98 protein-coding genes and 1 other RNA gene (1 of these 99 running past the window's edge) are annotated in these 112,172 nt (G+C 66.6%); 59 read left to right on the top strand and 40 right to left on the bottom strand.

Annotation, left to right across the window (positions count from 1 at the left end):
• Window positions 1-645, top strand: partial view of a purple acid phosphatase family protein gene (locus tag AC5P7S_RS04465; RefSeq protein ID WP_242014783.1) — the final stretch only. The gene continues 705 nt to the left of window position 1, outside the view; 645 of the gene's 1,350 nt are visible here — the last part of the coding sequence; its start codon lies off the left edge, out of view; it ends in the stop codon at window positions 643-645.
• 10 nt (window positions 646-655) lie between these two features.
• Entirely contained in the window at window positions 656-1,270 is a 615-nt protein-coding gene (locus tag AC5P7S_RS04460) for an inorganic diphosphatase (protein WP_095377441.1), read from the top strand.
• 19 nt (window positions 1,271-1,289) lie between these two features.
• Here the strand turns inward: AC5P7S_RS04460 and AC5P7S_RS04455 are convergent, their stop codons facing one another.
• A complete protein-coding gene (locus tag AC5P7S_RS04455) occupies window positions 1,290-1,874 on the bottom strand; it encodes an SMI1/KNR4 family protein (RefSeq protein WP_095377440.1) in 585 nt (194 codons plus the stop codon).
• A 109-nt stretch (window positions 1,875-1,983) separates the two neighbouring features.
• On the opposite strand from AC5P7S_RS04455, the gene AC5P7S_RS04450 reads away from it, so the two are divergent.
• Complete coding sequence (locus AC5P7S_RS04450; protein WP_095377439.1) at window positions 1,984-3,399, top strand: cryptochrome/photolyase family protein; 1,416 nt, start codon at window positions 1,984-1,986, stop codon at window positions 3,397-3,399.
• Between the two features lie 139 nt (window positions 3,400-3,538).
• Complete coding sequence (locus tag AC5P7S_RS04445; RefSeq protein WP_005416156.1) at window positions 3,539-4,234, top strand: YiaD family glycine zipper/OmpA-like lipoprotein; 696 nt, start codon at window positions 3,539-3,541, stop codon at window positions 4,232-4,234.
• A 202-nt stretch (window positions 4,235-4,436) separates the two neighbouring features.
• Here the strand turns inward: AC5P7S_RS04445 and AC5P7S_RS04440 are convergent, their stop codons facing one another.
• Window positions 4,437-5,468: a LysR family transcriptional regulator gene (locus tag AC5P7S_RS04440; protein ID WP_005416157.1), complete on the bottom strand. Its 1,032-nt coding sequence runs from the start codon at window positions 5,466-5,468 to the stop codon at window positions 4,437-4,439.
• Between the two features lie 147 nt (window positions 5,469-5,615).
• On the opposite strand from AC5P7S_RS04440, the gene AC5P7S_RS04435 reads away from it, so the two are divergent.
• The 6 genes from AC5P7S_RS04435 (at window position 5,616) to AC5P7S_RS04410 (ending at window position 13,440) form a co-directional block, all read left to right on the top strand.
• On the top strand, window positions 5,616-5,843 hold the full coding sequence (locus AC5P7S_RS04435) for a hypothetical protein (protein WP_049414419.1): 228 nt from the start codon (window positions 5,616-5,618) through the stop codon (window positions 5,841-5,843).
• Window positions 5,840-6,610 carry an SDR family NAD(P)-dependent oxidoreductase gene (locus AC5P7S_RS04430; protein ID WP_053499154.1) on the top strand — a complete coding sequence of 257 codons (771 nt, stop codon included), beginning with the start codon at window positions 5,840-5,842 and terminating at the stop codon, window positions 6,608-6,610. The genes AC5P7S_RS04435 and AC5P7S_RS04430 overlap by 4 nt, the downstream gene beginning before the upstream one ends.
• A gap of 91 nt (window positions 6,611-6,701) precedes the next feature.
• Window positions 6,702-7,925 carry an efflux RND transporter periplasmic adaptor subunit gene (locus tag AC5P7S_RS04425; RefSeq protein WP_095377438.1) on the top strand — a complete coding sequence of 408 codons (1,224 nt, stop codon included), beginning with the start codon at window positions 6,702-6,704 and terminating at the stop codon, window positions 7,923-7,925.
• A 127-nt stretch (window positions 7,926-8,052) separates the two neighbouring features.
• Window positions 8,053-11,223: an efflux RND transporter permease subunit gene (locus tag AC5P7S_RS04420; protein ID WP_019338348.1), complete on the top strand. Its 3,171-nt coding sequence runs from the start codon at window positions 8,053-8,055 to the stop codon at window positions 11,221-11,223.
• A gap of 64 nt (window positions 11,224-11,287) precedes the next feature.
• The gene (locus AC5P7S_RS04415; protein WP_005416162.1) at window positions 11,288-12,025 is read left to right on the top strand and encodes an SDR family oxidoreductase; all 738 of its coding nucleotides are present in this window, start codon (window positions 11,288-11,290) and stop codon (window positions 12,023-12,025) included.
• Window positions 12,019-13,440: an efflux transporter outer membrane subunit gene (locus tag AC5P7S_RS04410; protein WP_053499146.1), complete on the top strand. Its 1,422-nt coding sequence runs from the start codon at window positions 12,019-12,021 to the stop codon at window positions 13,438-13,440. The genes AC5P7S_RS04415 and AC5P7S_RS04410 overlap by 7 nt, the downstream gene beginning before the upstream one ends.
• 42 nt (window positions 13,441-13,482) lie before the next feature.
• Here AC5P7S_RS04410 and AC5P7S_RS04405 read toward each other — a convergent pair whose 3' ends face one another.
• Window positions 13,483-13,860: a VOC family protein gene (locus tag AC5P7S_RS04405; protein ID WP_005416164.1), complete on the bottom strand. Its 378-nt coding sequence runs from the start codon at window positions 13,858-13,860 to the stop codon at window positions 13,483-13,485.
• 142 nt (window positions 13,861-14,002) lie between these two features.
• On the opposite strand from AC5P7S_RS04405, the gene AC5P7S_RS04400 reads away from it, so the two are divergent.
• On the top strand, window positions 14,003-14,266 hold the full coding sequence (locus tag AC5P7S_RS04400) for a hypothetical protein (protein WP_032954098.1): 264 nt from the start codon (window positions 14,003-14,005) through the stop codon (window positions 14,264-14,266).
• Between the two features lie 19 nt (window positions 14,267-14,285).
• Here the strand turns inward: AC5P7S_RS04400 and AC5P7S_RS04395 are convergent, their stop codons facing one another.
• The 3 genes from AC5P7S_RS04395 to hchA all read right to left on the bottom strand — a co-directional run bounded on the left by AC5P7S_RS04395 (window position 14,286) and on the right by hchA (window position 16,965).
• The gene (locus tag AC5P7S_RS04395; protein ID WP_005416166.1) at window positions 14,286-15,143 is read right to left on the bottom strand and encodes an endonuclease/exonuclease/phosphatase family protein; all 858 of its coding nucleotides are present in this window, start codon (window positions 15,141-15,143) and stop codon (window positions 14,286-14,288) included.
• Between the two features lie 240 nt (window positions 15,144-15,383).
• Window positions 15,384-16,088 (bottom strand): PA1136 family autoinducer-binding transcriptional regulator, encoded by a 705-nt coding sequence (locus AC5P7S_RS04390; RefSeq protein WP_005416167.1) that lies wholly within the window; start codon window positions 16,086-16,088, stop codon window positions 15,384-15,386.
• Between the two features lie 4 nt (window positions 16,089-16,092).
• Window positions 16,093-16,965, bottom strand: a complete 873-nt coding sequence (hchA, locus tag AC5P7S_RS04385) for a glyoxalase III HchA (protein WP_005416168.1) — start codon at window positions 16,963-16,965, stop codon at window positions 16,093-16,095.
• Between the two features lie 379 nt (window positions 16,966-17,344).
• Here hchA and AC5P7S_RS04380 point away from each other — a divergent pair, with 379 nt between their 5' ends.
• Window positions 17,345-18,568, top strand: a complete 1,224-nt coding sequence (locus AC5P7S_RS04380) for a cytochrome P450 (protein ID WP_111174881.1) — start codon at window positions 17,345-17,347, stop codon at window positions 18,566-18,568.
• 17 nt (window positions 18,569-18,585) lie between these two features.
• On the opposite strand, the gene AC5P7S_RS04375 is transcribed toward AC5P7S_RS04380, so the two are convergent.
• The 3 genes from AC5P7S_RS04375 to ssrA form a co-directional block, all read right to left on the bottom strand.
• A complete protein-coding gene (locus AC5P7S_RS04375; protein WP_095377437.1) occupies window positions 18,586-20,607 on the bottom strand; it encodes an esterase/lipase family protein in 2,022 nt (673 codons plus the stop codon).
• 136 nt (window positions 20,608-20,743) lie between these two features.
• Complete coding sequence (locus AC5P7S_RS04370; RefSeq protein ID WP_053499134.1) at window positions 20,744-21,229, bottom strand: hypothetical protein; 486 nt, start codon at window positions 21,227-21,229, stop codon at window positions 20,744-20,746.
• Between the two features lie 158 nt (window positions 21,230-21,387).
• Window positions 21,388-21,741: a transfer-messenger RNA gene (gene ssrA / locus AC5P7S_RS04365) on the bottom strand.
• A gap of 220 nt (window positions 21,742-21,961) precedes the next feature.
• Here ssrA and AC5P7S_RS04360 point away from each other — a divergent pair.
• A complete protein-coding gene (locus AC5P7S_RS04360; RefSeq protein ID WP_095377360.1) occupies window positions 21,962-22,534 on the top strand; it encodes a hypothetical protein in 573 nt (190 codons plus the stop codon).
• 28 nt (window positions 22,535-22,562) lie between these two features.
• Here the strand turns inward: AC5P7S_RS04360 and AC5P7S_RS04355 are convergent, their stop codons facing one another.
• Window positions 22,563-22,994, bottom strand: coding sequence for a GNAT family N-acetyltransferase (locus tag AC5P7S_RS04355; RefSeq protein ID WP_095377359.1), 432 nt, complete (start codon window positions 22,992-22,994; stop codon window positions 22,563-22,565).
• Entirely contained in the window at window positions 22,991-23,494 is a 504-nt protein-coding gene (gene smpB / locus AC5P7S_RS04350) for an SsrA-binding protein SmpB (protein ID WP_005416174.1), read from the bottom strand. Before smpB ends, AC5P7S_RS04355 begins: the two co-directional genes overlap by 4 nt.
• Window positions 23,495-23,551: 57 nt before the next feature.
• Here smpB and AC5P7S_RS04345 point away from each other — a divergent pair, with 57 nt between their 5' ends.
• Together AC5P7S_RS04345 and AC5P7S_RS04340 are read left to right on the top strand one after the other, a co-directional pair.
• Window positions 23,552-23,977 (top strand): type II toxin-antitoxin system RatA family toxin, encoded by a 426-nt coding sequence (locus tag AC5P7S_RS04345; protein WP_005416175.1) that lies wholly within the window; start codon window positions 23,552-23,554, stop codon window positions 23,975-23,977.
• 3 nt (window positions 23,978-23,980) lie between these two features.
• A complete protein-coding gene (locus tag AC5P7S_RS04340) occupies window positions 23,981-24,238 on the top strand; it encodes an RnfH family protein (protein WP_005416176.1) in 258 nt (85 codons plus the stop codon).
• Window positions 24,239-24,272: 34 nt separating this feature from the next.
• Here AC5P7S_RS04340 and AC5P7S_RS04335 read toward each other — a convergent pair whose 3' ends face one another.
• Window positions 24,273-24,665, bottom strand: a complete 393-nt coding sequence (locus tag AC5P7S_RS04335; protein ID WP_005409234.1) for an outer membrane protein assembly factor BamE — start codon at window positions 24,663-24,665, stop codon at window positions 24,273-24,275.
• A gap of 103 nt (window positions 24,666-24,768) precedes the next feature.
• On the opposite strand from AC5P7S_RS04335, the gene fur reads away from it, so the two are divergent.
• The gene (fur, locus tag AC5P7S_RS04330) at window positions 24,769-25,176 is read left to right on the top strand and encodes a ferric iron uptake transcriptional regulator (protein WP_005409235.1); all 408 of its coding nucleotides are present in this window, start codon (window positions 24,769-24,771) and stop codon (window positions 25,174-25,176) included.
• A 62-nt stretch (window positions 25,177-25,238) separates the two neighbouring features.
• Here the strand turns inward: fur and AC5P7S_RS04325 are convergent, their stop codons facing one another.
• Window positions 25,239-26,495, bottom strand: coding sequence for an SGNH/GDSL hydrolase family protein (locus AC5P7S_RS04325; RefSeq protein WP_095377358.1), 1,257 nt, complete (start codon window positions 26,493-26,495; stop codon window positions 25,239-25,241).
• 97 nt (window positions 26,496-26,592) lie between these two features.
• Between AC5P7S_RS04325 and AC5P7S_RS04320 the strand changes: the two genes are divergently transcribed.
• Complete coding sequence (locus AC5P7S_RS04320; RefSeq protein ID WP_095377357.1) at window positions 26,593-27,510, top strand: LysR family transcriptional regulator; 918 nt, start codon at window positions 26,593-26,595, stop codon at window positions 27,508-27,510.
• Window positions 27,511-27,644: 134 nt separating this feature from the next.
• On the opposite strand, the gene recN is transcribed toward AC5P7S_RS04320, so the two are convergent.
• A complete protein-coding gene (recN, locus tag AC5P7S_RS04315; protein ID WP_065179665.1) occupies window positions 27,645-29,306 on the bottom strand; it encodes a DNA repair protein RecN in 1,662 nt (553 codons plus the stop codon).
• A 115-nt stretch (window positions 29,307-29,421) separates the two neighbouring features.
• Here recN and hrcA point away from each other — a divergent pair, with 115 nt between their 5' ends.
• From hrcA to dnaJ, 4 genes are all read left to right on the top strand, one after another.
• Window positions 29,422-30,486 (top strand): heat-inducible transcriptional repressor HrcA, encoded by a 1,065-nt coding sequence (hrcA, locus tag AC5P7S_RS04310; protein WP_095377356.1) that lies wholly within the window; start codon window positions 29,422-29,424, stop codon window positions 30,484-30,486.
• 63 nt (window positions 30,487-30,549) lie between these two features.
• Window positions 30,550-31,065 (top strand): nucleotide exchange factor GrpE, encoded by a 516-nt coding sequence (gene grpE / locus AC5P7S_RS04305; RefSeq protein WP_005416181.1) that lies wholly within the window; start codon window positions 30,550-30,552, stop codon window positions 31,063-31,065.
• Between the two features lie 180 nt (window positions 31,066-31,245).
• Window positions 31,246-33,168, top strand: coding sequence for a molecular chaperone DnaK (dnaK, locus tag AC5P7S_RS04300; RefSeq protein WP_005416183.1), 1,923 nt, complete (start codon window positions 31,246-31,248; stop codon window positions 33,166-33,168).
• A 154-nt stretch (window positions 33,169-33,322) separates the two neighbouring features.
• A complete protein-coding gene (gene dnaJ / locus AC5P7S_RS04295) occupies window positions 33,323-34,447 on the top strand; it encodes a molecular chaperone DnaJ (protein ID WP_095377355.1) in 1,125 nt (374 codons plus the stop codon).
• Between the two features lie 122 nt (window positions 34,448-34,569).
• Here the strand turns inward: dnaJ and AC5P7S_RS04290 are convergent, their stop codons facing one another.
• The gene (locus tag AC5P7S_RS04290) at window positions 34,570-35,367 is read right to left on the bottom strand and encodes an AraC family transcriptional regulator (RefSeq protein WP_095377354.1); all 798 of its coding nucleotides are present in this window, start codon (window positions 35,365-35,367) and stop codon (window positions 34,570-34,572) included.
• 72 nt (window positions 35,368-35,439) lie between these two features.
• Here AC5P7S_RS04290 and AC5P7S_RS04285 point away from each other — a divergent pair, with 72 nt between their 5' ends.
• The 3 genes from AC5P7S_RS04285 to AC5P7S_RS04275 all read left to right on the top strand — a co-directional run bounded on the left by AC5P7S_RS04285 (window position 35,440) and on the right by AC5P7S_RS04275 (window position 39,215).
• Entirely contained in the window at window positions 35,440-36,639 is a 1,200-nt protein-coding gene (locus AC5P7S_RS04285) for an MFS transporter (protein WP_005416188.1), read from the top strand.
• 546 nt (window positions 36,640-37,185) lie between these two features.
• Complete coding sequence (gene pdxY, locus AC5P7S_RS04280) at window positions 37,186-38,094, top strand: pyridoxal kinase (protein WP_095377747.1); 909 nt, start codon at window positions 37,186-37,188, stop codon at window positions 38,092-38,094.
• Window positions 38,091-39,215, top strand: a complete 1,125-nt coding sequence (locus tag AC5P7S_RS04275; RefSeq protein ID WP_095377746.1) for a prephenate dehydrogenase — start codon at window positions 38,091-38,093, stop codon at window positions 39,213-39,215. The genes pdxY and AC5P7S_RS04275 overlap by 4 nt, the downstream gene beginning before the upstream one ends.
• Window positions 39,216-39,474: 259 nt before the next feature.
• Here the strand turns inward: AC5P7S_RS04275 and AC5P7S_RS04270 are convergent, their stop codons facing one another.
• The 5 genes from AC5P7S_RS04270 to AC5P7S_RS04250 form a co-directional block, all read right to left on the bottom strand.
• Window positions 39,475-39,669 (bottom strand): hypothetical protein, encoded by a 195-nt coding sequence (locus tag AC5P7S_RS04270; protein ID WP_095377745.1) that lies wholly within the window; start codon window positions 39,667-39,669, stop codon window positions 39,475-39,477.
• Between the two features lie 70 nt (window positions 39,670-39,739).
• The gene (locus tag AC5P7S_RS04265) at window positions 39,740-41,512 is read right to left on the bottom strand and encodes an ABC transporter transmembrane domain-containing protein (RefSeq protein WP_053500873.1); all 1,773 of its coding nucleotides are present in this window, start codon (window positions 41,510-41,512) and stop codon (window positions 39,740-39,742) included.
• Window positions 41,505-42,101: an IMPACT family protein gene (locus tag AC5P7S_RS04260; protein ID WP_005416193.1), complete on the bottom strand. Its 597-nt coding sequence runs from the start codon at window positions 42,099-42,101 to the stop codon at window positions 41,505-41,507. The genes AC5P7S_RS04265 and AC5P7S_RS04260 overlap by 8 nt, the downstream gene beginning before the upstream one ends.
• Before the next feature lie 40 nt (window positions 42,102-42,141).
• On the bottom strand, window positions 42,142-43,137 hold the full coding sequence (locus AC5P7S_RS04255) for a hypothetical protein (RefSeq protein ID WP_095377744.1): 996 nt from the start codon (window positions 43,135-43,137) through the stop codon (window positions 42,142-42,144).
• Window positions 43,134-43,652: an RNA polymerase sigma factor gene (locus tag AC5P7S_RS04250; protein ID WP_229298559.1), complete on the bottom strand. Its 519-nt coding sequence runs from the start codon at window positions 43,650-43,652 to the stop codon at window positions 43,134-43,136. The genes AC5P7S_RS04255 and AC5P7S_RS04250 overlap by 4 nt, the downstream gene beginning before the upstream one ends.
• A 247-nt stretch (window positions 43,653-43,899) precedes the next feature.
• Here AC5P7S_RS04250 and AC5P7S_RS04245 point away from each other — a divergent pair, with 247 nt between their 5' ends.
• The gene (locus tag AC5P7S_RS04245; protein WP_095377743.1) at window positions 43,900-46,740 is read left to right on the top strand and encodes a bifunctional diguanylate cyclase/phosphodiesterase; all 2,841 of its coding nucleotides are present in this window, start codon (window positions 43,900-43,902) and stop codon (window positions 46,738-46,740) included.
• Between the two features lie 19 nt (window positions 46,741-46,759).
• Here AC5P7S_RS04245 and AC5P7S_RS04240 read toward each other — a convergent pair whose 3' ends face one another.
• Window positions 46,760-47,353: an LOG family protein gene (locus AC5P7S_RS04240; protein WP_005416197.1), complete on the bottom strand. Its 594-nt coding sequence runs from the start codon at window positions 47,351-47,353 to the stop codon at window positions 46,760-46,762.
• A gap of 344 nt (window positions 47,354-47,697) precedes the next feature.
• Window positions 47,698-49,194: an aminotransferase class III-fold pyridoxal phosphate-dependent enzyme gene (locus AC5P7S_RS04235; RefSeq protein ID WP_095377742.1), complete on the bottom strand. Its 1,497-nt coding sequence runs from the start codon at window positions 49,192-49,194 to the stop codon at window positions 47,698-47,700.
• A gap of 210 nt (window positions 49,195-49,404) precedes the next feature.
• On the opposite strand from AC5P7S_RS04235, the gene queA reads away from it, so the two are divergent.
• The 6 genes from queA (at window position 49,405) to fabV (ending at window position 57,027) form a co-directional block, all read left to right on the top strand.
• Window positions 49,405-50,472 (top strand): tRNA preQ1(34) S-adenosylmethionine ribosyltransferase-isomerase QueA, encoded by a 1,068-nt coding sequence (gene queA / locus AC5P7S_RS04230; RefSeq protein ID WP_095377741.1) that lies wholly within the window; start codon window positions 49,405-49,407, stop codon window positions 50,470-50,472.
• Between the two features lie 121 nt (window positions 50,473-50,593).
• Window positions 50,594-51,724 (top strand): tRNA guanosine(34) transglycosylase Tgt, encoded by a 1,131-nt coding sequence (gene tgt / locus AC5P7S_RS04225; RefSeq protein WP_014646826.1) that lies wholly within the window; start codon window positions 50,594-50,596, stop codon window positions 51,722-51,724.
• A 133-nt stretch (window positions 51,725-51,857) separates the two neighbouring features.
• Entirely contained in the window at window positions 51,858-52,202 is a 345-nt protein-coding gene (gene yajC, locus AC5P7S_RS04220) for a preprotein translocase subunit YajC (protein WP_005416201.1), read from the top strand.
• 61 nt (window positions 52,203-52,263) lie between these two features.
• Window positions 52,264-54,120, top strand: coding sequence for a protein translocase subunit SecD (gene secD / locus AC5P7S_RS04215; RefSeq protein ID WP_170944912.1), 1,857 nt, complete (start codon window positions 52,264-52,266; stop codon window positions 54,118-54,120).
• 16 nt (window positions 54,121-54,136) lie between these two features.
• A complete protein-coding gene (gene secF, locus AC5P7S_RS04210; RefSeq protein ID WP_065185182.1) occupies window positions 54,137-55,117 on the top strand; it encodes a protein translocase subunit SecF in 981 nt (326 codons plus the stop codon).
• Window positions 55,118-55,767: 650 nt separating this feature from the next.
• Window positions 55,768-57,027: an enoyl-ACP reductase FabV gene (fabV, locus tag AC5P7S_RS04205; protein ID WP_005416204.1), complete on the top strand. Its 1,260-nt coding sequence runs from the start codon at window positions 55,768-55,770 to the stop codon at window positions 57,025-57,027.
• Window positions 57,028-57,135: 108 nt separating this feature from the next.
• Here the strand turns inward: fabV and AC5P7S_RS04200 are convergent, their stop codons facing one another.
• The 3 genes from AC5P7S_RS04200 to AC5P7S_RS04190 form a co-directional block, all read right to left on the bottom strand.
• Window positions 57,136-59,205, bottom strand: coding sequence for an EAL domain-containing response regulator (locus tag AC5P7S_RS04200; RefSeq protein ID WP_005416205.1), 2,070 nt, complete (start codon window positions 59,203-59,205; stop codon window positions 57,136-57,138).
• A gap of 91 nt (window positions 59,206-59,296) precedes the next feature.
• Window positions 59,297-60,481, bottom strand: a complete 1,185-nt coding sequence (locus AC5P7S_RS04195) for a BaiN/RdsA family NAD(P)/FAD-dependent oxidoreductase (protein ID WP_005416206.1) — start codon at window positions 60,479-60,481, stop codon at window positions 59,297-59,299.
• Entirely contained in the window at window positions 60,478-61,026 is a 549-nt protein-coding gene (locus AC5P7S_RS04190) for a YaeQ family protein (protein WP_095377739.1), read from the bottom strand. Before AC5P7S_RS04190 ends, AC5P7S_RS04195 begins: the two co-directional genes overlap by 4 nt.
• A 124-nt stretch (window positions 61,027-61,150) precedes the next feature.
• Here AC5P7S_RS04190 and AC5P7S_RS04185 point away from each other — a divergent pair, with 124 nt between their 5' ends.
• Window positions 61,151-62,020: a pseudouridine synthase gene (locus AC5P7S_RS04185; RefSeq protein WP_053500894.1), complete on the top strand. Its 870-nt coding sequence runs from the start codon at window positions 61,151-61,153 to the stop codon at window positions 62,018-62,020.
• Between the two features lie 13 nt (window positions 62,021-62,033).
• On the opposite strand, the gene AC5P7S_RS04180 is transcribed toward AC5P7S_RS04185, so the two are convergent.
• Window positions 62,034-62,522 carry a YaiI/YqxD family protein gene (locus tag AC5P7S_RS04180; protein ID WP_095377738.1) on the bottom strand — a complete coding sequence of 163 codons (489 nt, stop codon included), beginning with the start codon at window positions 62,520-62,522 and terminating at the stop codon, window positions 62,034-62,036.
• Window positions 62,523-62,824: 302 nt separating this feature from the next.
• Here AC5P7S_RS04180 and AC5P7S_RS04175 point away from each other — a divergent pair, with 302 nt between their 5' ends.
• From AC5P7S_RS04175 to AC5P7S_RS04160, 4 genes are all read left to right on the top strand, one after another.
• Complete coding sequence (locus AC5P7S_RS04175; protein WP_005416210.1) at window positions 62,825-63,034, top strand: cold-shock protein; 210 nt, start codon at window positions 62,825-62,827, stop codon at window positions 63,032-63,034.
• A gap of 187 nt (window positions 63,035-63,221) precedes the next feature.
• Window positions 63,222-63,911 (top strand): glutathione S-transferase family protein, encoded by a 690-nt coding sequence (locus AC5P7S_RS04170; RefSeq protein WP_005416211.1) that lies wholly within the window; start codon window positions 63,222-63,224, stop codon window positions 63,909-63,911.
• A 32-nt stretch (window positions 63,912-63,943) separates the two neighbouring features.
• Entirely contained in the window at window positions 63,944-65,509 is a 1,566-nt protein-coding gene (locus tag AC5P7S_RS04165) for a protein adenylyltransferase SelO (RefSeq protein ID WP_095377737.1), read from the top strand.
• Window positions 65,510-66,191: 682 nt separating this feature from the next.
• A complete protein-coding gene (locus AC5P7S_RS04160; RefSeq protein ID WP_005416213.1) occupies window positions 66,192-66,728 on the top strand; it encodes an adenine phosphoribosyltransferase in 537 nt (178 codons plus the stop codon).
• Window positions 66,729-66,820: 92 nt separating this feature from the next.
• Here AC5P7S_RS04160 and dbpA read toward each other — a convergent pair whose 3' ends face one another.
• The gene (gene dbpA, locus AC5P7S_RS04155) at window positions 66,821-68,197 is read right to left on the bottom strand and encodes an ATP-dependent RNA helicase DbpA (RefSeq protein WP_095377736.1); all 1,377 of its coding nucleotides are present in this window, start codon (window positions 68,195-68,197) and stop codon (window positions 66,821-66,823) included.
• Window positions 68,198-68,299: 102 nt separating this feature from the next.
• Window positions 68,300-69,379 carry a YeiH family protein gene (locus AC5P7S_RS04150; RefSeq protein WP_053501305.1) on the bottom strand — a complete coding sequence of 360 codons (1,080 nt, stop codon included), beginning with the start codon at window positions 69,377-69,379 and terminating at the stop codon, window positions 68,300-68,302.
• 102 nt (window positions 69,380-69,481) lie between these two features.
• On the opposite strand from AC5P7S_RS04150, the gene AC5P7S_RS04145 reads away from it, so the two are divergent.
• A complete protein-coding gene (locus AC5P7S_RS04145) occupies window positions 69,482-70,357 on the top strand; it encodes a LysR substrate-binding domain-containing protein (RefSeq protein WP_095377735.1) in 876 nt (291 codons plus the stop codon).
• Between the two features lie 410 nt (window positions 70,358-70,767).
• The gene (locus AC5P7S_RS04140) at window positions 70,768-72,642 is read left to right on the top strand and encodes an ATP-binding cassette domain-containing protein (RefSeq protein ID WP_095377734.1); all 1,875 of its coding nucleotides are present in this window, start codon (window positions 70,768-70,770) and stop codon (window positions 72,640-72,642) included.
• 153 nt (window positions 72,643-72,795) lie between these two features.
• On the opposite strand, the gene AC5P7S_RS04135 is transcribed toward AC5P7S_RS04140, so the two are convergent.
• A complete protein-coding gene (locus AC5P7S_RS04135; RefSeq protein WP_005416218.1) occupies window positions 72,796-73,257 on the bottom strand; it encodes a c-type cytochrome in 462 nt (153 codons plus the stop codon).
• 9 nt (window positions 73,258-73,266) lie between these two features.
• Complete coding sequence (locus AC5P7S_RS04130; protein WP_005416219.1) at window positions 73,267-73,650, bottom strand: c-type cytochrome; 384 nt, start codon at window positions 73,648-73,650, stop codon at window positions 73,267-73,269.
• A gap of 205 nt (window positions 73,651-73,855) precedes the next feature.
• On the opposite strand from AC5P7S_RS04130, the gene AC5P7S_RS04125 reads away from it, so the two are divergent.
• Genes AC5P7S_RS04125 through AC5P7S_RS04115 form a run of 3 tightly spaced genes read left to right on the top strand, consistent with a single transcriptional unit; the run spans window position 73,856 to window position 81,602 of the window.
• Window positions 73,856-75,001 carry an efflux RND transporter periplasmic adaptor subunit gene (locus AC5P7S_RS04125; RefSeq protein ID WP_005416220.1) on the top strand — a complete coding sequence of 382 codons (1,146 nt, stop codon included), beginning with the start codon at window positions 73,856-73,858 and terminating at the stop codon, window positions 74,999-75,001.
• Complete coding sequence (locus tag AC5P7S_RS04120; protein WP_095377733.1) at window positions 74,998-78,519, top strand: efflux RND transporter permease subunit; 3,522 nt, start codon at window positions 74,998-75,000, stop codon at window positions 78,517-78,519. Before AC5P7S_RS04125 ends, AC5P7S_RS04120 begins: the two co-directional genes overlap by 4 nt.
• Window positions 78,516-81,602 (top strand): efflux RND transporter permease subunit, encoded by a 3,087-nt coding sequence (locus tag AC5P7S_RS04115; RefSeq protein ID WP_069137840.1) that lies wholly within the window; start codon window positions 78,516-78,518, stop codon window positions 81,600-81,602. Before AC5P7S_RS04120 ends, AC5P7S_RS04115 begins: the two co-directional genes overlap by 4 nt.
• Before the next feature lie 72 nt (window positions 81,603-81,674).
• Here AC5P7S_RS04115 and AC5P7S_RS04110 read toward each other — a convergent pair whose 3' ends face one another.
• The 7 genes from AC5P7S_RS04110 to ykgO all read right to left on the bottom strand — a co-directional run bounded on the left by AC5P7S_RS04110 (window position 81,675) and on the right by ykgO (window position 87,067).
• Entirely contained in the window at window positions 81,675-82,520 is an 846-nt protein-coding gene (locus AC5P7S_RS04110; protein ID WP_005416223.1) for a phytanoyl-CoA dioxygenase family protein, read from the bottom strand.
• Between the two features lie 49 nt (window positions 82,521-82,569).
• On the bottom strand, window positions 82,570-83,790 hold the full coding sequence (locus AC5P7S_RS04105) for a TraB/GumN family protein (RefSeq protein WP_095377732.1): 1,221 nt from the start codon (window positions 83,788-83,790) through the stop codon (window positions 82,570-82,572).
• 4 nt (window positions 83,791-83,794) lie between these two features.
• Complete coding sequence (locus AC5P7S_RS04100) at window positions 83,795-84,325, bottom strand: GNAT family N-acetyltransferase (RefSeq protein ID WP_005416225.1); 531 nt, start codon at window positions 84,323-84,325, stop codon at window positions 83,795-83,797.
• A gap of 14 nt (window positions 84,326-84,339) precedes the next feature.
• Window positions 84,340-85,227 carry a carbon-nitrogen hydrolase gene (locus AC5P7S_RS04095; protein ID WP_005416226.1) on the bottom strand — a complete coding sequence of 296 codons (888 nt, stop codon included), beginning with the start codon at window positions 85,225-85,227 and terminating at the stop codon, window positions 84,340-84,342.
• A 162-nt stretch (window positions 85,228-85,389) separates the two neighbouring features.
• Window positions 85,390-86,427, bottom strand: a complete 1,038-nt coding sequence (locus AC5P7S_RS04090; protein WP_095377731.1) for an agmatine deiminase family protein — start codon at window positions 86,425-86,427, stop codon at window positions 85,390-85,392.
• 39 nt (window positions 86,428-86,466) lie between these two features.
• Window positions 86,467-86,766, bottom strand: coding sequence for a hypothetical protein (locus tag AC5P7S_RS04085; RefSeq protein WP_227837998.1), 300 nt, complete (start codon window positions 86,764-86,766; stop codon window positions 86,467-86,469).
• Between the two features lie 175 nt (window positions 86,767-86,941).
• Window positions 86,942-87,067, bottom strand: a complete 126-nt coding sequence (gene ykgO / locus AC5P7S_RS04080) for a type B 50S ribosomal protein L36 (RefSeq protein WP_005409283.1) — start codon at window positions 87,065-87,067, stop codon at window positions 86,942-86,944.
• Between the two features lie 197 nt (window positions 87,068-87,264).
• Between ykgO and cmk the strand changes: the two genes are divergently transcribed.
• From cmk to galU, 8 genes are all read left to right on the top strand, one after another.
• Window positions 87,265-87,942 carry a (d)CMP kinase gene (gene cmk, locus AC5P7S_RS04075; protein WP_049411481.1) on the top strand — a complete coding sequence of 226 codons (678 nt, stop codon included), beginning with the start codon at window positions 87,265-87,267 and terminating at the stop codon, window positions 87,940-87,942.
• A 198-nt stretch (window positions 87,943-88,140) separates the two neighbouring features.
• Complete coding sequence (gene rpsA, locus AC5P7S_RS04070; RefSeq protein WP_005416230.1) at window positions 88,141-89,826, top strand: 30S ribosomal protein S1; 1,686 nt, start codon at window positions 88,141-88,143, stop codon at window positions 89,824-89,826.
• A gap of 87 nt (window positions 89,827-89,913) precedes the next feature.
• Window positions 89,914-90,219 (top strand): integration host factor subunit beta, encoded by a 306-nt coding sequence (locus AC5P7S_RS04065; RefSeq protein ID WP_005409286.1) that lies wholly within the window; start codon window positions 89,914-89,916, stop codon window positions 90,217-90,219.
• A 77-nt stretch (window positions 90,220-90,296) separates the two neighbouring features.
• On the top strand, window positions 90,297-90,581 hold the full coding sequence (locus tag AC5P7S_RS04060) for a lipopolysaccharide assembly protein LapA domain-containing protein (protein WP_005416231.1): 285 nt from the start codon (window positions 90,297-90,299) through the stop codon (window positions 90,579-90,581).
• Between the two features lie 6 nt (window positions 90,582-90,587).
• Window positions 90,588-91,766 (top strand): lipopolysaccharide assembly protein LapB, encoded by a 1,179-nt coding sequence (lapB, locus tag AC5P7S_RS04055; RefSeq protein ID WP_005416232.1) that lies wholly within the window; start codon window positions 90,588-90,590, stop codon window positions 91,764-91,766.
• 3 nt (window positions 91,767-91,769) lie between these two features.
• Window positions 91,770-92,759, top strand: a complete 990-nt coding sequence (locus AC5P7S_RS04050) for an MraY family glycosyltransferase (RefSeq protein ID WP_095377730.1) — start codon at window positions 91,770-91,772, stop codon at window positions 92,757-92,759.
• Between the two features lie 3 nt (window positions 92,760-92,762).
• Window positions 92,763-94,676, top strand: a complete 1,914-nt coding sequence (locus AC5P7S_RS04045) for a polysaccharide biosynthesis protein (protein WP_032954120.1) — start codon at window positions 92,763-92,765, stop codon at window positions 94,674-94,676.
• The gene (galU, locus tag AC5P7S_RS04040; RefSeq protein ID WP_032954121.1) at window positions 94,673-95,551 is read left to right on the top strand and encodes a UTP--glucose-1-phosphate uridylyltransferase GalU; all 879 of its coding nucleotides are present in this window, start codon (window positions 94,673-94,675) and stop codon (window positions 95,549-95,551) included. The genes AC5P7S_RS04045 and galU overlap by 4 nt, the downstream gene beginning before the upstream one ends.
• 389 nt (window positions 95,552-95,940) lie before the next feature.
• Here the strand turns inward: galU and AC5P7S_RS04035 are convergent, their stop codons facing one another.
• The 3 genes from AC5P7S_RS04035 to AC5P7S_RS04025 all read right to left on the bottom strand — a co-directional run bounded on the left by AC5P7S_RS04035 (window position 95,941) and on the right by AC5P7S_RS04025 (window position 100,284).
• Window positions 95,941-97,149 carry an acetyl-CoA C-acyltransferase gene (locus AC5P7S_RS04035; RefSeq protein WP_005416236.1) on the bottom strand — a complete coding sequence of 403 codons (1,209 nt, stop codon included), beginning with the start codon at window positions 97,147-97,149 and terminating at the stop codon, window positions 95,941-95,943.
• Between the two features lie 69 nt (window positions 97,150-97,218).
• Complete coding sequence (locus AC5P7S_RS04030; protein WP_095377729.1) at window positions 97,219-99,591, bottom strand: 3-hydroxyacyl-CoA dehydrogenase/enoyl-CoA hydratase family protein; 2,373 nt, start codon at window positions 99,589-99,591, stop codon at window positions 97,219-97,221.
• A 39-nt stretch (window positions 99,592-99,630) separates the two neighbouring features.
• The gene (locus AC5P7S_RS04025; protein WP_005416238.1) at window positions 99,631-100,284 is read right to left on the bottom strand and encodes a TetR/AcrR family transcriptional regulator; all 654 of its coding nucleotides are present in this window, start codon (window positions 100,282-100,284) and stop codon (window positions 99,631-99,633) included.
• 361 nt (window positions 100,285-100,645) lie between these two features.
• On the opposite strand from AC5P7S_RS04025, the gene ndk reads away from it, so the two are divergent.
• The 10 genes from ndk to folD all read left to right on the top strand — a co-directional run bounded on the left by ndk (window position 100,646) and on the right by folD (window position 111,897).
• Window positions 100,646-101,071, top strand: a complete 426-nt coding sequence (ndk, locus tag AC5P7S_RS04020) for a nucleoside-diphosphate kinase (protein ID WP_005409295.1) — start codon at window positions 100,646-100,648, stop codon at window positions 101,069-101,071.
• A gap of 10 nt (window positions 101,072-101,081) precedes the next feature.
• Window positions 101,082-102,287 (top strand): dual-specificity RNA methyltransferase RlmN, encoded by a 1,206-nt coding sequence (gene rlmN, locus AC5P7S_RS04015; protein ID WP_005409296.1) that lies wholly within the window; start codon window positions 101,082-101,084, stop codon window positions 102,285-102,287.
• Entirely contained in the window at window positions 102,274-103,059 is a 786-nt protein-coding gene (gene pilW, locus AC5P7S_RS04010) for a type IV pilus biogenesis/stability protein PilW (RefSeq protein ID WP_005416239.1), read from the top strand. The genes rlmN and pilW overlap by 14 nt, the downstream gene beginning before the upstream one ends.
• Before the next feature lie 18 nt (window positions 103,060-103,077).
• Window positions 103,078-103,947 (top strand): RodZ domain-containing protein, encoded by an 870-nt coding sequence (locus tag AC5P7S_RS04005; protein WP_069139967.1) that lies wholly within the window; start codon window positions 103,078-103,080, stop codon window positions 103,945-103,947.
• Window positions 103,948-104,012: 65 nt separating this feature from the next.
• Window positions 104,013-104,651, top strand: coding sequence for a YfgM family protein (locus AC5P7S_RS04000; RefSeq protein WP_005416242.1), 639 nt, complete (start codon window positions 104,013-104,015; stop codon window positions 104,649-104,651).
• The gene (gene bamB, locus AC5P7S_RS03995) at window positions 104,651-105,859 is read left to right on the top strand and encodes an outer membrane protein assembly factor BamB (RefSeq protein ID WP_005416243.1); all 1,209 of its coding nucleotides are present in this window, start codon (window positions 104,651-104,653) and stop codon (window positions 105,857-105,859) included. Before AC5P7S_RS04000 ends, bamB begins: the two co-directional genes overlap by 1 nt.
• A gap of 18 nt (window positions 105,860-105,877) precedes the next feature.
• Entirely contained in the window at window positions 105,878-107,275 is a 1,398-nt protein-coding gene (gene der / locus AC5P7S_RS03990; protein ID WP_005413118.1) for a ribosome biogenesis GTPase Der, read from the top strand.
• Window positions 107,276-107,460: 185 nt separating this feature from the next.
• Window positions 107,461-108,597 (top strand): molybdopterin-synthase adenylyltransferase MoeB, encoded by a 1,137-nt coding sequence (moeB, locus tag AC5P7S_RS03985; protein WP_095377728.1) that lies wholly within the window; start codon window positions 107,461-107,463, stop codon window positions 108,595-108,597.
• Between the two features lie 211 nt (window positions 108,598-108,808).
• Window positions 108,809-110,641 carry a monovalent cation:proton antiporter-2 (CPA2) family protein gene (locus AC5P7S_RS03980; RefSeq protein WP_095377727.1) on the top strand — a complete coding sequence of 611 codons (1,833 nt, stop codon included), beginning with the start codon at window positions 108,809-108,811 and terminating at the stop codon, window positions 110,639-110,641.
• 377 nt (window positions 110,642-111,018) lie between these two features.
• Window positions 111,019-111,897, top strand: a complete 879-nt coding sequence (gene folD, locus AC5P7S_RS03975; protein ID WP_049402332.1) for a bifunctional methylenetetrahydrofolate dehydrogenase/methenyltetrahydrofolate cyclohydrolase FolD — start codon at window positions 111,019-111,021, stop codon at window positions 111,895-111,897.
• The last annotated feature ends 275 nt before the right edge of the window (window positions 111,898-112,172 follow it).

Raw genomic sequence — 112,172 nt, 5'->3', positions numbered from 1 at the left:
TGGCCGGTCACGTTCGCGTTGCCGGGCAATGGTGCCAGCGCTGCGCAGCAGAGCAGCTACTGGTTCGATGCGCAGGGCGTGCGCGTGGCCGTGGTAGACGGCACATCGGCACTCGACCTCGGCACCGCTACGGCACAGGCACAATGGCTGGACAAGGTGCTGACCGGCAATCCGCAGCCGTGGACCATCGTGTTGCTGCACCAGCCGTTCTACTCGCCGCGCGAAGGGCGCGAGAACGCCGCGTTGCGTGACGCACTGTTGCCGGTGGTACGCCGCCACAACGTCGATCTGGTGCTGCAGGGCCACGACCACACCTATGGCCGCCGTGGCGAAGGGCAGGCCGCAACGCCGCAGTACGTGGTGACTGTAGCCGGACCGAAACAGTACCGCGTGTCCGATGAGGCGCGCAGGACGATGAACCCAGTGGCCGAAGACACCCAGTTGTTCCAGGTGTTGAACATCGACCCGCAGCGCCTGCGTTATGAAGCGCGCACCGTGACCGGCCGTCTCTACGATGCCTTCGAACTGCGCCGCGATGCCAAGGGGGGGAAACAGCGCATGGAGCTGACCGAAGGCCGCATCACGCAGCGTGGCTGCCCGCGTGCGCACACTGCCAAGGGCCGCGCCGATCGCTGCTGGGAATGAGGAGATCCAGATGAAAACCGTACGCCGTCTTGTCCCCATGGCTGCCATCGGCGGGGCCCTGCTCCTGCTCGCGACAGCGGTGACCGCTGCCGATACCGTGCTGCATCCGTTCCTGGTGGCCCAACCAAGGGAAGCCCCGCAGGAAATGAATCTGGCGGTGGAGATTCCGGCCGGCAGCTTCACCAAGTACGAGATCAAGGAAGACGGCCTGGTGCATGTGGACCGCTTCCAGTCGATGCCGGTCGCCTATCCGGCCAACTACGGTTCGATGCCGCGCACGTTGGCTGGCGACAACGATCCGCTGGACGCGCTGGTGCTGACCCGTGAACCCCTGCATCCGGGCGTGATCGTACGCTTCCGGCCGATCGGCTACCTGAAGATGATCGACGGCGGCGAGCATGACGAGAAGATCATCGGCGTACCGACCGACAAGGTTGACCCGACCTACGCCAACATCCGCGACCTGGCCGATCTGCCGGAGATCGAAAGACAGCGCATCGAAGCGTTCTTCCGGGTCTACAAGGACCTGCCGGTCGGGAGCAACCCGGTGCAGCTCAACGGTTGGGGCAACGCCGCCGAGGCGCGGGCGCTGATCAGCGAAGCGATGAACCGCTTCGAAAGGTAGATCCACGCCATGCGTGGATTCAGTCCAGCAACGTCTCGATGAACGATTCGGCCTGCAGGCGGTCGCCCAGTACCTGGGCCACCGCCTGTACGGCTGCCTCCTGGTGTTCAGGACGGATGCCGCCATCGTCATCGTCGTTGTAGAGGTCATCGCCGGCATCGAGGTACACCGTACCCGCTGCAGCCAGAGCCGCCATCAGGGTCGGCACGTCGGCAGTCATTTCGACGGCATCCAGCAGGCCGGCACCGTGATGGCTGAACAGCACACGGCCGTCGTCCAGATCGAGGATGAACGGATCAGCGCTGCGATCGGCAATCACCAGCCAGTTCGAGGGCCAGTCGTTGATCCGTTCGCCGCTGATGCCATGCCATCGATAGCCGGCCTGATGGCTCCACAGGCGTTTCAGCGGCGGTATCCAGACATCAAGGCCGGGAACGGTGATGCCGGCGGTGCCTACCCGGGCATTGATCTCTTCGCCCAGCGGCCCGACCTGCGCGTAGAAGCGTGCCAGTACCGGGGGCAGCGGGAACGGGCCCTGCCAGTCACGCTCGTGCTGGGCATGCAGCAGCCCGAAGCGGGCGAATGAGGCGTGCAGATCATCCATGTCAGAGTCCAACGGGCAGCGGCCATGCAGCCTAGCAGACGGCGTCTGCGCGCATCGCCTTCACCACCGCTGGCTATCATGGCCGCCTTCCACAACGAAGGCATTGCCTGTGTCGGTAGCGTTGGTATGGTTCCGTCGTGATCTGCGGCTGCAGGACAATCCGGCCCTGCAGGCCGCGCTGGACGCGGGCCACGATGTGGTGCCGGTCTACGTCCACGCGCCGCACGAGGAGGGCGAGTGGGTGCCCGGTGCTGCCTCCGATGCGTGGCGCCACCGTTCACTGACCGCGCTGGATGCGGACCTGCGCGCGCGCGGCTCGTCGCTGGTGCTGCGCAGTGGTGACAGCCTGCCGGCCCTGCAGTTGCTGATCGAGCAGACCGGCGCCGAGGCGGTGTACTGGAACCGCAAGTACGAGCCGGCCACCCAGCCTCGCGACGCTACCATCAAGCGCACGCTGCGCGAGCAGGGCGTCGACGCGCAGAGCTGCAATGGCAGCCTGTTGTTCGAGCCCTGGGACATCGCCACCCAGCAGGGACAGCCGTACAAGGTGTTCACGCCTTACTGGCGCAACGTGCTCAGTCATTGGCGCCTGCCGGCACTGCAGGCCGCACCGGAGGCACTGGCGCCGCACGCGGTCGACAGCCTCGCACTTGATGATCTCCAGCTTGCACCGACGCTGGATTGGGATACCGGCTTCTGGGAGTACTGGCAGCCGGGTGAAGCCGGTGCGCTGGAGGCGCTGTCGGTGTTCGAGGACGGCGCCTTGCGCGGTTACCGCGAGCAGCGAGACCTGCCGGACCGCGTGGGCACCTCGCGGCTGTCGCCGCACCTGCATTTCGGCGAAATCGCACCCTGGCGCATCGCGCATGCGCTGGAAAGACTGCGCAGTGCCGGCACCGATGCCGACATCGACGGCTATCTGCGGCAACTGGGCTGGCGTGATTTCGCCTACCACCTGTTGCATCACTTTCCGAAGACGCCCACGGACAACCTCAATCCGCGTTTCGACCGCTTCCCCTGGGCGGCACCGACTGCAGCGCAACTGCACGACTGGCAGCGCGGCAACACCGGCGTGCCGATCGTTGATGCCGGACTGCGCGAGCTGTGGCACACCGGCTACATGCATAACCGGGTGCGGATGATCGTGGCCAGCTACCTGTGCAAGCACCTCCGCGCGCACTGGCTGCATGGCGCGCGCTGGTTCTGGGACACCCTCGTCGATGCCGACCTGGCCAACAACACGATGGGCTGGCAATGGGTGGCCGGGACCGGCGCCGATGCCGCGCCGTACTTCCGGGTGTTCAACCCGGTCACCCAGGCCGAGAAGTTCGATCCGCAGGCCCGCTACATCAGCCGCTGGGTGCCCGAGCTGGCGGCACTGCCGGTGAAGGCGCGGTTTGCGCCGTGGCAGCATCCCCTGCTCCTGGCAGCACACGCGCCTGACTATCCACGCACGCCGATGGTGGACCTGGCTGAGGGCCGCGACGCTGCGCTGGCGGCATACCGCCAGTCGGGGGCGGGGTAAAGGGTGACCCGAGCGATCCGGTCAGTTAGCTGAACGCGGCCCTGTCGGCGCACCGGATCATCATCCCGACATCGCATTCGGCTGTTTATTCTCTCTGCGCCCGCAAGCCGCCGGCCGACCGGAAACCAAGGAGAACCTCATGATCCGCAACACCACCCGCAACGTCGCACTGGCCCTGATGAGTGCGGCCGTCCTGTCGGCCTGCGCCACCGGCGGCTCCTATGTGCAGAGTGACCAGTACGGCAACCCGACCGAACAGCAGAACCGGACCGGCCGCAACGCGCTGATCGGTACGGCCATCGGCGTGGCGGCCGGCCTGCTGACCGGCGACAGTGCTACCGAGCGGCGCCAGCACGCGCTGATCGGTGCCGGTATCGGCGCACTCAGCGGTGCCGCCGTCGGCCAGTACCAGGATCGCCAGGAACGTGCACTGCGCGAGCGCACCGCCAACACCGGCATCGATGTGCAGCGCCAGGGCGACAACATCATGCTGAACCTGCCGGACGGCATCACCTTCGACTTCGGCAAGGCGACCCTGAAGCCGCAGTTCTATGGCTCGCTCAACGGCGTGGCCGGTACGCTGCGTGAGTACAACCAGACCATGATCGAGGTGGTTGGCCACACCGACAGCATCGGCAGCGACGCAGTCAACAATCGCCTGTCGAAGGAACGCGCCGACTCGGTCGCGCAGTACCTGATCGGCCAGGGCGTGCAGAGCGTGCGTATCGAAACGCTGGGCGCCGGCAAGGCGTACCCGATTGCCGACAACAGCACCGATGCCGGCCGCGCCAAGAACCGCCGCGTCGAGATTCGCGTGATTCCGCTCAAGCAGTAACGCGTAGCGTTACTGCTTGAGCCGGTCCGGCCATCGGCCGGAACGAAAATGCCGCCCTTGCAGGCGGCATTTTTGTGGGTGCCGAGCGTTGCTCGGCACGCCGACAGCGCATGCAGAGTCGAGCCGGGCTCGACTCCCTCTGCAAGCCATGCCGGCCAAGGTCGGCATCTACCAAGAGATGGATAAGCGCTCTTGTTGCAGGTTACGCCGCCGAGGCGGCCACCTTCTCCAGTATCCGCTTGCCACTGCTTTCCAGCGCGGCATCTTCCTGTGCCTTCTGCTGCTGTGCCAGCTTCGCGCCGGGGCACTGCGCCAGCATGTAGTTGGCATCGAAGTTGAGCTTCTCGACCAGGAAGTCGACAAACGCACGCACCTTCGGCGAGACCAGGCGGCCGCCGGCGAACACGGCATTGAAGTCCACTTCCGGGCCGGTCCAGCCGGCCAGCACGCGGCGCACCATCCCCGATTCGACGAACGGCTTGGCCATCACATCACCGGTCAGCAGCAGGCCTTCGCCACAGACCAATGCACCATTCAACGCAGACATGTCGTTGGCGGTCATCAGCGGGGTGACCGGGAAATCGCGCAGCTCGCCGCCGTTCTCGCCCAGCTGCCAGGTGAAGCGCGGCGAATTGCCGGTGTGGTACGGCTTGCGCATTGCCAGGATGCGATGGAACTGCAGCTCTTCCGGATGCAGCGGTTCGCCATAGCGCTCAATGTAGGCCGGACTGGCGAACACCTGCGTGCGCAGGCTGCCCAGCTTGCGCGCGACCAGATTGGAATCGGGCAGGGCACCCACGCGCAGCGCCAGGTCCGCTTCACCGGCGATCAGGTCCAGCTTCTCGTTACCCATGTGCATGTCCAGGCGGATCTCTGGATACTGCGCATGGAACTGGCCCAGCAGCGGCGCAATCCAGGTGATGCCGATCGAGTAGGGCACAGTGAAGCGCAGCCAGCCGCGCGGGCCGGACTGCAGCTGGCTCACCGCGCTTTCGGCCTCTTCAAGCTCGCGTGCGATGCGCTGGCAATGTTCGTGATAGATCGAACCGGCTTCGGTCAGGCCGAGGCGGCGCGTGGTCCGGTGCAGCAGGCGCGCGCCCAGGCGCGTTTCCAGCTCCTGCACTTTGCGGCTGACCGTGGTCTTGGGCAGGCCGAGCGATTTGGCAGCGGCAATGAAGCTGCCTTGCTCGACCACTTTGACGAAGATCAGCGTCTCGTTGAGATCGTGGGACATGGTCGGGGATCCTGGACGTCGGGGATGGGACAATCGTGACAGAACGATTGGACCGGGAGCGGGATGATTATTCCCCTTAATCAGGACTAATCAAGTAAAGGTTTGGGGTCTATCGTGGCGCCATTCGTTAATTGGAGCCCGTCCGCCATGAGCCTGCGCAACATTCTTGCTCGACTCCGGAACGCCGGCCAGAACACCCTGGACCTGGCGATGACCGTCGAAGCCCGTCCGAGTTCCTTGGTACACAAGGACTTTCGTGAGTTTACCGCGCCCATGCGTCAGCAGCGTGGCGGTGCCATCCGCCTGGTCCCGCACAAGGGCGACCGCCTGCGTCGAATTGGGACTATCCCGGATTTGGGAGGAAATGTCCCGTGAATGGGATACTGACGCCCGAAGTCCTGGTCCTTGGCGGTACCGGTGCCGTCGGCCAGGGCGTGGTCGGCGCGTTGCTGGAAGCCGGCAGCCCGGTGCTGGTGGTTGGCCGCGATCCGGGCCGGCTGGCCGCGCTGCATGAGCAGTTCGCGGATGAGCCCGGACTGGAGACGCTGCTGGGCTCGCTCAGCGACGACGGCTCGGCACGCGCGTTGGCCGAGCGCATCGCGCAGCGCCCGCGTCCGCTGGCGGCGGTGATCGCGGCAATGGGTGGCCCCTACCGTCGCGGCCGGGTGATCGACCGCAACGGCGACGAGCTGCTGGGCGCGATGCAGGCCGACCTGATGCCGCACGTGCACGCCGTGCGCCACCTGCTGCCGCTGTTGCAGGACAACGTGCATGCGCGCCGCTACGTGATGATCGGCAGCCCGGCCAACGCCAAGCCCTGGGCGGGCTACGGCGAGACCTCGATCACCACCGCCGCACTGCGCATGTACGCGCAGGTGGTGCACCAGGAAGCGCAGGCGCTGGGCGTGCGCGCGCAGATGCTGGAAGTCTGCAGCCCGGTGTGTACCCCGGCCAACGCGGCCAATGCCTGCATCGAGTGGCCCAGCTCGCTGCTGGTCGGTCGTCGTGTGGTCTCCCTGCTTGATGGGTGCCGCGACAACCGCGCCATCGTCCGCTGCGACAGCAGCGATGCCGAATTGCCGCGTGGCCTGCTGCACCTGGAAGTTCCTCCGCTTTGGCGCGACACCGCAGGCATCGCTTGACCTCGACCATGGTTGAGGTCGCAGTATTCGCCGCCGATTTTTGCAACACGTTCCCATATAGCTGTACCACCCCTCCGTACGGATGCATGCCATGACTTCCCCCAATACCACCCCACATCGTTTCGGACATCGCATTGCGATGGCCGGCGTGTCGATCCTCGCCGCGGCCGTGCTTGCAGCCTGCAGCGGCGGCCATGCCGAAGAAGCCGGTGCACCGCCGCCGCCGCAGGTCAGCGCCGCGCCGGTACTGGTCAAGCAGGTCAGCCAGTGGGACGAGTTCAGTGGCCGCGTCGAAGCGGTGCAGAGCGTTGAACTGCGTCCGCGCGTGTCCGGTTACATCGACAAGGTCAACTACGTCGAAGGCCAGGAAGTGAAGAAGGGCGAAGTGCTCTTCACCATCGACGCGCGCAGTTACCAGGCCGAGTACGATCGGGCGGCCGCCGAACTGGCCCGCGCCCGTACCCAGGCCACGCTGGCCCGCAGCGAGTCCGAGCGCGCCAAGCGGCTGTCCGAGCAGCAGGCGATCTCCACCGAGACCGCCGAGCAGCGCCGTGCGGCTGCCGACCAGTCCGGCGCCGCCGTGCAGGCCGCGCAGGCAGCATTGGATGCAGCCCGCCTCAATCTTGAGTTCACCAAGGTACGGGCACCGATCGACGGCCGTGCCGGCCGCGCGATGGTCACCGCCGGCAACCTGGTCACCGCCGGCGACAGCGCCAGCGTGCTGACCACGCTGGTCTCGCTGGACACGGTGTTCGTCTACTTCGATGCTGACGAAAGCACCTTCCTGCGCTACGCCCAGATGGCACGCAAGGGCGAGCGCCCGAGCGAGCGTGACAGCGCGCTGCCGGTGAAGGTCGGCCTGTCCGGTGAAGAAGGCTATCCGCACACGGGCAAGGTCGACTTCCTCGACAACCAGGTGGCCCGCAGTACCGGGACCATCCGCGTCCGTGCGCTGCTGGACAACGCCGATCGCCAGTTTACGCCGGGCCTGTTCGCCCGCGTGCAGCTGCTCGGCAGCGGCCAGTTCCAGGCCCTGCTGATCGACGACAAGGCCGTGCTGACCGACCAGGACCGCAAGTACGTCTACGTGGTCGACAAGGATGGCAAGGCCCAGCGCCGTGACATCCAGCTCGGCCGCACCGCCGATGGCCTGCGCATTGTCGAGCACGGCCTGGCCGCCGGCGACAAGGTGATCATCGACGGCGTGCAGAAGGTCTTCATGCCGGGCATGCCGGTGCAGGCCAAGGCCGTGGCGATGCAGCCGCAGGCTGCGCCGGCACCTGGCCGTGATGCCACCGCTGCGCTGAACCACTGATCCGCCCGCTCCTGATCCGCGTCCCCGCTTAGCTGCCGGCGCCAGCGGCAGCCTTCCCTGCCTTCGTCGTATCGACGAGGGGCAGGGTGGCTGTTGCCCGCCGAATGCCTTTCCCAGGAATTCCTCCATGGACTTTTCCCGTTTCTTCATCGACAGGCCGATCTTCGCGGCGGTGCTGTCGATCGTGATCTTCGCCGCAGGTCTGATCACGATTCCAATCCTGCCGATCAGCGAGTACCCCGAAGTGGTGCCGCCGTCGGTGGTCGTGCGCACGGTCTATCCGGGCGCCAACCCCAAGGTCATTGCCGAGACCGTCGCCACACCGCTCGAAGAGGCCATCAACGGCGTCGAAGGCATGATGTACCTGAAGTCGGTGGCCGGCTCGGACGGCGTGCTGCAGATGACCGTCACCTTCCGCCCGGGCACCGACCCGGACGCGGCGGCGGTGAAGGTGCAGAACCGCGTGGCGCAGGCGCAGGCGCGGCTGCCCGAGGACGTGCGCCGGCAGGGCGTGACCACGCAGAAGCAGTCGCCGACCTTCCTGATGGTGGTGCACCTGACCTCGCCGCAAGGCAAGTACGACACCCTGTACCTGCGCAACTACGCGCGCCTGCACGTCAAGGATGCGCTGGCGCGTATTCCGGGCGTGGGTGACGCGCAGATCTTCGGTGGCGGCGACTACGCCATGCGTGCCTGGCTGGATCCGGACAAGGTGGCTTCGCGCGGCCTGACCGCCAGCGACGTGGTGCGCGCCATGCGCGAGCAGAACGTGCAGGTTTCGGCCGGCCAGCTCGGCGCCGAACCGCTGCCGGACAGCAAGTTCCTGACCCTGATCAATGCCCAGGGCCGTCTGAAGACCGAAAAGGAATTCGGCGACATCGTGCTCAAGAGCGGCACCGATGGCGAGATCGTGCGCCTGTCCGACGTGGCCCGCCTGGAACTGGGTGCGGGCGACTACACCCTGCGCTCGCAGCTGGACGGCAAGAACGCGGTGGGTATCGGTATCTTCCAGTCGCCGGGTGCCAACGCGCTGGAAATCCGCGATCAGGTCATCTCGACGATGGACGAGATGCAGAAGACCATGCCGGCCGATGTGAAGTACGAAGCGGTGTATGACACCACCATCTTCGTGCGCGACTCGATCAAGGCCGTGGTTTCCACGCTGCTGGAAGCGATCGCCCTGGTGGTGCTGGTCGTGATCCTGTTCCTGCAGACCTGGCGTGCGTCGATCATTCCGTTGATCGCGGTGCCGGTGTCGGTGGTGGGTACGTTCGCCGCGCTGTACCTGCTGGGCTTCTCGATCAATACGCTGAGCCTGTTCGGCCTGGTGCTGGCGATCGGCATCGTGGTCGACGACGCGATCGTGGTGGTGGAGAATGTCGAGCGCAACATCGAGGAAGGCCTGTCACCCACCGCCGCAGCCCACCAGGCCATGCGCGAAGTGTCCGGCCCGATCGTGGCGATCGCGCTGGTGCTGTGTGCCGTGTTCGTGCCGATGGCCTTCCTGTCCGGTGTCACCGGCCAGTTCTACAAGCAGTTCGCTGTCACCATCGCTATTTCCACGGTGATCTCGGCGATCAACTCGTTGACCCTGTCGCCGGCCCTGGCCGCGCGCCTGCTGAAGGCCCATGGTGCGCCGAAGGACGGCCCGAGCCGCCTGATCGACCGCCTGTTCGGCTGGGTGTTCCGTCCGTTCAACCGCTTCTTCAAGTCCAGCTCGGAGAAATACGAGCGTGGCGTGGCCCGCATCCTCGGCCGCCGCGGTGCGGTGTTCGTGGTCTACGCGATCCTGCTGGTCGGTACCGGCGTGATCTTCAAGCTGGTGCCGCCGGGCTTCATCCCGACCCAGGACAAGCTGTACCTGATCGCCGGCGTGAAGCTGCCGGAGGGCTCGTCGATCGCGCGCACCGATGAAATGCTGCGCAAGGTGGCCAAGATCGCCCAGGAAACCGACGGCGTGGCCCACACCATCTCGTTCCCGGGCCTGAACGCGCTGCAGTTCACCAACACGCCCAACACCGGCGTGGCGTTCATTCCGCTCAAGCCGTTCGCCGAGCGTCATGGCCGTACCGCTGCGCAGATCAATGCCGAGATCAACCAGAAGATCGCGGGCCTGCAGGAAGGCTTCGCGTTCGCGATGATGCCGCCGCCGATCCTCGGCCTGGGCAACGGCAACGGCTACCAGATGTTCATCGAGGACCGCGGCAACCTGGGTTACGGCGCGCTGCAGAATGCGGTGCAGGCCATGCAGGGCACCGTCGCGCAGACCCCGGGCATGGCCTTCCCGATTTCCAGCTACCAGGCCAACGTGCCGCAGCTCGATGCCGAGGTGGACCGCGTCAAGGCCAAGGCACAGGGCGTGCAGCTCACCGAGCTGTTCGACACCTTGCAGACCTACCTGGGTTCGGCCTACGTCAACGACTTCAACCAGTTCGGCCGCACCTGGCAGGTGATCGCCCAGGCCGATGGTCCGTACCGCGAGACGGTCGAAGACATCGGCAAGCTGCGGACCCGCAACGACCGCGGCGAAATGGTGCCGATCGGTTCGATGGTCACCATCAAGCAGACCTTCGGCCCGGACCCGGTGCTGCGCTTCAATGGCTATCCGGCAGCGGACCTGGCCGGTGAAGCCGATCCGCGCCTGCTGTCCTCGGCCGAGGCGATGAACAAGCTGACCGAGATCGCCGGCAAGGTGCTGCCGGTGGGCATGACCACCGAATGGACCGACCTGAGCTACCAGCAGGCGACCCAGGGCAAGGCGGCCTTCATCGTGTTCCCGGTGGCGATCATGCTGGCCTTCCTGGTGCTGGCCGCGCTGTACGAGAGCTGGTCGCTGCCGCTGGCGGTGATCCTGATCGTGCCGATGACCCTGCTGTCCGCGCTGTTCGGCGTGTGGTTGACCGGTGGTGACAACAACGTGTTCGTGCAGGTCGGCCTGGTGGTGCTGATGGGCCTGGCGTGCAAGAACGCGATCCTGATCGTCGAATTCGCCAGAGAGCTGGAGATGGGCGGCAAGGGCATCGTTGAAGCGGCATTGGAAGCCTGCCGCCTGCGTCTGCGCCCGATCGTGATGACCTCCATCGCGTTCATCGCCGGCACCGTGCCGCTGGTGTTGTCGCACGGTGCAGGCGCCGAAGTGCGCTCGGTGACCGGTATCACCGTGTTCGCCGGCATGCTGGGCGTGACCCTGTTCGGCCTGTTCCTCACCCCGGTGTTCTACGTGGCCCTGCGCAAGTTCGTCACCCGCAACGGTGGTGGACAGCTGGTGCAGCACGGCGAGCCGACCATCCACCACTGATATGGAACCCCGTCGCCGCCGGTCATTGGCCGGTGGCGGCTTTCCCCTCACAAGGCATGCATCCATGAACACCCATCAGAACAAGATCGCGCTGGTCACCGGCGCCACCCGTGGCATCGGCCTGGAAACTGTGCGCCAGCTGGCCCAGGCTGGCGTGCACACGCTGCTGGCCGGTCGCAAGCGTGAGACCGCCGTGGAGCTGGCACTGAAGCTGCAGGCTGAAGGCCTGCCGGTCGAAGCCCTGCAACTGGACGTGACCGACGCGGCCAGCATCGCCGAAGCGGTCGAGCAGGTGCGCCAGCGCCATGGTCGTCTCGACATCCTGGTCAACAACGCCGGCATCATGATCGAGAACCCGGCGCAGGCACCGTCGGAACAGTCACTCGATACCTGGAAGCGCACTTTCGATACCAACGTGTATGCGCTGGTGGCGGTCACCCAGGCCTTCCTGCCGCTGGTCAAGCAGGCCAAGTCCGGGCGCATCGTCAACGTATCGAGCATGCTCGGCTCGCAGACCCTGCACGCCGACCCGGCGTCGGGCATCTACGATTTCAAGATCCCGGCCTACAATGCCTCTAAGGCGGCGGTGAACAGCTGGACCTTGAGTCTGGCCTACGAACTGCGCAATACCCCGATCAAGGTCAACACCGTGCATCCGGGTTACGTGAAGACCGACATGAACGGCGGCAACGGCGAAATCGAAATCAGCGAAGGCGCACGTTCCAGCGTGGAAATGGCGTTGATCGGTGAATCCGGCGCCAGCGGCAGCTTCACCTACCTGGGCGAGGTGCTGCCATGGTGATCCGCACGTTGGCGATGGCCGTCTCCAGCCTGGTGCTGGCGGGCTGTGTCAGCGTCGGCCCGAATTACAAGGCCCCGGTGCAGGAACCGGTGGTCCTGCAGGGTGCACAGCAGCCGGTGTTCAGTACCGCTTCGCCGGTCGCCAGCTGGTGGGCGCAGTTCGATGATCCGGTGCTGGAACAGCTGGTGCACGGCGCACTGTCGGACAACCTGGACCTTCGCGTGGCCGTGGCCCGCGTCAGCCAGGCCCGCGCGGTGTTCGTGGAAAGCCGCCTCGACCAGGCTCCGCACGTCACCGCTGGCGGCAGCTACGACCGCCGCAAGCAACCCGATCCGCAGCTGGGTGGGCAGCGGGTGTTCAGTGAAAGCTACCAGCTCGGCTTCGACGCCGGCTGGGAGCTGGATCTGTTCGGCCGCAAGCGCCGTGCTGCTGAAGCCGCACGCGCCGACCTCGGTGCCGAGCAGGCCAACCTGGCCGATGCGCAGGTCCTGATCGCCGCTGAAGTGGCGCGCAACTACTTCGAGCTGCGCGGTACGCAGAAGCGCATCGCGGTGGCCCAGCACACGCTGGAAAACCTGCGCGATACGCAGAAGCTGACAGAGGCGCGCTGGCAGCTGGGCGCAGGCAGCGAGCTGGATGTGCAGAGCAGCCGTGCCCGCCTGAAGGCGATCGAGGCTGACATCCCGTTGCTGGAAGTGGCCGAGGCGCAGTCGCGCAACCGGCTGGCCGTGCTGCTCGGCCAGCGCCCGGAAGTGCTGACTGACATGCTCGCGCCGCACGACGTACCGGCCTTCGCCAAGGCACTGCCGCTGGGCGATACCCGCGAACTGCTGCGCCAGCGTGCCGACGTGCGCGTGGCCGAGCGTCGCCTGGCGGCTGCGACCGCACGCGTGGGCGTGGCCACGGCGGACCTGTTCCCGCGGTTGTCGCTGTCCGGCTTCGTCGGGTTCCTCGGTGGCGATGCCAGCGGCCTGGTCAATGGCAACAACAAGGCCTGGTCGCTGACCCCGTCGCTGAGCTGGGCGGCATTCGACTTCGGCACCGTGCGTGCACGCCTGCGCGCCAGCAAGGCTGAAGCCGAAGGCGTGGCCGCGCAGTATGAGCAGGCGGTACTGCTGGCCCTGGAAGACACCGAGAACGCGCTGACCCGCTATTCCAAGCAGCAGGCACGGTTGGCGATCGTGGTCGAGCAGGCGCAGGCGGCACGGCGTGCCGAATCGCTGGCGCAGATCCGTTATCGCGAGGGCTCGGAGGACTTCCTGACCCTGCTGGATGCGCAGCGCACGCAGCTGGCAGCCGATGATGCGTTGGCGGCGGCCGAGTCCGAGGTCAATGTCAGCGTGGTGGGCGTGTACAAGGCGCTCGGAGGCTGGGGGCAATCACCGCAGCAACCGAGCGTGGCGCAGGTGCAGTGACTCCGGGGGGACGGAGGCCGTGGCTTCCGTCCCCTTGCTCTTTCAGGGCCACTGATTGGCCGGCACCTCGCGCTCGCGCATGCGCACGATGCAGAAGCGATGGCCGGTCGGTGCTTCCATTACCCACCAGCGCTTGACGAAGCCTATCCGTCGCGCGCCGAGCTTCTCCAGGCGGTCGGCCTCGGCATCGATGTCGTCGCTCTCGATGTCCAGATGCACCCGTGACGGGTGATCGACCCGCTGGACTTCAACGTCCAGGCCCGCCGGTGCGCCCAGCAGGTCGGCATACTCGGCGCCTCCTTCGGCACGCGCCGCCTGTGCCTGCAGACCGAGCGCGGCGGCCCAGAAACGGGCGCCTTCGTCGGCGGGAAGGTCCTGGCAGTCGATGATGAATCCTGCCAGCCGGCTCTGGTGTGCCATGTGCTGCTCCGCAGTTCGAGGGGTACGCGGCAGGGTAGCGCGGTGCATTCCGCGTACGTCTTCACCTTCGTGACGTTTCTGACTCTGCCGGATTGCGGGCTCGCCGTGTAACTAGTGGGTCAGGCACTCGGGAGGACAGGCAATGGCGGACGGAAGGCGGGATACACAACGGATGTTGTACGGCGATCCGGGTCCACCGGGTGCGGGTCTGTCAGTGGCGGTCGTGGTGCTGCTGGTGCTGGCGACGATGGCCGCAGCGGTCGGTTTCCTGCGCCTGCAGGATTCGATGCTGGGGCTGGGCCTGATCGGCGTCGCCGTGTTCCTGGCGATAGGGGCCCGCATCTGCCAGGCGCGCGATCAGCATCAGGCCCTGTATCGCCTGCTGTCGCGGCAGCCGCCGCTGTAGCTGCGGCTGCCGTGCGGGGTCAGTGCTTCGGCCAGTCCAGTTCGACCACCAGCGGGAAATGATCCGATGGCAGCACGCCATCGATGCGGCGGTCATCGGTCAGGAAGCTGCGCGCGCGGAAACCGCGCACCAGCACCCAGTCCAGCTGCGCGGTGGCCTTGCCAGTGAAATCGTGGAAGGTCAGTCGCGGGCCCTGCGGTGTCTTCACCTGGGCACGGGTGTCGTGCAGTACGCGGGTGAATGCCTTGTAGGTGTCGCCGCCGGGTTCGCTGTTGAAGTCACCGGTCAGCACCACCGGCAGGTCGGCCGCCAGGCCGGCCACGCGCCTGCCGATCAGCTCGGCACCCTTCACCCGGCGTGGTTCGTCCTCGTCGCGGTAGGGCAGGTGGGTATCCATGAAATAGAAGCGGCGGCCGTCATCGATGCGGCGGAACAGCGCCCAGGTGACCATGCGTGGATACAGGTTGCCCCAGGTGATGCTGCCGGGCACATCGGGCGTATCAGACAGCCAGAAGTTGCCTGATTCCTCGATCGCCAGCACCTTGCTGTCGTAGAACACGCCCATGTGCTCGTCGCCGCTGCCGCCGCGGCGGCCCTCGCCGAACCAGCGGTATCCGGGCAGGTGCTGGGCAAGGTAATCGGCCTGCTCCTGCACCAGCTCCTGGGTACCGATCACCGCTGGGTGCGCGTCGAGGATGACCTTCACCATCGCATCGCGACGGTCGGGCCAGCGCTTGCCGGGTTCGGTATCGGCCGGGGTGCGCACATTGAACGACATCACCTTCAACGGCGCAGGGGCTGCGGCCCAGGCGCTGGTCAGAGGCAGGGCAAGCGCCAGCAGCGCAGACAGCGCGGGGCGACGGAAACGCGACAACATCGTGGAATCCCTCCATTCCATGAAAACGGTTTCACAGAGCATGCCACGAATGCGAGGGCAGCGTTATGCAGGGATGGGTGGCTCGCGGATGCCGGGCGGGCGATGAACGCCCCGCCCGGTGGACCGCGCACCGGCGATCACGGGTCGTAGCTCATCCCGTCGCCTGCCTTCTGCAATCGCGCAGATGCACAGGGCGTATGCCGCACGCTGATCAGGCAGCAGGAAGTGCCTCCATCCTGATCAATCTTCAATCTCGCCACGGCGGCCTGCCGCGCGCACTGCCTGCGCGGTGGTGGCCACGCCCAGTCGTTGCCGCGCTCGCCGCAGGTGGTTCTCAACGGTGCGCGCAGACAGCCCCAGCGTGGCCGCTATCTCTGCCTGGCGCCGTCCAGCGGCGACCCAGCGCAGCACCTCGCGTTCGCGTGCGCTCAGCGCGCCCGCGCGGATGTCGGCCGGCGCTTCGGCAAGCCGCCGCGCCGCGCGGAAGACTGACGTGCCGACCATTTCAAGCAGCAGGCGCGCGCTGGCGGACGCATCAATCGAGGTGCCGGCGAAACTGACCGCACCCTCCAGACCGGTCGGGCCGAACACCGGCACCTGCAACCCATGCAGGCCATCGCCGCGAGGCTGCTTCACCACCTGGTAGCGCTCGCCACGCACGCCGTCGCGCTTGCTCCAGAAGAACGGCGCATTGCTGTCCAGCACATGGCGGTTGACCGGACAGGCGTGCAGGTAGCGGGCGAGTCCGCTATCGCTGCCGTCGCCGAACCAGTCACCTTCAATCCAGTACACACGCTGTGCGTCGCGCTCCAGCCCGGTTCCGGTGGCAAACACCAACAGGCGGTCGTAGCCCAATGGTGAGGCGGCGGCGCGCAGCACGCCGCCCACCGCCGGCAATGACCGCGCCTGTTCCAGTTCCAGCAGCGCGGGCACCAGCGCAGGCATTGGCTCAGCGCCCCGCCAGCGCATCGAGCAGCGTACGCGCGGCCAGCTTGCCCAACGCGTTGCCGGCCAGCGGACTGTCGCCGGTCAGCAGCAGGCGATCCTGCAGTACGCTGCCATCGATGCCCTCATTGACGATCTGCACCCCCTGCTGGGCCAGCCGTTCACCGAAGAACCAACGCAGCTGCCCGGGCATGTAGCCGATCCCCGGTGTCTGCCGGTCCATTGCGTCGGGGAAGGCACAGATGCGGTAGCCACGGAACAGCGAGGCACCCTCGGCTTCGTCGACGCCCGCCGCCAGCAGCGCCGCCGGGCCATGGCAGAGGGTGATGATGTGGCGCTGCTCGGCCATGGCCCATTGCAGCGCGGCCTTCACCGCCGCGCTCTCCGGCAGGCCGATCAACGCGCCGTGCCCACCGGGAATGAAGACGGCGGCGTAGTCCGAATCGGCGCCGAGGCCGGCCACCACCTGGTCCAGCTGCAACGGCTGGCGGAAGCGTTCCTGGTAGCGTTCGTACAGGGCGCCGATCTCGCTGTCCTCGTGTGGGAAGGCCCACCATTCGAACTTGACGGCGTTGCCGGACAGCGTCGCCACGTCGATGTCGAAGCCGGCCTTGTCCAGGTGGTACATCGGCAGCAGGGTTTCCACCGGATGGTTACCGGTGGAGAACAGGTGGCCATTGGCGGTCGGCAGATAGCGCTCGTCGGCGGCGATCATCAGCACCTTCCAGCGGCCATCGCGGCGCGCATCCGGATAGTCGGCGCCGGACAGGTCGCTCTTGGGCGAGGTGAACTGCGACAGCGAATACGGCGACGGGAAGAAGGCATCGCGCTCGGCCGGATCGGGGCTGGGCTGGCGGCTGGGCTCTTGCGTGTTCATGCAGACCTCCGTTGGGGGAAAGTGAGCCCAGCATAGGAGGCTGCGTGCGCAGGCGCGATGAGGGATTCCCCTCAATCGGCCGCAACCCGGATGCTGCAGTGCGCCACCCGGCCGGTTGGACAGTGGGATTATGTCGTGTTATCTAGCCAGTGCCGGGATAATCCCGGCATAACCACACAGCAAGCAAAGGAATGAAAATGAAAAGATTCGCCCGAGCATTGCGCGTCACTCTGAATATTCATCCGAACGAAAAGAGCAGCGTGTGGAATACCTGGCCGCTGTGGGTCGAATTCTGATCCTGCCAGCCAAACCCGCGATTGAGCGGTAGCAAGACGAAGGGACTCGTCTTTCGAGTCCCTTCCTGCCGGAGACGCACTGCATGCAAGGGATGTCGAATGAAGGCAGCGCCATTGCTGCCGAGCGCCTGGCTGCGCGCGTGGAGCGCGAAGGGCCTGTGCTGAAGCTGGAAACCGGCGGTGTTGGGGTGTTCTGCCCGGAACTGGCTGGCAAGGTCGACAAGGAGAATTCCGAGCACCTGTTCGTGGTCGAGTCGCTGGCCGACCTGTTCCGCCGTCACGAGCGCGTGCGCTGGACCGAAGTGCGCAGCCTGATCGCCACCTGTAGTGCTGAGCTCACCGGAGCACAGACCCTGGAGGCACTGCAGTCGCGCATGAGGCAAGCTCTGGATGGGGTGTGCGGGCATGCGCTGGATGCCACGCCGGCGGTGTGGAAAGTGATGGCCCATCCCTTGATCCCGCTGGTGATCGACGGGCTCGATGCCCGCGGCACCGCAGCCATCGAACGCGCCCTGCATCTGCGCTACACCACCCAGGTCGAGCAGGTCATCCATCGGCGCCACCTGCTGCGCAACTTCCTCATCGGCCGTGCCGAATCACGGGCGATTGCCGCCGAACTCAAGCACCGTGTCCGCAGCGGACGTTCGGCGCTGGATTACGCGCAGTCATTGCTGAGCCTGCGAGAGCGCATTGGCCTGGACAAGGTCACCTACCTGGTCACCGTGCAGCTGATCGCCATTTCCGGCGTGCCCGGCATGATGGCCGCCTGCCTGCTGCTGGCGATGCAGATGCATCCACACTGGCGCCAGCGCATCGAGGAGGAATTCGCGCCGCTCTCGGAGGCGGAGATCCACGCGCTGCCGATGGCCAGGATTCCCTGCACGATGCGCTTCCTGAAGGAAGTGATGCGGCTGTACTCCACGCCCTTCAACAACCGTCGGGTGGCTGCCTGCGATCTGCAGGTGGAAGGGCAGGCCATCGCCGAAGGTACGGTCTTCGAGCTGAGCTCGTTCATCCAGCACCGCTCGGCGAAGTACTGGGATGACCCGCTGCAGTTCGATCCCGATCGCTGGTTGCCCGAACGGCGCAAGCGTACCGCCGGCATCTATGTGCCTTATGGCTTCCCCACGCGTTCCTGCGTGGGATCGGCGGTCGGCAATGCACAGCTGGTATTGCTGTGCGCGCTGCTGGCACGCGAGTTCCGCTTCACCCCCAGCGCCGATTATCGGCCCGAGGTGCGCATGGAGGGCTTTGCGATTCCGGCGGCGCTGCATGGCACGTTCTCGCGGCGTACGGCCGGTGCCTGATCTGTCGGGACGGCGGCTTACTTTCCCGTTCGCCCGTGTGCCTGCATGTCCTCATGCAGGATCCGCCGCAGCTCGACGATGGCCGGCGTAGCTTCCTGCACGCTGTGTCCGGACACGATCACCTTCTCCGAATCCGCGTGCGGCAGGTGCGAACTCCAGTAGGGCACCAGCCCGTCATCGGTCTTCTCAAGTGGGCCATCGGCCTTGGCGCGGGCGATGATCGAGTGGTAGTGCACCTTCGGTGACATCGGCAGGTCAGCCACGGCGCGGACGAACGGGTCGTCCTTGTCCAGGTTCTGGATGCTGTTCATCTGGTAGCCGTGCTTGCCGTCATTGCGGTCGATCTGGCCGTCGTTGGCGATGGTGGCGAAGTCTTCCAGCACGGTCAGTGGCAACCGCACCAGCCGGCCGATCCACCGGCCGAGGCGGGTGCCCGCCACGTCGGTACCGCGATGCGGCGTGGCGATGAACACCACGCGGGACACTTCCGGTTCTGGCAGGAAGGTCAGCACCGGTGCGCCTTTGGTGCGCAGCAGTTCGCGCTGGGCGGGCGTCATCTGCGCGGTGGCCAGCAGGGTGTCGACCAGGTGGTCGCCGGAGGAGGAGATCATCAACCGTGCGATCACCCCGCCCATGCTGTGCCCCACCAGCACCATGTCATGCGAGGCCTGCGCCTTGCCGCTGGGGTCGAAGTGCTTGAACACTTCAGCCAGCGTGTGGCGCATCGCATCGTGGCTCATCGCGATGGGCATGTTGGTCGGGTAATAGAACTGCCAGACCTGGAAGTCCCGGCGGATCTCGTCGTCGCGCAGCAGTTCGTTGGCCACGTTGACCCAGGCTTCCGGACTGCTGGCCAGGCCATGGATCATCAGCAGCACGCGGCGGTTCGGGTCGTAGGGCTGCATCATGTACAGATGCGGCGTGTCGATGCCGCCCTTGCCACCGAACAGCGTGCGCAACGACTGTCGGCTGAAGTTGGAGCGGGCCAGCCACAGCGCATAGCCGGCAGTGAAGTTGGCCGCCAGTGGCACCTGCTGGCCGTGCAGGGTCACTTCCGAAACCTGGTAGGGATCGTGGATCTCCAGCTCCGGCTCGTCATCGTGCAGCACCTCCCACAGGTTGTTCCCCGAGAAGCGCAGCAGCACCGTCATCGATGGCGAGGGCATCTCGCTCCAGCTCTGCGTGGCCGAAGTGCTGGCCTGCGTTGCCTGCGCCGCTGCCCGAGGCGTGGTGGCCGTGCTGCCGGCCGGGTCATCCATCACCGCCACCAGCTCGGCACCGAAGCCATCGCGGCGATGCACGCTGCGCAGCGTACCGGTGAACGACAGCGAGGCGGCGGGTACCAGCTCGCTGGGGGTACGCTGGTCCAGCGCCGATGCTTGGTCTGAAGGGGCCAGCACGAAGGTCCAGCGGCCCAGCTGGAAATGGCTGGCCTGGCCGTGCACGCGGCCGGTGGCATACGCGTTGTACAGCTGCACCGAGGCTTCCTGCACCGCCAGGTTGTAGTAGTCGCGCACCTGGGTCTGGCGGTCTTCGAAACCACGCTGGTTGGCGGTGCGCTCGGTGAAGAACAGATAGGCATAGGCCTGGCGCGCGACCTGCATCCACGCATCGAGGCGTGGCTGGAAGTCGGCATCCAGCTCGGTGACTGCGGTCTTGGCGCGGCCGGATGCCGAGTACTCGCGCGTTGGCGCCGGCAGGGTCATCGCATACTGCAGCCACAACTCGGCCAGGCTGGAGCGCTTGTCTTCCTCGCGCACCACGATGCTGCTTTCCATGGCCTCGATGCAGGGCAGGCCGGGCTTGGCACAGACGCCCTCATCGAGCCCGGCCACGCGCAGGGTCTCAATGGTCGCCGCGCTGAGCTTGCCGGAGGTCAGGATGTCACCGCGCTTGAGCGCGATGTACTGGCCGGGCGTGACCGAGGCAACCTGCACCGACGGCCCGAACTGGCGCAGCGTCGCGCAGCCGCCCAGGGTGAGCAGCACGGTGATGATGAGGGTCGTGCGGCCGATGAAGCCCAAGCCCGTGGTAGCCATGCGATCCTCCTGCGCGGTGGCGCCACTCTAGCGGCCGGCCTGTCAAAGCGGAATCTACCGGCTGGGTCGGGCTTGGCGGCGAGTGCGGTTGGTAGATTCGGGCAGTTCCGTGCGCCGGCTGCAGGTTCCTAGCCCATCAGTGGCTGATCTGGCACTTCACCGCCGCCGAATAGCCCTCGTAGTCGTCGCCTGCGATCACGTGCAGGGTGTGGTGCTTGTCGATGCGCTTCACGTACGAAGGTTCTTCGGTATTGGCATGCTCGTTGACCTCGGTCACCGACCAGTCCCTGGCCAGGCGCTTGGCGTCGACACCGTTCAGGTACACGAAGAGGCCTTTCTCGCCTTCGGCCACAGTCACATCGGCACTGTTGACCGTGCCGCCAAACAGCGCGACCGGCTTGTCCTCCGGCTCGAAGGTGCCGCCCGGCTTCTTGGCCAGGCCGGCCGCCTGCAGGGCATCGATGGCGTCGGCCGCACTGAAATCCGAGCCCGCCTTGCAGGCCAGCAGCGCTTCCAGCGTGGCGGTGCCGGGCGGCGCGATGGCCGGGGCTGCGGCGTGCGTGGCTGGGGCGGCGGCGAGCGCGGTGAGGAACAGGGCGAGCGTGGTTGTGGCGATTTTCATTGCAGATCCTTCTGGCGGTCGCGGATGGAGGAACTGTTGTGTTGGCGGTGTCATCCCGATTATGCGCCACACGTCCTGCGCGACGTGCAGGCACAAAAAAGCCGGAACCCCAGTTGACGGGAGATCCGGCTTCTTGCGGCCTCGACAGGCCATACAGATGGTGGAGGTGGGCGGAATTGAACCGCCGTCCGAAGGCACTCCATCCCCAGCACTACATGCTTAGCTCACCGTTGGATCTCGTCCCCGAACAGCACGGTGCGCAAAGCGCATCCGGGAACCAGCCTGTTGTGTTCTAGTGCCGGACTGACAGGCAGCCGTCCAGCGCGATTCCATGATAGTGACTCTACACCGCGAGCATGGACACAAGCGGTTTCGAGGCTTAGGCCTTAAGCGGCCAGAGCGTAGTTGTCGTCGTTGGCAACTAGAGTTTTGCAGCTGGATTTACGAGGAAAGCTACCCCCTCGGCATGCGCCAGGCGACTTCACAACCCCCGTCGAAACCAATGCACCCCCGGTTTCTTCAAGTTCTGCAAGGTACAAGGCCTGTTTCGTGTCGCCACGGTCAGTGCCTGCCCAACAGTGGCAATGCTACGGCAAAACAGCTGAACAGTCACCTTGGCAATCCACAACAAGTTGTAGAGCCTCCTTCATATCGGATTGGTAACGTCATGGGCACGAATTTGCGACACACTGGCGGCGACCATCCGGGCCAGGACAGACACGGAGACTGTGGGTGACCGAGGCAAGCCAACAACGCAGCCTGCGACAGCTGGTCGGACCCGTCGGGGCCGACTACCAGCGGCGCGCGCTGCCGCCTAGTTGGGTCTGGGCCGTGCTGGGTGTGCTGCTTGCGGCCACCTGCCTGACCGAACTGCCGGCCACAGCGGCCGCAGCACTGGTCGCCAGTGCGGTGGTGGTGCACTGGTCGCAGCGCGGTCGCATCCATTGGCTGGGCTGGCGCCTGCCGGGCCTGGCGGTGTTGGCGGCCCTGCTGTGGGGGCCGGAAGTGCTGTCGCAGTGGTTCGAGCACGGGCTGGCCGTGGTCCTGATGTCGCTGGCCAGCCTCAGCATCGGCGTGCATGTGTGGCAGTCGCGGCAGATGGCGCAGCAGCTCCAGGGCGCGGCCGATTCGATGGATGACGCCCAGTTGCTGGCCCTGCTGCCGGCCGACGCAGCCCAGCTGGCGCAGCGGTGGCGCGCCGGCGATGACCGGCATGCGCCCGAACTGGCGGTGGTGATGCATCTGGCCGTGATGCACGCCGCGCTGGCACCGCGCATGCGCGGGCAGGGCGTGCTGGCGGGGTGACCGGCAGGCAACTCCAGCGCCGACACGACTACGACCCCGACAACGTCTTGCGCAGGTAGATCCGCTCGTGACCGGGTGGGCAATCGGGCAGTCGCCCATACACGGTGTAGCCCTGCCGCAGATAGAAGGCTTCGGCCTGCCAGTCGAAGGTATCCAGCATCACGTTGCGGGCGCCAAGCTGGCGCGCGGCGGCTTCTGCTTCCGCCAGCAGGCGCTGGCCGATGCCTTGCCCGCGCAGTTCCGGATCCACCCACAGCACATGTACCTGCAGCCAGCCGGCACAGACGTCGGCCAGCACGCCGCCGCGCAGCCTGCCGTGCTCGTCATGCCAGGCCAGGCGGACTGGGGTCTCATCGAACGCATCGCCGCCGTGGGCCTGGTTGAAGGCCAGCAGGCGCGCGCACAACGTGCGCGTTTCATCGGCGCTGGCAGTCGCCATGGCGCCGATGGGAGTGATCATGCGTCGCGGTTGCCGCGACGCATCACGCGCTGCTTCTCGATCGCCCAGTCGCGGTCCTTGGCGGCATCGCGCTTGTCGTGGGTCTGCTTGCCCTTGGCCAGCGCGACTTCGAGCTTGATCTTGTTCTTGCTCCAGTACATCGCAGTGGGCACGATCGTGTAGCCATCGCGCTCGACCTTGCCGATCAGCTTGTCGATCTCGTTCCGGTGCAGCAGCAGCTTGCGCTCGCGCCGGTCATTGGCCACCACGTGGGTGGAGGCCTGGATCAACGGGGTGATCTGTGCACCGATCAGGTAGATCTCGCCGCGCTTCACATAGGCGTAGGCATCGATGATGTTGCCACGGCCTGCGCGGATCGACTTGACCTCCCAGCCCTGCAGGGCGAGGCCGGCCTCGAAGCGCTCTTCGATGTGGTATTCGTGGCGGGCACGCTTGTTCAACGCGATGGTTTTGTTGGCCGTCGCGCTCTTTGCTTTATCCTTGCCGCTGTTCTTGCTCATTTCCGTATTGTCTCCGATTCGGGCCCGCCCGGTCGATTGCCGAAACGTCCTGTATTCATGCCTACTATCCGCCGCAGCGCCCTGGTCGAACATTCGGCCGCGCGCATGTTCGACCTGGTCAACGACGTCCAGGCCTATCCGCGCCGTTTCCGCTGGTGCTCTGCTGCCCAGATCGTTGAGGAGGGCGAGGACCGCCTGGTGGCGCGACTGGACCTGGGCCTGGGCTCGTTCAGCACATGGTTCCAGACCGAGAACACCCTGCAGCGCCCGCACAGCATTGATATGCAGCTGCGCGATGGCCCGTTCAAGCAGCTGCACGGCCGCTGGGAATTCCATGCGCTGGCCGAGGATGCCTGCAAGGTCACCCTGACCCTGGAGTTCGAACCCAGCTCGCGCCTGCTCGGTCCGGCGCTGGCGATCGGCTTCCAGGGGCTGGCCGATCGCATGGTCAACGATTTCGTCCGCGTCGCCGACGAGGGCTGAGCGATGATCGAGGTCGAGGTGGTGCTGGCCTGGCCGCAGCGGGTGCTGTCGCGCCGCTTGCAGCTGGAAGAAGGTGCGACCGTGGCCGACGCCATTGCCGCCGCCGCGCTGGAAGGCAGTGCCGATTGCCCCGCCGTCGCCGTTCACGGTGTGCTGGCTCGCCCGCAGCAGGCACTGCTGGAAGGTGATCGCATCGAGTTGCTGCGCCCGTTGCTGGCCGACCCCAAGGACAACCGCCGGCGTCGCGCGCTCGGCGGTTGATTCCGGCAGCCGTACCTGCGGACGGGCAGGGGGCTCAGCGGCCCTTCTTCTTCTTGTCCTTCGGCAGGTTGCGGCCGAACTGGCGCACGGTCTGCTGGGCCAGGGCCTTGTCGTTGCCCGGGAAGTAATCGCCTTCCCAGCGGGTCACGGTGTCATTCTCGAAGAACACCACGAAGTTCTTCACTTCGGTACGACCCAGGCGGTTCACGCGCTGGCTGGAAGTGTAGTCCCAACGCTGGGCGTGGAACGGGTCGGGAATGGACGGGGTGCCCAGCAGCGCGGTGACCTGCTGCTTGCTCTGCCCGACCTGCAGCTTGGCCACGGCATCTTCCCGGATCAGGTTGCCCTGATAGATGGGTTGCTTGTAGATGATGCCGCACCCGGTGGTGGACAGGGCGACGGCGGCGACCAACAGGAGATTGCGCATCGGGACTGGCGGTTGGGGAAATCAAACCGATGATACACTCCCGGCGTGCCACCGCGACCCAATCCGAGGCAGCTGGCGCTAAATCGCCAATGAACGGAGACCTATGGAAACCCACGACCTGCGTAAAGTCGGCCTGAAGGTGACCCATCCGCGGATGCGGATCCTGGCGCTGCTGGAGCAGCGCAATGCCCAGCACCACATGACCGCCGAAGACATCTACCGCCAGCTGCTGGAGCACGGCGACGAGATCGGCCTGGCCACGGTGTACCGGGTGCTGACCCAGTTCGAGGCCGCCGGCCTCGTGCTCAAGCACAATTTCGAGGGCGGCCAGGCGGTCTACGAACTGGACCGTGGCGGCCACCACGACCACATGGTCGACGTGGACAGTGGCAAGATCATCGAGTTCGAAAGCCACGAGATCGAGGAGCTGCAGCGCAAGATCGCCGCAGACCATGGCTACGAGCTGGAAGAGCACTCGCTGGTGCTGTACGTGCGCAAGAAGCGCAAGTAATCCGTTCCGGCCAGCTGGATGCGACGAAACCCCGGGCCTGCCCGGGGTTTTTCGTTGATGGGTCAGAGCCCTTTCCGTTCAGGTAAGGGATCCGACCCCTTGCGGCCCAGCAGGATCTCCAGGTCCACCGCCTCAGCCATGGCCCGGTTGCCGGCATCACCCGGGTGGAGGTGGTCGCCGGAGTCGTAGGCCACGGCCATCCGTGAGGGATCGGCCGGGTCGCGCAGCGCCGCGTCCAGGTCGATCACCGCGTCGAACGGGCTGTCCGTGCGCAGCCAGGCATTGAGCTGGCGGCGCAGGGTGTCCTTGTCCGGTTGGTAGTAGTCGTCCAGCGGCGTGCCGGGCAGGGCGCCAGCGAACGGTGGCAAAGTAGCGCCCACGATCCGCACACCTCGGCGGCGGGCCTGTTCTGCCAGCGCGCGATACCCCGCCTGCAGCTCGCTCAGCGTGGGCCGGGCCTGGTTGCGGGCGAATGCGGTACCTGGCCAGCTGATGTCATTGATGCCGATCAGCACGATCACACTGGATACCGCAGGCTGGTCCAGCGCGTCGCGCCGGAAGCGGACCAGGGCGGATTCACCCATGCCGTCGCGCAGCAGCCGCCCCCCGGAAATGCCGGCGTTCACCACGGCTATGCCCCGCGCTGCCAGGCGCGCGGCCAGATGATCGGTCCAGCGCTGGTCCTGGTCGAGGCTGGCGGTGGCACCGTCGGTGATCGAATCCCCGATCACCACTACGCTGCGCGCGTCGGTGTCGGCCTCGACGTCAATTCCGGTCAGCAGCAGGCGGGCGGTGGTGCTGCTGGCTGCGCTCAGGGCCTGGGCCCGGCTCTGGTCGCCGGGGGCGATCCAGCTGGTCTGGCGGCCTTCCCAATGGAACGTCTGAACGGTTGCCGGCCCCGGCACAAAGACGCTGACCTGCAATGCCTGGCGGTCATCCGTGGCCAGCGGGAGCGGATCGCTCAGCTGTTCCTGACCGGGCCCGATCAACACCCCGGGCTGGCCGCCGAAGCTGAGCGGTTGCGGGATGGCGCCCGCGCGTGCGGCCACGCTGGCCGCCCTGATCCGCAGCGGCCGGGTGCCGTAGGCATTGCTCAGCCGCACCCGCAGCCGCGGGCCGCCCAGGCTGACACGCACCGTCTGGCGGAAGGTCTGGTCCTGCAGCGTGGCCGGGACCAGGGTCGGGAACAGGAAATCCGCGTTCCAGACCGGCTGCGGGCTGGCCTGCCAGCTGGCGACCCAGTGCGGGGCGGATGCGGCACTGGCGGCGCCGGACATGGCGAGCAGGGCGGTGGTGGTGAGCTGGCTCAAGCGGTTCATCGGGCAGTCCCGAGTGGAGGGACCGCCATGGTGATTCCGTGCTTATCTGTGAACTAGACTGCGCACGGACAATCATCTGTGAACTGGATTCATCGCCATGGCGCGACCCGACATCAACCGATCCGGCGAACTGGAAGTGTTCGTGCGGGTGATCGAGACCGGTGGCTTTTCCGCTGCGGCCCGCACGCTGGACATGACGCCGTCGGCGGTGAGCAAGCTGGTGGCGCGGCTGGAGCAACGGCTGGGCACGCGCCTGCTGCAACGCTCCACCCGCCAGCTGCAGCTGACCCCGGAAGGCTGCGCGTTCTACGAGCGTGGCCTGCGCGTGCTGGCCGACCTGGACGAGGCCGAGCGTTGTGCCAGCGCCCATGCCGAGCCGCGCGGGCGGCTACGGGTCAACTCCAACGTGCCGTTTGGCCGCCATTTCCTGTTGCCGCTGCTGCCGGCGTTTCTTGAGCGTAACCCGCAGGTGGGCGTGGACCTGACCCTCAACGACGAGGTGATCGACCTGCTGGAGCAGCGCACCGATGTGGCAGTGCGGGCCGGGCCGCTGAAGAGCTCCAGTCTGGTGGCGCGACGGCTGGGCGCGACGCGGATGATGATCGTGGCTGCACCGGCCTACGCGCAGCGGCACGGGCTGCCACGCACTGCCGAGGAGCTGCAGTCGCACAACCGGCTGGACATCGGCCATGCCCGTGCGATGCAGGGGTGGCCGTTGCTGCAGGAGGGGCGCGAGCGGATGCTGCTGCCCAGTGGCAATGCCCGCGCCAGCAACGGCGATGCGCTGCGCCAGCTGGTGCTGGGCGGGCTGGGCATGGCGCGGCTGGCGGAATTCCAGGTGCAGGAGGACATTGCTGCCGGGCGCTTGCTGCCGGTGCTGGAAGAGGCCAATCCCGGTGACCTGGAAGAGGTGCACGCGGTGTTCCTCGGGCAGGGCGGTTACCTGCCGCTGCGGGTGCGCGCGTTCCTCGATTTCCTGGTGGAGAACGTCGACCTGACGCGGCCGTTGGGGTGATACGGGTAGTGCCGGCCGCTGGCCGGCAACCTCACGATCATCGTCTACCGGTGTTGGGTTGCCGGCCAGCGGCCGGCACTACCGTGCGGGTGGGTTGTAGATCCACGCCATGCGTGGATAACCGTGAACAGGCCTCAGGCCTGCAGCAGCTTGCGGGCGGCGGCGCGCGCTTCCTTGCTCACTTCCACGCCGCCGAGCATGCGCGCCAGCTCTTCCTCGCGCGCCTTGTTGTCCAGCTTTTCCACTGCGCTCTGGGTCATGCCTTCCACCGGGGCCTTGCTGACCCGGTAATGGGCGTGGCCCTTGGAGGCGACCTGCGGCAGGTGGGTCACGCACAGCACCTGGCGCTTCTCGCCGAGCGCGCGCAGCTTCTGGCCGACGATGTCAGCCACCGCGCCGCCGATGCCGGAGTCGACCTCGTCAAACACCATGGTCGGCACCGCATCCAGGTCCAGCGCGGCCACTTCGATGGCCAGCGAAATACGTGACAGTTCACCGCCCGAGGCCACCTTGCGCAGGGCGCGCGGCGGTTGGCCGGCGTTGGCCGCCACCAGGAACTCGACGCGCTCGGCACCCTGCGGGTCGGGCTTGCCGCTGTCCTGTGGCTCCAGTTCGATCAGGAACTGGCCGCCGCCCATGCCGAGCTCGGCGATGATGCCGGTGGTGGTGGCCGACAGTTCGGCAGCGGCGCTGCGGCGGCTGGCGGTCAGCACTTCAGCCTGTACGCGCCAGGCGGCGGCGGCCTTGTCGATCTCGCCGGCCAGGCGCTGCAGGCGCTCATCGGCACCGCGCAGTTGCTCCACTTCGGCATGCATGCGCTCACGTTGCGCGCCCAGCTCGTCCATCGGCACGCGGTGCTTGCGGGCCAGGTCGTGCAGGCGGCCGAGGCGGCGCTCGTTCTCCTCGAACTGTTCCGGGTCGGCGTCGAGGTCGTCATGCACCCGGTCCAGCAGCGACAGGGCTTCGTGCAGCTGGATCGAGGCGTTCTCGATCAGGCCGTCCACCTCGCCCAGGCGCGGGTCGTGCTCGACCAGCCGCGACAGCTCGTGGCGCACCTGCTGCAGCAGGTCCAGCGCGGAGCTGCCGTCTTCACCGTTGAGCTGGTTGCTGGCCGCCTGGCAGGCGCTCAGCAGGGCGCTGGCGTGGGCCTGGCGACGGTGGCTGGCGCCAAGCGCGGCAATCGATTCCGGTTCCAGGTCCTCGCGGTCCAGTTCGCGCAGCTGGTGCTCCAGGAAGCCGATCCGGTCACTGACGTCGCCCTGTTGCGACAACGCCAGAGATTCATCGACCAGTGCCTGCCAGGCCGCGGCGGCGTGGCGCACCTGGCGGCGCTCGTTCTCGTTGCCGGCATAGGCATCCAGCAGGGCCAGCTGCGACGGGCGCGCCAGCAGCGCCTGCTGTTCATGCTGGCCGTGGATCTCCACCAGCAGCGAGGCCAGGTCGCCCAGCTGTGCCAGCGTCACCGGGCGGCCATTGATCCAGGCCCGCGAGCCGCCGTCGGCGCGGATCACGCGGCGCAGCTGGCATTGGTCCTCGTCGTCCAGCTCGTTGTCGGCCAGCCACTGGCGGGCGGCCTGCAGCTGCTCCAGCGCGAACTCGGCGGAAAGCTCGGCGCGTGCGGCACCATGGCGGACCACGCCGCTGTCAGCGCGCAGGCCGGACAGGAAGCCCAGTGCGTCGACCATCAGCGACTTGCCGGCGCCAGTCTCGCCTGAAACCACGGTCATGCCTGGCCCGAACTCCAGTTCGGTGGCGCGGACGACGGCGAAATCCTTGATCGAAAGATGTCTGAGCATGGGTAAGGGGGTGTCAGCAGCCGCGCAACGCTAGCACGCGGGCGCGGGAGGTCCAATGACTTGCCAAGGCGATGCGCCGCCATTATCTAGTGTCCGTGTCTCACAGGTTGATTCCATGCACGGTTCTCCCGACCAGCTTGCCCCGCGTGCGCGCCACCTGCTGCGCACGCTGATCGCGCGATACATCCAGGACGGCGAGCCGGTCGGCTCGCAGACGCTGGCGCGCGTGGCCGGCCTGGAGGTCAGCCCGGCCACCATCCGCAACATCCTGGGCGACCTGGAGGATCTGGGCCTGCTGGCCTCGCCACATACCTCGGCCGGCCGCGTCCCGACCGCGCATGGCTACCGGGTGTTCGTCGACAGCCTGCTGCAGATGCAGCCGCCGGGCGAGGGCGAGCTGGCCCGGTTGCGCCAGGAACTGGCCGGTGGCGGCAGCACCCAGGCCCTGCTCGGCAGCGCCTCGGAGCTGCTGTCGGCGATGAGCCACTTCGTCGGCGTGGTCAGCGCACCGCGGCGCGAGCAGTTCGCCTTCCGCCAGATCGATTTCGTGGCGCTGGATGGGCGCCGGGTGCTGGCGATCCTGGTATTTGCCGACAACGAGGTGCAGAACCGGGTGATCGAGACCCGGCAGGAGTTTGCGCCAGGCCAGCTGGAGCAGGTCGCCAACTACCTCAATGCGCATTTCGCCGGCCTGCCGATGGCCGAGATCCGTACCCGACTGCTGCTGGAGCTGTGCGACGCCCGGTCCGAACTGGAGCAGTTGCTGACCCACAGCATCGAACTGGCCGAGCAGGCCCTGCAGCCGGCGGCCGACGACATGCTGGTGGCCGGGCAGACCCGCTTGATGGGCGTGCAGGACCTGTCCGACCTGGAGCGCCTGCGCGAACTGTTCGAGCTGTTCTCCAGCAAGCGCGAGATCCTGCAGCTGCTGGAGCGGACCATCCAGGCGCCGGGGGTGCGCATCTTCATCGGCGAAGAGACCGGAATGATGCCGCTGCAGGGCGTCTCGCTGGTCACTGCCCCGTACACCGCCAATGGCCAGGTGCTGGGCGTGCTGGGCGTGATCGGTCCCAAGCGGATGGCCTACGACCGGGTGATCCCGCTGGTCCAGGCCACCGCCGATGTGCTTGGCGCGGCCTTTTCACCGGCCGGACGCACGCCGGGAACATCCGACGCTTGAAACGCAGCATCCCGCCCACACTAGGGTGGGTGGAGGCGGAGAGTGACCGCCAGGGACCCAGACATGAACCACGAACATCCAGATATCGAATCCCAGCAGAGTGCCGCCGATGCGGCTGCCACCGCCGGCGTCAACGACGAAGTCGAGCGCCTGCGCGCCGAAGTCGAGCAGGTCAAGGCCGATGCGCTGCGTGAGCGCGCCGACCTGGAAAACCAGCGCAAGCGTGTTGCCCGTGACATCGAGCAGGCCCGCAAGTTCGCCAACGAGAAGCTGCTGGGCGAGCTGCTGCCGGTGTTCGACAGCCTGGATGCCGGCCTGAAGGCCGCCGGCGACGACCCGCACCCGCTGCGCGAAGGCCTGGAGCTGACCTACAAGCAGCTGCTGAAGGTCGCCGCCGACAACGGCCTGGCGCTGCTGGATCCGATCGGCCAGCCGTTCAACCCGGAACACCACCAGGCCATCAGCCAGGTGCCGACCCCGGGCGCTGCCCCGGGCAGCGTGGTGACCGTGTTCCAGAAGGGCTACCTGCTCAACGAGCGCCTGCTGCGGCCGGCGCTGGTGGTGGTGGCCGCCGACTGATCCGGCAGGGCCGGGCGGCGGGCAGACCCGTCACCCGACCCGACGCTGAATGCGCCGGATCGTCGGAAACACAGCGTTCGGGAGGTGGCTTGAATGTTCCACGGGCCTCCCCCACATCGTATTCATCCACCGGCCGAACGGCCGGACTGACCCCAACAAGCATCCTCAGGAGTCTCCCCCATGGGCAAGATCATTGGTATCGACCTCGGCACCACCAACTCGTGCGTGGCGATCATGGACGGCGGCAAGGCCCGCGTCATCGAGAATTCGGAAGGCGATCGCACCACCCCGTCGATCGTCGCCTACACCAAGGACGGCGAAGTCCTGGTCGGTGCCTCGGCCAAGCGCCAGGCCGTGACCAACCCGAAGAACACCTTCTATGCGGTGAAGCGCCTGATCGGCCGCAAGTTCACCGATGGCGAGGTGCAGAAGGACATCGCCCACGTCCCGTACAGCATCCTGGCCCATGACAATGGCGATGCCTGGGTCGCCACCAGCGACGGCAAGAAGATGGCCCCGCAGGAAATCTCGGCCAAGGTGCTGGAGAAGATGAAGAAGACCGCCGAGGACTTCCTCGGTGAGAAGGTCACCGAAGCGGTCATTACCGTGCCGGCCTACTTCAACGACAGCCAGCGCCAGGCGACCAAGGACGCCGGGCGCATCGCCGGCCTGGACGTCAAGCGCATCATCAACGAGCCGACCGCGGCTGCGCTGGCCTACGGCCTGGACAAGGGCGACAACAAGGATCGCAAGATCGTGGTGTACGACCTGGGCGGCGGCACCTTCGACGTCTCGGTGATCGAGATCGCCAATGTCGACGGCGAGAAGCAGTTCGAAGTGCTGGCCACCAACGGCGACACCTTCCTGGGTGGCGAAGACTTCGACAACCGCGTCATCGAGTACCTGGTTGAAGAATTCAACAAGGACCAGGGCATCGACCTGCGCAAGGATCCGCTGGCCCTGCAGCGCCTGAAGGATGCTGCCGAGCGCGCCAAGATCGAGCTGTCCAGCGCCCAGCAGACCGAAGTGAACCTGCCGTACGTCACCGCTGACGCGTCGGGTCCGAAGCACCTGAACATCAAGCTGACCCGCGCCAAGCTGGAAGCACTGGTGGACGACCTGATCAAGAAGTCGATCGAGCCGTGCCGCGTCGCCCTGAACGATGCCGGCCTGCGTTCGAGCGACATCAGCGAAGTGATCCTGGTCGGCGGCCAGACCCGCATGCCGAAGGTGCAGCAGGCGGTGACCGAGTTCTTCGGCAAGGAACCGCGCAAGGACGTCAACCCGGACGAAGCCGTGGCACTGGGTGCGGCGATCCAGGGCGGCGTGCTGGGCGGCGACGTCAAGGACGTGCTGCTGCTGGACGTGACCCCGCTGTCGCTGGGTATCGAAACCATGGGTGGCGTGTTCACCAAGATCATCGAGAAGAACACCACCATCCCGACCAAGGCCTCGCAGGTGTTCTCCACCGCCGAGGACAACCAGTCGGCCGTGACCGTGCACGTGCTGCAGGGTGAGCGCGAACAGGCCCGCTTCAACAAGTCGCTGGCCAAGTTCGACCTGTCCGGCATCGAGCCGGCCCCGCGCGGCCTGCCGCAGGTGGAAGTGTCCTTCGACATCGACGCCAACGGCATCCTGCACGTGTCGGCCAAGGACAAGAAGACCAACAAGGAACAGAAGGTCGAGATCAAGGCTGGTTCGGGCCTGTCCGAGGAGGAGATCGCGCGCATGGTCGCCGACGCGGAAGCCAACCGCGAAGAAGACAAGAAGTTCCAGGAACTGGTGCAGGCCCGCAACCAGGCCGACGCCCTGATCCACGGCACCCGCAGCGCCATCACCGAGCACGGCAGCAAGGTCGGCGGCGATGTCATCGGCAAGGTCGAGGCGGCGCTGGCTGACCTGGAAACCGCGATGAAGGGCGACGACAAGGCACAGATCGAAGCCAAGTCGAAGGCACTGGAAGAAGCTGGCCAGTCGCTGTTCGCCGCTGCTTCGGCCGACCAGGGCGGTGCCCCGGGTGCCGACGCCGGCAATGCCGGCAAGGCGCAGGACGACGTGGTCGACGCTGAGTTCACCGAAGTCAAGGACGACAAGAAGTCCTGATCCGGACCGACGCGGGACGCTGGCCACCAGCGTCCCGTTGTCGCATCAGGGTCCTGACCGCCTACCGGCGTGTCGGGGCGCCCGACGCAAGAGCGGACCTGGTTCCGCTCTTCCGCTTTGACGAATCCCGACGTTCCGGAACCCGATTCACGATATGAGCAAGCGCGATTACTACGAAGTGCTGGGCGTTGCCCGCACCGCCACCGACGACGAGCTGAAGAAGGCCTACCGTCGCTGCGCGATGAAGTTCCACCCGGACCGCAACCCGGGCGATACGGCGGCCGAAGCCTCCTTCAAGGAGTGCAAGGAAGCCTACGAAGTACTGTCCGACGGCAACAAGCGCCGCATGTACGACAGCCACGGCCACGCCGCGTTCGAGCATGGCATGGGTGGTGGTGGTCCGGGCGGCCCGGACATGAACGATATCTTCGGCGATATCTTCGGCAACATTTTTGGCGGTGGCGGCGGTGGTCCGCGCCAGGCCCGTCGCGGCGCCGACATCGGCTACGTGATGGAACTGGACCTGGAAGAGGCCGTGCGCGGCGTCGAGCGCCGCATCGAGATCCCGACCCTGGCCGAATGCGGCGACTGCGATGGCAGTGGCTCCGAAGACGGCAAGGTCGAGACCTGCAACGTGTGCCATGGCCGTGGTCAGGTGCGCATCCAGCGCGGCATCTTCGCCATGCAGCAGGCCTGCCACAACTGCGGCGGCCGTGGCCAGATCATCGCCAAGCCCTGCAAGACCTGCCACGGCAACGGCCGTGTCGAGGAAGACAAGGTGCTGTCGGTGAAGGTGCCGGCCGGCGTCGACACCGGCGACCGCATCCGCCTGCAGGGCGAGGGCGAGGCCGGCCCGGCCGGCACGCCGCCGGGTGATCTGTACGTGGAAGTGCGCGTGCGCGAGCATGCCATCTTCCAGCGCGATGGCGATGATCTGCACTGCGAGGTGCCGATCCGCATCTCGCAGGCGGCGCTGGGCGACACCGTGCGCGTGGCCACCCTCGGCGGCGAAGCGGAGATCCGCATCCCGGCCGAGACCCAGACCGGCAAGCTGTTCCGCCTGCGCGGCAAGGGCGTGCGTTCGGTGCGCAGCCGCAGCGAAGGCGACCTGTACTGCCGCGTGGTGGTGGAGACGCCGGTGAACCTCACCAACGAGCAGCGCAAGCTGCTGGAACAGTTCGAAGCCACCTTCGTCGGCGAGGAAGCGCGCAAGCATTCGCCGAAATCGGCCACTTTCATCGACGGCGTGAAGGGCTTCTGGGACCGGATGACGTCCTGAGTTCTTCAACGGAAGCGTTGAGCGGAAGCGCCGGGCCATGCCCGGCGTTCTCGTTTGCGATCTGCGATGGTTTCCGCCGGGCATGCGCCGCGATGGTGGATCCACGCCATGCGTGGACGGCGTTACCGGAAAAACGCCGCAGGTGTCTGCCCCAGCTGGCGCTTGAACATGCTGGTGAACGCGCTGGGGCTGTCGTAGCCCGTCGCCAGCGCGACATCGATGACCTTGTCGCCGATCGCCAACCGCTCCATCGCGGCCAGCAGCCTTGCCTGCTGCCGCCACTGCCCGAAGGTCATGCCCAGCTCGGTGGCGAAGCGCCGCTGGATGGTTTTCACGTCCACCTCCAGCGCCTGCGCCCAGTCCTGCAGCGTGGCGTCATCGCCGGGGTGCTTCTGCAGGTGCTGGCAGATCCGCTGCAGGCGCGGGTCGCTTGGCGCAGGCAGGTGCAACGGCAGCACGTCCATGCGGTGCAGCTCGTCCAGCAGCAGGCGGACCACGCGGCCATCGCGGCTGTCCGCGATGTGCTCGCCCTTGACCAGCGTGGCGGCCTGCAGCAGCTCGCGCAGCAGGGGCGAGACCTGCACCGCGAACGGCTCGGCTGGCAGGTGCAAGGCGAACGACGGATCGATGTACAGGCTGCGCATGTGCACGGCAGCGATGCAGTCCACCGCGTGCACCATGCCGGCCGGCATCCAGATCGCGCGGTTCGATGGGACCACCCAGCGCCCGACTTCCGACCGCACCACCATCAGGCCGGAGATGGCGTAGACGAGCTGGTGGCGCTGGTGCTTGTGACCAGGGATGTGGGTACCTACGGGGTACTGGGTGACCCGATAGGTGACCGGGCGATGCAGTGGAACCTCCCGCCAGGGCGCGACCGGATCGACGTCACTGGCAATGTCCTTTTTGCGATAGGGCATGACCTGAACGCGGCAGAAGGGAGAGAGGGGCAACCGTAGCATGCGTGGCTCGCCCCCAACCTGACTGCGTCCATGTCCACCCTGGCTTCTCCCGCAACGACCTCACGCCCGGCGGCTCCCGGCGTGCTGGCCGCCATTTCCACCTCGCACGTCGTCAACGACATGATGCAGTCGCTGATCCTGGCCATCTATCCGGTGATCAAGGGCGGCTTCAATCTCAGCTTCACCCAGATCGGCCTGATCACGCTGACCTACCAGCTCACTGCGTCGATCTTCCAGCCGTTGATCGGTGTAGCCACCGACCGCCGCCCGGCACCGTATTCGCTACCGATCGGCATGGCCTCGACCTTGTGCGGCATGCTGCTGCTCGGCTTCGCGCCGAACTACGCGATGGTGCTGCTGGCAGCGGCAATGGTCGGCATCGGCTCGGCGATCTTCCATCCGGAGGCCTCGCGCATCGCGCGGCTCGCCTCGGGCGGCCGTCATGGCTTCGCACAGTCGGTGTTCCAGGTGGGGGGCAATTTCGGTACCGCGTTGGGCCCGCTGATTGCGGCGGCAGTGATCGTGCCGTACGGCCAGCATGCCGCGTCGTGGTTCGCAGGCGCGGCCCTGATCGGCATCGCATTGCTGACCTATGTTGGCCGCTGGTACGCGTTGCATCTGGGCACGCCGCGCCCGGCCAGTACCGCCTCGATGGCGCCGCGCCATCCACCACGCACGGTGGCCAAGGTGCTGGCGATCCTGCTGGTGCTGATCTTCAGCAAGTACTTCTACATGGCCAGCATCGGCAGCTACTTCACCTTCTACCTGATCCATCATTTCGGCATTCCGGTGGCGCAGGCGCAGCTGCACCTGTTCGCGTTCCTGGTGGCGTCCGCCGCTGGCGGCTTCCTCGGCGGCCCGTTGGGTGACCGGATCGGCCGCAAGCCGATCATCTGGACCTCGATCCTCGGCGTGGCGCCGTTCGCGCTGATGCTGCCGCATGCCGACCTGTTGTGGACGACGGTGCTGGCGGTGCTGATCGGCTTCGTGCTGTCTTCGGCGTTCTCGGCGATCGTGGTCTATGCGCAGGAGATGATGCCGCACCGCATCGGCATGGTGTCCGGCCTGTTCTTCGGTTTCGCGTTCGGTATGGGCGGGCTGGGTGCCGCCGTGCTCGGCCTGCTGGCGGACAGAACCAGCATCGAGTACGTCTACCAGCTGACCGCGTTCCTGCCGTTGCTGGGCATCGTGGCGGCGTGGTTGCCGCCGTCGCGGCCTGCTGCTCACTGAGGGGGTTTGGTTTGCAGGGCTTGCAGCCCTGCACCCGCAGAGGCAACGGCAACAGCCGAAGCGCGCTATCCGTGGGGTGGCGGGGTGGGTCCGGTGGCGGGGGCCGCTGCAAGTACGTCCATGTAAGCTCGGTCGCCGCATCCATGCGGCTCACGCCCCCGCCACCGGACCCACCCCGCCTTCGACGGTTTTCCGCGATCTGTTGGAACAGCGTCCGGCACTGGTAGGTGTCGACCTTGGTCGACACGGTAGACCCATGCCATGCGTGGATGAATTCATTCGATATCTGACAGATGTGTCGACCAAGGTCGACACCTACCAACAGCCGCATGAACCTGTCGAAGGCGGGGCACTGTGGGTTTGCGGGGTGTGAGCCGCATGGATGCGGCGACCAAGCCCCCATGGACGGGTTTACGGCGTCCCCGCAAACCCACAGTGCCCCGCCATCCCACGGAATGCCGCTCTGGCTTTGGCTCTTGCCGTTGCATTGAGCAGGTGCAGGGCTGCAAGCCCTGCCGAACACTCCACCGGGCGTAGAATGCGGCCATGAGCGAATCCCTTGATAACCACCTGGTCCACGGCCGCCGCCAGCGGCCGGATGGCCCGTCGCCGATCGATGTCATCTCGGTCCAGTCGCAGCTTGTCTACGGCCACGCCGGCAACAGTGCCGCCGTACCGCCGATGCGCGCGCTGGGCGTGCGCGTGGCGGAAATCCCGACCGTGCTGCTGAGCAATGCGCCTTTCTACGACACCACGCGTGGCCGCGTGCTGCCCGCTGACTGGTTCGCCGACCTGCTGCTGGGCAGCCACGAGCGTGGCCTGCCACAACGGGCGAAGATGCTGGTCTCCGGCTACTTCGGCAGCACCGCCAACGGCGCCGCCTTCGCCGACTGGCTGGACGGGATCCTGCCGGCCTGCCCGCAGCTGCGCTATTGCCTGGACCCGGTGATTGGCGATACGCACACCGGCCCCTACGTGGAACCCGGGCTGGAAGCGATCTTCGCCGAGCGCCTGTTGCCGCATGCCTGGCTGGTGACGCCGAACGCTTTCGAACTGAATCGCCTGACCGGCATGCCGGCGCTGGCCGAGGCCGATGCCATCGCCGCCGCGCGCACGCTGCTGGATCGCGGCCCGCATTGGGTGATCGCGCACAGCGTGGGCGGCACCCCGGGTGAACTGGTGACCCTGGCCGTCGGCCGCGAGGAAACCTGGCGCTGGACCTCGCCGCTGCTGCCGGTGGACGTGGCGGGTACCGGCGATGTGCTGATGTCGCTGGTGGTGTCGTTCCTGCTGCGCGGCGAATCGATGCAGCAGGCGATTTCGCGTGCGATTGCCGGCACCCATGCGGCGCTGGAGGCGACCCTGGACAACGGCTTCGAGGAATTCGACGTGGTCGCCGCCGCGCCGGCGGCGCTGGCCGAAGGCACGCGCTTCCGCGCCGAACGCGTTGCATGAGCGGCCTGGACCCACGCACGCCGCGCACGGTCGGCATCATCGGCAGCGCTGGCGCCTACGGGCGCTGGCTGACCCGCTTCTTCCAGCAGCACCTGCAGTTGCAGGTGATCGGCCACGATCCGGCCGACCCAGGTTCGCACACGCCGGAACACCTGCTGGCGCAGGCCGATGTGCTGGTGTTCTCGGCACCGATCCGGCACACCCCGGCGTTGATCGCCGAGTACGTGCGGCAATCGGCGGGCCGCGAGCAGGGCAGGCTGTGGCTGGATGTGACCTCGGTAAAGGAGGCGCCGGTGCAGGCGATGCTGGCGTCGCGGGCCGAAGTGGTCGGCCTGCACCCGATGACCGCGCCGCCGAAGGCGCCGACCCTGAAGGGCAGAGTGATGGTGGTCTGCGAAGCGCGGCTGCAGCTTTGGCAGGCGTGGGTCGATACGCTGTGCGCCGCGCTGCAGGCCGAGTGCGTGCGGGCCACGCCGCAGCACCACGACCAGATGATGGCGCTGGTGCAGGCGATGGTGCATGCCACCCATCTGGCCCAGGCCGGCGTGTTGCGCCAGTACCAGCCGCAGCTGGGCGATCTGGCTGCGATGATGCCGTACCGTTCGGCATCGTTCGAGCTGGATACGGCGATCATTTCGCGCATCCTGTCGCTCAATCCGGCGATCTACGAAGACATCCAGTTCGGCAACCCGTACGTGGCGCCGATGCTGGAGCGGCTGGTAGGCCAGCTGCAGGCATTGCAGGCGCAGGTCGTGCAGGGTGACGACGGTGCACGTGGTGCATTCCGCGAGCAACTGCTGTCGGCCAATCGCACTGCCTTCGGCGAGCAGGCGCTGGCGGACGGCAACTACACGTTCGAACGCGTGGGCTATCTGCTGGCTGACCTGACCGAGCGCAACGCGCTGTCAGTACACCTGCCGGAAGATCGGCCCGGCTCGCTGCGCGAGCTGCTGAACGTGTTCGAGCAGCATCGCATCAGCCTGGCCTCGATCCATTCCTCACGTACGCCTGGTGGCGAAGTGCACTTCCGCATCGGGTTCATCGCCGGCAGTGATCCGGCAGCGATCACCCGGGCGGCTGCGGAAGTGGACGCCAGCGGCATCGGGCGGGTGCTCGGCTGACCACATTCATCCACAGGCGGTGTGGATGGATCCTGAGCAAACGTGTGGATAACCTCGCTCAGCCCTTGCAGGCAAAGGCTGTCAAGATGCCTGGCGAAAAATTGGCCACGCTTTTCTGTAGGGGCGAACCATGCTCGGGCGCTTTTGGCCAAAAGCGTGTCGATCAAGGTCGAAACCTGCCAGAGCGGAGGATGGAGATCCGGTAGCGCGAGCGCGGAGCAGCACGAATGCGGTAGCGCCGGGCCATGCCCGGCGAACCTCAAATCGTCAACCGCAGTTCACCACCACTGGTGGTGAACTCACGCCCATTGCGCACCAGCTGGCGCCCGTCATCCAGCTCATAGCGCGGCGTGGCTTCGGAGTGGTGCCCGCCGCCGTTCGCCTCGGGCTTGAATTCGATGATGATGTGGCTTTCGCCATTACTGTCCACGGCGGGGAACTGACGGAACGACATCGCGTACCTCCTTCAGCGGATGCTGCGGGTGCGCGGCCAGCTTGGTCTTGCCGATGTTAGCCGGCCGTCATCAATCGATGAACTGCAGTCGTGCCAGTTCAGCGTACAGTCCGCCTTCGGCCAGCAGCTGCGCATGGGTACCTTCGGCGACGATACGGCCCTGGTCCATCACCACGATGCGGTCGGCCTTGAGCACGGTGGCCAGGCGGTGGGCGATGACCAGCGTGGTGCGACCGGCCATCAGCCGCTCAAGTGCCTGCTGCACGCCATGCTCGCTCTGCGCATCCAGTGCGCTGGTGGCCTCATCGAGCAGCAGGATCGGCGCATCCTTCAGCAACGCGCGGGCGATCGCCACGCGCTGCTGCTGGCCACCGGACAGGCGTGCGCCGCGCTCGCCCAGTTCACTGTCGTAGCCTTGCGGCAATGCCCGCAGGAAGCCATCGGCCTCTGCTGCACGTGCGGCGTCCTCGACCTCGGCGTCGCTGGCCTGCAGCCTGCCGTAGCGGATGTTGTCGCGTGCACTGGCTGCGAACAGCGTCGGCTGCTGCGGTACCAGTGCCAGCTGCGCGCGCAGCTCGGCCGGATCGACCTGGCGCACGTCGATGCCATCCACGCAGATGCGGCCGCTGGCCGGATCGTGGAAGCGCAGCAGCATCGACAGCACCGTGCTCTTGCCTGCGCCCGACGGGCCGACCAGGGCCACGGTCTCACCCGGGCGGACATGCAGGTTGAAGTGGTCCAGCGCGGCCTGGTCCGGGCGCTGCGGGTAGTGGAACACCACGTCGTCGAACTGGATTTCGCCGCGTAGCGGTTGCGGCAGTGCGTGCGGCTGCGCCGGCGCACGGATCTCGATGTCTTCCTGCAGCAGCTCGCCGATACGGCCCATGCCACCGGCCGCACGCTGCAGCTCGTTCCACACTTCGGCCAGGGCGCCCACCGAGCCGCCGCCGATCAGCGCGTACAACACGAACTGGCCCAGCGTGCCGGCACTGAGGCGGCCGTCGATGACATCGTGCGCGCCCAGCCACAGCACGCCAACGATGGCGCCAAACACCAACAGGATGGCACTGGCGGTAACCAGCGATTGCGCACCGATGCGCCGGCGTGCGGCACCGATGGCATCGCCCAGCGCCTTGTCAAAGCGCCCGCGCTCATAGGGCTCGCGCGCATGCGCCTGCACCGTGCGCACGGCGCCCAGCGTCTCGCTGGCCAGGCTGTTGGCATCGGCGATGCGGTCCTGGCTGCTGCGCGCAACCGTACGCAGCTTGCGCGCGCCGACGATGATCGGCAGCACCGCCAGCGGGATGCCGAGCAGTGACCACGCGGCCAGCCGCGGGCTGGTGACGAACAGCATCGCCAGGCTGCCGACCACGGTGACGCTGCTGCGCAGGGCGACCGACATGGTCGAGCCGACCACGCTGCGCAGCAGTTCGCTGTCGGCGGTCAGGCGCGAGACCAGTTCGCCGCTGCGGCTGCGGTCGTGGAAACCGGCGCCGAGCTGGATCAGGTGTGCATACAGGCGGCTGCGCAGGTCGGCGACGACCTTCTCGCCCAGCAGCGACACGAAGAAGAACCGTGCGGCCGTCGCCAGTGCCAGCACCACCGCCACCAGCATCAGCAGGGCGAAGGCACGGTTGATCTGGCCACCGCTGGTGAAGCCGTGGTCGATCATCTGCTTCACGGCGGGGGGCAGGCTCAGCGTGGCGGCCGAAGAGACCGCCAGGGCAAGCAGCCAGGCGGTGAACAACCCGCTGTGGCGGCGCACGAACGGCCACAACGTCCGCAGGCTGCCAAGGCGGCGCAGCGGCGGGGTCGAGGCAGGGGCGTCGTCCTTGTCAGTCATCCTGGTTGTCGTCTTGTATGCGGATACGGTCACGGGTGGCGTCGCGCAGGCGGATTTTCAATGCATCGACCTGATCGGCCGGCAATTCGGCCCGCAGGCACACGCCGTTGGCATCGAACTGTTCATCGAGTTTCCCGGCGCCGAAGGCGGGCAGGGTGGCGTGCAGGATGCCCAGGTCCTCGAAGCCGGCCAGCAGCTGCAGCCGGGCCATCGCCACCAGGGGCAGGCGGGGGGCGGTGCGCAGGCACTCGGCGGCAGCGCCACCGTAGGCGCGCACCAGTCCACCGGCGCCCAGCTTGATGCCGCCGAACCAGCGCGTCACCACCACCATCACACGGTCGAAACCCTGGCCATCGATTGCCGCCAGGATCGGTCGTCCGGCCGTTCCAGCGGGCTCGCCATCATCGCTGGAGCGGTAGTCCTGGCCGTACCGGTAGGCCCAGCAGTTGTGGGTCGCGTCGGCTGCTGCAACCTGCTGCAGGATCGCCATGGCCGCTGCGGCGCTGTCGATCGGCGCAGCATGGGCGATGAAACGACTGTGTTTGACTTCCAGCGTGTGGCTGACAGGCTGGGCGAGGGTATCGAGCATTCCCGTCATTCTACGGGGTCGCCGGAGGTCACGTTCTGCTTCAGTCGTCCAGCAACGGGCGCAGGTCGCGCGGCAGGCGGGCTTCCGGATACTGCTGCACGTAGCGCTCCAGGCTGGCGCGGGCCAGATCGCGCTGGCCGTCGTCGCGTCGCGCGCGGATCTTCTGCAGCCACTGCCGGCGCGGCAGTCGCGCGTCGGCGTCCACCTCGGCCTGCACGGCATCCGCGCTCAGGCCCGCGTCGCTGCCGCGGCGCATGATGCCCGGTGCGGAACGGCTGGGCGCCTCACGCTTCATCGAGGTGATCTCCACCCGATCCAGCGCCTGCGTCCGCTCGGCCTCGGCGGCATTGGTTGCCGGTGCCGCGGCCGTGCGTGCTTTCATTGCCCCGGACGCTGCTGGCGCGAATGCCGGTGCGGGTGCGGGTGCCGAGTAGGCGGCCGGTGCAGGTGGCGCTGGCGGTGCTGCAGCCGGAGCGGGCGGGAGCGCCGCAAAGGAGGTGTCGGCGGCCGCATCCGCGGCCATGGACCGTGCAGCCTGGGCCGGCACTTCAGCGGTCTTGGCCGGCGCAGGCTTGTGCGCACGCGCGATGGCCGGTGCCGGGGCAGCGGAAACAGGGGCGGACTCGGGTGCTGCCGGAGCAGCGGCTGGTTCCGCAACCGCCACTGCGCTGTCGGCTGAACCACTTCCAGCGGCCTGATCGGCAGCCGCGACGTCTTCTGCCGCAGCCGGTGCTGCGGCAACAGCAGTCTCGCCCGCCGGAACCGGTGGCGGTTCAGGACGCAGCTGCCAGGCGATGCCAATGGCGAACACCATCGAAGCGGCGATGCCGAACACCGCTGGCCAGCGCGGGCCTGTGCGCTGCTTGCGCGGCGCCGCGGGAGAGGCAGCAACATCGGTACCCGGAGCGTCAACCGCGGCACGCGCCGCGGCCAGGATGGCGGCGTCCAGTGCGGCCGGTGGTGCCTGCTCGGCGCGACGGCCGAGCAGCCGGGCCAGCTCGCGTTCTTCCGGCGTCAGCGGTTCGTCTCGGTTCATGCGTTCAATCCCGCACGCAGCTTGTCCATCGCATAGCGCAGCCGCGATTTCACGGTTTCCCGGCCTACGCCGGTGATCTGGCCGATCTCCTCCAGGCTCAGTTCCTGATCCAGCCGCAGTTGCAGCACTTCGCGCTGCTCGGGCGGCAATTGCTCCATCGCCAGCTGGATGCGGCGACGTTGTTCGAATTCGGAAAGTTCGGCTTCCGGGGTCTGCCCGTCCTCGATCGCGGCCAGGCGCAGATCGGCGTCGGCCGGCGCGGCAGGGCGATGGCGGGCGGCGCGCCAATGGTCGTTCAGGCGGTTGTGGGCGATGCGGAACAGCCAGGTGCTGAACGCTGCTTCGGGCTGCCACCCGGCACGGGCGCTGATCACCCGCTGCCAGACGTCCTGGAAGATCTCCTCGGCCAGCGCGTTGTCGCGCAGTTGGCGCAGCAGGAAACCGAACAGTCGCTTGCGATGGCGCGCATACAGGCTTTCGAACGCGTGCAGGTCGCCGCCGGCCCAGGCCAGCATCAAGGCTTCATCGGTTGGCAGTGCGCTGGCTTCCACGGCGTACAGGGTAAGGCCTGCAGGCGATGGCGCATAGCCGGTGGCAGGGGCGGGCAGGGCGAGGGTCATGGCTCGGAAGAGGCTGCGGACGGCAGGAAAAACGTACGGGCGCACGATTCGGGGTTTACGGGCTTCCATTGCCCCCCGGGTGGCGCGCTATGCTCGTCGGCTCAGGGGAGGCGACGCATCGACGGCGCCAAGAGATTGTCATTTGTCCACGCATGCTGAACCGGCGAAAGAGCCACCACACGAGGCCGTGCTGAGCACGGCGCTGGTGCGCGCGTTGCATGCGCTTTTGCCGGAAACGGCCTTGGTCCGCGTCGGCTGGGACGACCCGCAGCTCGGGCGTGGTCAGGGCGGATGGCCGGCCGACGGGGCGGCAGGCGCGTTCACTGCGCCGGGCATCGGCGAGGGCTCCCATGGCTGGGAACATGACGGTGCACGCCTGCAGTTGTCGGTGGAAGGCGCCGTGCCTTCCGCGGCGTGGTGGGGGCTGGCCCGTCAGGCCATGGAACTGGCACTGCAGCGTGGCCGCCAGGCCGGGCAGATCAAGGCGCTGGAAGAAGCTGAACGGTTGCAGCAGGCGCTGTTCCAGATCGCCGATCTGGCCGGCGCCGATCTGGAAATGTCGGAGATGCTGCGTCACGTGCACGGCGTGCTCGGCACGCTGATGTATGCCGAGAACTGCTACATCGTTGAATACGATGATGTGCGTGACCAGATCCGCTTCCTGTACTTCGCCGACCAGGTCGACGATTTCGTCGCCGACCCGACGCAGAGCCATGACGCCGCCGAGATGCCGCGCAGCTTGACCGTCGCGCTGCTGCGCCATGGCAAGCCGCTCAGCGGACCCTCGCGCGAACTGCTGGCGCGCGTGGTCGAGCAGGAGCACGACCCGCAGCGTGGCCCCGAAAGCCTGGACTGGCTGGGTGTGCCGATGCTGCGCGATGGCCGGGTATGCGGCGCGATCGTGGTGCAGAGCTATGAGCTGGCGGCCCGTTATGGCGAGGCCGAGCGGGCGTTGCTGGGCTTTGTCGCGCAGCACGTGCAGACTGCGATGGATCGGCGCCAGGCGCAGGTCCGGCTGGAGCAACAGGTGGAGCGGCGTACGCTGGAACTGCAGCGCGCCAACCACAGCCTGCAGGATGAAGTGGCGGAGCGCCGGCGCGCCGAGCAACTGCAGACCGCGCTGTACAACATTGCCGAAATGGCGATGTCGGCCGACAGCCTGGCCCAGTTCTACGGGCAGGTGCATGGCGTGGTCGGGCGCCTGCTCGATGCGCGCAACTTCTATATCGCGCTGGTGAACGGAAGCGGCAACGGCCTGGACTTCGTCTATTCGGTGGACGAGCACAATGCCAGCCGTGCACCTCGTCCGTTCAGTCGCGGCCTGACCGAATACGTGGTGCGCAACCGGCGGCCCCTGCTGGCCTCACGCGCCCAGATCGATGCGCTGCTGGCCAGTGGCGAGGTGCGTGAATCCGGCGCGCGCTCGCATTGCTGGCTGGGCGTGCCGCTGCTGCGCGATGACGAGGTGGTCGGTGCGATCGTGGTGCAGAGCTACAGCGAGAACAGTACGTTCAGCGTGCACGATCAGCGGCTGTTGACGTTCGTTGCGCAGAACATCGGAACCGGGTTGGCGCGCCAGCGCGACCAGCAACGGCTGCGTTTGGCGCATGCCGAACTGGAAAAGCGCGTGGAGGAACGCACGCGTGAGCTGGCCGAGGTCAACGAGAAGTTGCTCGGCCAGATCGGCGAGCGCCTGCGGGCCGAGCAACGCCTGACCCATCAGGCCATGCATGATGCGCTGACCGGCCTGCCCAACCGGCTGCACCTGCTCGATCGCCTGCAGGATGCGCTGGCGCTGGCCAAGCGCGAGGGTGGGCCGGTGTTCGCCGTGCTGTTCCTCGACCTGGATCGCTTCAAGCTGGTCAACGACAGCATCGGCCACGCCGCGGGTGACCGCATGCTGGTGGAGGTGGCCAAGCGCATCGTATCGATGGCCGGTGCCGATGATGTGGTGGCACGGCTGGGCGGTGATGAATTCGCGGTACTGCTGCAATGCCCGCAGGGCCTGGCACAGGCACTGGATTTCGGCCAGCGCCTGCTGCTGGCACTGCAGGAGTCGATGTGGATCGCCGGCCGCGAACTGTTCCCGTCCGGCAGCCTGGGCATCGCGCTGTGGAATCCGCGCTACCGTACCGGCGAGGAGCTGCTGCGTGATGCGGACGCGGCGATGTACCGGGCCAAGGCGCAGGGCCATGACCGCTGCGCGATCTTCGACGAGGACATGCGTGAACAGGCCATGCGCAGCCTCGACCTGGAAGCCGATCTGCGGCGCGCGATCAACAACCGTGATTTCGTTCCGTTCTTCCAGCCGATCGTGCGCCTGTCCGATGGCGAAGTGGTGGGACATGAGGCATTGCTCCGCTGGCAGCACGAGCGTCGTGGCCTGCTGTTGCCCGGCGCGTTCCTGGAGCTGGGAGAGGAAAGCGGCCTGATCGAACAGGTCGACTGGCTGATCTACGAGCAGGTCATCGCGCGCCTGGCCGAAGGTGGGCAGAGCTATGTCTCGGTGAACGTTTCGCCGCGCCATTTCCGCTCGGCCGAGTTCAGCGAACGCCTATTCGGCCTGCTCGACGCGTGTGGCGCCGATCCGCGCCGGCTGCGGCTGGAGATTACCGAGGTCGCGCTGCTGGACGATGCGCCGCACACGCTGCGCATCCTGCAGGGCCTGCGCGAGCGTGGCATCCAGGTGCAGCTGGACGACTTTGGTACCGGCTTCTCTGCGCTGTCCTACCTGCACCGATTCCCGATCAGTACATTGAAGATCGACCAGAGTTTCATCGCCGGCCTGCACGGGCCGGAAGTGCAGAGCACGCGCGCGCTGGTCGAAGGCGTGCTGTCACTGGCCCGCACCCTGGGCATCGAAACCATTGGCGAAGGCATCGAGACCGAGGCGCAGCGGCAGACACTGCGCGAACTCGGTTGCGACTATGGCCAGGGATACCTGCTGGGCCGTCCCGCACCGTGGGCACGGACGCTGGCGTGAGCCACCGCGACGGTTCGCTTCAGCGCAGAGCCGAGCGACGTTTCTCGTCGATCCACTTCGAGGCCTGGGCCGGCTGGTAGTTCTGCATCCACACCAGCATTTCCTCGATGTCCGAGCCGTACCAGAGGTCCTGGCGCTGGTCCGGATGCAGGAAACGCTCTTCCACCATGCGGTCGATCATGCCGATCAGCGGCGCGTAGAAACCTTCCACATCGAGGAACGCGCACGGCTTGTTGCCGATGCCCAGCTGGCGCCAGGTCAGCATCTCGAAGATCTCTTCCATGGTGCCGAAGCCACCGGGCAGGGCAACGAAGCCATCGGCGAGGTCGAACATGCGCGACTTGCGCTCATGCATCGAGCCGACGATCTCCAGTTCGGTCAGGCCGCGGTGGGCCACTTCCCAGTCGGCCAGCTGGCGCGGGATCACGCCGGTCACCTCGCCGCCAGCGGCGAGCACGGCGTTGGCCACGGTACCCATCAGGCCAACGTTGCCGCCGCCATACACCAGGCGCAGGCCATCGCGGGCAATGCGGTCGCCCAGTGCAATGGCGCGTTCGGTATAGGCCGGCTTGCTGCCAGCGTTGGAACCACAGTACACACAGATCGATTTCATGGATCTTCCTGTCTCTTGGCCGGAAACGAAAACGCCCCGTCGCCGACCGCAGGGCGGTCAGAGACGGGGTGTCAGTGGATTATGAGGCCTTGACAGGCCTTCTGTAGCGCCGAGCCGCGCCGCGTTTAACCGGCGGTGCCATTGCACCACCTCGCATCGCAATGCGCGCGGAGCCCTCCGTTCCGGGGGATGGTTCCGGGCTCGGCTGCCCTTCGTTCAGATCACGGCAAAGGCGTCAGCCAAGCAAGGCGATGCCGGTCGTCCTGACCATCACCCTTCGGGCCGTCGCCAGCGACGTTGGCAGCGGCTCCTGCCGCTGCCTCCGGTTCTACCAAAGCGATGGCTTACGCCGCCGCGGCCTGCTCGCGGCGCGGGCCTTCACGCAGGGCACGGCCCACCATGGCCACCAGCAGGTCCAGCTCCTGGCTGTCCATGCCGAAGTGCGGGGTGAAGCGCAGCGAGTTCTCACCACCGTGAATCACGTTGATGCCGTGCTGGCGCAGCCATTCCTCGGTGGAGTTGGCGCCATAACACTTGAACTGCGGGGCCAGCTCGCACGAGAACAGCAGCCCGGTGCCCTGCACCTTGGTGATCAGGCCGCCCAGCTCGCTCTTGAGCTGTTCCAGCTTGCGCACGGCCTCGGCACCGCGCTCGGCGATGTTGGCGCGTACCTGTGGGGTCAGCTGTGCCAGGGTGGCGCAGGCGACGTCCAGCGCACGCGGGTTGCTGGTCATGGTGTTGCCGTAGATGCCCTTGCGGTACAGCTGCGCAGCATGCTCGGTCACCGCCAGCACCGACAGCGGGTACTGCGCGGCGTTGAGCGCCTTGGAATAGGTCTCCATGTCCGGCGGGTCAAGGCCTTCAAAGCCCGGGTAATCGACCACCGACAGCACGCCATGCGCGCGCAGGCCGGCCTGGATCGAGTCGAGCAGCAGCAGGCTGCCATGCGCACGGGTCAGCTCACGGGCAACGGCATAGAACGACGGCGGCACCGAACGGCCCGGGTCGCCTTCGCCCATCACCGGCTCCAGGAATACGGCTTCGATGAACCATTGGTTGCGTGCAGCATCCTCGAACACCTTGCGCAGGCCGGCCTCGTCGTAAGGCGCCACGGTGATCACCGAGTCCTCGCCACGGTAGCTGGCCAGGTGGTGCATGTAGCTCTTGCGGCTGGAATCCGAATAGAGGGCAGGGCGGTCGGTACGGCCATGGAAGCTGCCCTTGACCACCACGCGCTTGATCGTAGCGCCGGCGTGACGTGCGCCAGGATCGGTCTGCAGCTTGGCGTTGACGTCGGCGATGCGCGCGGCCAGGCCGACGGCTTCGGAGCCGGAATTCAGGCACATGAAACGGGCGAACGGGCAGCCGCCACGGCGGTGGCCGATCTCGGCGCGCAGGGCGGTGATGAAGCGCTGCTGCGACAGGCTGGGGGTCATGATGTTGGCCATCACCTGTGGGCGCGCCATGGCCTCCAGCACGGCGTCCGGGGTGTGCCCGAAGCCGAGCATGCCGTAGCCGCCGGCGTCGTACAGCACGGCGCCCTTCAGGGTGACCACCCATGGGCCGCGCGCGGCCAGCGCCACGTACGGGGTCACCGCGTCATCGGCATAGAAATTGACGAATCCGTCCTGCATCGCGTCGATCTGTGCCTGTTCGTCCTGTGCCAGCAGCGGCCCCAGGTCGGCCTGCACGCGCGCGAATTCCTCGGCGGCGGCGTCCACTGCGGCGATCAGCTGCGGGTGGTTGGCGGACAGGGCGGTCAGGGTGGCATCGTCCAGGCCGGTAGTGAGGCGGGTGCCGGGCTGGTTGCGCAGGGGGGCGAGGCGTTCGATGAAGCTCATTGCAGATCTCCTGAAACAATGGGTCGCACGGGCCATCAAAAGCAAAACGCGCGTCATCACGCGCGCTTGGGGCAGGCTCGTGCAGCGGACTTCCGGTTCGATGCTAGCACTTGTTTTTTTGCGCGATAACCCCGCAGAAACCTGCTGCATAGCAGCATTTTGCGCGACGTTCGCCGCGAAGTGCGCCGGCTCGCAGACGCTGGACGTACAATGCGCGCCATTGTCGACCTGTTGCCGCCCACCGCCTTGAAGAAGTCCGATTTCCACTACGACCTGCCGGCTGAACTGATCGCGCAGGCTCCCCTGGCCGAACGCTCCGCCAGCCGCCTGCTGCTGGTACCGCCGGCACCTGCCGCCTTCACCGACCTGCAGGTGCGTGACCTGCCGTCGCTGCTGCAGCCGGGCGACCTGCTGGTGTTCAACGACACCCGGGTGATTCCGGCGCGCCTGTTCGGGCAGAAGGCCAGCGGCGGCCGCGTGGAGATCCTGATCGAGCGCCTGCTCGGCGGTCAGCAGGCGCGTGCGCAGGTCGGCGCCAGCAAGTCGCCGAAGGCCGGCAGTCGCATCGCGCTGGATGCCGGTGGCGAAGCCGAGGTGCTGGGCCGCGATGGCGAGTTCTACGTGCTGCAGTTCCATGTGCCGGAGTCGCTGGAGCAGTGGCTGCTGCATGCCGGCCGCCTGCCGTTGCCGCCCTACATCCAGCGCGAGCCGGGCGTGGACGACCGCGAGCGGTACCAGACCGTGTTCGCGCGCGAGGTAGGCGCGGTGGCGGCACCTACCGCCGGCCTGCATTTCGACGAGCCGCTGCTGGCGGCGCTGAAGGACAAGGGCGTGGAGTTCGGCCACGTCACCCTGCATGTGGGTGCGGGCACCTTCCAGCCGGTGCGCGCCGATGACCTGAAGGACCACGTTATGCACCGCGAGTGGCTGAACGTCGGCGCCGAACTGGTGCAGCAGGTGCGGCGCACGCGCGCCGGCGGCGGCCGGGTGATCGGCGTCGGCACCACCGTGGTGCGCGCGCTGGAAAGCGCGATGCGCGATGGCGAGCTGCTGCCGTTCGCCGGCGAGACCCAGATCTTCATCACCCCGGGCTACCGCATCCGCAGCGTCGACGCGATGGTGACCAATTTCCACCTGCCGGAAAGCACGCTGCTGATGATGATCTCGGCGTTTGCAGGCAAGGACCGCGTGTTCGAGGCCTACCGGCACGCGATCGAGCAGCGCTACCGCTTCTTCAGCTACGGCGACGCGATGCTGCTGTTCCCGCAGGCGGGCTGAGCGGGCAGGGCGGCTTGGGAGGGCAGGGCCCCTGGGAAGCCGGGGCACCTGTGGGTGCGCACCTTGGTGCGTACGCCTTCTTGGGAGACAATAGACAACTATTTGCCCGAATGACCGCTCCATGTCCCGACTGCAGTTCCAGCTCCAGACCCGCGATGGCCGTGCCCGCCGTGGCCGCCTGACCTTCCCGCGTGGCACGGTGGAAACGCCGGCCTTCATGCCGGTGGGGACCTATGGCTCGGTCAAGGGCATCCTGCCGGACCAGGTGCGGGCGCTGGGCGCCGAGATCATCCTCGGCAACACCTTCCACCTGTACCTGCGCCCGGGCCTGGACATCATCGCCGACCACGGCGGGCTGCACGGCTTCTGCCGCTGGGATGGCCCGATCCTGACCGACTCCGGTGGTTTCCAGGTGTTCTCGCTGGCCCATCGACGCAAGATCACCGAGCAGGGCGTGACCTTTGCCTCGCCCACCGACGGCGCCCGCGTGTTCCTCGGTCCCGAGGAGAGCATGAAGATCCAGAAGGTGCTCGATTCGGACATCGTGATGATCTTCGACGAGTGCACCCCATACCCGGCCACCGAAGACGTTGCCCGCCGTTCCATGGAGCTGAGCCTGCGCTGGGCCCAGCGCAGCCGCAACGCGCATGACGAGCTGGGCAACGACGCGGCCTTGTTCGGCATCGTCCAGGGGGGCGTGCACACCGACCTGCGCAGCCGCTCGGCCGACGCCCTGCAGGCGATCGGCTTCGACGGCTACGCCATCGGCGGCCTGGCCGTGGGCGAGCCGGAGCACGAGCGCAACGCCATGCTCGACCACCTGGATCCGGAGCTGCCGGGCGACCGCCCGCGTTACCTGATGGGCGTGGGCCGGCCGGAGGACCTGGTCGAGGGTGTCGCACGTGGCGTGGACATGTTCGACTGCGTGATGCCGACCCGCAATGCGCGCAACGGCCATTATTTCACCTCGTTCGGCACCGTCCGCATCCGTAATTCCCAGTACGCGCGCGACATGGACCCGATCGAGCCGGGCTGCGGCTGCGTGGCCTGCACCGGTGGCTATACCCGTTCCTACCTGCGCCACCTGGACCGCTGCAACGAGATGCTGGCGCCGATGCTGGGCACCCTGCACAACCTGTTCTATTACGAAAAGCTCATGGCCGACATCCGTGCGGCCATCGAGGCGGGAACCTTCCTGGCCTTCCGTGAGTCTTTCTACGCGGCACGCGGGGCGGTGGCCCCGCCCCTCTAACCCGGACGCCCCCTGCCGAACGGCCCAAGGACGAACGCCCGGGGCCGTGGCATACTTCAAGGCTGACCCAGATCCGCGGTCGACACCCCCGCCCCTCAAGGGACGGGAGCGCCGCCCAACCAAAGGACCAACGATGAACCTGCTTGCTTTCCTGATTCCCGCCGCCCACGCCCAGGCCGCCGGCGGCCAACCGCAGGGCATGGGCCTGACCACGCTGCTGTTCCCGATCATCCTGATCGCCATCATGTACTTCCTGATGATCCGCCCGCAGATGAAGCGGCAGAAGGAGCACAAGGCCATGCTGGAGAAGATCAAGCGCGGCGATGAAGTGCTGACCAACGGCGGCATCGCCGGCAAGGTCACCGACATCGGCGACCACTTCATCACCGTCGAAGTGGCCGACAACGTGCGCATCCGCGTGCAGAAGGGCGCTGTCGGTAGCGTGCTGCCGACCGGCACCCTGGATTCGGCCAAGTAAGCCACTCCCTTTCCGAAGCACAACCGCGGCGCCGGGGATGGCGCCGCGCGGGACCCAAGCAATGCTCGAATTTCCACGCTGGAAGTACGTCGTCATCCTGATCGTACTGGCGCTCAGCGCGCTGTATGCGCTGCCCAACATCTACCAGAAGGACCCGGCCATCCAGATCACCGCCAACCGTGGCGGGCAGATCGACGATGCGCTGCGCGACCGTGTGCTGGCCGACCTGAAAAAGGCCGGCATCGCCACCATCGGTGCCGAAAAGGAAGGGGAAAGCCTGATCGTCCGCCTGTCGGACCTGAAGTCGCAGTCCGCTGCCAGCGACGCCCTGCGTGACACCGTCGGCGAGAAGTACACCGTGGCGCTGAACCTGGCTTCGACCGTGCCGGACTGGCTGGCCAACCTCGGCGGTCGCCCGATGGTGCTGGGCCTGGACCTGCAGGGCGGCGTGCATTTCGTGCTGCAGGTCGACCAGAAGGCTGCTCTGGACAAGCGCCTGGACGCCTACACCGAAGACGTGCGCAGCACCCTGCGTGACGCGCGCATTGCGTACCAGTCGGTCGAGCGTCGCGCTGACAACACCATCGTGGCCAACCTGAGCCCCTCGGCCGGTGACGATGCCGCTGCCAACGCCCGCGCGGCGCTGGTCAAGTCGCAGCCCACCCTGGGTTACGACGTCAGCGGCAGCCGCATCACGGTGACCATCCCGGACACCGAGATCTCGCAGATCGCCAACGGCGCCATCGAGCAGAACATCAACACCCTGCGCAACCGCGTGAACCAGCTGGGCGTGGCCGAGCCGATCATCCAGCGCCAGGGTGCCGACCGTGTGGTCGTGCAGCTGCCGGGCGTGCAGGACACCGCCGAAGCCAAGCGCATGATCGGTGCCACCGCCACCCTGGAGTACCGTGCGGTGGTTGAAGGCAATGCGCAGGACGCCATCAACTCCGGCCGCATTCCGCCGGAAGCGAAGGTCTACCAGCAGCGTGACGGCCGCGGCCCGATCCTGCTGAACAAGCGCGTGATCGTCACCGGCGACCAGATGGTCGGTGCGCAGGCGGTGACCGATTCGAACAGTGGCTCGCCGGCGGTCAGCGTGACGCTGAACAACGTCGGTGGCCAGCGCATGTTCGACTTCACCAGCGCCAACGTGAACAAGCCGATGGCGGTGGTCTACACCGAGCGCGTGCCGACCGTAACCGTCGTCGACGGGCAGGAAGTGCGTGGCTTCAAGGTCAACGAGGAAGTGATCTCGGTGGCCAACATCAACGGCGTGTTCGGCAAGAACTTCCAGACCACCGGCCTGCAGAAGAAGGAAGCCGAAGACCTGGCCAAGCTGCTGAAGTCGGGTTCGCTGGCTGCGCCGATGGACTTCGTCGAGGAGCGCGTGGTCGGCCCGAGCCTCGGCGCCGAGAACGTCAAGAACGGCATGCGCGCGGTGGTGTTCGCGTTCCTGTTCACCCTGGTGTTCTTCAGCGTGTACTACCGCATGTTCGGTGTGATCACCTCGGCAGCGATGCTGTTCAACCTGCTGATCGTAGTGGCGGTGATGTCGCTGTTCGGTGCCACCATGACCCTGCCGGGCTTTGCCGGCCTGGCGTTGTCGGTCGGCCTGTCGGTGGACGCCAACGTGCTGATCAACGAGCGTATCCGTGAAGAGCTGCGAGCCGGTGTGCCGGGCAAGACGGCGATCGTGACCGGTTACGAGCGTGCCTCGGGCACCATCCTCGACGCCAACCTGACCGGCCTGATCGTCGGCGTGGCGCTGTTTGCATTCGGTACCGGTCCGCTGAAGGGCTTCGCGCTGACCATGATCATCGGTATTTTCGCCTCCATGTTCACCGCGATCACCGTGTCGCGTGCGCTGGCGACGCTGATCTACGGCCGTCGCAAGAAGCTCCAGAACGTGGCCATCTGACGGGACGACACGCACAATGAAACTGTTTCCGCTGCACATCCTCCCGAACGACACCAAGATCGACTTCATGCGCTGGCGCCATGTCGCCATGGCAGTCACCATCGTGGTGTTCCTGGCCTCGGTCGCCATCATCGGCATCAAGGGCTTCAACTACGCGCTGGACTTCACCGGCGGCACCCTGATCGAAGCCCGCTTCGACAAGGCGGTGGATGTTGAGCAGGTCCGCACCAAGCTCGAGCAGAGTGGCTTCGAAGGCGCCCAGGTGCAGAGCGTGGGTGGCAACACCGACCTGCTGATCCGCCTGGCCCCGCACGGCGAGCATGCTCCGGGTACCGGCGACGCCGCCCACGAGGACAAGGCCACGGCCGCTGCCGTGGTGAAGGCGTTGTCCACTGCCGACAATCAGGCCACCGTGCTCCGCAACGAGTTCGTGGGCCCGCAGATCGGCAAGGACCTGGCGATGAATGGCCTGTATGCCACCATCTTCATGCTGGCCGGCTTCCTGATCTACATCGCAGTGCGCTTCGAGTGGAAGTTCGCGGTCACCGCCAGCATCGTGGCGATGTTCGACCTGATCGTGACGGTCGCTTACGTGTCCCTGCTGGGCCGTGAGTTCGACCTGACCGTGCTGGCCGGCCTGCTGTCGGTGATGGGCTTTGCGATCAACGACATCATCGTGGTCTTCGACCGCGTCCGTGAGAACTTCCGCAGCCTGCGCGTGGATTCGATGGAAGTGCTGAACCGTTCGATCAACCAGACGCTGTCGCGTACGGTGATCACTGCGGTGATGTTCTTCCTGTCCGCGCTTGCCCTGTACCTGTACGGCGGCAGCTCGATGGAGGGCCTGGCCGAGACGCATATGATCGGTGCGGTGATCGTGGTGCTGTCCTCGATCTTGGTGGCGGTGCCGATGCTGACGATCGGTTTCCTGCGCGTCAGCAAGCAGGACCTGCTGCCGAAGGCGAAGGACGTTGAGGCCCTGGCCCGTCGCCCGTAACCGTTCGCGCTGCACGCAACCCACAGAGAACCCCGCGCAAGCGGGGTTTTTTGTGTTGCAGGGCTTGCAGCCCTGCACCCACGGTAGTGCCGGCCGCTGGCCGGCAACAGCAACAGCAACAGCAACAGCAACAGCAAGAGCGTGCCTTCCGTGGGTGGGCGGGGCGGTGTCGGAGTGCGGGGACGCCGCAAGTACGTCCGTGTAGGCTTGGCAGCCGCATCCATGCGGCTGACACCCCGCACTCCGACACTGCCCCACCTCTGACAGATCCCCACGGCTGTGGGTAGATGTCGACCTGGGTCGACACATTTGTCAGATATCGAAACAATTCTGGGGTCAGATCCGTTTTCCTTCAGAAAACGGATCTGACCCCAAGAGCTGTTCCGACAGATCGCGGAAGACTGTCAAAGGCGGGGTGGGCCCGGTTGTGGGCCTCAGTAGCCCGGCTTTTGACGTTGCTGTTGAGGTTGCCGGCCAGCGGCCGGCACTACCGCAGGTGCAGGGTGCAACCCTGCAAAAGAAACACCACCCTACGCCAGCGTCGGTTGTGCATTCGGCCCCCGCGCACTACGATCCTGCGGTTCGCGCGCGTGCGCGCCCTTACTCCTGCTGAGCGCCCCGCGCGCCGCATCTGCCAACCCGAGGTATCCATGGTCATCAAACCGCGCGTCCGCGGCTTCATCTGCGTCACCACCCACCCGACCGGCTGCGAGGCCGCGGTCAAGCAGCAGATCGACTACATCCGTGCGCGCCCGCCGATCCAGAACGGTCCCAAGCGTGTGCTGGTGATCGGCGCGTCCACCGGCTACGGCCTGGCTGCACGCATCACCGCTGCCTTCGGCAGTGGTGCTGCCACCCTCGGCATCTTCTTCGAACGCCCGGGCAGCGAGACCAAGCCGGGTACCGCGGGCTGGTACAACTCGGCCGCGTTCCACAAGTACGCCGACGAAGCCGGCCTGTACGCCAAGAGCATCAATGGCGATGCCTTCTCCGATGAAGTGAAGGCGAAGACCATCGAAATGATCAAGGCCGATCTGGGCCAGGTCGACCAGGTTGTCTACAGCCTGGCAGCGCCGCGCCGCAAGCACCCGAAGACCGGCGAGATCATCAGCTCCACGTTGAAGCCGATCGGCGAGCCGATCACCCTGCGCGGGCTGGATACCGACAAGGAAGTGATCACCGAGACCACCCTGCAGCCGGCCACCCCGGAAGAAATCGCCGGCACCGTCGCGGTGATGGGCGGCGAGGACTGGCAGATGTGGATCGATGCGCTGGCCGATGCCGGCGTGCTGGCCAATGGTTGTACCACCACGGCCTTCACCTACGTGGGCGAAGAGATCACCCAGGCGATCTACTGGAATGGCTCGATCGGCGCGGCCAAGAAGGACCTGGACACCAAGGTGCTGGGCCTGCGCGAAAAGCTGGCGAAAATCGGCGGCGACGCACGCGTGTCGGTGCTGAAGGCCGTCGTGACCCAGGCCAGCTCGGCCATTCCGACCATGCCGCTGTACCTGTCGCTGCTGTTCAAGGTGATGAAGGAAAAGGGCACCCACGAAGGCTGCATCGAGCAGCTCGACGTGCTGTACGACATCCTTTACGGCGGCAAGTCCGATGGCGTGGCGGTCGATCGCCTGCGCCACGACCTGGTCGATGGCGACGGCCACACCGTCGCGCTGGTCGATGAGGAAGGCCGCCTGCGTGCGGACTACAAGGAAATGGCCGCAGACGTGCAGGGCAAGGTGGTCGCGCTGTGGCCACAGGTGACCAACGAGAACCTGTACGAAATCAGCGACCTGGCCGGTTACAAGGCCGACTTCCTGCGTCTGTTCGGTTTTGGCGTGGAGGGCGTCGACTACGAGGCCGACGTCAACCCGGACGTGAAGATCGGCAACCTGGTCGACATGACCTGATCAGGCAGAAGGCCGGCGAAAGCCGGCCTTCTCGTTTGGTAGTGCCGGCCGCTGGCCGGCAACCCCGGGTACCTGAGGCTGCCGGCCAGCGGCCGGCACTACCCTCGGTTACCCGAATTCGAACCCCATCTCCGGCAACGCCGGGCCGACAAAGTCGCCCTGCACGTAATCCACGCCGGCACTGAACAGCAGCGTCATCGAGTTGGCATCGCTGACGAATTCGGCGATGGTGCGGATGCCCGCTTCCTGAGCACGCGCAGTGATCTGGCTGATGCGGTCGATGTTCTCGCGGGTGGCAGCCAGGTCGCTGGTGAAGCCCCGGTCCAGCTTGAGGAACTGCGGCTGGAAGTGGGCCAGCAGCTGGAACGAGTCCAGCCCGGAACCGAACTGCTCCAGGCCGATGCGGCAGCCCAGTGGCGCCACTTCGGCAAGGAATTGCTGTGCACTGCGCAGGTGGGTGAACACCTTCGCTTCCGGTGCATGCAGCCACAGCCGTTCGCCGGGCACGCCCTGTGCCTGCAGTTCGCGGTGCAGGGTGGCGATCATCTGTGGGTCATCGAACGATTCCGGCGTGACCTTCACCAGCACCTGGGTGGCATGACCCGCACGCGCGCGTTCACCCAGCACCGCGATCGCCTGCGAGACTACCCAGCGGTTGATGTCGGCCAGCAGGCCGTGTTCCTCGGCGATGCCCAGGAACGCGGTCGGGCTCAGCAGCTCGCCATTGTTTTCCAGGCGCAGATAGGCTTCGTACAGCTCCAGTGGTTCGCCCTGCAGGTTCAGCACCGGCTGGTAGTGAAGCTGGAAACCGTCGCCGGCCAGCGCCTCGCGGATGCGCGCCACCCAGCGCTGCACACGCTCTTCCTCGACACGGTCGGCGGCAGCGGGGTCGAAGATGCGGCAGGTGTTACCCAGCTCGGCTGCAGCCTGGGTGCATTCGCTGGCGCGCGCCAACACCTGGCCGATGCTGGCGATCTTCTCACCGACCTGTACGCCACCGATGCTGACCGTCACCGTGGCCGAGCGTGCGCCGATGCTGAAGACGTGCGCGGCGTAGGCTTCTCGGATGCGCTCGGCCAGCGCCACGGTCTGTGCGTAGGGTCCGGCCTGCAGCACGGCGAAATTGTGTTCGCCGAAACGGGCCAGTTGCGCGTCCTCGCCAACCACTTCGGCCAGCAGGGCGGCGAGGGCGCCGATCAGGGTATCGGCCGAGGCCAGGCCGATATCCGGCAGCAGGCGCGCGTAGTGGTCCGGCTCGATCAGCAGCAGGCCGAACTGGCCCTCGCTGCGCCCGGCCTGGGCCACCGCGCTTTCCAGCTGCAGCATGAAGGTCGGGCGATTGAGCAGGCCGGTGACCTGGTCGCGCTGGCGCAGGTCCTCGACCTCGCGTGCCAGCTCGGGGTCGAACTCCATGCGGCGGCGGAGCACCACCTGCAGGCAGGACTCGCCTTCGTAGGTGGCCGCCGCAAATTCCATCGTCGCCGGGAACGCACTGCCGTCCTGGTGGCGCGCGTCGAGCTGGTACTGCGGCGGCGGCGCCTCGCCACGGCTGAGGCCCTTCAGCAGCTGCTTGAAGCCCTCCACGTGTTGGGCAGCGACCATGTCCAGCAGCGAAATGCCTTCGATGTCGTCGAATTGCTCGTAGCCGAACATCTCCAGATAGGCGTCGTTGGCGCGGATGTGCATGCCTTCATGCACGTAGGCGATGGGGTCGCGCGAGGAGGCGATCAGCGCGTCGCAGCGGCGCTCGGTCTCGCGCATCTGCGCCTCGATGCGGCGCAGGCCGCGGCGTGCCTGCAGGTCGACCCACTGGTCGCGGACCACGGCGAGCAGGTGCTCGGGGCGCTGGCGCAGGGCGAGGGCACGGATGCCATGGCTGCTGGCCTGCACCAGTTCGTCCTCGTCGATGCGCTCGGCCAGCAGCACCAGCGGGATGTCCTTGCCGCTGGCGGCGATGTGCTGGGCTGCCAGCTGCAACGGAATGCCCTGCGACGGCGAGGCCAGCACCAGGTCGATGGCCTGGCTGGTCAGCACCTGGGCCAGCTCGGCCGCATCCTGCGGGCGCCACGGGCGTACCGCGATGCCGCTGTTGCGCAGGGTGCTGACGATGGCTTCGGCATTCTCGCCGCTGTCATCGACGATCAGCAGGCGGATGGTGATGTCGTTCGCGTTCTGCATGCACTGCTCCCCAATCTGCGAATCTAGATACACGATGCGCGGCGAACCGTCCATGCGCGTACCCCTTGCGCGCATGGAACGGCGAAGTGGTTCACACCACGCCGCCCGCTGCGTGGCCGCTGGCCCAGGCCCATTGGAAGTTGTAGCCGCCCAGCCAGCCGGTCACGTCCAGCACCTCGCCAACGAAGTGCAGGCCGGGGACGCGCTTGGATTCCATCGTTGAGGATGACACTTCGGCGGTGTCCACGCCGCCCAGGGTGACCTCGGCGGTGCGGTAGCCTTCGGTGCCGCTGGCCACCAGCGGGAATGCGCCCAGCAGCTGCGCAGCCTGGCGCAGCACCGGCTCGTCCAGCTGGCGCACGGGGCGGTCGGGCAGCCAGTGCTCGCACAGGCGCTGCGCCAGCCGCTTCGGCAGTACCTCGCCCAGCACCGTGCGCAGCTCGGCGGCGGGGCGGTCGCGCTTCATCTGGCGCAGCCACTCGCCCGCATCCTGGCCCGGCAACAGGTCCAGCTCCAGCGCATCGCCGGGCCGCCAGAACGAAGAGATCTGCAGGATGGCCGGACCGCTCACGCCACGGTGGGTCAGCAGCATGAAGTTCTGGAAGCTCTTGCCGTTGCAGCGCGCCTCGATCGGTAGCGCCACGCCGCTGAGGTCGGCCAACCGTTCCTGGTGCTTGCCGCTGAGGGTCAGCGGCACCAGCCCGGCGCGGGTCGGCAGCACCTGGTGGCCGAACTGGCGGGCCACTTCATAGCCAAAGCCGCTGGCCCCCATGCTGGGAATCGACAGGCCGCCGGTGGCAACCACCAGCGAGGCGCAATGGAACAGCCCGTGCGTGGTGTGCACGCGGAAACCATCGCTGCCGTGCTCGATGCGCTGCACGCTGCAGTCGGTACGGATCTGCACGCCGGCCGCCTGGCATTCGTCCACCAGCATTTTCACGATCTGCTTGGAGGAGACATCGCAGAACAGCTGCCCCAGTTCCTTTTCGTGATACGCGATGCCGTGCTTGTGCACCAACTCGATGAAGTGCCAGGGCGTGTAGCGGGCCAGCGCCGACTTGCAGAAGTGCGGGTTGGCCGACAGGAAGTTGGCCGGGGTGGTGCCGGTGTTGGTGAAGTTGCAGCGGCCACCGCCGGACATCAGGATCTTCTTGCCGACCTTGTTGGCATGGTCGATCACCTGCACCTGGCGGCCGCGCTGGCCAGCCGTGATCGCGGTCATGAGCCCGGCTGCGCCGGCGCCGATGACCACCACGTCACAACGGATCGTGCTCATGCCTTGGCGCGCTTGCGCCAGGTCGGGATCACGTCGAGCTGCATCTGATCGTTGAGCAGCTGCACTTCACCGTCCTGGATCAGCACGCTCCAGCGCATCGCGCGCTGGATCTGCTGGCCCCACAGTTCTACGAAGGCACCGTCGAGGTCGACCACCGAGAGGTTGTCGAAGCGCGCCAGGCCCTTGGCCTGCTTGCCCCACCAGATCTCCGAGGCGTTGCCGCCATAGTTGACCACCTGCACCTGGCGGCTGCGGTTGCTGGCCTTGCGGATGCGCGATTCGTCCGGATGGCCCAGGTCGATCCACTGCAGGATGTCGCCGGTGTAGTCGTGTTCCCACAGATCGGGTTCGTCATCGGTGCTCAGGCCGCGGCCGAACTCCAGGCGGTCGCCGGCGTTCAGTGCGAAGGCGAGCAGGCGCACCATCAGGCGCTCGTCGGTCTCGGACGGATGCTGGGCCAGGGTCAGGTTGTGGGTCGCGTAGTAGCCGCGATCCATGTCGCTGATCTGCAGTTCGGCCTTGCGGATGGTGGCGGTAAGAGCCATGGGGGGTCCGTGGACTAAAGACGACAATGATAGAGGTTTGCTCCGGGGGTGTCCGTGGCTGGGCTGTCTGCATGCCGTCAACGGTGGCACTCTTGAGGTCTTTCCTGTGGCCGGAGTGGACGCCATGAGCCTGCCCAGTCGGTTGCAGCTGCCGCCCGGCCCCTGGGCCACCCTGCTGGATGGCCTGTGTGCACGTTTCCCGCGCATCGCGCCCGCGCAATGGCAGGATCGCTTCGCGCGTGGCCGTGTGCTGGATGCGCAGGGCAGGGCGCTCACTGCGGACATGCCCTGGCAGGTCGGGCGGGAGATCCAGTACTTCCGCGAGGTGGCCGACGAACCGGTGATTCCCTTTGTCGAAACCATCGTCCATCTGGATGCGCACCTGCTGGTGGCCGACAAGCCGCATTTCCTGCCGGTGACACCTGCGGGTGGGCATGTGCGCGAGACGCTGCTGGCGCGGCTGGTCGCCCGCACCGGCAATGCCGATCTGGTACCGCTGCACCGGCTGGATCGGCTGACGGCCGGGCTGGTGCTGTTCTCGACCCAGCGAGCGTCGCGCGATGCTTACCAGCGCCTGTTCCGTGAGCGGCGCATCGAGAAGACTTATGAGGCCCTGGCACCGGCGCTGCCGGGGCTGGCGTTTCCGTTGCAGCGGGACAGCCGGTTGGTGCCGGGCGAGCCGTTCTTCCGCATGTCCGAAGTGCCCGGTGAGCCCAATGCGCGCAGCCGGATCGAGCTGATCGAGGCCGAAGGGCCGATCTGGCGCTACCGGCTGCTGCCGGAGACCGGCCGCAAGCATCAACTGCGCGTGCACATGGCCATGCTGGGGGCGCCGATCATGGGTGACGACCTGTACCCGCAGCTTCGGCAACGTCCGCCGAACGTCGCCGAGGCGCCGCTGCAGCTGCTGGCGCGGGCCCTGGCCTTCGACGACCCATTGAGCGGCGAACGACGGGCGTTCAGCAGCGGCCGCAGCCTGAGCCTTCCGGCTTAGCGCGGCCAGGCGCTCAGCGGGCCGGGCGTCGCGCCAGCCAGCGGTCCAGCTCGGCGGCGAACAGCTGCCGGTCGCGGGGACCCAGGGGCGGCGGTCCGCCGGTCTGGACCCCGGCGCCGCGAAGTTCCTCCATGAAATTGCGCATCGACAGCCGCTCGGCCATGTTGTTCGGGGTGTACAGCTGGCCGCGCGGGTTCAGCGCCACGGCCTTCTTCTCCAGCACCAGCGCGGCCAGCGGGATGTCCTGGGTGACGACCAGGTCTCCGGCGGCGACCCGCTCGACGATGGCGCTGTCGGCCACGTCCAGGCCCTGCGGTACCTGGATCGAGCGCAGCCAGCGCGACGGCGGGGTGCGGATCCACTGGTTGGCGACCAGGGTCAGCTCGATCCCGACCCGTTCGGCGGCCCGGAACAGGATGTCGCGAATGACAGTGGGGCAGGCGTCCGCGTCCACCCAGATGCGGGGAGACGCGTGTTCAGCGGGGATTTCAGCTTCAGTCATTTACCCAGTGTAGGGTAGGAAAAACCTGAATGGGGGCTCGGGGTTAGCCGCGATTGGCTGCCAACCCTTGTCACGCCTAGCGGGTGACGTGTTCCCATGAACGTCGGGACTATCGCTTTTTGCAGAAAACACGCGTATCGTGCGACCCACTGTGTTTGCTAGGGTCACCGTGAATCGTGGCCTGGTGCAGTTGATCTCACGATCCGCTCATCGATCCGCTTTACCAACGCCTGCAACTCAGTCTCGGCCCCGATACCCGGTGGCTGCGATTTTTTTCAACATGTGTTTCAGGAGTTAGTAAAATGTCTGAACGTCAGACCGGCACCGTCAAGTGGTTCAACGACGCCAAGGGCTTCGGCTTCATCACCCCGGAAAGCGGCCCGGACCTGTTCGTGCACTTCCGCGCGATCCAGGGCACCGGCTTCAAGACCCTGCAGGAAGGCCAGAAGGTTACCTTCATCGCCGTCCAGGGTCAGAAGGGTATGCAGGCTGACCAGGTGCAGGCGGTCTAATCCGTCTGCTACCGTTGGGTAGCCAGAACGCCGGAGGCGAGAGCTTCCGGCGTTTTTTTATTGCCCGCTGTTTTTTGTAGAGTCGAGCCACGCTCGACTGTTCTCAAGGACAGTGGAGCAGGGCTCGACTCTACAAAGGGCATGCAGCCGGCGCGGTAGGATGGCGGCCTTCCCAAGGATCGTCCCCATGCGCATCGTTCATCACCTGGAAAACTCCCGTTCCCTGCGCGTGCTGTGGATGCTGGAGGAGTTGGGGCTGGACTACGAACTGCGCCGCTATCCGCGCGATCCGAAGACGCTGCTGGCGCCGCCGGAACTGCGCAACGTGCATCCGCTCGGCAAGTCGCCGGTGCTGCAGGATGGCGAGCTGGTACTGGCCGAGTCCGGGGCGATCCTCGACTATCTCGCTGACCGTTACGACGCGCAGCGCCAGCTGTCGCCGTCACCGATGCCGGCCGACGGCACCGAACGCATCGCGTACCGCTACTGGCTGCACTATGCCGAAGGCTCGGCGATGCCGCCGCTGCTGCTGACCCTGGTGATGGGCCGCATCCGTAATGCGCCCATGCCATTCTTCGCACGCCCGATTGCACGCAGCATTGCCGACAAGGCCGAGCGGGGCTTCGTTGGGCCGCAGCGGCGCCTGCACCTGGACTGGATGGAGCGCCGCCTGGCCGAAAGCCCATGGTTTGCCGGCGAGCGCTTCAGTGCGGCCGACATCCAGATGAGCTTCCCGATCCAGGCTGCTGCCGCGCGCGGTGGCGGTCTCGACGGCAAGCCGGCACTGCGTGGCTTCCTCAAGCGCATCAGCGAGCGGCCTGCTTACCAGCGCGCCGAGGCCCACGGTGGCCATCTGCAGGCGCTCAGCGGCAATTGAGGTCGGCGGCGGTCGCCCCCACCTCCAGAGTCATGGATACCGACAGCCCCCGTTTCGACAACCGCCTGCTGCATGCCCTGCCGGGTGACCCCGAATCCGGCCCGCGTCGCCGTGAAGTGCTGGGCGCGGCCTGGTCGCCGGTGATGCCGACGCCGGTGGTGGCGCCCACGTTGCTGGCGTGGTCGCCTGAGGTTGCCACGATGCTCGGCTTCGATGCTGCCGAGATCGAGAGCGAAGGCTTCGCCGATGTATTCGGCGGCAACGCGCTGTACGCCGGCATGCAGCCATGGGCCGCCAATTACGGTGGCCATCAGTTCGGCCATTGGGCCGGCCAGCTCGGCGATGGGCGTGCGATCTCACTGGGCGAGCTGGTGGCACCCGATGGCCGCCACTGGGAGCTGCAGCTGAAGGGGGCCGGGCCGACGCCTTACTCGCGCGGTGCCGATGGACGGGCAGTGCTGCGCTCGTCGATCCGCGAGTTCCTGTGCAGCGAAGCGATGCACCACCTGGGCGTGCCGAGCACGCGCGCGTTGTCGCTGGTCGGCACCGGCGAAGAGGTGGTGCGTGACATGTTCTATGACGGCCACCCGCGTGCCGAGCCTGGCGCCATCGTGTGCCGGGTGTCGCCGTCGTTCCTGCGCTTTGGTTCCTTCGAACTGCCGGCGTCGCGGGGTGAAACCGCCCTGCTGCAGCAGCTGGTCGATGCCTGCATCGCGCGCGACTTCCCCGAGCTTGAAGGGCAGGGCGAGGCCCTGTACGGCGACTGGTTCGCGCAGATCGCGGTGCGCACTGCCGAGATGATCGCGCACTGGATGCGTGTCGGCTTCGTGCACGGCGTGATGAACACCGACAACCTGTCCGTGCTCGGTCTCACACTGGATTACGGCCCCTATGGCTGGGTCGAGGATTTCGATCCGGACTGGACGCCGAACACCACCGACGCCCAGGGGCGCCGCTACCGCTTCGGCACCCAGCCGCAGGTGGCGTACTGGAACCTGAGCCGATTGGCCCAGGCGCTGTCGCCGCTGTTCGCCGATGTCGCACCGCTGCAGGCGGGCCTGGCGGCCTTCCAGTCCACCTTCGTGGCCTGCACGCGTCGCGATGCCGCGGCAAAGCTGGGGCTGGCCGCGGCCGACGATGACGACCTGCAGCTCTACCAGCGCTGGCAGCAGCTGATGCAGGAGGGTGCCATGGACATGACCCTGGCCTGGCGCGCACTGATGCGCATCGACCCGTCGGCAGCGGACGCTACGGTTCTGGACGCGGTGTACTACGACGAGGCGCGGCGACAGGCAGTGCAGGCACCGTTGCAGCACTGGCTGCAGGACTACGCGGAGCGCCTGCGCAGCGATCCGCTGCCGGCCAGCGAACGCGTGGCGAAGATGACGGCGGCCAACCCGCTGTACGTGCTGCGCAACTGGTTGGCGCAGGAAGCGATCGACCGCGCAGAGCAGGGTGACCTCGGCGGTGTGCATGCGCTGCAGGACGTGCTGCGAGACCCATACACCGAGCGCGCAGGGCTCGAGCACTTCGCTGGCAAGCGCCCGGCGTGGGCCGACAACCGCGCCGGTTGCTCGATGCTGTCCTGCAGTTCCTGAGGGTGGGTTTCGGCAGGGCTGCGCCCTGCACCCGCAGAGGCCAGGTCAACAGCCAGAGCAAAAGCTGGATTCCGTGGTTTGGCGGGGCGGTGTCGGAGTGCGGGGACGCTGCAAGTACGTCCGTGTAGGCTTGGCAGCCGCATCCATGCGGCTGACACCCCGCACTCCGACACCGCCCCACCTCCGACAGATTCCGGCGGCTGTTGGTAGGTGTCGACCTTGGTCGACACGGTAGATCCAGGCCATGCGTGGATGCTCTTCATTCAATTCTCGAAATATTCGATTTCGATGGAGATTCATCCGCGCATGGCGTGGATCCACGACAGATCGCAGGACTCTGTCGAAGGCGGGGTGGGTCCGGTTGCGGGGGCGTGAGCCGCATGGGCCCGAGGCACGCCTCGGGCGGGTTGGGCAGGACGCCCAACCCCGGTCTTGCCGTGTGCGCAGGACAGCGCACACGAGCAAGCGGCGACCGAGCTTACATGGACGTACTTGCAGCGGCCCCCGCCACCGGACCCACCCCGCCATCCCACAGAATGCACGCTGTTGCTGTTGCCGTGGAGGTTGCCGGCCAGCGGCCGGCACTACCGCAGGTGCCGGGCGCAGCCCGGCCGAACACCCCCAACAGGCAGCCGGCGCCCGGAACGGGTACCCTATGCCGCCATCAGATAGCCAATGTGACATGACCGACGCCATCGTCGCTCCGCAGTGGGCCTCCCGCCTGCGCGACATCGCCGACTTCCCCAAGCCCGGCATCCTGTTCAAGGACATCATGCCGCTGCTCGCCCACGGCGAGGACTTCCGCGGCGCGATCACCGCGATGGCCGACCGTTGGCGCGACCAGAAGCTGGACGCGGTGGTCGGCATCGAATCACGTGGTTTCATCCTCGGCGCCGCGATGGCGCTGGAGCTGGGCGTCGGCTTCGTGCCGGTGCGCAAGCCGGGCAAGCTGCCGGGCCAGGTGCTGCGCGAGGAATACACGCTGGAGTACCGCAGCGACTGCATCGAAGTGCACGCCGACGCGCTGCCGGGCGGTGCCCGTGTCGCGATCATCGATGACGTGCTGGCCACCGGCGGCACGCTGGTCGCTGCGTTGTCGCTGGTGCGCCGCCTGGGTGTTGAAGTGGTCGGCGCCGGTGTGCTGGTCGAGCTCGATGGCCTGGGCGGCCGGGCCCGCTGGGAGGCGGGCTTGCCACTGCACACCGAACTGGTGTTCTGATCGAAGGGTGAATGCCAACCAAGGTTGGCATCTACCAGAGCGAAGAGCCGGGAGCCGGTCGTTGCCAACCGTGGTTGGCAACCCGGCTTCAATCACATCATCCGCACGCGGAAGCGACGGCCCTTGATCTTGCCGGCTTCCAGCCTGGCGACGGCCTTGTTGGCCTGTTCACGCGCGATCGCCACGTAGGAGCGGGTCGGGAAGATCGCGATCTTGCCGATGAACTTGCTCGACAGGCCGGCATCGCCGGTCAGTGCGCCGAGGATGTCGCCCGGGCGCAGCTTGTCGGTCTTGCCGCCGTCAATCCGCAGGGTGCGCATCGCCGCCTGCGGCAACTCGGCCGGGCGCGAGGTCGCCAGTGGCGTCTTCTGCCAGTCCAGTGGCTGACCCAGCTGTGCTTCGATGGCTTCGGCGCGGGTCTTCTCGCGGCCGGCCACCAGGCTGATCGCCAGGCCGCTGGCACCGGCGCGACCGGTACGGCCCACGCGGTGCTGGTAGCTCTCCACGTCGGTCGGCAGTTCGTAGTTGATCACCGCCGCCAGCTCTTCCACGTCCAGTCCGCGCGCGGCGACGTCGCTGGCGACCAGCACGTTGCAGCTGCGGTTGGCCAGCCGCAACAGCACTTCCTCACGGTCGCGCTGCTCCATGTCGCCGTGCAGGGCGAGTGCGGAGAAGCCGAACTGCTGCAGCGAGTTGGCCACTTCGTCCACGTCCTTGCGGGTGTTGCAGAACACCACCGCCGATTCCGGCGCGTACTTCAGCAGCAGGCCGGCCAGCGCCTTCTGGCGATGCGCCGGTTCCACCTCGCAGAACAGGTGGCGGATGGCCGGTGCCTGATCGGCACCTTCCACGGTCACCTCCACCGCGTTGCGCAGCAGGTCACGCGCCATGGCGCGGATGCTGTCGGGGAAGGTGGCGGAGAACAGCAGGCTCTGGCGATCCCTGTGGGTGCGGCCGGCGATCTCGCGGATCGGCTCCTCGAAGCCCATGTCGAGCATGCGGTCGGCCTCGTCCAGCACCAGCGTGCGCACCGCGCCAAGATTCAGCACGCGCTTTCGTGCCAGCTCCTGCACGCGGCCGGGCGTACCCACCACCACGTGCGGGTCGTGGCCTTCCAGCGAGGCCAGCTGCGGGCCCAGCGGCACGCCGCCTACCAGCAGCAACAGCTTCAGGTTGGGAATGCCGGTGGCCAGCTTGCGGATCTGCTTGCCGACCTGGTCGGCGAGTTCGCGGGTCGGGCACAGGACCAGCGCCTGCACGCGGATCAGGCTGGGGTCGACGGCCTGCAACAGGCCCAGTCCGAAGGCGGCGGTCTTGCCGCTGCCGGTCGGCGCCTGTGCGATCACATCGTGGCCATCGAGGATGGCCGGCAGGCTCTGCGCCTGCACGGGGGTGAGGGTGGTGTAGCCGAGGGCGTCCAGGCCGGGCTGCAGGGCCGGGCTCAGCGGCAGGGTCGAGAAGTCAGTCATGGCGCATTGTACCTGCCTGCGCGGCAGCGCCCGTCCTGGGCCGCCATCCACGCATGGCGTGGATCTACGGGTGGGTGCCGACCGTTGGTCGGCACGCCCTGCTCAGCCCAGCACCGCCAACACACCCTGGTGGATCGCCAGGCCACCGAACAGCAGCCAGGCGAACAGGATCAGCGCCAGCAGCAGTGGCTTCAGGCCGGCCTGGCGCAGCGCCGAGACATGGGTGGTCAGGCCCAGCGCGGCCATCGCCATCGCCAGCAGCACGGTATCCAACTGCACCAGCCCGGCCTGCAGGCTGGCCGGCAGCAGGTGCAGTGAATTGAAACCGGCCACTGCCACGAAACCGAACGCGAACCACGGCACTACGATGCGCGCCTTGCTGCCGTCGGCGCCGGCCTTGCCGCCACGCGCCAGCCACAACGACAACACGACCAGGAACGGCGCCAGCAGCATCACCCGCACCATCTTGGTGATCACCGCGGTATCGGCGGCGGCTTCGCTGACCGTGCGGCCGGCGGCCACCACCTGCGCCACTTCGTGCACCGTCGCACCAGTGAACAGGCCGTACTGCCGCGCGTCCATCGCCAGCCAGCCGTGCGACTGCACCAGCGCATACAGCGCCGGGTACAGGAACATCGCCAGCGTGCCGAACACCACGACGGTAGAAACCGCGACAGTGACCTGCGCAGCGCGGCCACGCACCACCGGTTCGGCGGCCATCACCGCTGCCGCACCGCAGATCGCGCTGCCGGCGCCGATCAGCATTGCCGCCTCGCGTTCCATCTTGAACACACGTACGCCCAGCCAGCAGGCCAGGCCGAAGGTGCTGGCGACCACCAGCACGTCCATCAGCACGCCGCTGACGCCGACATGGCCGATGTCCTGGAAGGTCAGGCGCAGGCCGTACAGCACGATGCCGGCGCGCAGCAGCCAGTGCTTGGAGAAGCCGACACCGGCCGCGCTGCTCGGTGCCAGCCGCGGGTAGAGGGTGTTGCCGACCACGATGCCGGCCACGATGGCGACGGTCAGTGCACTCAGGCCATGCGCCTGCAACCAGGGAAGCTCGGCCAGGTACAGCGATGCCGCCGCGATCAGGCCCACCAGCAGAAGGCCGGGCAGGCGCGGCTGCCAGCGTTGGCGCAGGGCGGGCAGGGACCAGGAGGAGAGAGCGGGGGCGTTCATGGCAGGGGTAGGGCTGTAGTGACGGGACAAGCGTGCGCCTTCGTCCCTGACCTGTAAAACGAATAATATGGGTGAAACCTACCTATCAAGCGGGTAAATGCCATGCGCTTGACCTTGCGCCAGCTGCAAGTCTTCGTCGCAATCGCCGACCACGGCAGCACCACCGCCGCCGGCCAGGCCATCGCGCTCTCGCAGTCGGCCAGCAGCGCCGCCCTGCAGGAACTGGAGGCGCACTTCGGTACGCCGCTGTTCGACCGCATCGGCCGTCGCCTGGCGCTGAACGGGCACGGCCGCGCACTGCTGGAGCCGGCGCGCACCCTGCTGGTCAATGCCGCTGATCTGGAGCGGCAGCTGGCCGCCGGCGGAGACCCGTCGCAAGGGGCACCGCTGCGGTTGGTACTGGCCGCCAGTACCACCATCGGCAACTACCTGCTGCCGCAGCGCATCGCTGAACTGCTGCGGCAGGCGCCGCAGGCCGAAGTCGACCTGCGCATCGACAACAGTGCTGGCGTAGTCGCCGCCGTGCAGCGCCTGGACGTCGACGCCGGCCTGATCGAAGGCCCGTGCCATGAGCGCGGTTTGCAGGTCACGGCCTGGCAGCAGGATCCGCTGGTGATCGTCGGCGCCGCCGACGCCCCCCCGCGCTGGTCGCTGGACGAACTGCGCCGTGCCCGCTGGCTGCTGCGCGAACCCGGCTCCGGCACCCGCGAAGCAGTGGAACAGGCGCTGTTGCCGCACCTGCGCGGCTTCGCCCAGACCCTGCAGCTGGGCAATACCGAAGCGATCAAGCAGGCCGCCATCGCCGGTCTCGGCCTGGCCTGCCTTTCCCGCCACGCGCTGGAAGAGCCGCTGGCCCTGGGCCGGCTGCGCGTGCTGGAGACCCCGCTGCCGCCCCTGCAGCGCACCCTGTGGTTGGTACGGCATCCCGGCAAGCAGTGGCTGCCGGGGTTGCAGGCGTTGCTGGGGGACGTGGAGTAGCAGGGATCGGTCTTGCACTGCGCGAATTCCACGAAGGGGTCAGAGCCCTTTGCGCAGCAACGGGATCCGACCCCGACAGATCGACAGGCCTTGCAGCGCTCATCCACGCGTGGCCTGGATCTGCCGTGTCGACCAAGGTCGACACCCACCCGCGCAGAATGCCGTTCCGACAGATCGCGGGAAACTGTCAGAGGCGGGGCGGTGTGGGTCTGCAGGACCGTTGGTGCCGTGGATGGCGCCATCGAGCCCCCAAGGAGGGGTTTACGGCGTGTCCTGCAGACCCGCACCGCCCCGGCATCCCACAGGAAACCAGCTTTTGACGTTGCCGTTGAAGTTGCCGGCCAGCGGCCGGCACTACCGCCGGTGCCGGGTGCAACCCGGCCGACGCCCCCAACCCGTACAATATCCGGATGCCTCTGATTACTCTGCAGAACGTCGACTTCAGCGTCGGCGGCCCGTTGTTGCTGGAAAAGGCCGAACTGTCGATCGAGCCGGGCGAACGCATCGCCTTGATCGGCCGCAACGGCGCCGGCAAATCCACCCTGCTCAAGCTGCTGTCCGGCGATCACAAGCCCGATGACGGGGAAGTCCGCGTGCAGCAGGGCGTGCGCGTCACCCGCCTGGAGCAGGAAGTGCCACATGGCGCCGCCGGCTCGGTGTTCGACGTCGTCGCCGATGGCCTCGGTGAACTGGGCCAGTGGCTGGCCGAATTCCATCACCTGAGCCACGCCGAAGTATTTGATGGCGAAGCACTGGGCAACGTGCAGGCCAAGATCGACGCCGCCAACGGCTGGGGCCTGGATCAGCGCGTCAGCGAAACCCTGACCAAGCTCGACCTGGACGGCGAAGCCGAGTTCGGCCGCCTGTCCGGCGGCATGAAGCGCCGCGTGCTGCTCGCCCGTGCGCTGGTGTCCAGCCCCGACGTGCTGCTGCTGGACGAACCGACCAACCACCTCGATATCGAAGCCATCGACTGGCTCGAAGCGTTCCTGAAGGGTTGGAGCGGCAGCGTGGTGTTCGTTACCCATGACCGCCGCTTCCTGCGTGCACTGGCCACCCGCATCGTCGAGATCGACCGTGGCCAGGTCACCAGCTGGCCGGGCGACTGGGCCAACTACGAGCGTCGCCGAGAGGAGCGCCTCAACGCGCAGGCGCAGGAAAACGCGCGCTTCGACAAGCTGCTGGCGCAGGAAGAAGTCTGGATCCGCCAAGGCATCAAGGCGCGCCGCACCCGCGATGAGGGCCGCGTGCGCCGCCTGAAGGCGATGCGCGTGGAGCGTTCGCAGCGCCGTGATCTCAGCGGCAACGTCAAGATGGAAGCCGCACAGGGCATCAGCTCTGGCAAGAAGGTCATCGACGTCAAGGATATTTCGTTCGCCTTCGGTGAGCGCACCATGGTCCGCGACTTCACCACCACCATCATGCGCGGCGACCGCATCGGCCTGATCGGCCCCAACGGCAGCGGCAAGACGACGCTGCTGAAGCTGCTGCTGGGCGAGCTGCAGCCGGCCAAGGGCGAAGTCAACGCCGGCACCAACCTGCAGATCGCCTATTTCGACCAGTACCGCGCGGTGCTGCGCGAAGACTGGAGCGCGATCGAGAACGTGGCCGAAGGCCGCGATTTCCTCGAGTTCAACGGCAAGCGCAAGCACGTGCATGCCTACCTGCAGGACTTCATGTTCACCCCGGAACGCGCGCGTGCGCCGATCACCCGCCTGTCCGGTGGCGAGCGCAACCGCCTGCTGCTGGCCAAGCTGTTCGCGCAGCCGTCCAATCTGCTGGTGATGGACGAACCGACCAACGACCTGGACGTGGAAACTCTGGAGCTGCTGGAAGAGCTGCTGGGCGAGTACACCGGCACCCTGCTGCTGGTCAGCCATGACCGTGACTTCATCGACAACGTGGTGACCTCCACGCTGGTGATGGAAGGCGACGGCGTGATCGGCGAGTACGTCGGTGGCTACAGCGACTGGCAGCGTTATGCGGCCAGCATCGCGGCGCCTGCCTCGGTCCCCGCAGCCAAGCCGCCGGCCGCCGCCCCGGCCGCTGCCCCCCCGGCTGCCCCCAAGCGCAAGCTGGCCTACAAGGAAGCACGCGAGCTGGAGCAGCTGCCGAAGACCATCGAGAAGCTGGAAGGCGACGTCGAAGGGTTGACCTCGGCGATGAACGACCCGGCGTTCTATACCCGCAGCAGTGCGGAAGTGACCGCGCACACCCAGCAGCTGGCCAAGGTGCAGGCCGAGCTGGATGCCGCGTACGCGCGCTGGGAAGAGCTGGAAGGCTGAGTATCGGTCGGCGCCAAGTGCGCCGATTGATCGGATGAAGAATCAGTAGATCCACGCCATGCGTGGATATGCGGATCTGTGCGGACCAACGGTCCGCACCCACCAATCAACGGTCCGTGCGGACCAGGGTCCGCACCCACCGGGGGCCGGCCGTCATTTGACCCCGTGCAGATCCCGCAACTGGCTCGGCCGGCTACCGAAATACGCGGCCAGATCGGCGATGTCCTGATCGCTCAGGTCCTTCGCCTGCGGCGTCATCAGCGCATGCTGGCGGTCGCCGGCGCGGTAGGCCTGCAGCGCATGCGCCAGATAGTCGCCGTACTGCCCACCCAGCTTCGGATAGGTCGGATCGATCGGCGCATTGCCATCGGCCCCGTGGCAGTCGATGCAGCTCTGGTTGGTGGCCTTGCCCTTCACCTTGGCGCGGGCTTCACCGGCGGCCTCGCGGCCTGCCGGCAGGCCGGCGGAGGACGAAGAGCCGTGTTCGCCGCTGGCATGGCCCGGGTCGGCGGCGGATTTCTCGCTGTTTTCCACCTGCGACTGCGAACAGGCCGCCAGCAGCAGGGCAACGGACAGGGCGATGGCGTGACGCATCGGATGCGCGGCTTTCGACATGGGCGGGCCTTACTTGACGGTGGACAGGTAAACAGAGAGATCGGCGATCTCCTGTTCGCTGAAACTCATCGACTGCGCCTGCATCGTCGGATGCCGGCGCTTGCCCTGGCGGTACTCGGTCAGGGCCTGGGCCAGGTACTGCTGGGTCTGGCCGCCGATCTTCGGCACCCGGTAGCTGGGGTAGGCGTTCTTGTAGCCGGTGATGCCGTGGCACCCCTGGCAGGTGTAGGCCAGGACACGGCCATTGTCGAAGTTGCCGGTGGGCGTGGCAGGCGCCGGCGCGGCGGCAGGCGCCGGGGTGGGTGTGGCAGGAGCGGGAGCGGGCTGTGCGGCGGCCCCAAGGGGCAGGAGGACGGCCAGAGCGAGACAAGCGGCGAGCGGCTGCGGGCGCATGGTGTCGTTTCCGGGGATTCGGGTCTGGTCGTTCCGGCGTGGGGTACGGAACGACCCGAGTATAGCCTCAGGTTTCATCTAGCTGAAATGGGGGCGGGCCGACCAGCGGCGTGAAGACACCATGACCTTTGGGATATGGTGTTGCCGTGAAGTGGTGCATTACTTTGCTACCACACCTGTCCACGCATCCTCCAGGGACCTGACGATGTCGCACCCAACCTTCCTGTCCGGCCGTCGCAGCGGAATCTGCGCTGCCGCACTGCTGATCTCCACCTCCCTGCTGCTGGGCGGTTGCGCCGCAGGGCCCAATTCCGAAGCCAAGGCTGCCGAGACCAAGGAGGAGAAGAAGGTCGACGCAGTCCCGGTCGAAGTGGCGGTGGCCAGCCATCGTGCGGTCGCAGCCAGCTACACCGGCACCGCGGCGCTGGAGCCACGTGCAGAGTCGCAGGTGGTCGCCAAAACCTCCGGCGTGGCCTTGGCGGTGCTGGTCGAGGAAGGGCAGCGGGTAACCGCCGGCCAGCCGCTGGTGCGGCTGGACCCGGACCGCGCGCGCCTGGCCGTGGCGCAGAGCGAAGCGCAGATGCGAAAGCTGGAAAACAACTACCAGCGCGCACAGAAGCTGGTCGGCCAGCAGATGGTCAGCGCTGCCGATGTCGACCAGCTGCGCTACGACCTGGAGAACGTCCGTGCGCAGTACCGCCTGGCTACGCTGGAGCTGTCCTACACCACGGTCGTGGCACCGATCTCGGGTGTGATCGCCTCACGCTCGATCAAGACCGGCAACTTCGTGCAGATCAATACACCGATCTTCCGCATCGTTGACAACTCGCGGCTGGAGGCCACGCTCAACGTACCCGAACGTGAGCTGGCCACCCTGCGTGCCGGCCAGCCGGTGACGCTGGCGGCCGACGCACTGCCGGGCCAGAGCTTCACCGGCACCGTTGACCGCATCGCGCCGGTGGTGGACTCGGGCAGCGGCACGTTTCGCGTGGTCAGTGCCTTCGATGGCGCCGCCCACGCGCTGCAGCCCGGCATGTTCGGCCGCATCCGCATCGATTACGACCAGCGTGCCGATGCGCTGGTGGTGCCGCGCCTGGCGTTGCTCGATGACGGTGAACCTGCGGTGTTCCGCGTGCGCGAAGGCAAGGTCGCACGCATTCCGGTCAAGCTGGGTTACGCCGAGGGCCCGTGGGTGGAGATCCGTGATGGCCTGGCGGCCGGTGATCAGGTGGTCACCGCCGGCAAGGTCGCCCTGCGCGACGGCACCACGGTGCAGGTGATCGCCGATCCGAAGGCGAAGGCGGTCGCGGCGGCCGCCAAGCCCGCAGACAAGGCCGGGAGCAAGCAATGACTGCTCCGGGCCACGACCACGGTGCCTCGCCGGCGAGCGACGGCGCCGCCGCCGGCATGCGCGGCGGCCTGGTGGAATTCGCCACGCGTCGCCGTGTGACCATCGCCATGTGCACGGTCACGCTGCTGCTGTTCGGCCTGATCGCGCTCGGCAACCTCAAGGTCAACCTGCTGCCCGACCTGAGCTACCCGACGCTGACCGTGCGCACCGAATACACCGGTGCGGCGCCGACCGAAATCGAAACCCTGATCACCCAGCCGGTTGAAGAAGCGGTGGGCGTGGTCAAGAACCTGCGCAAGCTGAAGTCGGTCTCGCGCACCGGCCAGAGCGATGTGGTGCTGGAGTTCGCCTGGGGCACCAACATGGACCAGGCCAGCCTGGAGGTGCGTGACAAGATGGAAGCGCTGAACCTGCCGCTGGAGGCCAAGGCTCCGGTGCTGCTGCGCTTCAATCCGTCCACCGAGCCGATCATGCGCCTGGTGCTGTCGAACAAGACGGCGCCGACCAGCGATGCCGATGCGGTCCGCGAGCTGACCGGCCTGCGCCGCTATGCCGATGAAGACCTGAAGAAGAAGCTGGAGCCGGTCACCGGCGTGGCAGCAGTGAAGGTGGGCGGTGGCCTGGAAGACGAGATCCAGGTCGACATCGACCAGCAGAAGCTGGCGCAGCTGAACCTGCCGATCGACACCGTCATCAAGCGTCTCAAGGACGAGAACATCAACATCTCCGGCGGCCGCCTGGAGGAGGGCTCCCAGCGCTTCCTGGTGCGTACCGTCAACCAGTTCGCCGACCTCGAGGAAATCCGCAACCTGCTGGTGACCACCCAGGCCGCCAATGGCAGCGCAGCCGACTCGGCGTTGCAGCAGATGTTCAACATCGCCGCGTCGACTGGTTCGGCTGCAGCCATCGCCGCCGCGTCGGCGGCACAGAGCGCATCGTCCGGTGGTGGCTCCAGTGTGGTCGCCAATGGCGTGCCGGTACGCCTGAAGGACGTGGCCACGGTGCGGCAGGGCTACAAGGAGCGTGAAGCGATCATCCGCCTGGGCGGCAAGGAATCGGTCGAGCTGGCCATCTACAAGGAAGGCGACGCCAACACCGTGTCCACCGCCGAAGCGCTGCGCAAGCGCCTGGAGCAGATCAAGGGCACGTTCCCGTCCGATGTCGAGCTGACCACCATCGAGGACCAGTCGCGCTTCATCGAGCACGCCATCGCCGACGTCAAGAAGGACGCGGTGATCGGTGGCCTGCTGGCAATCCTGATCATCTTCCTGTTCCTGCGCGATGGCTGGAGCACGTTCGTGATCAGCCTGTCGTTGCCTGTATCGATCATCGCCACGTTCTTCTTCATGGGCCAGCTCGGCCTGAGCCTGAACGTGATGTCGCTGGGCGGCCTGGCCTTGGCCACCGGCCTGGTGGTGGACGACTCGATCGTGGTGCTGGAGAGCATCGCCAAGGCCCGCGAGCGTGGCCTGGGCATCCTGCAGGCGGCCATTGCCGGCACCCGCGAAGTGAGCATGGCGGTGGTTGCCTCAACCCTGACCACCATCGCCGTGTTCCTGCCGCTGGTGTTCGTCGACGGGATTGCCGGACAGCTGTTCCGCGACCAGGCGCTGACCGTGGCGATCGCCATCGCGATCTCGCTGCTGGTGTCGATGACCCTGATCCCGATGCTGAGCTCGCTGAAGGGGCGGCCACCGCTGGCGTTCCCGGAAGAGGCGCCGAACGAAGCATGGCAGCCGCAGAAGCGCTGGCAGAAGCCGGTCGCGCTGGGCCGCCGTGGCGTGGTTGCCAGCGTGCGCTGGAGCTTCTATGCGCTGGCCTGGCTTGTCGTGCGCGTGTGGCGTGGCGTGGTGGCAGTGGTCGGCCCGGTGATGCGCAAGGCCAGCGACCTGGCGATGAAGCCCTATGCAGGCGCCGAGCGAGGCTACCTGCGCCTGCTGCCGAGTGCGCTGGCGCATCCCGGCAAGGTGCTGGGCGTGGCAGCCATCATCTTCGTGGCGACCATGGCGCTGGTACCGATGCTTGGCGCGGACCTGATTCCGCAGCTGGCGCAGGACCGGTTCGAAATGACGGTGAAGCTGCCGGCCGGCACGCCGCTGAAGCAGACCGATGCGCTGGTGCGCGAGCTGCAGCTGGCGCACGGCAAGGAGGAGGGCGTGGCCTCGCTGTATGGCGTCAGTGGCAGCGGCACCCGGCTGGATGCCAGTCCGACCGAAAGCGGCGAGAACATCGGCAAGCTGACTGTGGTGATGGAAGGCGGTGGCAACGCGCGCACTGAAGCGGCAATCACCGAACGCCTGCGCGGCACCATGAGCCAGCACCCGGGCGCCCAGGTCGACTTCGCGCGGCCGGCGTTGTTCAGCTTCTCCACGCCGTTGGAAATCGAACTGCGCGGGCAGGACATGGCGACCCTGGAAGTGGCCGGCCAGCGCTTGGCGGCGATGCTGCGCGGCAATGCGCACTACGCCGACGTGAAGTCGACGGTGGAAGAGGGCTTCCCGGAAATCCAGATCCGCTTCGACCAGGAGCGCGCGGGTGCGCTGGGCCTGACCACCCGCCAGATCGCCGACGTGGTGGTGAAGAAGGTGCGCGGCGACGTCGCCACCCGCTACAGCTTCCGTGATCGCAAGATCGACGTGCTGGTGCGTGCCCAGGAAGGTGACCGCGCCAGCGTCGAGAGCATCCGCCGGCTGATCGTCAATCCGGGCAGCACCCGCCCGGTCACCCTGGACGCGGTGGCCGACGTGGTCGCCACCACCGGCCCCAGCGAGATCCATCGTGCCGACCAGACCCGGGTGGCGGTGGTATCGGCCAACCTGCGCGACATCGACCTCGGCGCAGCCATGCGCGAAGTGCAGCAGATGGTGGCCGAGCAGCCGCTGGGTGCGGGCGTTGGCCTGCACATCGGTGGCCAGGGCGAGGAGCTGGCGCAGGCGGCGAAGTCGCTGATCTTCGCCTTTGGTTTGGCGATCTTCCTGGTCTACCTGGTGATGGCCTCGCAGTTCGAGTCGCTGCTGCACCCGTTCGTGATCCTGTTCACCATCCCGCTGGCGCTGGTCGGCGCGATCCTGGCGCTGATGCTGACCGGCAAGCCCATCTCGGTGGTGGTGTTCATCGGCTTGATCCTGCTGGTCGGCCTGGTCACCAAGAACGCGATCATCCTGATCGACAAGGTCAACCAGCTGCGCGAAGCCGGCGTGGCCAAGCATGAGGCGCTGGTGGAAGGTGCGCGCTCGCGCCTGCGCCCGATCATCATGACCACGCTGTGCACGCTGTTCGGCTTCCTGCCGCTGGCGGTGGCCATGGGCGAGGGCGCCGAAGTGCGTGCACCGATGGCGATCACCGTGATCGGTGGCCTGCTGGTGTCGACGCTGCTGACGCTGCTGGTGATCCCGGTGGTGTACGACCTGATGGATCGTCGCGGCGACGCCTACTACCGTGAGCGCGGCCGCAAGCATGCCGGTGAAGGCCTGCATGGCGACGAGGGCGGCACGGCAGGTGTGGAGGAGCCGGCATGAGCGTTGCCGAGTTCTCCATCCGCCGCCCGGTCACCACCATCATGTGCTTCGTGTCGCTGGTGGTGATCGGCCTGATCGCTTCGTTCCGGCTGCCGTTGGAGGCGCTGCCGGACATCTCCGCGCCGTTCCTGTTCGTGCAGATCCCATACACCGGTTCGACGCCCGAGGAAGTGGAGCGGACCATCATCCGCCCGGTCGAGGAGTCGCTGGCGACGATGACCGGCATCAAACGCATGCGCTCATCGGCCACCTCCGAGGCGGCGCTGATCTACATCGAGTTCAGCGACTGGGACCGCGACATTGCCATTGCCGCGTCCGACGCGCGCGAGCGTATCGATGCGATCCGCAGCGACCTGCCCGACGACCTGCAGCGCTACAACGTGTTCAAGTGGTCCAGCAGTGACCAGCCGGTACTGAAGGTACGCCTGGCCAGTACCACCGACCTGACCACTGCCTATGACATGCTCGACCGTGAATTCAAACGGCGCATCGAGCGTATTCCCGGTGTGGCCCGCGTCGACATCACCGGTGCACCGCCGAACGAGGTGGAGATCGCCATCGATCCGAACCGGCTCAACGCGCATGGGTTGAGCATCAACGAGCTGAGCGAGCGCCTGCGCACGCTGAACTTCTCGATCTCGGCCGGGCAGATCGACGACAACGGCCAGCGCGTGCGCGTGCAGCCGGTGGGCGAGATCACCGACCTTCAGGAGATGCGCGACCTGGTGATCAACGCCAAGGGCCTGCGCCTGGGCGATATCGCCGACGTGCGCCTGAAGCCTGCACGGATGAACTACGGGCGCCGCCTGGACGGCAACCCGGCGGTGGGCCTGGACATCTTCAAGGAGCGCAGTGCCAACCTGGTGGACGTCTCGCGTGCGGCGCTGGCCGAAGTCGAGGCGATCCGCGCGCAGCCGTCGATGCGCGACGTGCAGATCAAGGTGATCGACAACCAGGGAAAGGCGGTGACCTCGTCGCTGCTGGAGCTGGCCGAAGCCGGTGCGGTCGGCCTGATCCTGTCGGTGACGGTGCTGTTCTTCTTCCTGCGCCATTGGCCGTCGACGCTGATGGTGACCCTGGCCATTCCGATCTGCTTCACCATCACCCTGGGCTTCATGTACTTCGTCGGGGTGACGCTGAACATCCTGACCATGATGGGCCTGCTGCTGGCCGTGGGCATGCTGGTCGACAACGCCGTGGTGGTGGTGGAGAGCATCTACCAGGAGCGCGAGCGCATGCCGGGGCAGCCACGGCTGGCCTCGATCATCGGCACCCGCAACGTGGCCATCGCGCTCAGCGCCGGTACGCTGTGCCACTGCATCGTGTTCGTGCCGAACCTGTTCGGCGAGACCAACAACATCAGCATCTTCATGGCGCAGATCGCGATCACCATCTCGGTCTCGCTGCTGGCCTCGTGGCTGGTCGCGGTCAGCCTGATTCCGATGCTGTCCGCACGCATGGCCACGCCCAAGCTGGTGCACTCGCAGACCGGCCTGATCGCGCGGCTGCAGCGCCGCTACGCGCAGCTGCTGGACTGGTCGCTGCACCACCGCGGCTGGAGCCTGCTCGGCATCCTGCTGGTGGTACTGGTCAGCCTGGTGCCGATGAAGCTGACCAAGGTCGACATGTTCGGGGGCGAGGGCGGCAAGGACATCTTCATCGGCTACATGTGGAAGGGCGCCTACACCTACCGGCAGATGTCCGAGGAAGTGGCACGCGTGGAGAGCTGGATCGACCAGAACCGCGAGCGCCTGCACGTGAAGCAGGTGTACTCCTGGTACAGCGAGCAGGAAGGCAGCTCCACGGTGGTCACCCTGGACGAGAAGTACGCCAAGGACATCAAGGCGCTGCAGGAAGAGTTGCGCAAGGGCCTGCCGAAGTCCGCCCGCACCGACTATTTCGTCGGCAACCAGGGCGGCGATGGCGGGGGTGGCGGCAACCAGGGCGTGCAGGTGCAGCTGGTGGGCGATTCCAGCTCGATGCTGCAGGAGATCGGCCAGGAAGTGGTGCCGTTGCTGGCGCAGCGTGCCGAACTGCGGGACGTGCGCATCGACAACGGCGAGAAGGGCGGCGAGCTGAAGGTACGCGTCGACCGTGAGCGTGCCGCAGCGTTCGGTTTCAACGCCGAACAGGTGGCCAGCTTCGTCGGCCTGGCGCTGCGCGGCGCACCGATGCGCGAGTTCCGTCGCGGTGACAATGAAGTGCCGGTGTGGGTGCGCTTTGCCGGCGCCGAGCAGAGCAGCCCGGAAGACCTGGCCGGTTTCAGCGTGCGCACCGGCGATGGCCGCAGCGTGCCGCTGCTGAGCCTGGTCACCGTGGACGTTGGTTCGTCCGCCACCCAGATCGGCCGCACCAACCGCCAGACCACGTTGACCATCAAGGCCAACCTGGCCGAGAAGGTCACCGCGCCGGATGGGCGCAAGGCGATCGAAGCCGTGCTCAAGCCGATGAACTTCCCGGCCGGCTATGGCTTCACTTTCGACGGCGGCGACTACGGCAACGACGACGAGGCCATGCAGCAGATGGTGTTCAACCTGCTGATCGCACTGGTGATGATCTACGTGGTGATGGCGGCGGTATTCGAGTCGCTGCTGTTCCCGGCGGCGATCATGAGCGGCGTGCTGTTCTCGATCTTCGGCGTGTTCTGGCTTTTCTGGATCACTGGCACCTCGTTCGGGATCATGTCCTTCATTGGCATCCTGGTGCTGATGGGCGTGGTGGTGAACAACGGCATCGTGATGATCGAGCACATCAACAACCTGCGGCGCAGCGGCATGGGCCGTACCCAGGCGCTGGTGGAAGGCTCACGCGAACGCCTGCGCCCGATCATGATGACCATGGGCACGGCGATCCTGGCGATGGTGCCGATCTCGCTGACCGACACGCAGATGTTCGGCAATGGCCCGGAGTACTCGCCGATGGCGCGCGCGATTGCCGGCGGCCTGGCGTTCTCGACCGTGGTCAGCCTGCTGTTCCTGCCGACGATCTACGCGGTGCTCGATGACCTGCGCAATGCCGTGACGCGGCTGATCCGTCGCGCGCGTGGAGTGGAGATGGTAGAGCCGGGCGCTGCCCGGCTGTAATGCACGTCAACGTGTTGTGGTGTGGGGGAGGCCGGTCGTAGTGGGGCGGCCTCCCCCTTTTTTCGGCTTGGGTCAGGCCTTGCGCAGGAACCAGGTCCGGCGCGTGTACTCGTGACCGAAATCCACCTGCCCGAACCGTGCGATCTCACGCTGGCCACGCCGGTAATAGCGCCACGGTGCTTTGGACAGCGGAGGAGTTTGCCCGTAGAAAACATCCATGTGGCCCACCGGCATCGACTTCGGCGTTACGTGCATGACCACGCTGCGACGCGTTCCGGCAGAGGGATGTGGCGCGCCGCCGTGGAACAGCTGCGGGTGCCAGACGATCACATCGCCAGGCTGCACGTGCACCGACTGCGGCTTCAGGCCAGCGTCTTCGCATTGACGCGCCACCGCATCCTGATAGGCGGTCCAGCCTTCCGGCGACATGGCGCTGATCGGGCCGTCGCCGAAGACAGTGCGTCGCAGCGCCTGCACGTCAATCGGCGGCAACAGGTGGCTGCCCGGAACCACGCGAAGGGGGCCATTGCTTTCATCAACCGCATCCAGTGCGGTCCACACTCCCATGTAGCGCTCGCCCGGAGAGGTGCAGAACACTGGCGTATCGCGATGCAAAGACTGTTCCGATCCGCGCTCGTAGTAGAGGCTGGTGTAGAGCGTGGTCGGTTCGCCGAGGAACCGGTCGCAGACGTCGATGGCCGGGTTGTCAGTGAGCAGGCGGGTCATCGCATCCACAGCCAGGTGCAGGTTGACGACCCGATACATGCGCTTGTGTTCGTCCAGGTTGCGCGACACCGCCTTTGGATTGCGCTGCTTGAAGCGCGCGATGCGCGCGTTGATGTCCTGGACCAGCGCGGGTGCGATGGCCTGGCGCACCACCACGAAACCATCGCGCATCAGCGCATCGTATGCATCCATTGGAGTGTTCCTTCCTAAAACGCTGAGTATAGGCACGAGCGCTGGGACGTCATCCCGCCACCTTTCCCCACACCTTGAACGTGGTCAGCCACAGGCCAAGCATGCTGCCGATGTTGGTCAGCATGAAGGTCAGCACCACGCGGGTAACGCGATTGCGGTACCAGCCCTTCAGGCTCTGCGCATCGTCGCGCAGCTTCAGGAAGTCCTCGTAGGCTGGCTTGCGCACACGCGCTTCCACCAGTGCCGAGAAGGCGCCGGTTGGGATGCTCAGGCGGAACGGCTTGAACGGGGCTACCGCGATCGCGGTGAGGATGCTCAGCGGGTGACCACCGGCCAGCAGGCAGCCCAGGCCGGCCAGGCCGCCGGTATACATCGCCCAGGTTGCCAGCAGCTCGGTGCCTACGCCCAGGCCGCCGCGGTAGAAGCCTACGCCGATGCCGGTCGCCACGATCGCCAGGATGCCCAGCGTGAACCACGGGATGTTGCGCTTCTTCGGCACCGCCTCCAGCTCGGCGCGCAGCGGCGCCGCTGCCTCGGTGTCGGTTTCCAGGTGGCGTGCCAGACCCGCCAGGTGGCCGGCTCCGACCACTGCCAGCACTTCGCGCTGGCGCGGGTCGTGTTCTTCGCGCAGGCGGGTGGCCATGTAGCGGTCGCGCTCGCCGATGATGGTTTCGTACAGCGCCGGGCTCTCGCTGGCGAACTCACCGAAGCTCGATTCAAGCATGTCGCCCTGCTTGAGCTTCTCGATCTCGTTCTCGCCCACTTCCTCGGACGAGAACAGGCCGGCGCCGAGGCCGGCAACCAGCTTCAGCTTGCCGAAGAAGCCCAGCCGTTGCGACGCGCGGCGGAAGGTCAGGCCAACCTCGCGGTCGATCAGGTGCACCGGCAGGTTGCGTTCGCGGGCGAGTTCCACCGCACGTTTCAGCTCGGCGCCGGGCTCGATGTCGAGTTGCTCGGCCAGGCGGCGCTGATAGGCGGACAGAGCGAGGTTGGCGGCGAACAGGGCGACGCGGCCCTTGCGGATCACCTCGACCAGGTCGAGCTTGGCGAGCGTGTCAGGGTCGCTCAGCGCCTGCAGGCGCTGCGGGTCCAGCTCGACGGCAACGGCATCGAAGCGGCCGCTGTCGATGGCTTTTTCAACGGCCTCCACGCTGGCGCGGGAGACGTGGGCGGTGCCCAGCAGGGTGTAGCGCACGCCGTCGCGTTCGACGACGCGCACCGGCTGGCCGGCGAACAGGTCGTCGCCGGTCTCGGGAAGGGTTTCGGTCATGGGTTCATTCATTGGAGGGTGCGGTGTCGGCGCCATCGCCGAGCGCGCGCTGCATCTGTACGGTGTCCAGCCAGCGGCCATGCTTGCGGCCGAGGCCACGGAACACGCCCACCAGCTCGAAGCCGAAGCGTTCGTGCAGCTTGATCGAGGCGGTGTTGGTCGGTTCGCCGATCACCGCCACCATCTGCCGGTAGCCACGTGCCACGCAGGCGTCGATCAAGGCCTGCAGCAGGCCGGTGCCGACACCCTTGCCCTGGAACGCGGCATCGACGTAGACCGAGTTCTCCACGGTCCACTGGTAGGCAATGCGGGTGCGATAGGTGTTGGCATAGGCATAGCCAGCCACCTGGCCGTCGATCTCGGCGACCAGGTAGGGGAAGCCACGATCAATGATGTCGCGCATGCGGCGCAGCATCTCGGTCGCGTCCGGGATGTCGTACTCGTAGGTGTTGACGAAGTCAGTCACTTCCACCGCATAGATCGCGGTGATCGCGTCGATGTCGGCCGGGCCGGCATCACGGATGAGGACGGCCATGCGCGGGCTCCGGCTCAGTCGATGTAGCGCTTGAGCAGGTCGCCGTATGCATCGATGCGGCGATCACGCAGGAACGGCCAGATGCGGCGCACATGCTCGCTGCGCTGCAGGTCGACGTCGCACAGCAGCACGGTGGCCTCGGTGCCGGCCTCGGCCAGGAACTCGCCCTGCGGGCCGAGCACGTGGCTGTTGCCCCAGAACTGGATGCCCGACGCGCCCAGCGGCGACGCCTCGTGGCCGACGCGGTTGCAGCTCAGCACCGGCAGGCCGTTGGCCACGGCGTGGCCACGGTGGCTCAGCACCCAGGCGTCGCGCTGGCGGGTCTTCTCGTCCTGCACGTCGTCCGGGTCCCAGCCGATCGCGGTCGGGTACAGCAGCAGCTCGGCACCGGCCAGCGCCATCAGGCGCGCCGCTTCCGGGTACCACTGGTCCCAGCACACCAGCACGCCAAGGCGACCCACCGAAGTATCGATCGGCTTGAAGCCGATGTCGCCCGGGGTGAAGTAGAACTTCTCGTAGAAGCCCGGGTCGTCCGGGATGTGCATCTTGCGGTACTTGCCGAGCAGGCTGCCGTCCTTCTCGAACACCACGGCGGTGTTGTGGTACAGGCCGGCAGCGCGGCGCTCGAACAGCGAGCCGACCAGCACCACGCCATGCTTCTTCGCCAGTGCGCCCAGGCGCTCGGTGCTCGGGCCCGGAATGGATTCGGCCAGGTCGAATTCGTCCACCGATTCGTGCTGGCAGAAATACGGGCCGTTGTGCAGTTCCTGCAGCAGCACCAGCTTGGCACCCTGCGCAGCCGCCTCGGCCACGCGTGCTTCGATCACCGCCAGGTTGGCGGCGGCATCACCGTGGTTGCGCTCCTGGATCAGGGCGACGGTAAGGGGGCTGCGCGAGTTCATGCGGGGCGTTCCTGCGGGGGAAAACCTGCATGTTAGCGCGGATGGGCGGCGACGGCGTGTTGCGCGCTGAATGGGTGATGGTAGTGCCGGCCGCTGGCCGGCATCCCCATCAATCCGTCAGGCATTGCCTGGTTGCCGGCCAGCGGCCGGCACTCCCTTTTCTCAGACCTTCAACAACCCGGCCGGCAGCTGCATGGTGATGCAGTGCAGGCTGCCGTTCTGCCAGATCAGCGAGCGGCAAGGCACCTGCACGATCTCGCGACCCGGATGCGCCTGGGCCAGCACATCACGGGCCAGGTCGTCGGCCGGGTCGCCATAGGCCGGCATCAGCACCGCGCCGTTGACGATCAGGTAGTTGGCGTACGACGCAGCAAGACGGCGGCCTTCGTCGATCACCGGCCGCGCCCACGGCAGCGGGAACAGGCGATACGGCTGGCCGTCCTTGGTGCGCAGCGCGGCCAGCTCGTTGCCCATCGCCTGCAGCTCGGCGTAGTGCGAATCGCTCTCGTCGTCGCAGGCCTGATAGACGATGCTGTCAGCGGAGGCGAAGCGGGCGAGGGTATCGATGTGGGCGTCGGTGTCGTCGCCTTCCAGGTAGCCGTGGTCCAGCCACAGCACGCGGTCCTGCTGCAGCCAGTCGGCCAGGTCGGCGCTCAGGCTGGCGCGGTCGCGGTCCGGGTGGCGTTCGTGCAGGCACTTCCAGGTGGTCAGCAGGGTGCCTTCGCCGTCGGTCTCGATGCCACCGCCTTCCAACGCGAACGGAATGCTGCGTACCGGGGCGTCGTTGAACACGCCAGCCTGGTCGAGCACACCCACCAGCTGGTCATCCAGGGTGGCGTCGAACTTGCCGCCCCAGCCAGTGAAGCGGAAGTCCAGCAGCTGGAAACCGCCGTCGGCGCGGCGCAGGGTGATCGGGCCGGAGTCGCGCAGCCAGGTATCGTCGTAGGCGGCCGTGGTGAAGTGGACCTTGTCCATGTTGATGCGGTTGGAGCGCAGCCGCATTTCGGCATAGGTCTCCACATCGTCGTCGGCCACGCAGATCAGCACCGGCTGGAAGCGGGTGATGGCCGCGACCAGGGCGATGTAGGTCTCTTCCACCTGGCCCAGGCGGTCGGCCCAGTCGGTGTCGGCGGTGGGCCAGGCAATCAGGACGCCGCTCTGGGCTTCCCACTCGGCAGGAAAACGAAGGGTCTGGTTCATGGTCTCGCTACACAGGCCCGCCCAGGGCGGGTAAAGGGATCAACGGATCGGTGGTTTCGGGCCGATTTCGTTCGGGTCCGCCTGGTTGGCCACCACGTCGATCACCTTCTGCTTCTCGAAGTAGACGGTGAACTGCGGGTACACCCAGCGGTTGATGGTCGGCCATTGCCGCTTCTGCCCGCCACGCGGCTGCAGTTGTTCGCTGGGCGCGCCGAACTGCGCCTGCACCTGCTGCATGCTCTGGCCGCGCACGGGCAGGGCACCGGCCGGCTTCTCGCGGGCACGGTCGACAAGCAGGGTATCGGCCAGTGCCGGTGTGGCGGCGGCCAGGGTGGCCATCACGGCCAGGGCGGACAGGTAACGCTTCATCTCGATCTACTCCCCAGTGGTCAAGAAAGGCGATTACAGCAAAAACGGCAGGAAAAAGCCGCATAAACAAAAAACCGCCCGAAGGCGGTTTCTTGCATCGGGTCGGCCCCGCGTAGGGCCAGCCGCAGCAGGAAGGCTGTGAGGCTTAGCGCTGACGCGCCTTGAAACGCGGGTTCGACTTGCAGATGACGAAGATCTTGCCACGACGACGCACGACCTTGCAGTCACGGTGACGGGCCTTCGCCGACTTCAGGGAGGACAGGACTTTCATGGCATACCTCGGCGTAAACAGTAGTTGTTCGGGTGGAGCGTGGCCGCGATATGCGAAAGACAATCGGCAGTTGACGCTCGTTCAAGCCCGCCATTCTACCGGGCTTTTCCTCATGGTTTCAAGTGGTTGCACAAAAGATCCCGCTGGGGGCGTCTGGCAGGGGCTAGAATGGCCTCTTCACACGCTCTGGGACCCCCATGAATCCACTCGCTCCCGTCCTGACCATCGACGGCCCATCCGGGGCCGGCAAGGGTACCATCAGCCGCATCATCGCGCGCAGGATGGGCTGGCATTACCTGGATTCGGGCGCGCTGTACCGGGCGGTGGGCGTGGCCGCAAGCTGGGCCGACATCGACACCTCCGACGCCTCCGCGCTGGTCCGCTGCACCTTTGACACCCACGTTCAGTTTGTCGAGCAGGGCGATGCCATGCGGGTCATGGTCAACGGCACCGATGCCACCGACGAGCTGCGCCTGGAGACCACCGGGGCGCTGGCCTCGGCCATTGCCGCCATCCCGGAGGTCCGGGCCGCCCTGAAGGAGCGCCAGCGCGCATTCAGGGAGCTGCCGGGCCTGGTCGCCGACGGCCGCGACATGGGCACGGTGATCTTTCCGGACGCCCCCTACAAGGTCTTCCTGACCGCCAGTGCCGAGGAGCGCGCAGAGCGCCGGCATAAGCAGTTGAAAGACAAGGGGGTTTCTGTTAACTTTGATGACCTCCTGCGCGAGATCATGGCCCGCGACGCCCGTGATGCTCAGCGTACCGTGGCGCCCCTGAAGCCGGCAGACGATGCTGTCCTCATCGACACCACAGGCATCGGCATCGATGATGTCGTTGCCCGAGTGATGGATCTGCTTCCGGTTCCGGCTGCCTGATCCGTTCGCGCGGGAGCACTGCCAGTCGCATCGGCAGTGGTCGCGCAAAGCAGTGCTGTACCCGCTCCGTCGCGCAATGATGCGTGGCGGTTTTCCTACTACACACGACCTGCGTTTCCGGGGTCGACCAACAGGCGGGCGGTCGCCATTCCCCTGAAGGGGACGCCACCGACCCATGTGTCCAACAGAGTAAATCTAATGACCGAATCATTTGCCGAACTGTTTGAAGCCAGCCAGGCCAACCTGGCCAAGCTGAAGCCGGGCGCCATCGTCAGCGGTACCGTTGTTGAAGTCCGCGGCGACGTCGTGGTGATCAACGCTGGCCTGAAGTCCGAAGGCATCGTGCCGATCGAACAGTTCCGTAACGACGCTGGCGAAATCGACGTCGCCGAAGGCGATATCGTCAAGGTCGCCCTCGACTCGATCGAGAACGGCTTCGGCGAAACCGTCCTGTCGCGCGAGAAGGCCAAGCGCGCGATGGTGTGGGACGAGCTGGAAGAAGCGTTGGAAAAGAACGAAACCATCACCGGCCGCATCAGCGGCAAGGTCAAGGGTGGTTTCACCGTGGACATCAAGGATGTCCGCGCCTTCCTGCCGGGTTCCCTGGTCGATGTGCGCCCGGTGCGCGATCCGGCCTACCTGGAAGGCAAGGAACTCGAGTTCAAGCTCATCAAGCTGGACCGCAAGCGTAACAACGTCGTGGTCTCGCGCCGCGCTGTCGTCGAAAGCGAGCACTCGGAAGAGCGCGAGCAGCTGATGGACAAGCTGCAGGAAGGCGCGATCCTGAAGGGTGTCGTCAAGAACCTGACCGATTACGGCGCGTTCGTGGACCTGGGTGGTATCGACGGCCTGCTGCACATCACCGACATGGCGTGGAAGCGCGTGCGTCACCCGTCGGAAGTCGTGAACGTCGGCGACGAGCTGGACGTCCGCGTGCTGAAGTTCGACCGCGAGCGCAACCGCGTTTCGCTGGGCCTGAAGCAGCTGGGCGAGGATCCGTGGGACAACATCGGCCGTCGTTACCCGGCCAACAGCCGCGTCTTCGGCAAGGTCTCCAACGTCACCGATTACGGTGCGTTCGTTGAGATCGAGCCGGGCGTCGAAGGCCTGGTGCACGTCTCCGAGATGGATTGGACCAACAAGAACGTCAACCCGTCCAAGGTTGTCCAGGTGGGTGATGAAGTCGAAGTGATGGTGCTGGACGTCGATGAAGAGCGTCGCCGCATCTCGCTGGGCATGAAGCAGGTTGCCGCCAATCCGTGGGAAACCTTCGCTGCCACCCACAAGAAGGGTGACAAGGTGTCGGGCCAGATCAAGTCGATCACCGACTTCGGCATCTTCATCGGCCTGGACGGCGGCATCGACGGCCTGGTCCACCTGTCCGACATCAGCTGGAACACCACCGGCGAAGACGTCGTTCGCAACTTCAAGAAGGGCGATACCCTGGACGCCGTCGTCCTGGCCGTCGATCCGGAGCGCGAGCGCATCTCCCTGGGCGTGAAGCAGCTGGAGCAGGATCCGTTCGGCCAGTACATGGCTGCCAATCCGAAGGGTTCCAAGGTCGAAGGCGTGGTGAAGGAAGTCGACGCCAAGGGCGCGATCATCGAGCTGGCTGACGGCATCGAAGGTTACGTCTCGGCCCGCGACATCGCCAACGAGCGCGTTGACGACGCCACCCAGCACCTGAAGGTCGGCGACAAGGTCGAAGCCAAGTTCGTGGGCATGGACCGCAAGGGCCGTACCCTGCAGCTGTCGATCAAGGCCAAGGACGACGCTGAAATGCGCGAAGTGCTGGAGGAATACCAGTCCTCTTCGGCTTCCAGCGGCACCACCCAGCTGGGCGCGCTGCTGCGTGCACAGCTGAACGGCAACAAGTCCGAGTAATCGGCTTTAGGCTGTTCGTTGTTTCCTGGACGGCCCGGGCATTGCCCGGGCCGTTTCAGGCTGAGATGCCCCTGATGTGAGCCGGTAATGACCAAATCCGAACTGATCGAAATCCTTGCGCGCCGCCAGGCGCACCTGAAGGCCGATGATGTCGATCTGGCGGTGAAGTCGTTGCTGGAAATGATGGGCGGATCGCTGTCCGCCGGGGATCGCATCGAAATCCGTGGATTTGGCAGCTTCTCGCTGCACTATCGTCCGCCGCGCCTGGGTCGCAACCCGAAGACCGGCGAATCGGTTGCCCTGCCGGGCAAGCATGTCCCCCATTTCAAGCCGGGCAAGGAACTGCGCGAGCGGGTCAGCAGTGTGCTGCCGCTGGACGCCGATCCGGCCTGAGCCTGCCGTCGCGCCACCGCGTGCGAATCCAGCCGCGAGTCGGATAAGCTACGGACTCCTGCCACTGGAGCTGTCGCATGAAGGTTTTTCGTCTGCTGGTCCTGCTGGCGGTGCTGATCCTTGGATTGATCATCGGTGCGGTCAACATGACCGCAATGTCGATCAACCTGCTGTTTACCCAACTGCACACTTCGGTGGGCGTGGCCCTGATTGCCGCGCTGCTGGTCGGTGTCGTGGTCGGTGCCGGGCTGGTGCTGGTGAGCGTGGTCATTCCGCTCTACGGCCAGCTGCGTCGCGCCAACAAGTCCGCTGCTGCTTCGCCGGCACCGGTTGCTTCCCCCCAATCTTTTGATGGACGTTGATCGAAGATGGATTTCGTCACCGAGTGGTTCTGGTTCTTCCTGTTCGTACCGCTGGCCGCACTGGCCGGGTGGGTGATCGGGCGGCGTGGTGGCCAACGCCACGGTGACAGCCAGGTCAGCCGCCTGTCGAGCACCTATTTCCGTGGCCTGAACTACCTGCTCAACGAGCAGCCGGACAAGGCCATCGAGCTGTTCCTGCACATCGCCGAGCTGGACAAGGAAACCTTCGAGACCCAGGTCGCGCTGGGCCATCTGTTCCGCCGTCGTGGCGAAGTCGACCGCGCCATCCGCCTGCACCAGGGCCTGGTCAATCGCCATGACCTGAGTGACGCACAGCGCGTGCAGGCCCTGCTGGCCCTGGGCGAGGACTACATGAAGTCCGGCCTGCTGGATCGTGCCGAGACCGTGTTCACCGAGCTGGCCCAGCTGGATCAGCGCGCACCGCAGGCGCTCAAGCACCTGATCGGCATCTACCAGGCCGAGCGCGATTGGGAAAAGGCCATCGACAACGCCACCCGGTTCGAGGATGTCACCGGCGAGCCGATGGGCAAGCTGATCGGGCAGTTCGAGTGCGAACTGGCCGAGCGATTCCGTGGCGCCGGCAAGCTGGAAGAGGCGAGGGCAGCGATCGCCCGTGCCTACCAGGCCGATGCGATGTCGGTGCGCGCCGGCATCATCGAGGGCCGGTTGGAAACCGACGCGGGCAATCCTGAGGCCGCCGTGCGCGCCTTCGAGCGCGCCGCGCGCAACGACCCCGAATACCTGCCGGAACTGCTGCCGGCGTTGATGCAGAACTATCGCAAGGTGGGCGATCTGGCAGGTGCGCGCGCGTTCCTGTCGGAGATGACAGAGCATTACCGTGGCATTGCCCCGGTGCTGGCGCTGACCCGGTTGATGGAAGAGCAGGAAGGCGTGGCCCCGGCGCGTGCCTACCTCGGCCGCCAGCTGAAGGATCGCCCGTCGGTGCGTGGCGAGTCCGCGCTGATCGACCTCACCCTGGCCGAGGGCGCCGATTCCACAGCCACCCTGCATGACCTCAAGCACATCACTGACCAGTTGCTGGTGCGCAACCCGGCCTATCGCTGCACCCGCTGCGGCTTCGGGGCGCGTACCCACCACTGGCAGTGTCCGAGCTGCAAGGAGTGGGGGACGGTCAAGCCGCTGCTGAACTACGCGGTGCTCTGATCCATGCCCTGGCTTGTGATGGGCGCGCTGCTGGCGCTCGCCCTGCTGAGTGCGGTGCTGACCTGGGCGGCACGCGGCTATGCGCTGCGTCAGCAGTTGATGGACCAGCCCGGCGAACGCCGCAGCCATAGCGTCGCTACGCCGCGCGGTGGCGGCATCGCCATCGTCATCAGCCTGCTGGTGACTGCAGCCGTGGCCATCTGGGCCTGGCCCGAGAGCACGCCGACAGTACTGGTGGCCAGCCTTGGGCTGGTGCTGGTGGCCGGTATCGGCTGGTGGGACGACCACAAGCCCCTGCCAGCGATGCGTCGCCTGCTGGTGCATTTCATCGCCGCGACGCTGCTGGCCGGCCTGGTGAAGGTGAATGGCGGCAGCTGGCTGTTGGCGGCGCTGGTGCTGCTGTTCACCGCCTCACTGATCAACATCTGGAATTTCATGGACGGCATCAACGGCATTGCCGCCAGCCAGGCCGTCGTGGCGATGCTGGGGCTGGCGCCGGTGCTGCCGTGGCCGTACTCGCTGGCTGCCGTGGCCCTGGGCCTGGCCTGCCTTGGATTCCTGCCGTTCAACTTCCCTCGGGCCCGGATCTTCATGGGCGATGTCGGAAGTGGAGCGCTGGGGTATGCGGTCGCAGCGGTGCTGGCACTCGCCAGCGTGCGTACCGATATCAACTGGATCCTGCTGCTGGTCCCGGTTTCGCCGTTTCTCGTGGACGCGGGCTTCACACTGCTGGCGCGCATCATTTCAGGACAACGCTGGATGGAACCCCACACCCAGCACGTCTACCAGCGCGCGGTGCAGGCAGGAGCCAGTCACCCCCAGGTGACAGGGATGTACTTTGCTTTGGGCCTGTTCAGTATTACAGTGTTCAATGTCTGCTCCAAATTGCAGCCGAGGTGGGAGGCTGCCGTGGCGATCGCGTGGTTCACCGCGCTGAGCGTCCTCTGGCTCCTCCTGCGCAATGGAATGCGCTACCGACAAGGAAATACCTGACTTATGGCTTCACCCTGGCGGGACAGAATCCTCGGCCTGATGCCGCGTTCGGCCATCGTCTGCCACGACCTTTTCATGGTCTGGGCATGCTGGCAGTTGCTCCATGCAGGGCGTTACTCGATCCTGCCCAACGCTCCGGCGCTGCCCCTGTGGAACGTCGATACCACCCTGGTCCTGCTGCTTCAGGGCCTGGTGTTCTGGCGCGTGGGCCTGTATCGCGGGCTGTGGCGGTTCGCCAGCGTCAGCGACCTGCTGAACATCTTCAAGGCCAGCTTCATCGGCATGGTCGCCATCGTCCTGGTGCTGATGTGGAAGCGCTTCGACGGCGTGCCGATGTCGGTGCTGGTGATCTACCCGTTCGCGCTGTCGGCCCTGCTGGGCGCACCGCGCCTGCTGTACCGGGCCTGGAAGGACTATCAGGCACTGCAGTCCGATTCCAGCGCCCGCCGCGTGCTGATCCTCGGCGCCGGCCAGGCGGCGGAAACACTGGTGCGCGACCTGCGTCGTTCCGGCAACTTCGAGCCGGTCGGCCTGCTCGACGATGCACCGCACCTGCGGGGTGCCAAGCTGCAGGGCCTGCCGATCCTCGGCACCCTGGATGACGCCCCGACAGTGGTCCGCGAGACCGCTGCCAAGCTGCTGGTCATTGCCATGCCGTCATTGGACGCCGCAGGCATGCAGCGCGTTGTCGCGATCTGCGAAAGCACCGGCGTTCCGTTCCGTACCGTGCCCAAGCTCAGCGACATCCTGCAGGGCCAGTCGCTGCCGGGCCAGCTGAAGGAAGTGGCGATCGAGGATCTGCTGGGCCGCAAGCCGATCATGCCGGACTGGAACCTGATCCGCGGCTGGTTGGGTGGGCGCACTGTGATGGTCACCGGCGCCGGTGGTTCGATCGGCTCGGAGCTTTGTCGCCAGTGCGCGCGGCACGGTGCAGGTCGCATCATCCTGCTGGAGATCAGCGAGCTGCTGCTGCTGACCATCGAGGGCGAGCTGCGGCGCAGCTTCCCCGATGTCGAGATCGAGGCGGTGCTGGGCGACTGCGGTGACCCGGCGGTGATTCGCCATGCGTTGTCGCTGCACCCGGTCGATACCGCTTTCCATGCGGCCGCCTACAAGCACGTGCCGGTGCTGGAGCGCCAGCTGCGCGAAGCGGTGCGCAACAACATCCTGGCGACCGAGAACGTCGCCCGCGCGTGCCTGGAAGCCCGCGTGGAGCATTTCGTGTTCATTTCCACGGACAAGGCGGTCGACCCGGTCAATGCGCTGGGTGCGAGCAAGCGCTACGCCGAGATGATCTGCCAGAGCCTGGACCAGAAGTCCACGCACACCCGTTTCGTCACGGTGCGTTTCGGCAACGTGCTGGCGTCGGCCGGCAGCGTGGTGCCGCTGTTCCGCGAGCAGATCCTGCGCGGTGGTCCGGTCACGGTCACGGACCCGGAAGTCAGCCGTTACTTCATGACCATCCCCGAGGCCTGCCAGCTGATCCTGCAGGCGGCCGCGTCGGCGTCGCATGGTGCGATCTACACTCTGGACATGGGCGAGCCGGTGCCGATCCGCGTGCTGGCCGAACAGATGATCCGTTTGACCGGCAAGCAGCCGTACAAGGACATCCAGATCATCTATACCGGCCTGCGCCCGGGCGAGAAGCTGCACGAGACGCTGTTCTATTCGGACGAAGACTACCGTTCGACCGCGCACCCGAAGATTCTCGAGGCCGGCGTGCGTACGTTCTCGCGCGACCTGGTGCTGGGCAACGTTCCGCGCCTGCGTGAGGCGATTGCCAGCTACGACACTGCCAGCATCCAGGAAATCCTGTTTGCGACGATGCCGGAATTCTCGCCAATCGAACAGGATGCTTACATTTCATCCGCTAAAGTCGTGCCCTTTCCGGCACGTGAGGCGAACAGGCACCAATGAGCAAGCGAATTCGCAAGGCAGTTTTCCCGGTGGCAGGACTGGGAACGCGTTTTTTGCCAGCAACCAAGACTGTGCCGAAGGAGATGCTGCCGATCATTGATCGGCCGCTGATCCAGTACGCCGTTGATGAAGCCATCGAAGCCGGCTGCGACACGCTGGTGTTCATCACCAACCGCTACAAGCACGCGGTTGCCGATTATTTCGACAAGGCCTACGAGCTGGAGCAGAAGCTCGAGCGCGCCGGCAAGCAGGAGCAGCTGGAGCTGATCCGGCATGTGCTGCCCAACGGCGTGCGCGCGATCTTCGTGACCCAGGCCGAGGCGCTGGGCCTGGGGCACGCAGTGCTGTGTGCCAAGGCTGTGATCGGTGACGAGCCGTTCGCGGTGCTGCTGCCCGACGATCTGATCTGGAATCGCGGTGCCGGTGCGCTGAAGCAGATGGCCGACCTCAATGAGGCCAGCGGTGCCAGCGTGATCGCGGTCGAAGACGTGCCGCACGAAAAGACCGCCAGCTACGGCATCGTCGCCACTGAGGCGTTCGATGGCCGCAAGGGCCGCATTTCGCAGATCGTCGAGAAGCCGAAGCCGGAGGACGCGCCGAGTGACCTGGCGGTGGTCGGCCGCTACGTGCTGAGCCCGAAGATCTTCGAACTGCTGGAACAGACCCAGACCGGTGCCGGCGGCGAGATCCAGCTGACCGATGCGATTGCCGAGCTGCTGAAGACCGAAGAAGTCGATGCCTATCGTTTCGAGGGCACCCGCTTCGACTGCGGTACGCACCTGGGTCTGGTGGAGGCGACGATCCGCTTCGCGCTGGACAACCCGAAGCTGGCCGGCCCGGCGCGGGAGAAGCTGGCGGCGATGCTGGCGGAATAAGGGGTTTATCAAGCGCTCCGTCAGCGCTTTGATTGATACATGGGGGAGGGGGCCATCCGCCCCCTCTCGACAGTTTCCTGCGGGCGCGGACGGGAAGGGCGGAATCAAAGGCAGAAGCAAAGCAAAAAGGCAGCCACTGGCTGCCTTTTTTGCTTGTTGGGGTCAGATCCCTTTGCGCAGCAAAGGGATCTGACCCCGGCCTTTGACCCTGCCTTTGCTCATCCCTCCGCCGCGGGGAGGCTGGAAGGGCCGGGTTGGCAGGGCTGCCCGGGACCGTTGGCGCCATGGATGGCGCCATCGAGCCCCCATGGAAGGGTTCACGGCGTGTCCCGGGCAGCCCTGCCAACCCGACCCACGCCATGAAGCCCATCGAGGCAACGCCTTGAACCTTACAGCGCCTCGAAAATACCCGCCGCGCCCATGCCGGTGCCGATGCACATCGTCACCATGCCGTACTTCTGCTGGCGACGACGCAGGCCGTGCAGCAGGGTGGCGGTACGGATCGCGCCGGTCGCGCCCAGCGGATGGCCCAGGGCGATCGCGCCGCCCAGCGGGTTGACCTTGCTCGGGTCCAGGCCGCAATCGCGGATCACTGCCAGCGACTGCGCGGCGAAGGCTTCGTTCAGTTCAATCCAGTCCAGCTGGTCCTGGGTCAGGCCGGCCTGCTTCAGGGCCTTCGGGATCGCGGCGATCGGGCCGATGCCCATCACTTCCGGGCGCACGCCGGCCACCGAGAAGCTGACGAAACGCGCCAGCGGGGTCAGGCCGTAATCCTTGATCGCCTGCTCCGAGGCCAGCAGCACGGCACCGGCGCCATCGCTCATCTGCGACGAGTTGCCGGCGGTGACGGTGCCGCCGAACTGGCCGTTGCGGAATACCGGGCGCAGCTTGGCCAGGCCTTCAGCGGAGGAGTCCGGGCGCGGGCCTTCGTCGGTGTCGGCCACCTTGTTGCGGGTGATGATGCGCTGGCCGTCGGCCAGGTCCGGCAGGTGCGAGACGATCTCGTACGGGCTGATTTCGTCCTTGAACTCGCCGTTCTGGATCGCGGCCATGGCCTTCTGGTGCGAGGCCAGGGCGAACGCGTCCTGGTCTTCGCGCGAGACCTTCCACTCTTCGGCCACCTTCTCGGCGGTGATGCCCATGCCGTAGGCGATGGCGACGTGGTCGTTGTCGAACACGCTCGGTGCCATGGCGATCTTGTTGCCCATCATCGGCACCATCGACATCGACTCGGTACCGCCGGCCAGCATCAGGTCGGCGTTGCCCAGGCGGATCGCATCGGCGGCCTGCGCCACGGCCTGCAGGCCGGAGGAGCAGAAGCGGTTCACGGTCTGCGCGGCGATGGTGTTCGGCAGGCCGGCCAGCAGCACGCCGATGCGCGCCACGTTCATGCCCTGCTCGGCTTCCGGCATGGCGCAGCCGATGATGGCGTCATCGATGCGGTTGACGTCCACGCCCGGGGCCTGGGCGACGACGCTGCGCAGCACGTGCGCAAGCATGTCGTCGGGGCGGGTGTTGCGGAACATGCCCTTGGGCGCCTTGCCAACCGGGGTACGGGTGGCGGCGACGATGTAGGCGTCCTGGATTTGCTTGGTCATTGCAATGATCTCTTGAATAGGGGTTGGAAGAGGTTGCCGGCCAGCGGCCGGCACTACCGATGCCTTCCGTCAGTTCCGCAGCGGCTTGCCGGTCTTCAGCATGTGCGCGATGCGGGCCTGGGTCTTCTCCTGCTGGGCCAGTTCGACGAAGTGCTTGCGCTCCAGGGTCAGCAGCCACTCTTCGTCCACCAGGGTGCCGCGATCGACCTTGCCGCCGCACAGCACGGTGGCGATGCGCTCAGCAATCTCGTAGTCGTACGGGCTGATGAAGCGGCCTTCCAGCATGTTGACCAGCATCATCTTGAAGGTGGCGATGCCCACGTCACCGGCGACCTGGATGCGGCGTGCCGGCAGCGGCGGACGGTAGCCCGCTTCGGCCAGGGCGCGTGCTTCGGCCTTGGCGATGTGCAGGGCCTCGTAGCTGTTGAACACCACCTTGTCGGTGCTGCGCAGCAGGCCCAGTTCCTTGGCGTTGACCGCCGAGTTGGAGACCTTGGCCATCGCCACGGTCTCGAAGGTCTTCTTCAGTTCGGCGAACACGTCGCCACCCGGGCCCGCAGCCTGCGAGGCGCGCACCGCCAGTTCCTTCAGGCCGCCACCGGCCGGCAGCAGGCCGACACCGGCCTCGACCAGGCCGATGTAGCTTTCCAGGAAGGCCACGGTCTTGGCGCTGTGCATCTGGAACTCGCAGCCACCACCCAGCGCCAGGCCACGCACGGCGGCAACCACCGGCACCAGCGAGTACTTGATGCGCTGGCTGGTGCGCTGGAAGTTGGCAACCATTTCTTCGAACTGTTCGACCTTGCCGGCCTGCAGCAGGCCCAGTGCACCGGCCAGATCGGCACCGGCAGAGAAGGGCTCCTTCTGCTGCCAGATCACCAGGCCCTGGAAGTCCTTCTCGGCGCGGCTGACGCATTCCTGCAGGCCGTCCAGCACCTGGTCGGACACGGTGTTCATCTTGGTCTTGAAGCTGACCACGGCAATGCCATCACCGTCGTGCCACATGCGCAGGCCGTCGTTCTCGAACACGGTCTCGCCCGGCGCGAACTTCTCGCCCAACAGCGGATCCGGGAAGCGCTGGCGCTGGTACACCGGCAGCGACGAACGCGGCAGCTTGGCGTTGCGCGACGGGCTGTAGCTGCCCTCTGCGGCGTGCACGCCATCGCGGCCATCGAACACCCAGTCCGGCAGCGGTGCGTTGCTCATGCTCTTGCCGGCCACGATGTCATCGGCGATCCACTGCGCGACCTGCTTCCAGCCGGCGGCCTGCCAGGTCTCGAACGGGCCCAGCGACCAGCCGTAGCCCCAGCGGATGGCCAGGTCGACGTCGCGCGCGGTCTCGGCGATGTCGGCCAGGTGGTAGGCGCTGTAGTGGAACAGATCGCGGAAGGTCGCCCACAGGAACTGCGCCTGCGGGTGCTGGCTCTCGCGCAGCTTGGCGAACTTCTCGGCCGGATTTTTGATCTTCAGGATCTCGACCACTTCCGGCGCGGCAGCGCGATCAGCCGGGCGGTAGTCCTGCTTCTCCAGGTCCAGTACGACGATGTCCTTGCCGACCTTGCGGAAGATGCCGGCGCCGGTCTTCTGGCCCAGCGCGCCCTTGGAAATCAGCGCATCCAGCCACTTCGGCGACTTGAAGAACTCATGCCACGGATCATTCGGCAGGGTGTCGCCCATCGTCTTGATGACGTGCGCCATGGTGTCCAGGCCGACCACGTCGGAGGTGCGGTAGGTGGCCGACTTCGGGCGGCCGACCAGCGGGCCGGTCAGGCCGTCCACTTCATCGAAGCCCAGGCCGAACTGCTGGGTGTGGTGGATGGTCGACAGGATCGAGAACACGCCGATGCGGTTGCCGATGAAGTTCGGGGTGTCCTTGGCGTACACCACGCCCTTGCCCAGGGTGGTGACCAGGAATGCTTCCAGGCCTTCCAGCACGGCGGCGTCGGTGGTGGTGGCCGGGATCAGTTCGGCCAGGTGCATGTAGCGCGGCGGGTTGAAGAAGTGCACGCCGCAGAAGCGGTGACGCAGCTGCTCGGGCAGCACGTCGGCCAGCTTGTTGATGCCCAGGCCGGAGGTGTTGGAGGCCAGCACCGCGTGGTCGGCCACGAACGGGGCGATCTTCTTGTACAGGTCCTGCTTCCAGTCCATGCGCTCGGCGATGGCCTCGATGATCAGGTCGCAGTCCTTCAGCTGCTCCAGGCCGGAGTCGTAGTTGGCCGGGGTGATGGCTTCGGCCAGCGACTTGCTGGCCAGCGGCGCCGGGCTCAGCTTGCCCAGGTTGGCGATCGCCTTCAGCACGATGCCGTCGGCCGGACCTTCCTTGGCGGGCAGGTCGAACAGCACGGTGTCGACGCCGGCGTTGGTGAGGTGGGCGGCGATCTGGGCACCCATGACGCCGGCACCCAGCACGGCGGCGCGGCGGACTAGCAGGGAATTGGACATGGTGTAGGGCCTTTGTTGGTCAGCAGTTACTGGGTGGAATCAAACGGAAGCGGGCAGGGCGCTGGCGCGTGCGGCGGCGCGGAACCCGGCTTCGGCGAAATGGATCAGTTCGTGGGCGGCATGGGCACGATGCGCCGCTTCGGTGACACCGGCGGGACGCTTGATCAGCCCGAAATCGGCCATGGCATAGGTGAGCGAGCCGGCAAGGAAGTCCAGGCGCCAGTACAGCTCTTCCTTGCTCAGGTCCGGCACGCACTCGCCGATGGCCTTGCCGAACGCACGCAGCACGTGGCCGTAGTGGTCGGACAGGAACTTGCGCAGGTTGTCGTTCTTCTCGGCGTAGGCGCGGGCGATCACGCGCACGAAGGCGCCGCCGTTCTGGCGGTCCTGGGCCAGCGCCAGCGCCGGCTCGACGAAGGCGGCCAGCACCGGGCGCAGTTCGCCCGGGTGCTCGGCGCGGGCACGTTCTAGCTGTGACAGGCGGGCGCCGGTCATCTCGTCCATGCGGCGGCGGAACACCTCGTTGACCAGGTTTTCCTTGGAGCCGAAGTGGTAGTTGACCGCAGCGATGTTGACATCGGCCTGGCTGGTCACCTGGCGCAGCGAGGTGCCGGCGAAGCCGTGCTGGGCGAACAGCTCCTCGGCCGCGCCGAGGATCCGGTCCTTGGTCGAGAAGTGGGCGGGTTTGGCCATCGGCGGGCGGACCTTAATCAAACGATTGTTTGATACTAGGACCAGACGGTAGCGTATGGCATTTTGCAGTGCAGCAAAAATGACTCGGACGGTCAGAATCCGCTCAGCTGGGTGAATGGGGTAGGGGTCGGATCCCCGCAGGGGCTCCGACCCCGACGCTGGGCCCGGAATGGGGTCAGAGCCCCTGCGGGGATCTGACCCCTGCCGTGAGGGTTTGCCGGCCAGCGGTCGGCACTACCATGCCGCGGCTTTATCTTTTACAATTCGCCTACGTTTATCAGGCTAAGCCCGCGTCCCGACGCGGGTTTTTTTCATGTTACCCTTCGGGCCATCAGCGGCCCGATTCCATTGGAGACATCCCATGGCGCTGGAGCGCACCCTTTCGATCATCAAGCCGGACGCCGTTGCCAAGAACGTCATCGGCGAAATCTACGCCCGCTTCGAGAAGGCCGGCCTGAAGGTCGTGGCCGCCAAGTACAAGCAGCTGTCCCGTCGTGAAGCCGAAGGCTTCTACGCCGTGCACCGCGAGCGTCCGTTCTTCAACGCGCTGGTCGAGTTCATGATCTCCGGCCCGGTGATGATCCAGGCCCTGGAAGGCGAGAACGCCGTCCTGGCCCACCGCGACCTGCTGGGCGCCACCAACCCGAAGGAAGCCGCGCCGGGCACCATCCGCGCCGACTTCGCCGAATCCATCGATGCCAACGCCGCCCACGGCTCGGACTCGGTCGAGAATGCCGCGATTGAGATCGCCTACTTCTTCGCCGCCACCGAAGTCGTCTCGCGCTGAGAGTAATGCCGTGAACGAGGTCGTACAGTCCCCCGCCATCCAGCCGCTGCCGAAGTCGGCACCCACGGCTGGCAAGCAGAACCTGCTCGACCTTGATCGCGCGGGCCTGGAGAAGTTTTTCGTCGAGGTTCTCGGCGAGAAGAAGTTCCGTGCCCATCAGGTGATGAAGTGGATCCACCATCGCTACGTCACCGATTTCGATGAAATGACCGACCTCGGCAAGGTCCTGCGCGCCAAGCTGCAGGCCCATGCCGAGGTGCTGGTTCCCAACATCGTGTTCGACAAGCCCTCCGCCGACGGTACCCACAAGTGGCTGCTGGCGATGGGCGTGGATGGCAAGAACGCCATCGAGACCGTGTACATCCCGGACAAGACCCGCGGCACGCTGTGCGTGTCCTCGCAGGTCGGTTGCGGCCTGAACTGCACGTTCTGCTCCACCGCCACCCAGGGCTTCAACCGCAACCTGACCACCGCCGAGATCATCGGCCAGGTGTGGGTTGCCGCACGCCACCTGGGCAACGTGCCGCACCAGATGCGCCGCCTCACCAACGTGGTGATGATGGGCATGGGCGAGCCGCTGATGAATTTCGACAACGTCGTGCGCGCCATGAGCGTGATGCGCGACGACCTGGGCTACGGCCTGGCCAACAAGCGCGTGACCCTGTCGACCTCTGGCCTGGTGCCGCAGATCGACCGCCTGTCTGCCGAAAGCGACGTGTCGCTGGCGGTGTCGCTGCATGCGCCGAACGACGCGCTGCGCGAGACGCTGGTGCCGCTCAACAAGAAGTACCCGATCGCCGAGCTGATGGCCTCGTGCGCACGCTACCTGCGCGCCAACAAGCGCCGCGAGTCGGTCACCTTTGAATACACCCTGATGAAGGGCATCAACGACAAGCCCGAGCATGCCCGCGAGCTGGCCCGCCTGATGCGCCAGTTCGACAACGCGGTGCAGGCCAAGGATTCGGGCAAGGTCAACCTGATCCCGTTCAACCCGTTCCCGGGCACCCGCTACGAGCGTTCGGAAGAAGCGCACATCCGTGCCTTCCAGAAGATCCTGCTCGACAGCAACGTGCTGACCATGGTCCGCCGCACCCGTGGCGACGACATCGACGCCGCCTGTGGCCAGCTCAAGGGCCAGGTGATGGACCGCACCCGCCGCCAGGCGGAGTTCAACAAGACGCTGCAGGCGGGGAAGGGGAGCGATGCCGCGGCCTGACCGCCTCTGGCTGGTTCTGTTCGCAGGCATGCTGGCCGTTGCGGTCGGCGGCTGCAAATCCCATCCCAAGGCCAAGCTCGGGCCGAGCCAGGCGCCGGTCTATTCGGTGGCTGACCCGGAAAGCGTGCGGCGCGAAGTGCGCTGGCGCGACCTGTTGACCCTGGCGACCCGTGACCTGCAGGTCGGCAATCTCGACGCCGCCGAGCGCAAGGTGCGCGAAGCGCTGAAGCTGGCGCCCGAGGCGCCCGATGCGCTGGTGCTGCAGGCTGGCATCGATGACCGTCGTGGCCGCACCCGCCAGGCGGGCGAGAATTTCCGCAAGGCCGCCGAGCTGGCGCCGCAGCGCGGGGACGTGCTCAACAACTACGGTGCCTGGTTGTGCCAGCAGGGCCAGCCGGCCGAATCGCTGGTCTGGTTCGACCGGGCGCTGCAGGCGCCGGGCTATGCCACCCCGGGCGAAGCGCAGGCCAATGCCGGCAGCTGCGCACTGGACGCTGGGCAGCTCGAACGTGCCGAGCGCGACCTGCGCGCGGCACTCGTCGCGGCGCCGGCCAACCCGGTTGCGCTGGAGTCGATGGCCCAGCTGAGCTTCCGCCAGGGCCGCTACATGGAGGCCCGGGCGTTCGCCGAACGTAGGATTGCGGCTGCACCCGCAACGCGTTCCGTGTTACAACTTGCGTCTCAAATCGAAGTGAAGCTGGGCGATCGGGCGGCATCTGATCGTTATCTGCAGCGGATTCGACAGGAATTTCCGCAGGAAGCGGGCTCCTAACTCCAGGGTTGATGCATTGTGATTGATGACCAGACTGTGAGCGCTCTCGAGACTGCGGCCGGCTGCGGCACCCGCCTGCGCCAGGCCCGTGAAGCGGCCGGACTGACCCTCGAAGATGTCGGCTCGCGCCTGCGCATGCCGGTCCAGGTGGTCAAGTCGCTGGAAGAGGAACAATGGCAGAAGCTGGGGGCGCCGGTGTTCGTGCGCGGCCAGCTGCGCAGCTATGCACGCCTGCTCGACGTGGACGTGGGCGAGCTGCTGGAACAGGCCCAGGTCGGCCCGGTGGTTCCGCCCACCTTGGTCAGCCATACCCATACCCCCCGTGCGCGCCGCATTGCCGAGAATCTCGGTCGGCGCGTGCTGTATGTCGGCATCACCGCCGTGCTGGCGGTGCCGGTGTGGTTCGCCACCCGTGGCCACTTCGACGGCAGCGCGACCCCGTCGCCGAGCACCGCCTCGCTGGACGTGATCCCGGCCGCCGTGCCGGTCACGCCGTCCGCAGCCGGTAGCGAGATGGCCGCCCCGGCCGAAGCGACCACGGCCCCGGCCAGCAAGCCGGCGGCCACCCCTTACGTCGCCTCGCTGGCCCCGGTGCCGCGCCCGGCGCCGGCCCCGGCTGCCGGCAATGCGCTGGAAATGCAGTTCAGCGGCGACAGCTGGGTCGACATCGGCGGCCCGGACGGCAGCACCGTCGAGAAGGCACTGATCAAGTCCGGCGAGACCCGCAGCTTCACGCCGGGCCAGGTGACCCGGGTGACCCTGGGCAACGCCTCGGCGGTCCAGGTTCAGCAGAACGGCGCTATCGTCGATCTGACCCCCTACCAGCGAGCCAACGTGGCACGCTTTCAGGTATCCTCTGAAGGCTCCGTAGTCCCGGTTTCGCACTGAGGCGCGGTTTCACCACCTTCGATTAAACCCAATGGTCCCTCCCGACGGGCGGGGCGAGAGTACGCATGGCGATCGACGATCTGCTCGACGAGCACGAACAAAGTGAACGCGTCCGCAGCTGGCTGCGGAAGAATGGCGCCAGCATCCTCGGTGGCGTAGTCATCGCCATCGGTGCCATTGCCGGCTGGCAGTGGTACCAGAAGGAGCAGGGCAGCAAGCTGGCCTCGGCCAATGTCGAGTACCAGAAGGCCCTGCAGGGCCTGCAGCAGAACAAGCTTGACGACGCCGCCAAGGCGGTCAAGGCGCTCGAAGCCGGCCCGTCCAGCATCTACGGCGACCTCGCGGCGCTGCAGCTGGCCAAGGCCCAGGTCGACGCCGGCAAGAACGAAGAGGCACTGGCCACCCTGCGCAACGTGAAGGTCGAAGGCGACCTGCAGCGCGTGGTCGACCAGCGTGTGGCCCGCCTGCTGGTGGCCACCGGCAAGAGCGACGAGGCCATCAAGCTGCTGGGCAGCGCCACCGACAGCAGCAGCCTGGAAATCCATGGCGATGCGCTGATGGCGCAGGGCAAGCGCGATGAGGCCCGTGCACAGTACGAGAAGGCGCTGAAGACGCTGGACGTGGCAGCGCCGCAGCGGCGCCTGCTGGAAACCAAGGTTATGGACGCCGGCGGCACCGTTGCCGCCCCTGCGGAGTCGGTTTGATGAGTCAGAAGGTCATGATCACCCGCGTCGCCACCGTGCTCCTGATGGGCATGGCCCTGACCGGCTGCGGCACCATGAAGGGCTGGTTCGCTGGCAAGGACGCGGCGGCGAAGAAGGCACAGGAACCGGCTGAGCTGGTCAAGTTCGAGCCGACCGTGAAGGTCAGCAAGATCTGGTCGGTCAACCTCGGCAAGGGCGAGCGTCGCATCGGTGTGCGCCAGGGCCCGGCGGTGGCCAACGGCCACGTGTTCGCTGCGGCGATCACCGGTGGCGTGCACGCCATCGACCTGCAGACCGGCAAGAAGGTCTGGACCTGGGAGCCGAAGAAGGAAAAGAAGAAGGCCAAGCTGCGCTTGTCCGGCGGCCCGGGTGTCGGTGAGAACCTGGTCGTGATCGGCACGCTGGACGGTCAGGTCATCGCGCTGGACATCAACGACGGCAGCGAGAAGTGGCGCGCCCGTGTTCCGGGTGAAGTGATCGCCGCGCCGGCCGTTGCCCAGGGCATGGTCTACGTGCGCAGCAACGACGGTCGTGTGACCGCCTTCGATGTCGGCAACGGCACCCAGAAGTGGTTCAACCCGAGCGAGCTGCCGGCGCTGACCGTGCGCGGCAACGCGCCGGTGGTGACCGGCCCGGGTGTGCTGTTCATCGGCAAGGACGAGGGCGCGGTTGCGGCCCTGGCCCAGCAGGATGGCCGCACGCTGTGGGAACAGAACCTCGGCAACGGCGAAGGCCGCACCGAGCTGGAGCGCATGGCGGACGTCGACGGCGCACCGGTGCTCGACGGCAACACCCTGTACGTGAGCAGCTTCAAGAACCAGACCATGGCCATCGAAGGCCCGACCGGTCGCCCGCTGTGGGCGCGCGACCATGGCGGCGCCGGTGGGGTGGCGGTATCGTCGGGCAATGTGTTCGTGACCGACAACAAGGGCGGCGTGTTCGGCCTGGACAAGGCCAGCGGCGCAGCCATGTGGTCGCAGACGGCACTGGCCCGTCGCTCCCTGACCGGCCCGGCACTGCACGGCGACTACGTGGTGGTCGGTGACTACAAGGGATATGTGCACTGGTTGCAGGCCTCCGATGGTGCGATGGCGGCACGGGCAAAGAGTGGCGGTGACGCCCTGCTGGCCCAGCCGGTCGTCGTCGACGGGGTGCTGCTGGTGCAGAACGTGGATGGCAAGCTGACCGCCTTCCGGTTGGCAAACTAAAAAATTGGAGTAATCGCGATGCTGCCTCTGGTCGCCCTGGTTGGACGGCCGAATGTCGGCAAGTCGACTATTTTCAATGCGCTTACGCGCACCCGTGACGCGCTGGTCCATGACCAGCCCGGCGTCACCCGCGACCGCAACTACGGTGTCTGCCGCCTCGACGAGGACAACCATTTCCTCGTCGTGGATACCGGTGGTATCGCCGGGGAAGACGAAGGCCTGGCCGGCGCCACCACGCGCCAGGCCCGTGCGGCCGCAGCCGAAGCCGACCTGATCCTGTTCGTCGTCGATGCCCGCGAGGGCACCTCGGCGCTGGACGACGAGATCCTGGCCTGGCTGCGCAAGCTGTCGCGCCCGACGCTGCTGCTGATCAACAAGATCGACGGCACCGACGAGGACAGCGTGCGTTCCGAGTTCGCCCGTTATGGCTTCGGCGAGATGCTGACCGTCTCGGCCGCGCATCGCCAGGGCCTGGACGACCTGCTGGACGAAGTGATCCAGCGCCTGCCGGAAGAAGGCAGCGGCGAAGAGCTGGACAACGACCCGAACCGCATCCGCATCGCCTTCGTCGGCCGCCCGAACGTGGGCAAGTCGACCCTGGTCAATCGCATCCTGGGCGAGGAGCGCATGATCGCCTCCGACGTGCCGGGTACCACCCGCGACTCGATCGCGGTGGACCTGGAGCGCGACGGCCGTGAGTACCGCCTGATCGACACCGCCGGCCTGCGCCGTCGTTCGCGCGTGGATGAGGTTGTCGAGAAGTTCTCGGTGGTCAAGACCATGCAGTCGATCGAGCAGTGCCAGGTGGCCGTGCTGATGCTCGACGCCACCGAAGGCGTGACCGACCAGGACGCCACCGTGCTCGGTGCCGTGCTCGATGCCGGCCGCGCGCTGGTGATCGCCATCAACAAGTGGGATGGCCTGACCGAGTACCAGCGCGAGCAGGCGGAAACCATGCTGTCGCTGAAGCTGGGCTTCGTGCCGTGGGCCGAATCGGTGCGCATCTCGGCCAAGCACGGCTCGGGCCTGCGTGAGCTGTTCCGTGCGGTGCATCGTGCGCACGAATCGGCGAACAAGACCTTCACCACCAGCGAAGTGAACAAGGCGCTGGAAGTGGCTTACGAGACCAATCCGCCGCCGACCATCCGCGGCCATGTCTCCAAGCTGCGTTACGTGCATCCGGCCGGTTCCAACCCGCCGACCTTCATCGTGCACGGTACGCGCCTGAAGGAACTGCAGGAGTCGTACAAGCGCTACCTGGAGAACTTCTTCCGCAAGCGCTTCAAGCTGATCGGCACGCCGGTGAGCTTCATCTTCCGCGAGGGTACCAACCCGTACGAGGGCAAGAAGAACGTCCTCACCGAGCGGCAGGTCAAGGCCAAGCGGCGCTTGATGAAGCACGTCAAGGGCAAGTGATTCACGAAAAAGGCGGCCGCAGGGCCGCCTTTTTTGTTCGCGCCCCTACCGGTAGTGCCGGCCGCTGGCCGGCAACCTCGGGTCGTCCGGTGCGTTCATGGCCATGCCGGCCAGCGGCCGGCACTACCCCATGTTTGCAGGTATCGGTCAAGGCGGCTTGCCGCCGCGTGCGCGATAATGCGGCCATGAGCATCCAAGAGCTTTCCCCCGCGCAGGCGTGCGAGCGCCTGGCCCACGGCGCCGTGCTGATCGATGTGCGCGAGGCGCATGAACGGGCCGGCGGGATGGCCGAGGGCGCGCGCGGCGTGGCCAAGGGCGAGCTGCATGCCGACCCGGCCGCGCATCTGCCGCGGCGCGACCAGGAGATCCTGCTGATCTGCCAGAGCGGCAAGCGCTCGGCCGATGCCGTGCAGTTCCTGCTGGAGGCCGGCTACACAAACGTCGCTTCCGTGACGGGCGGTACCGTGGCCTGGCGCGAGCAGTCGCTGCCCTTGGTGCAGCCGCTGGCCAGCGCCGCCGACCGCGACTTCTTTGATCGCTATTCGCGGCACCTGCTGCTGCCGCAGGTGGGCGAAGCCGGCCAGCGCCGGCTGCAGCAAGCGCGCGTGCTGGTACTGGGCGCGGGCGGGCTGGGCGCACCGGCTGGTTTCTACCTGGCAGCGGCTGGGGTAGGGCACCTGCGCTTCGCCGACCACGACCGCGTGGAGCGCAGCAACTTGCATCGGCAGATCGTGCATACCGAAGCCAGCGTCGGCCAGCTCAAGGTCGATTCCGCGCGCGAGCGGCTGCTGGCGTTGAATCCGTCGATCGAGGTCGAGGCGGTGCCGGAGCGGGTGACCTCTGAGAACGTGGATGCGCTGCTCGAGGGCGTGGACGTGGTGCTGGATGGCTCGGACAACTTCCCGCTGCGCTACCTGCTCAACGACGCCTGCATCAAGCACGCCAAACCGCTGGTGTATGCCGCCATCGAGCGCTTTGACGGCCAGGTAAGCGTGTTTGACGCCGGCCGCCAGCGCGGCGTGGCACCTTGCTATCGCTGCCTGTTCCCCGAGCCGCCGCCTCCAGAGTTTGCGCCGAATTGTTCCGAGGCTGGTGTACTGGGCGTGCTGCCTGGCCTGGCCGGCGTGCTGCAGGCCACCGAGGTGCTGAAGCTGCTGCTGGGCATTGGCGAGCCGCTGGTGGGTCGGCTGCTGCGCTTCGATGCGCTGGGCATGCGCTTCCGCGAGACCGGCATCCGGCCGGACCCGCAGTGTCCGGTCTGCGCGCCGGGTGTGCCGTTCCCGGGATATATCGATTACGCCGCGTTCTGCCGGGGTGGGTGAATCGGAGCGTCATCCACGCATGGCGTGGATCTACTGTAGAGCCGAGCCCGTGCTCGGCTGTACAGTCACGTGCATGGTTTCGGGATGATGTTGGGGGTCACTCCCTGCATCGTTCCATCGCCAAGACAATCCGGCGCAACATGCGTGCTATTGCCGTCATCGGCATTGCTCTATTGTTGAACCCGATTCTGGATCTTGGGGAACAGACCGCATGGCGGTAGAAGCAGCGACCAGCGAGCTGGTCAAGGTCGTGGCCCTGTTGGGCGCGGCGGTGGTGATGGTGCCTTTGTTCCGCCGGGCCGGCCTGGGCTCGGTGCTGGGCTACTTCGCCGCTGGCCTGGCGATCGGACCGTTCGGGCTGGGCTGGTTCTCCGACCCGCAGGCGATCCTGCATACCGCCGAACTCGGCGTGGTGATGTTCCTGTTCGTGATCGGCCTGGAAATGCGGCCCTCGCACCTGTGGAGCCTGCGCAAGGAGATCTTCGGGCTGGGCACGCTGCAGATCGTCACCTGTGCGCTGGTGCTGACCAGCATCGCCAAGCTGTTCGGCCTGCCGTGGCAAGTGGCCTTCATCGGCGCCACCGGCTTCGTGCTCACCTCCACCGCGGTGGTGATGCAGCTGCTGGCCGAGCGCGGTGACATCGCGCTGCCGTCGGGGCAGAAGATCGTCTCCATCCTGCTGTTCGAAGACCTGCTGATCGTGCCGTTGCTGGCGCTGGTGGCGTGGATGGCGCCGGGCGCGGGCAGTGCCGATGGCGAGGGCTCGCGCTGGCTGTCGGTGGCGATCGGTGTGGGTGCCATCGTCGGGCTGGTGCTGGTCGGCCGCTTCCTGCTCAACCCGCTGTTCCGCGTGCTGGCCGAATCGAAGGCGCGCGAGGTGATGACCGCCGCCGCGCTGCTGGTGGTGCTGGGCGCGGCGCTGCTGATGCAGCTGTCGGGCCTGTCGATGGCGATGGGCGCGTTCCTGGCCGGCGTGCTGCTGAGCGAATCGACGTTCCGTCACCAGATCGAAGCGGACATCGAGCCGTTCCGCGGCATCCTGCTGGGCCTGTTCTTCCTCAGCGTCGGCATGGCGCTGGACCTGGGTGTGGTGGCCGGCAACTGGCAGCTGATCCTCGGCCTGGTGCTGGCGCTGATGGCGGCCAAGGCGCTGTGCATCTACGTGGTCGCGCGCATTATGGGCAGCGACCACGCGCAGGCGCTGGACCGGGGCGTGCTGATGGCGCAGGGCGGCGAGTTCGCCTTCGTGCTGTTCTCCGCTGCCGCATCGGCCGGGGTGATCAACCTGGAGATCAATGCCAACTTCACCGCCGTGGTGGTGCTGTCGATGGCGCTGACCCCGCTGGTGGTGCTGCTCTACAAGCGCATCGCGCCGAAGCCGACGGTGAACATGGACGGCGTGGACGAGGCCGATGGCCTGTCCGGCAGTGTGCTGCTGATCGGCTTCGGCCGCTTCGGCCAGGTCGCCAGCCAGTCGCTGCTGGCGCGCGACGTGGACGTGACCATCATCGACAACGATGTGGAGATGATCCAGAGCGCGGCGCGCTTCGGTTTCAAGATCTACTACGGCGACGGTACGCGACTGGACGTGCTGCATGCTTCGGGCGCGGCCACCGCACGTGCGATTGCGGTGTGCGTGGACAAGGCCGAGGCGGCTGACCGCATTGTTGAGCTGGTGTCGCACGAGTTCCCGCAGGCCAAGCTGATGGTGCGCTCGTTCGACCGCGAGCATTCGCTGCGGTTGATCCATGCTGGTGTTGATTTCCAGATCCGCGAGACGTTCGAGTCGGCGGTGCTGTTCGGCCAGGCCGCGCTGGTGGAACTGGGTGCGGACGAGGACGATGCGATCGAAATTGCCGAGCAGATCCGTCGCCGCGACGCCGAGCGCTTCGAGCTGGAGATTGCCGGTGGTGGTCTGAATGCCGGCGCCAAGATGGTGTTCGGCAACGCCGGCCAGGGCGTGCCGACGCCGACGCCGTTCACCGCGCCGAAGCGGGCAAGCAAGACGTTGAACCCGCAGGACGTGCCGGAGGAGGAAGAATAAAGCCCGGTAGTGCCGGCCGCTGGCCGGCAAATGTGCAAACGTTCCGACGACATGAGGGTGCCGGCCAGCGGCCGGCACTACCGTGTGGGGAATTGCCGAAGCCGGCGGTCGGTAATGCCGGCCGCTGGCCGGCAGATGCGCGAACGTTACGACGTCATGAGGTTGCCGGCCAGCGGCCGGCACTACCCGGGTTGGGAATTGCCGAAGCCGGTGGTTGGTAGTGCCGGCCGCTGGCCGGCGGATACGGAAACGTTCCGACGTCATGGGGTTGCCGGCCAGCGGCCGGCACAACCGGGTGGGGATTACCCAAGCCGGCGGTGGGCGAGGGGGCCTGAATCGGGGACAATAGCGTCCCCGCCGCCCCACGCCTGCCTCCGATGACCGATTCCGCCCCCCAGCATCCTGCCCGCATCCTTGATGGCCGCCGTATCGCCGAGGACCTGCTCGACAGCCTGAAGGTGCGCGTCGACGCCCGCGTGGCCGCCGGCGGCAGCCGCCCGGGCCTGGCCGTGGTGCTGGTCGGTGGCGACCCGGCTTCGACCGTTTACGTGCGCAACAAGCGCCGTGCCGCCGAGAAGGTCGGCATCGAGGCGCATGACTACGACCTGCCGGCCGGCACCACCGAAGCCGAGCTGCTCGACCTGATCGACCAGCTCAACGCCGATCCGAAGATCAACGGCATCCTGATCCAGCTGCCGCTGCCGGGCATCCCCGACGCGCGCCGGCTGATCCAGCGCATCGACCCGCGCAAGGACGTGGACGGTTTCCACCCGGAAAACGTCGGCCACCTGGCCCTGCGCGAGTTCGGCCTGCGCCCGTGCACCCCGCGCGGCATCACCACGCTGCTGGGCCACACCGACCAGCCGGTGCGTGGCCGCAACGCCACCATCGTGGGCGTGAGCAACCACGTCGGCCGCCCGATGGGCCTGGAGCTGCTGATCGCCGGCTGCACCGTGACCAGCTGCCACAAGTTCACCCCCAAGGACGTACTGGAACAGGCCGTGCGCAACGCTGACATCCTGGTGGTGGCGGTGGGCCGCCCCGGCATCGTGCCGGGCGAGTGGGTGAAGCCGGGCGCGGTGGTGATCGACGTCGGCATCAACCGGTTGGACGACGGCCGCCTGGTGGGCGACGTCGGGTTTGAGGCGGCTGCCCAGCGGGCCAGCTGGATCACCCCGGTGCCGGGTGGCGTGGGCCCGATGACCGTGGCCACGTTGATGCAGAACACCCTGGAAGCGGCAGAAGCGCTGAGCTGACCTCACCTGGGGCTGTTCTCAGGTGCCTGAGGGATAGTGCGGACCAACGGTCCGCACCCACCAAAGGCGCTTCAGGGCTGGCTCGGGTGATCCTCTCAAGGTGGGTGCCGACCGTTGGTCGGCACAATGCCGGTGCACAGGTATATGAAGGCAGTGCGGACCAACGGTCCGCACCCACCAAAGGCGCTTCAGGGCTGGCTCGGGTGATCCTCTCAAGGTGGGTGCCGACCGTTGGTCGGCACAATGCCGGTGCACAGGTATATGAAGGCAGTGCG

The organism is Stenotrophomonas sp. YJH_SMC_32 (assembly GCF_059369975.1).
This window is presented reverse-complemented; position numbering and strand designations above follow the sequence as displayed.

Excerpts from the sequence above, each read along its gene's own strand:
- AC5P7S_RS04460 (WP_095377441.1), top strand. The coding sequence starts at position 656 with ATGAAAACCGTACGCCGTCTTGTCCCCATGGCTGCCATCGGCGGGGCC.
- AC5P7S_RS04455 (WP_095377440.1), bottom strand. The coding sequence starts at position 1,874 with ATGGATGATCTGCACGCCTCATTCGCCCGCTTCGGGCTGCTGCATGCC.
- AC5P7S_RS04445 (WP_005416156.1), top strand. The coding sequence starts at position 3,539 with ATGATCCGCAACACCACCCGCAACGTCGCACTGGCCCTGATGAGTGCG.
- AC5P7S_RS04440 (WP_005416157.1), bottom strand. The coding sequence starts at position 5,468 with ATGTCCCACGATCTCAACGAGACGCTGATCTTCGTCAAAGTGGTCGAG.
- AC5P7S_RS04435 (WP_049414419.1), top strand. The coding sequence starts at position 5,616 with ATGAGCCTGCGCAACATTCTTGCTCGACTCCGGAACGCCGGCCAGAAC.
- AC5P7S_RS04425 (WP_095377438.1), top strand. The coding sequence starts at position 6,702 with ATGACTTCCCCCAATACCACCCCACATCGTTTCGGACATCGCATTGCG.
- AC5P7S_RS04420 (WP_019338348.1), top strand. The coding sequence starts at position 8,053 with ATGGACTTTTCCCGTTTCTTCATCGACAGGCCGATCTTCGCGGCGGTG.
- AC5P7S_RS04415 (WP_005416162.1), top strand. The coding sequence starts at position 11,288 with ATGAACACCCATCAGAACAAGATCGCGCTGGTCACCGGCGCCACCCGT.
- AC5P7S_RS04410 (WP_053499146.1), top strand. The coding sequence starts at position 12,019 with ATGGTGATCCGCACGTTGGCGATGGCCGTCTCCAGCCTGGTGCTGGCG.
- AC5P7S_RS04405 (WP_005416164.1), bottom strand. The coding sequence starts at position 13,860 with ATGGCACACCAGAGCCGGCTGGCAGGATTCATCATCGACTGCCAGGAC.
- AC5P7S_RS04400 (WP_032954098.1), top strand. The coding sequence starts at position 14,003 with ATGGCGGACGGAAGGCGGGATACACAACGGATGTTGTACGGCGATCCG.
- AC5P7S_RS04395 (WP_005416166.1), bottom strand. The coding sequence starts at position 15,143 with ATGTTGTCGCGTTTCCGTCGCCCCGCGCTGTCTGCGCTGCTGGCGCTT.
- AC5P7S_RS04390 (WP_005416167.1), bottom strand. The coding sequence starts at position 16,088 with ATGCCTGCGCTGGTGCCCGCGCTGCTGGAACTGGAACAGGCGCGGTCA.
- hchA (WP_005416168.1), bottom strand. The coding sequence starts at position 16,965 with ATGAACACGCAAGAGCCCAGCCGCCAGCCCAGCCCCGATCCGGCCGAG.
- AC5P7S_RS04380 (WP_111174881.1), top strand. The coding sequence starts at position 17,345 with ATGCAAGGGATGTCGAATGAAGGCAGCGCCATTGCTGCCGAGCGCCTG.
- AC5P7S_RS04375 (WP_095377437.1), bottom strand. The coding sequence starts at position 20,607 with ATGGCTACCACGGGCTTGGGCTTCATCGGCCGCACGACCCTCATCATC.
- AC5P7S_RS04370 (WP_053499134.1), bottom strand. The coding sequence starts at position 21,229 with ATGAAAATCGCCACAACCACGCTCGCCCTGTTCCTCACCGCGCTCGCC.
- AC5P7S_RS04355 (WP_095377359.1), bottom strand. The coding sequence starts at position 22,994 with ATGATCACTCCCATCGGCGCCATGGCGACTGCCAGCGCCGATGAAACG.
- smpB (WP_005416174.1), bottom strand. The coding sequence starts at position 23,494 with ATGAGCAAGAACAGCGGCAAGGATAAAGCAAAGAGCGCGACGGCCAAC.
- AC5P7S_RS04345 (WP_005416175.1), top strand. The coding sequence starts at position 23,552 with ATGCCTACTATCCGCCGCAGCGCCCTGGTCGAACATTCGGCCGCGCGC.
- AC5P7S_RS04340 (WP_005416176.1), top strand. The coding sequence starts at position 23,981 with ATGATCGAGGTCGAGGTGGTGCTGGCCTGGCCGCAGCGGGTGCTGTCG.
- AC5P7S_RS04335 (WP_005409234.1), bottom strand. The coding sequence starts at position 24,665 with ATGCGCAATCTCCTGTTGGTCGCCGCCGTCGCCCTGTCCACCACCGGG.
- fur (WP_005409235.1), top strand. The coding sequence starts at position 24,769 with ATGGAAACCCACGACCTGCGTAAAGTCGGCCTGAAGGTGACCCATCCG.
- AC5P7S_RS04325 (WP_095377358.1), bottom strand. The coding sequence starts at position 26,495 with ATGAACCGCTTGAGCCAGCTCACCACCACCGCCCTGCTCGCCATGTCC.
- AC5P7S_RS04320 (WP_095377357.1), top strand. The coding sequence starts at position 26,593 with ATGGCGCGACCCGACATCAACCGATCCGGCGAACTGGAAGTGTTCGTG.
- recN (WP_065179665.1), bottom strand. The coding sequence starts at position 29,306 with ATGCTCAGACATCTTTCGATCAAGGATTTCGCCGTCGTCCGCGCCACC.
- hrcA (WP_095377356.1), top strand. The coding sequence starts at position 29,422 with ATGCACGGTTCTCCCGACCAGCTTGCCCCGCGTGCGCGCCACCTGCTG.
- grpE (WP_005416181.1), top strand. The coding sequence starts at position 30,550 with ATGAACCACGAACATCCAGATATCGAATCCCAGCAGAGTGCCGCCGAT.
- dnaK (WP_005416183.1), top strand. The coding sequence starts at position 31,246 with ATGGGCAAGATCATTGGTATCGACCTCGGCACCACCAACTCGTGCGTG.
- dnaJ (WP_095377355.1), top strand. The coding sequence starts at position 33,323 with ATGAGCAAGCGCGATTACTACGAAGTGCTGGGCGTTGCCCGCACCGCC.
- AC5P7S_RS04290 (WP_095377354.1), bottom strand. The coding sequence starts at position 35,367 with ATGCCCTATCGCAAAAAGGACATTGCCAGTGACGTCGATCCGGTCGCG.
- AC5P7S_RS04285 (WP_005416188.1), top strand. The coding sequence starts at position 35,440 with ATGTCCACCCTGGCTTCTCCCGCAACGACCTCACGCCCGGCGGCTCCC.
- pdxY (WP_095377747.1), top strand. The coding sequence starts at position 37,186 with ATGAGCGAATCCCTTGATAACCACCTGGTCCACGGCCGCCGCCAGCGG.
- AC5P7S_RS04275 (WP_095377746.1), top strand. The coding sequence starts at position 38,091 with ATGAGCGGCCTGGACCCACGCACGCCGCGCACGGTCGGCATCATCGGC.
- AC5P7S_RS04270 (WP_095377745.1), bottom strand. The coding sequence starts at position 39,669 with ATGTCGTTCCGTCAGTTCCCCGCCGTGGACAGTAATGGCGAAAGCCAC.
- AC5P7S_RS04265 (WP_053500873.1), bottom strand. The coding sequence starts at position 41,512 with ATGACTGACAAGGACGACGCCCCTGCCTCGACCCCGCCGCTGCGCCGC.
- AC5P7S_RS04260 (WP_005416193.1), bottom strand. The coding sequence starts at position 42,101 with ATGCTCGATACCCTCGCCCAGCCTGTCAGCCACACGCTGGAAGTCAAA.
- AC5P7S_RS04255 (WP_095377744.1), bottom strand. The coding sequence starts at position 43,137 with ATGAACCGAGACGAACCGCTGACGCCGGAAGAACGCGAGCTGGCCCGG.
- AC5P7S_RS04250 (WP_229298559.1), bottom strand. The coding sequence starts at position 43,652 with ATGCTGGCCTGGGCCGGCGGCGACCTGCACGCGTTCGAAAGCCTGTAT.
- AC5P7S_RS04240 (WP_005416197.1), bottom strand. The coding sequence starts at position 47,353 with ATGAAATCGATCTGTGTGTACTGTGGTTCCAACGCTGGCAGCAAGCCG.
- AC5P7S_RS04235 (WP_095377742.1), bottom strand. The coding sequence starts at position 49,194 with ATGAGCTTCATCGAACGCCTCGCCCCCCTGCGCAACCAGCCCGGCACC.
- queA (WP_095377741.1), top strand. The coding sequence starts at position 49,405 with ATGCGCGCCATTGTCGACCTGTTGCCGCCCACCGCCTTGAAGAAGTCC.
- tgt (WP_014646826.1), top strand. The coding sequence starts at position 50,594 with ATGTCCCGACTGCAGTTCCAGCTCCAGACCCGCGATGGCCGTGCCCGC.
- yajC (WP_005416201.1), top strand. The coding sequence starts at position 51,858 with ATGAACCTGCTTGCTTTCCTGATTCCCGCCGCCCACGCCCAGGCCGCC.
- secD (WP_170944912.1), top strand. The coding sequence starts at position 52,264 with ATGCTCGAATTTCCACGCTGGAAGTACGTCGTCATCCTGATCGTACTG.
- secF (WP_065185182.1), top strand. The coding sequence starts at position 54,137 with ATGAAACTGTTTCCGCTGCACATCCTCCCGAACGACACCAAGATCGAC.
- fabV (WP_005416204.1), top strand. The coding sequence starts at position 55,768 with ATGGTCATCAAACCGCGCGTCCGCGGCTTCATCTGCGTCACCACCCAC.
- AC5P7S_RS04200 (WP_005416205.1), bottom strand. The coding sequence starts at position 59,205 with ATGCAGAACGCGAACGACATCACCATCCGCCTGCTGATCGTCGATGAC.
- AC5P7S_RS04195 (WP_005416206.1), bottom strand. The coding sequence starts at position 60,481 with ATGAGCACGATCCGTTGTGACGTGGTGGTCATCGGCGCCGGCGCAGCC.
- AC5P7S_RS04190 (WP_095377739.1), bottom strand. The coding sequence starts at position 61,026 with ATGGCTCTTACCGCCACCATCCGCAAGGCCGAACTGCAGATCAGCGAC.
- AC5P7S_RS04185 (WP_053500894.1), top strand. The coding sequence starts at position 61,151 with ATGAGCCTGCCCAGTCGGTTGCAGCTGCCGCCCGGCCCCTGGGCCACC.
- AC5P7S_RS04180 (WP_095377738.1), bottom strand. The coding sequence starts at position 62,522 with ATGACTGAAGCTGAAATCCCCGCTGAACACGCGTCTCCCCGCATCTGG.
- AC5P7S_RS04175 (WP_005416210.1), top strand. The coding sequence starts at position 62,825 with ATGTCTGAACGTCAGACCGGCACCGTCAAGTGGTTCAACGACGCCAAG.
- AC5P7S_RS04170 (WP_005416211.1), top strand. The coding sequence starts at position 63,222 with ATGCGCATCGTTCATCACCTGGAAAACTCCCGTTCCCTGCGCGTGCTG.
- AC5P7S_RS04165 (WP_095377737.1), top strand. The coding sequence starts at position 63,944 with ATGGATACCGACAGCCCCCGTTTCGACAACCGCCTGCTGCATGCCCTG.
- AC5P7S_RS04160 (WP_005416213.1), top strand. The coding sequence starts at position 66,192 with ATGACCGACGCCATCGTCGCTCCGCAGTGGGCCTCCCGCCTGCGCGAC.
- dbpA (WP_095377736.1), bottom strand. The coding sequence starts at position 68,197 with ATGACTGACTTCTCGACCCTGCCGCTGAGCCCGGCCCTGCAGCCCGGC.
- AC5P7S_RS04150 (WP_053501305.1), bottom strand. The coding sequence starts at position 69,379 with ATGAACGCCCCCGCTCTCTCCTCCTGGTCCCTGCCCGCCCTGCGCCAA.
- AC5P7S_RS04145 (WP_095377735.1), top strand. The coding sequence starts at position 69,482 with ATGCGCTTGACCTTGCGCCAGCTGCAAGTCTTCGTCGCAATCGCCGAC.
- AC5P7S_RS04140 (WP_095377734.1), top strand. The coding sequence starts at position 70,768 with ATGCCTCTGATTACTCTGCAGAACGTCGACTTCAGCGTCGGCGGCCCG.
- AC5P7S_RS04135 (WP_005416218.1), bottom strand. The coding sequence starts at position 73,257 with ATGTCGAAAGCCGCGCATCCGATGCGTCACGCCATCGCCCTGTCCGTT.
- AC5P7S_RS04130 (WP_005416219.1), bottom strand. The coding sequence starts at position 73,650 with ATGCGCCCGCAGCCGCTCGCCGCTTGTCTCGCTCTGGCCGTCCTCCTG.
- AC5P7S_RS04125 (WP_005416220.1), top strand. The coding sequence starts at position 73,856 with ATGTCGCACCCAACCTTCCTGTCCGGCCGTCGCAGCGGAATCTGCGCT.
- AC5P7S_RS04120 (WP_095377733.1), top strand. The coding sequence starts at position 74,998 with ATGACTGCTCCGGGCCACGACCACGGTGCCTCGCCGGCGAGCGACGGC.
- AC5P7S_RS04115 (WP_069137840.1), top strand. The coding sequence starts at position 78,516 with ATGAGCGTTGCCGAGTTCTCCATCCGCCGCCCGGTCACCACCATCATG.
- AC5P7S_RS04110 (WP_005416223.1), bottom strand. The coding sequence starts at position 82,520 with ATGGATGCATACGATGCGCTGATGCGCGATGGTTTCGTGGTGGTGCGC.
- AC5P7S_RS04105 (WP_095377732.1), bottom strand. The coding sequence starts at position 83,790 with ATGACCGAAACCCTTCCCGAGACCGGCGACGACCTGTTCGCCGGCCAG.
- AC5P7S_RS04100 (WP_005416225.1), bottom strand. The coding sequence starts at position 84,325 with ATGGCCGTCCTCATCCGTGATGCCGGCCCGGCCGACATCGACGCGATC.
- AC5P7S_RS04095 (WP_005416226.1), bottom strand. The coding sequence starts at position 85,227 with ATGAACTCGCGCAGCCCCCTTACCGTCGCCCTGATCCAGGAGCGCAAC.
- AC5P7S_RS04090 (WP_095377731.1), bottom strand. The coding sequence starts at position 86,427 with ATGAACCAGACCCTTCGTTTTCCTGCCGAGTGGGAAGCCCAGAGCGGC.
- AC5P7S_RS04085 (WP_227837998.1), bottom strand. The coding sequence starts at position 86,766 with ATGGCCACCCTGGCCGCCGCCACACCGGCACTGGCCGATACCCTGCTT.
- ykgO (WP_005409283.1), bottom strand. The coding sequence starts at position 87,067 with ATGAAAGTCCTGTCCTCCCTGAAGTCGGCGAAGGCCCGTCACCGTGAC.
- cmk (WP_049411481.1), top strand. The coding sequence starts at position 87,265 with ATGAATCCACTCGCTCCCGTCCTGACCATCGACGGCCCATCCGGGGCC.
- rpsA (WP_005416230.1), top strand. The coding sequence starts at position 88,141 with ATGACCGAATCATTTGCCGAACTGTTTGAAGCCAGCCAGGCCAACCTG.
- AC5P7S_RS04065 (WP_005409286.1), top strand. The coding sequence starts at position 89,914 with ATGACCAAATCCGAACTGATCGAAATCCTTGCGCGCCGCCAGGCGCAC.
- AC5P7S_RS04060 (WP_005416231.1), top strand. The coding sequence starts at position 90,297 with ATGAAGGTTTTTCGTCTGCTGGTCCTGCTGGCGGTGCTGATCCTTGGA.
- lapB (WP_005416232.1), top strand. The coding sequence starts at position 90,588 with ATGGATTTCGTCACCGAGTGGTTCTGGTTCTTCCTGTTCGTACCGCTG.
- AC5P7S_RS04050 (WP_095377730.1), top strand. The coding sequence starts at position 91,770 with ATGCCCTGGCTTGTGATGGGCGCGCTGCTGGCGCTCGCCCTGCTGAGT.
- AC5P7S_RS04045 (WP_032954120.1), top strand. The coding sequence starts at position 92,763 with ATGGCTTCACCCTGGCGGGACAGAATCCTCGGCCTGATGCCGCGTTCG.
- galU (WP_032954121.1), top strand. The coding sequence starts at position 94,673 with ATGAGCAAGCGAATTCGCAAGGCAGTTTTCCCGGTGGCAGGACTGGGA.
- AC5P7S_RS04035 (WP_005416236.1), bottom strand. The coding sequence starts at position 97,149 with ATGACCAAGCAAATCCAGGACGCCTACATCGTCGCCGCCACCCGTACC.
- AC5P7S_RS04030 (WP_095377729.1), bottom strand. The coding sequence starts at position 99,591 with ATGTCCAATTCCCTGCTAGTCCGCCGCGCCGCCGTGCTGGGTGCCGGC.
- AC5P7S_RS04025 (WP_005416238.1), bottom strand. The coding sequence starts at position 100,284 with ATGGCCAAACCCGCCCACTTCTCGACCAAGGACCGGATCCTCGGCGCG.
- ndk (WP_005409295.1), top strand. The coding sequence starts at position 100,646 with ATGGCGCTGGAGCGCACCCTTTCGATCATCAAGCCGGACGCCGTTGCC.
- pilW (WP_005416239.1), top strand. The coding sequence starts at position 102,274 with ATGCCGCGGCCTGACCGCCTCTGGCTGGTTCTGTTCGCAGGCATGCTG.
- AC5P7S_RS04000 (WP_005416242.1), top strand. The coding sequence starts at position 104,013 with ATGGCGATCGACGATCTGCTCGACGAGCACGAACAAAGTGAACGCGTC.
- bamB (WP_005416243.1), top strand. The coding sequence starts at position 104,651 with ATGAGTCAGAAGGTCATGATCACCCGCGTCGCCACCGTGCTCCTGATG.
- der (WP_005413118.1), top strand. The coding sequence starts at position 105,878 with ATGCTGCCTCTGGTCGCCCTGGTTGGACGGCCGAATGTCGGCAAGTCG.
- moeB (WP_095377728.1), top strand. The coding sequence starts at position 107,461 with ATGAGCATCCAAGAGCTTTCCCCCGCGCAGGCGTGCGAGCGCCTGGCC.
- AC5P7S_RS03980 (WP_095377727.1), top strand. The coding sequence starts at position 108,809 with ATGGCGGTAGAAGCAGCGACCAGCGAGCTGGTCAAGGTCGTGGCCCTG.
- folD (WP_049402332.1), top strand. The coding sequence starts at position 111,019 with ATGACCGATTCCGCCCCCCAGCATCCTGCCCGCATCCTTGATGGCCGC.